Source organism: Bradyrhizobium sp. USDA 10063, assembly GCF_054063735.1.
The window spans coordinates 7048470-7162655 of the sequence record NZ_JBSSGP010000002.1; the positions used below are offsets into that span (position 1 = coordinate 7048470).

104 protein-coding genes and 4 pseudogenes (1 of these 108 cut by a window edge) are annotated in these 114186 nt (G+C 63.0%); 72 read left to right on the forward strand and 36 right to left on the reverse strand.

The window, feature by feature from the left end; genetic code table 11:
• The first annotated feature begins 100 nt into the window (after positions 1 to 100).
• A complete protein-coding gene (locus tag ACVJGD_RS35250) occupies positions 101 to 1690 on the forward strand; it encodes a class I adenylate-forming enzyme family protein (RefSeq protein ID WP_456638513.1) in 1590 nt (529 codons plus the stop codon).
• 332 nt (positions 1691 to 2022) lie between these two features.
• On the opposite strand, the gene ACVJGD_RS35255 is transcribed toward ACVJGD_RS35250, so the two are convergent.
• Complete coding sequence (locus ACVJGD_RS35255; RefSeq protein ID WP_456638514.1) at positions 2023 to 2355, reverse strand: hypothetical protein; 333 nt, start codon at positions 2353 to 2355, stop codon at positions 2023 to 2025.
• 596 nt (positions 2356 to 2951) lie between these two features.
• Between ACVJGD_RS35255 and ACVJGD_RS35260 the strand changes: the two genes are divergently transcribed.
• Complete coding sequence (locus ACVJGD_RS35260; protein ID WP_456638515.1) at positions 2952 to 3578, forward strand: nucleoside deaminase; 627 nt, start codon at positions 2952 to 2954, stop codon at positions 3576 to 3578.
• Positions 3579 to 3587: 9 nt separating this feature from the next.
• On the opposite strand, the gene ACVJGD_RS35265 is transcribed toward ACVJGD_RS35260, so the two are convergent.
• Entirely contained in the window at positions 3588 to 4385 is a 798-nt protein-coding gene (locus ACVJGD_RS35265) for an N-formylglutamate amidohydrolase (protein WP_456638516.1), read from the reverse strand.
• Positions 4386 to 4488: 103 nt separating this feature from the next.
• Between ACVJGD_RS35265 and ACVJGD_RS35270 the strand changes: the two genes are divergently transcribed.
• From ACVJGD_RS35270 to ACVJGD_RS35280, 3 genes are read left to right on the forward strand one after another with little or no spacing between them, the layout of a single operon-like run.
• On the forward strand, positions 4489 to 5385 hold the full coding sequence (locus ACVJGD_RS35270) for a transglutaminase family protein (protein ID WP_456638517.1): 897 nt from the start codon (positions 4489 to 4491) through the stop codon (positions 5383 to 5385).
• Positions 5385 to 6197, forward strand: a complete 813-nt coding sequence (locus ACVJGD_RS35275; protein WP_456640479.1) for a transglutaminase-like domain-containing protein — start codon at positions 5385 to 5387, stop codon at positions 6195 to 6197. Before ACVJGD_RS35270 ends, ACVJGD_RS35275 begins: the two co-directional genes overlap by 1 nt.
• A gap of 32 nt (positions 6198 to 6229) precedes the next feature.
• Positions 6230 to 6628: a gamma-glutamylcyclotransferase family protein gene (locus tag ACVJGD_RS35280; protein ID WP_456638518.1), complete on the forward strand. Its 399-nt coding sequence runs from the start codon at positions 6230 to 6232 to the stop codon at positions 6626 to 6628.
• A 6-nt stretch (positions 6629 to 6634) separates the two neighbouring features.
• Here the strand turns inward: ACVJGD_RS35280 and ACVJGD_RS35285 are convergent, their stop codons facing one another.
• The gene (locus tag ACVJGD_RS35285) at positions 6635 to 7189 is read right to left on the reverse strand and encodes a chlorite dismutase family protein (protein ID WP_456638519.1); all 555 of its coding nucleotides are present in this window, start codon (positions 7187 to 7189) and stop codon (positions 6635 to 6637) included.
• A gap of 167 nt (positions 7190 to 7356) precedes the next feature.
• Between ACVJGD_RS35285 and dnaG the strand changes: the two genes are divergently transcribed.
• Together dnaG and rpoD are read left to right on the forward strand one after the other, a co-directional pair.
• Positions 7357 to 9348: a DNA primase gene (dnaG, locus tag ACVJGD_RS35290; RefSeq protein WP_456638520.1), complete on the forward strand. Its 1992-nt coding sequence runs from the start codon at positions 7357 to 7359 to the stop codon at positions 9346 to 9348.
• 342 nt (positions 9349 to 9690) lie between these two features.
• A complete protein-coding gene (rpoD, locus tag ACVJGD_RS35295) occupies positions 9691 to 11823 on the forward strand; it encodes an RNA polymerase sigma factor RpoD (RefSeq protein ID WP_456638521.1) in 2133 nt (710 codons plus the stop codon).
• A gap of 109 nt (positions 11824 to 11932) precedes the next feature.
• On the opposite strand, the gene ACVJGD_RS35300 is transcribed toward rpoD, so the two are convergent.
• A complete protein-coding gene (locus ACVJGD_RS35300; protein WP_130226563.1) occupies positions 11933 to 12169 on the reverse strand; it encodes a hypothetical protein in 237 nt (78 codons plus the stop codon).
• Positions 12170 to 12394: 225 nt separating this feature from the next.
• On the opposite strand from ACVJGD_RS35300, the gene ACVJGD_RS35305 reads away from it, so the two are divergent.
• The 3 genes from ACVJGD_RS35305 (at position 12395) to ACVJGD_RS35315 (ending at position 13496) form a co-directional block, all read left to right on the forward strand.
• Positions 12395 to 12622, forward strand: a complete 228-nt coding sequence (locus ACVJGD_RS35305) for a DUF4160 domain-containing protein (RefSeq protein ID WP_456638522.1) — start codon at positions 12395 to 12397, stop codon at positions 12620 to 12622.
• The gene (locus tag ACVJGD_RS35310; protein WP_456638523.1) at positions 12612 to 12881 is read left to right on the forward strand and encodes a DUF2442 domain-containing protein; all 270 of its coding nucleotides are present in this window, start codon (positions 12612 to 12614) and stop codon (positions 12879 to 12881) included. Before ACVJGD_RS35305 ends, ACVJGD_RS35310 begins: the two co-directional genes overlap by 11 nt.
• A gap of 138 nt (positions 12882 to 13019) precedes the next feature.
• Entirely contained in the window at positions 13020 to 13496 is a 477-nt protein-coding gene (locus ACVJGD_RS35315) for a hypothetical protein (protein ID WP_456638524.1), read from the forward strand.
• Between the two features lie 125 nt (positions 13497 to 13621).
• Here the strand turns inward: ACVJGD_RS35315 and ACVJGD_RS35320 are convergent, their stop codons facing one another.
• The 4 genes from ACVJGD_RS35320 to ACVJGD_RS35335 form a co-directional block, all read right to left on the reverse strand.
• Positions 13622 to 14017, reverse strand: a complete 396-nt coding sequence (locus tag ACVJGD_RS35320; RefSeq protein ID WP_456640480.1) for a hypothetical protein — start codon at positions 14015 to 14017, stop codon at positions 13622 to 13624.
• A 162-nt stretch (positions 14018 to 14179) separates the two neighbouring features.
• Positions 14180 to 14752 carry a histidine phosphatase family protein gene (locus tag ACVJGD_RS35325; protein ID WP_456638525.1) on the reverse strand — a complete coding sequence of 191 codons (573 nt, stop codon included), beginning with the start codon at positions 14750 to 14752 and terminating at the stop codon, positions 14180 to 14182.
• Positions 14753 to 14765: 13 nt separating this feature from the next.
• The gene (locus ACVJGD_RS35330; RefSeq protein ID WP_456638526.1) at positions 14766 to 15254 is read right to left on the reverse strand and encodes a hypothetical protein; all 489 of its coding nucleotides are present in this window, start codon (positions 15252 to 15254) and stop codon (positions 14766 to 14768) included.
• A 6-nt stretch (positions 15255 to 15260) separates the two neighbouring features.
• On the reverse strand, positions 15261 to 15617 hold the full coding sequence (locus ACVJGD_RS35335; protein ID WP_456638527.1) for a DUF6152 family protein: 357 nt from the start codon (positions 15615 to 15617) through the stop codon (positions 15261 to 15263).
• 233 nt (positions 15618 to 15850) lie between these two features.
• On the opposite strand from ACVJGD_RS35335, the gene ACVJGD_RS35340 reads away from it, so the two are divergent.
• The gene (locus ACVJGD_RS35340) at positions 15851 to 16657 is read left to right on the forward strand and encodes a lytic murein transglycosylase (protein WP_456638528.1); all 807 of its coding nucleotides are present in this window, start codon (positions 15851 to 15853) and stop codon (positions 16655 to 16657) included.
• Between the two features lie 547 nt (positions 16658 to 17204).
• Positions 17205 to 18617: a tyrosine-type recombinase/integrase gene (locus ACVJGD_RS35345; protein ID WP_456638529.1), complete on the forward strand. Its 1413-nt coding sequence runs from the start codon at positions 17205 to 17207 to the stop codon at positions 18615 to 18617.
• 112 nt (positions 18618 to 18729) lie between these two features.
• Here ACVJGD_RS35345 and ACVJGD_RS35350 read toward each other — a convergent pair whose 3' ends face one another.
• Together ACVJGD_RS35350 and ACVJGD_RS35355 are read right to left on the reverse strand one after the other, a co-directional pair.
• Entirely contained in the window at positions 18730 to 18969 is a 240-nt protein-coding gene (locus ACVJGD_RS35350; RefSeq protein ID WP_456638530.1) for a hypothetical protein, read from the reverse strand.
• A 79-nt stretch (positions 18970 to 19048) separates the two neighbouring features.
• Positions 19049 to 19369, reverse strand: a complete 321-nt coding sequence (locus ACVJGD_RS35355; protein WP_456638531.1) for a hypothetical protein — start codon at positions 19367 to 19369, stop codon at positions 19049 to 19051.
• 258 nt (positions 19370 to 19627) lie between these two features.
• On the opposite strand from ACVJGD_RS35355, the gene ACVJGD_RS35360 reads away from it, so the two are divergent.
• From ACVJGD_RS35360 to ACVJGD_RS35380, 5 genes and pseudogenes are all read left to right on the forward strand, one after another.
• Complete coding sequence (locus ACVJGD_RS35360) at positions 19628 to 20086, forward strand: hypothetical protein (protein WP_456638532.1); 459 nt, start codon at positions 19628 to 19630, stop codon at positions 20084 to 20086.
• A gap of 60 nt (positions 20087 to 20146) precedes the next feature.
• Positions 20147 to 20710, forward strand: a complete 564-nt coding sequence (locus ACVJGD_RS35365) for a GIY-YIG nuclease family protein (RefSeq protein ID WP_456638533.1) — start codon at positions 20147 to 20149, stop codon at positions 20708 to 20710.
• A gap of 52 nt (positions 20711 to 20762) precedes the next feature.
• Positions 20763 to 20945 (forward strand): annotated as a pseudogene (locus ACVJGD_RS35370) (SOS response-associated peptidase); the annotation flags it as partial.
• Positions 20946 to 21016: 71 nt separating this feature from the next.
• Positions 21017 to 23002: an ATP-binding protein gene (locus ACVJGD_RS35375; RefSeq protein WP_456638534.1), complete on the forward strand. Its 1986-nt coding sequence runs from the start codon at positions 21017 to 21019 to the stop codon at positions 23000 to 23002.
• Positions 23003 to 25375: 2373 nt separating this feature from the next.
• A pseudogene (locus tag ACVJGD_RS35380) lies at positions 25376 to 25453 on the forward strand (SEC-C metal-binding domain-containing protein); the annotation flags it as partial.
• A 300-nt stretch (positions 25454 to 25753) separates the two neighbouring features.
• Here the strand turns inward: ACVJGD_RS35380 and ACVJGD_RS35385 are convergent.
• From ACVJGD_RS35385 to ACVJGD_RS35395, 3 genes and pseudogenes are all read right to left on the reverse strand, one after another.
• A complete protein-coding gene (locus ACVJGD_RS35385) occupies positions 25754 to 26839 on the reverse strand; it encodes a hypothetical protein (protein WP_456638535.1) in 1086 nt (361 codons plus the stop codon).
• An 811-nt stretch (positions 26840 to 27650) separates the two neighbouring features.
• Complete coding sequence (locus tag ACVJGD_RS35390; RefSeq protein WP_456640605.1) at positions 27651 to 27884, reverse strand: hypothetical protein; 234 nt, start codon at positions 27882 to 27884, stop codon at positions 27651 to 27653.
• Between the two features lie 74 nt (positions 27885 to 27958).
• Positions 27959 to 28204, reverse strand: a pseudogene (locus tag ACVJGD_RS35395) (DUF1376 domain-containing protein); the annotation flags it as partial.
• Between the two features lie 270 nt (positions 28205 to 28474).
• Here ACVJGD_RS35395 and ACVJGD_RS35400 point away from each other — a divergent pair.
• The 5 genes from ACVJGD_RS35400 (at position 28475) to ACVJGD_RS35420 (ending at position 31347) form a co-directional block, all read left to right on the forward strand.
• Positions 28475 to 29056, forward strand: coding sequence for a hypothetical protein (locus ACVJGD_RS35400; RefSeq protein WP_456638536.1), 582 nt, complete (start codon positions 28475 to 28477; stop codon positions 29054 to 29056).
• A gap of 9 nt (positions 29057 to 29065) precedes the next feature.
• The gene (locus ACVJGD_RS35405; protein ID WP_456638537.1) at positions 29066 to 29317 is read left to right on the forward strand and encodes a DNA-binding protein; all 252 of its coding nucleotides are present in this window, start codon (positions 29066 to 29068) and stop codon (positions 29315 to 29317) included.
• Between the two features lie 65 nt (positions 29318 to 29382).
• On the forward strand, positions 29383 to 29607 hold the full coding sequence (locus ACVJGD_RS35410; RefSeq protein WP_456638538.1) for a helix-turn-helix transcriptional regulator: 225 nt from the start codon (positions 29383 to 29385) through the stop codon (positions 29605 to 29607).
• A gap of 94 nt (positions 29608 to 29701) precedes the next feature.
• Positions 29702 to 30388: a TauD/TfdA family dioxygenase gene (locus ACVJGD_RS35415; RefSeq protein WP_456638539.1), complete on the forward strand. Its 687-nt coding sequence runs from the start codon at positions 29702 to 29704 to the stop codon at positions 30386 to 30388.
• Positions 30385 to 31347 (forward strand): hypothetical protein, encoded by a 963-nt coding sequence (locus tag ACVJGD_RS35420; RefSeq protein WP_456638540.1) that lies wholly within the window; start codon positions 30385 to 30387, stop codon positions 31345 to 31347. The genes ACVJGD_RS35415 and ACVJGD_RS35420 overlap by 4 nt, the downstream gene beginning before the upstream one ends.
• 502 nt (positions 31348 to 31849) lie before the next feature.
• Here the strand turns inward: ACVJGD_RS35420 and ACVJGD_RS35425 are convergent.
• The 3 genes from ACVJGD_RS35425 to ACVJGD_RS35435 all read right to left on the reverse strand — a co-directional run bounded on the left by ACVJGD_RS35425 (position 31850) and on the right by ACVJGD_RS35435 (position 33698).
• The gene (locus ACVJGD_RS35425) at positions 31850 to 32284 is read right to left on the reverse strand and encodes a hypothetical protein (RefSeq protein WP_456638541.1); all 435 of its coding nucleotides are present in this window, start codon (positions 32282 to 32284) and stop codon (positions 31850 to 31852) included.
• A complete protein-coding gene (locus ACVJGD_RS35430; RefSeq protein WP_456638542.1) occupies positions 32281 to 33219 on the reverse strand; it encodes a hypothetical protein in 939 nt (312 codons plus the stop codon). Before ACVJGD_RS35430 ends, ACVJGD_RS35425 begins: the two co-directional genes overlap by 4 nt.
• A 149-nt stretch (positions 33220 to 33368) precedes the next feature.
• Complete coding sequence (locus ACVJGD_RS35435; protein ID WP_456638543.1) at positions 33369 to 33698, reverse strand: hypothetical protein; 330 nt, start codon at positions 33696 to 33698, stop codon at positions 33369 to 33371.
• Here ACVJGD_RS35435 and ACVJGD_RS35440 point away from each other — a divergent pair.
• Entirely contained in the window at positions 33691 to 33930 is a 240-nt protein-coding gene (locus ACVJGD_RS35440; protein WP_456638544.1) for a hypothetical protein, read from the forward strand. The two genes, ACVJGD_RS35435 and ACVJGD_RS35440, sit on opposite strands and share 8 nt — an antisense overlap.
• Here ACVJGD_RS35440 and gspD read toward each other — a convergent pair.
• Entirely contained in the window at positions 33917 to 36154 is a 2238-nt protein-coding gene (gene gspD, locus ACVJGD_RS35445) for a type II secretion system secretin GspD (RefSeq protein WP_456638545.1), read from the reverse strand. The genes ACVJGD_RS35440 and gspD overlap by 14 nt on opposite strands.
• Before the next feature lie 413 nt (positions 36155 to 36567).
• Here gspD and ACVJGD_RS35450 point away from each other — a divergent pair, with 413 nt between their 5' ends.
• The 10 genes from ACVJGD_RS35450 to ACVJGD_RS35495 all read left to right on the forward strand — a co-directional run bounded on the left by ACVJGD_RS35450 (position 36568) and on the right by ACVJGD_RS35495 (position 44819).
• Positions 36568 to 38247 carry a GspE/PulE family protein gene (locus ACVJGD_RS35450; RefSeq protein ID WP_456638546.1) on the forward strand — a complete coding sequence of 560 codons (1680 nt, stop codon included), beginning with the start codon at positions 36568 to 36570 and terminating at the stop codon, positions 38245 to 38247.
• A gap of 4 nt (positions 38248 to 38251) precedes the next feature.
• Positions 38252 to 39463, forward strand: a complete 1212-nt coding sequence (locus tag ACVJGD_RS35455) for a type II secretion system F family protein (RefSeq protein WP_456638547.1) — start codon at positions 38252 to 38254, stop codon at positions 39461 to 39463.
• A 92-nt stretch (positions 39464 to 39555) separates the two neighbouring features.
• Positions 39556 to 40095: a type II secretion system major pseudopilin GspG gene (gene gspG / locus ACVJGD_RS35460; RefSeq protein WP_456638548.1), complete on the forward strand. Its 540-nt coding sequence runs from the start codon at positions 39556 to 39558 to the stop codon at positions 40093 to 40095.
• A complete protein-coding gene (locus tag ACVJGD_RS35465) occupies positions 40088 to 40552 on the forward strand; it encodes a pilus assembly FimT family protein (RefSeq protein WP_456638549.1) in 465 nt (154 codons plus the stop codon). The genes gspG and ACVJGD_RS35465 overlap by 8 nt, the downstream gene beginning before the upstream one ends.
• Complete coding sequence (locus ACVJGD_RS35470; protein WP_456638550.1) at positions 40533 to 40937, forward strand: hypothetical protein; 405 nt, start codon at positions 40533 to 40535, stop codon at positions 40935 to 40937. Before ACVJGD_RS35465 ends, ACVJGD_RS35470 begins: the two co-directional genes overlap by 20 nt.
• Positions 40934 to 41665: a PulJ/GspJ family protein gene (locus ACVJGD_RS35475; RefSeq protein ID WP_456638551.1), complete on the forward strand. Its 732-nt coding sequence runs from the start codon at positions 40934 to 40936 to the stop codon at positions 41663 to 41665. The genes ACVJGD_RS35470 and ACVJGD_RS35475 overlap by 4 nt, the downstream gene beginning before the upstream one ends.
• Entirely contained in the window at positions 41643 to 42557 is a 915-nt protein-coding gene (locus ACVJGD_RS35480; RefSeq protein WP_456638552.1) for a general secretion pathway protein GspK, read from the forward strand. Before ACVJGD_RS35475 ends, ACVJGD_RS35480 begins: the two co-directional genes overlap by 23 nt.
• On the forward strand, positions 42557 to 43627 hold the full coding sequence (locus ACVJGD_RS35485; RefSeq protein ID WP_456638553.1) for a PilN domain-containing protein: 1071 nt from the start codon (positions 42557 to 42559) through the stop codon (positions 43625 to 43627). The genes ACVJGD_RS35480 and ACVJGD_RS35485 overlap by 1 nt, the downstream gene beginning before the upstream one ends.
• A complete protein-coding gene (gene gspM, locus ACVJGD_RS35490; protein ID WP_456638554.1) occupies positions 43624 to 44187 on the forward strand; it encodes a type II secretion system protein GspM in 564 nt (187 codons plus the stop codon). The genes ACVJGD_RS35485 and gspM overlap by 4 nt, the downstream gene beginning before the upstream one ends.
• On the forward strand, positions 44187 to 44819 hold the full coding sequence (locus ACVJGD_RS35495; RefSeq protein ID WP_456638555.1) for a hypothetical protein: 633 nt from the start codon (positions 44187 to 44189) through the stop codon (positions 44817 to 44819). The genes gspM and ACVJGD_RS35495 overlap by 1 nt, the downstream gene beginning before the upstream one ends.
• A gap of 18 nt (positions 44820 to 44837) precedes the next feature.
• Here ACVJGD_RS35495 and ACVJGD_RS35500 read toward each other — a convergent pair whose 3' ends face one another.
• Positions 44838 to 45260: a prepilin peptidase gene (locus ACVJGD_RS35500; RefSeq protein WP_456638556.1), complete on the reverse strand. Its 423-nt coding sequence runs from the start codon at positions 45258 to 45260 to the stop codon at positions 44838 to 44840.
• A 309-nt stretch (positions 45261 to 45569) separates the two neighbouring features.
• Between ACVJGD_RS35500 and ACVJGD_RS35505 the strand changes: the two genes are divergently transcribed.
• The 4 genes from ACVJGD_RS35505 to ACVJGD_RS35520 all read left to right on the forward strand — a co-directional run bounded on the left by ACVJGD_RS35505 (position 45570) and on the right by ACVJGD_RS35520 (position 50865).
• Positions 45570 to 46346 (forward strand): EfeM/EfeO family lipoprotein, encoded by a 777-nt coding sequence (locus ACVJGD_RS35505; protein WP_456638557.1) that lies wholly within the window; start codon positions 45570 to 45572, stop codon positions 46344 to 46346.
• Positions 46343 to 47719 (forward strand): cytochrome c peroxidase, encoded by a 1377-nt coding sequence (locus ACVJGD_RS35510; protein ID WP_456638558.1) that lies wholly within the window; start codon positions 46343 to 46345, stop codon positions 47717 to 47719. The genes ACVJGD_RS35505 and ACVJGD_RS35510 overlap by 4 nt, the downstream gene beginning before the upstream one ends.
• 259 nt (positions 47720 to 47978) lie before the next feature.
• Positions 47979 to 50072, forward strand: a complete 2094-nt coding sequence (locus ACVJGD_RS35515) for a phospholipase C (protein ID WP_456638559.1) — start codon at positions 47979 to 47981, stop codon at positions 50070 to 50072.
• A 67-nt stretch (positions 50073 to 50139) separates the two neighbouring features.
• A complete protein-coding gene (locus tag ACVJGD_RS35520) occupies positions 50140 to 50865 on the forward strand; it encodes a hypothetical protein (RefSeq protein WP_456638560.1) in 726 nt (241 codons plus the stop codon).
• 4 nt (positions 50866 to 50869) lie between these two features.
• On the opposite strand, the gene ACVJGD_RS35525 is transcribed toward ACVJGD_RS35520, so the two are convergent.
• A complete protein-coding gene (locus ACVJGD_RS35525) occupies positions 50870 to 51598 on the reverse strand; it encodes a cytochrome c peroxidase (protein ID WP_456640481.1) in 729 nt (242 codons plus the stop codon).
• Entirely contained in the window at positions 51507 to 52127 is a 621-nt protein-coding gene (locus ACVJGD_RS35530) for a hypothetical protein (RefSeq protein WP_456638561.1), read from the reverse strand. The genes ACVJGD_RS35525 and ACVJGD_RS35530 overlap by 92 nt, the downstream gene beginning before the upstream one ends.
• A 466-nt stretch (positions 52128 to 52593) precedes the next feature.
• Here ACVJGD_RS35530 and ACVJGD_RS35535 point away from each other — a divergent pair, with 466 nt between their 5' ends.
• Positions 52594 to 54387, forward strand: a complete 1794-nt coding sequence (locus ACVJGD_RS35535; protein WP_456638562.1) for an alkaline phosphatase family protein — start codon at positions 52594 to 52596, stop codon at positions 54385 to 54387.
• Positions 54388 to 55318: 931 nt separating this feature from the next.
• Here ACVJGD_RS35535 and ACVJGD_RS35540 read toward each other — a convergent pair.
• Positions 55319 to 55714 carry a response regulator gene (locus ACVJGD_RS35540; RefSeq protein ID WP_456638563.1) on the reverse strand — a complete coding sequence of 132 codons (396 nt, stop codon included), beginning with the start codon at positions 55712 to 55714 and terminating at the stop codon, positions 55319 to 55321.
• A gap of 102 nt (positions 55715 to 55816) precedes the next feature.
• Between ACVJGD_RS35540 and ACVJGD_RS35545 the strand changes: the two genes are divergently transcribed.
• The 7 genes from ACVJGD_RS35545 to ACVJGD_RS35575 all read left to right on the forward strand — a co-directional run bounded on the left by ACVJGD_RS35545 (position 55817) and on the right by ACVJGD_RS35575 (position 63774).
• Positions 55817 to 56818: a chemotaxis protein CheB gene (locus tag ACVJGD_RS35545; RefSeq protein WP_456638564.1), complete on the forward strand. Its 1002-nt coding sequence runs from the start codon at positions 55817 to 55819 to the stop codon at positions 56816 to 56818.
• An 8-nt stretch (positions 56819 to 56826) separates the two neighbouring features.
• Positions 56827 to 57108: a hypothetical protein gene (locus ACVJGD_RS35550; RefSeq protein ID WP_456638565.1), complete on the forward strand. Its 282-nt coding sequence runs from the start codon at positions 56827 to 56829 to the stop codon at positions 57106 to 57108.
• Between the two features lie 353 nt (positions 57109 to 57461).
• The gene (locus ACVJGD_RS35555; protein WP_456638566.1) at positions 57462 to 60629 is read left to right on the forward strand and encodes a CheR family methyltransferase; all 3168 of its coding nucleotides are present in this window, start codon (positions 57462 to 57464) and stop codon (positions 60627 to 60629) included.
• Complete coding sequence (locus ACVJGD_RS35560; RefSeq protein WP_456638567.1) at positions 60630 to 61373, forward strand: Crp/Fnr family transcriptional regulator; 744 nt, start codon at positions 60630 to 60632, stop codon at positions 61371 to 61373.
• A 116-nt stretch (positions 61374 to 61489) separates the two neighbouring features.
• The gene (locus tag ACVJGD_RS35565; protein ID WP_456638568.1) at positions 61490 to 61984 is read left to right on the forward strand and encodes a YciE/YciF ferroxidase family protein; all 495 of its coding nucleotides are present in this window, start codon (positions 61490 to 61492) and stop codon (positions 61982 to 61984) included.
• Positions 61985 to 62145: 161 nt separating this feature from the next.
• Entirely contained in the window at positions 62146 to 63432 is a 1287-nt protein-coding gene (locus ACVJGD_RS35570; RefSeq protein WP_456638569.1) for a molybdopterin-dependent oxidoreductase, read from the forward strand.
• A gap of 9 nt (positions 63433 to 63441) precedes the next feature.
• Positions 63442 to 63774: a cytochrome c gene (locus ACVJGD_RS35575; RefSeq protein WP_456638570.1), complete on the forward strand. Its 333-nt coding sequence runs from the start codon at positions 63442 to 63444 to the stop codon at positions 63772 to 63774.
• A gap of 35 nt (positions 63775 to 63809) precedes the next feature.
• On the opposite strand, the gene lon is transcribed toward ACVJGD_RS35575, so the two are convergent.
• Together lon and ACVJGD_RS35585 are read right to left on the reverse strand one after the other, a co-directional pair.
• Positions 63810 to 66203, reverse strand: a complete 2394-nt coding sequence (gene lon, locus ACVJGD_RS35580; RefSeq protein WP_456638571.1) for an endopeptidase La — start codon at positions 66201 to 66203, stop codon at positions 63810 to 63812.
• A gap of 9 nt (positions 66204 to 66212) precedes the next feature.
• Positions 66213 to 66617 (reverse strand): Hsp20/alpha crystallin family protein, encoded by a 405-nt coding sequence (locus tag ACVJGD_RS35585; protein WP_456638572.1) that lies wholly within the window; start codon positions 66615 to 66617, stop codon positions 66213 to 66215.
• 287 nt (positions 66618 to 66904) lie between these two features.
• Here ACVJGD_RS35585 and ACVJGD_RS35590 point away from each other — a divergent pair, with 287 nt between their 5' ends.
• From ACVJGD_RS35590 to ACVJGD_RS35660, 15 genes are all read left to right on the forward strand, one after another.
• Positions 66905 to 68065: a transporter substrate-binding domain-containing protein gene (locus ACVJGD_RS35590; RefSeq protein WP_456638573.1), complete on the forward strand. Its 1161-nt coding sequence runs from the start codon at positions 66905 to 66907 to the stop codon at positions 68063 to 68065.
• A gap of 24 nt (positions 68066 to 68089) precedes the next feature.
• Complete coding sequence (locus ACVJGD_RS35595; RefSeq protein WP_456638574.1) at positions 68090 to 68698, forward strand: ANTAR domain-containing response regulator; 609 nt, start codon at positions 68090 to 68092, stop codon at positions 68696 to 68698.
• 255 nt (positions 68699 to 68953) lie between these two features.
• Entirely contained in the window at positions 68954 to 70210 is a 1257-nt protein-coding gene (locus ACVJGD_RS35600; protein ID WP_456638575.1) for an ABC transporter substrate-binding protein, read from the forward strand.
• 56 nt (positions 70211 to 70266) lie between these two features.
• A complete protein-coding gene (gene urtB, locus ACVJGD_RS35605) occupies positions 70267 to 71160 on the forward strand; it encodes an urea ABC transporter permease subunit UrtB (RefSeq protein WP_456638576.1) in 894 nt (297 codons plus the stop codon).
• A 59-nt stretch (positions 71161 to 71219) separates the two neighbouring features.
• Entirely contained in the window at positions 71220 to 72311 is a 1092-nt protein-coding gene (gene urtC, locus ACVJGD_RS35610; protein WP_456640482.1) for an urea ABC transporter permease subunit UrtC, read from the forward strand.
• Between the two features lie 3 nt (positions 72312 to 72314).
• Positions 72315 to 73064: an urea ABC transporter ATP-binding protein UrtD gene (gene urtD, locus ACVJGD_RS35615; RefSeq protein ID WP_456638577.1), complete on the forward strand. Its 750-nt coding sequence runs from the start codon at positions 72315 to 72317 to the stop codon at positions 73062 to 73064.
• Positions 73064 to 73759, forward strand: a complete 696-nt coding sequence (gene urtE / locus ACVJGD_RS35620; protein ID WP_456638578.1) for an urea ABC transporter ATP-binding subunit UrtE — start codon at positions 73064 to 73066, stop codon at positions 73757 to 73759. The genes urtD and urtE overlap by 1 nt, the downstream gene beginning before the upstream one ends.
• Before the next feature lie 73 nt (positions 73760 to 73832).
• On the forward strand, positions 73833 to 74870 hold the full coding sequence (locus tag ACVJGD_RS35625) for an aliphatic amidase (protein WP_456638579.1): 1038 nt from the start codon (positions 73833 to 73835) through the stop codon (positions 74868 to 74870).
• Between the two features lie 77 nt (positions 74871 to 74947).
• Positions 74948 to 75967 (forward strand): alpha/beta fold hydrolase, encoded by a 1020-nt coding sequence (locus ACVJGD_RS35630; RefSeq protein WP_456638580.1) that lies wholly within the window; start codon positions 74948 to 74950, stop codon positions 75965 to 75967.
• A 224-nt stretch (positions 75968 to 76191) separates the two neighbouring features.
• A complete protein-coding gene (gene ureE / locus ACVJGD_RS35635; protein WP_456638581.1) occupies positions 76192 to 76722 on the forward strand; it encodes an urease accessory protein UreE in 531 nt (176 codons plus the stop codon).
• A 3-nt stretch (positions 76723 to 76725) separates the two neighbouring features.
• On the forward strand, positions 76726 to 77397 hold the full coding sequence (locus tag ACVJGD_RS35640; RefSeq protein ID WP_456638582.1) for an urease accessory protein UreF: 672 nt from the start codon (positions 76726 to 76728) through the stop codon (positions 77395 to 77397).
• A gap of 12 nt (positions 77398 to 77409) precedes the next feature.
• Positions 77410 to 78105 (forward strand): urease subunit gamma, encoded by a 696-nt coding sequence (locus ACVJGD_RS35645; protein ID WP_456638583.1) that lies wholly within the window; start codon positions 77410 to 77412, stop codon positions 78103 to 78105.
• Between the two features lies 1 nt (position 78106).
• Positions 78107 to 79819, forward strand: coding sequence for an urease subunit alpha (ureC, locus tag ACVJGD_RS35650; RefSeq protein WP_456638584.1), 1713 nt, complete (start codon positions 78107 to 78109; stop codon positions 79817 to 79819).
• A 4-nt stretch (positions 79820 to 79823) separates the two neighbouring features.
• Positions 79824 to 80480 carry an urease accessory protein UreG gene (gene ureG / locus ACVJGD_RS35655; protein ID WP_456638585.1) on the forward strand — a complete coding sequence of 219 codons (657 nt, stop codon included), beginning with the start codon at positions 79824 to 79826 and terminating at the stop codon, positions 80478 to 80480.
• On the forward strand, positions 80446 to 81294 hold the full coding sequence (locus ACVJGD_RS35660) for an urease accessory protein UreD (RefSeq protein WP_456638586.1): 849 nt from the start codon (positions 80446 to 80448) through the stop codon (positions 81292 to 81294). The genes ureG and ACVJGD_RS35660 overlap by 35 nt, the downstream gene beginning before the upstream one ends.
• 176 nt (positions 81295 to 81470) lie before the next feature.
• Here the strand turns inward: ACVJGD_RS35660 and ACVJGD_RS35665 are convergent, their stop codons facing one another.
• The 3 genes from ACVJGD_RS35665 to ACVJGD_RS35675 all read right to left on the reverse strand — a co-directional run bounded on the left by ACVJGD_RS35665 (position 81471) and on the right by ACVJGD_RS35675 (position 86099).
• Entirely contained in the window at positions 81471 to 83792 is a 2322-nt protein-coding gene (locus tag ACVJGD_RS35665) for a VWA domain-containing protein (protein ID WP_456638587.1), read from the reverse strand.
• Complete coding sequence (locus ACVJGD_RS35670) at positions 83789 to 84589, reverse strand: AAA family ATPase (protein ID WP_456638588.1); 801 nt, start codon at positions 84587 to 84589, stop codon at positions 83789 to 83791. Before ACVJGD_RS35670 ends, ACVJGD_RS35665 begins: the two co-directional genes overlap by 4 nt.
• A 421-nt stretch (positions 84590 to 85010) precedes the next feature.
• Complete coding sequence (locus ACVJGD_RS35675; RefSeq protein ID WP_456638589.1) at positions 85011 to 86099, reverse strand: mandelate racemase/muconate lactonizing enzyme family protein; 1089 nt, start codon at positions 86097 to 86099, stop codon at positions 85011 to 85013.
• Positions 86100 to 86293: 194 nt separating this feature from the next.
• Between ACVJGD_RS35675 and ACVJGD_RS35680 the strand changes: the two genes are divergently transcribed.
• From ACVJGD_RS35680 to ACVJGD_RS35720, 9 genes and pseudogenes are all read left to right on the forward strand, one after another.
• Positions 86294 to 87352: a catalase family peroxidase gene (locus tag ACVJGD_RS35680; protein WP_456638590.1), complete on the forward strand. Its 1059-nt coding sequence runs from the start codon at positions 86294 to 86296 to the stop codon at positions 87350 to 87352.
• Entirely contained in the window at positions 87349 to 87927 is a 579-nt protein-coding gene (locus ACVJGD_RS35685; RefSeq protein ID WP_456638591.1) for a cytochrome b, read from the forward strand. Before ACVJGD_RS35680 ends, ACVJGD_RS35685 begins: the two co-directional genes overlap by 4 nt.
• Positions 87928 to 88077: 150 nt before the next feature.
• The gene (gene mdcA / locus ACVJGD_RS35690; RefSeq protein WP_456638592.1) at positions 88078 to 89724 is read left to right on the forward strand and encodes a malonate decarboxylase subunit alpha; all 1647 of its coding nucleotides are present in this window, start codon (positions 88078 to 88080) and stop codon (positions 89722 to 89724) included.
• A 13-nt stretch (positions 89725 to 89737) separates the two neighbouring features.
• Positions 89738 to 90055, forward strand: a complete 318-nt coding sequence (gene mdcC / locus ACVJGD_RS35695) for a malonate decarboxylase acyl carrier protein (protein ID WP_456638593.1) — start codon at positions 89738 to 89740, stop codon at positions 90053 to 90055.
• Positions 90052 to 90991 (forward strand): annotated as a pseudogene (locus ACVJGD_RS35700) (biotin-independent malonate decarboxylase subunit beta). The gene mdcC and the pseudogene ACVJGD_RS35700 overlap by 4 nt, the downstream one beginning before the upstream one ends.
• Positions 90978 to 91712 (forward strand): biotin-independent malonate decarboxylase subunit gamma, encoded by a 735-nt coding sequence (mdcE, locus tag ACVJGD_RS35705; RefSeq protein WP_456638594.1) that lies wholly within the window; start codon positions 90978 to 90980, stop codon positions 91710 to 91712. Before ACVJGD_RS35700 ends, mdcE begins: the two are co-directional and overlap by 14 nt.
• The gene (gene mdcG, locus ACVJGD_RS35710; RefSeq protein WP_456638595.1) at positions 91709 to 92356 is read left to right on the forward strand and encodes a malonate decarboxylase holo-[acyl-carrier-protein] synthase; all 648 of its coding nucleotides are present in this window, start codon (positions 91709 to 91711) and stop codon (positions 92354 to 92356) included. The genes mdcE and mdcG overlap by 4 nt, the downstream gene beginning before the upstream one ends.
• The gene (gene mdcB, locus ACVJGD_RS35715) at positions 92353 to 93243 is read left to right on the forward strand and encodes a triphosphoribosyl-dephospho-CoA synthase MdcB (protein WP_456638596.1); all 891 of its coding nucleotides are present in this window, start codon (positions 92353 to 92355) and stop codon (positions 93241 to 93243) included. Before mdcG ends, mdcB begins: the two co-directional genes overlap by 4 nt.
• A gap of 25 nt (positions 93244 to 93268) precedes the next feature.
• A complete protein-coding gene (locus tag ACVJGD_RS35720) occupies positions 93269 to 94207 on the forward strand; it encodes an acyltransferase domain-containing protein (RefSeq protein WP_456638597.1) in 939 nt (312 codons plus the stop codon).
• 15 nt (positions 94208 to 94222) lie between these two features.
• On the opposite strand, the gene ACVJGD_RS35725 is transcribed toward ACVJGD_RS35720, so the two are convergent.
• The 7 genes from ACVJGD_RS35725 to ACVJGD_RS35755 all read right to left on the reverse strand — a co-directional run bounded on the left by ACVJGD_RS35725 (position 94223) and on the right by ACVJGD_RS35755 (position 105672).
• Positions 94223 to 94873, reverse strand: a complete 651-nt coding sequence (locus ACVJGD_RS35725; protein ID WP_456638598.1) for a hypothetical protein — start codon at positions 94871 to 94873, stop codon at positions 94223 to 94225.
• Between the two features lie 136 nt (positions 94874 to 95009).
• Positions 95010 to 97844, reverse strand: a complete 2835-nt coding sequence (locus ACVJGD_RS35730; RefSeq protein ID WP_456638599.1) for an ATP-binding protein — start codon at positions 97842 to 97844, stop codon at positions 95010 to 95012.
• A 438-nt stretch (positions 97845 to 98282) separates the two neighbouring features.
• Positions 98283 to 101204: an ATP-binding protein gene (locus ACVJGD_RS35735; protein ID WP_456638600.1), complete on the reverse strand. Its 2922-nt coding sequence runs from the start codon at positions 101202 to 101204 to the stop codon at positions 98283 to 98285.
• Between the two features lie 407 nt (positions 101205 to 101611).
• A complete protein-coding gene (locus tag ACVJGD_RS35740) occupies positions 101612 to 102667 on the reverse strand; it encodes a helix-turn-helix domain-containing protein (RefSeq protein ID WP_456638601.1) in 1056 nt (351 codons plus the stop codon).
• Between the two features lie 397 nt (positions 102668 to 103064).
• On the reverse strand, positions 103065 to 103871 hold the full coding sequence (locus ACVJGD_RS35745) for a hypothetical protein (protein ID WP_456638602.1): 807 nt from the start codon (positions 103869 to 103871) through the stop codon (positions 103065 to 103067).
• A gap of 221 nt (positions 103872 to 104092) precedes the next feature.
• Complete coding sequence (locus ACVJGD_RS35750) at positions 104093 to 104815, reverse strand: CBS domain-containing protein (protein WP_456638603.1); 723 nt, start codon at positions 104813 to 104815, stop codon at positions 104093 to 104095.
• A 20-nt stretch (positions 104816 to 104835) separates the two neighbouring features.
• Complete coding sequence (locus ACVJGD_RS35755) at positions 104836 to 105672, reverse strand: universal stress protein (protein ID WP_456638604.1); 837 nt, start codon at positions 105670 to 105672, stop codon at positions 104836 to 104838.
• A gap of 173 nt (positions 105673 to 105845) precedes the next feature.
• Here ACVJGD_RS35755 and phbB point away from each other — a divergent pair, with 173 nt between their 5' ends.
• Complete coding sequence (phbB, locus tag ACVJGD_RS35760; RefSeq protein WP_456638605.1) at positions 105846 to 106571, forward strand: acetoacetyl-CoA reductase; 726 nt, start codon at positions 105846 to 105848, stop codon at positions 106569 to 106571.
• 32 nt (positions 106572 to 106603) lie between these two features.
• Positions 106604 to 106996 (forward strand): hypothetical protein, encoded by a 393-nt coding sequence (locus ACVJGD_RS35765; protein ID WP_456638606.1) that lies wholly within the window; start codon positions 106604 to 106606, stop codon positions 106994 to 106996.
• A gap of 190 nt (positions 106997 to 107186) precedes the next feature.
• On the opposite strand, the gene mgtA is transcribed toward ACVJGD_RS35765, so the two are convergent.
• Positions 107187 to 109760, reverse strand: a complete 2574-nt coding sequence (mgtA, locus tag ACVJGD_RS35770) for a magnesium-translocating P-type ATPase (protein ID WP_456638607.1) — start codon at positions 109758 to 109760, stop codon at positions 107187 to 107189.
• A gap of 121 nt (positions 109761 to 109881) precedes the next feature.
• On the opposite strand from mgtA, the gene ACVJGD_RS35775 reads away from it, so the two are divergent.
• On the forward strand, positions 109882 to 111699 hold the full coding sequence (locus ACVJGD_RS35775; protein WP_456638608.1) for a PHA/PHB synthase family protein: 1818 nt from the start codon (positions 109882 to 109884) through the stop codon (positions 111697 to 111699).
• A 376-nt stretch (positions 111700 to 112075) separates the two neighbouring features.
• Here ACVJGD_RS35775 and ACVJGD_RS35780 read toward each other — a convergent pair whose 3' ends face one another.
• Together ACVJGD_RS35780 and ACVJGD_RS35785 are read right to left on the reverse strand one after the other, a co-directional pair.
• On the reverse strand, positions 112076 to 113632 hold the full coding sequence (locus ACVJGD_RS35780) for a bifunctional aminoglycoside phosphotransferase/ATP-binding protein (RefSeq protein ID WP_456638609.1): 1557 nt from the start codon (positions 113630 to 113632) through the stop codon (positions 112076 to 112078).
• Positions 113629 to 114186 carry the 3' portion of a zinc-dependent alcohol dehydrogenase family protein gene (locus ACVJGD_RS35785; protein WP_456638610.1) on the reverse strand. The gene runs 426 nt beyond the window's last position, so the window shows 558 of its 984 coding nt (coding positions 427–984); its start codon lies off the right edge, out of view; it ends in the stop codon at positions 113629 to 113631. Before ACVJGD_RS35785 ends, ACVJGD_RS35780 begins: the two co-directional genes overlap by 4 nt.

Genomic DNA, 114186 nt, shown 5'->3' on the forward strand with positions numbered 1-114186 from the left:
CGCGTTTCTTACAACTGCAGTCCTCTTTCTCCGGATTGAAATCGCGCGGTAATGAGACGCGATCAGCTTTGGAATCACCTGATGCCCATGGGAGATTCCAATGACGGTCCTTCCGACCGAAATGCTGATGCAGCGCGCGCAATCCCGGCCTGAAAGCACGGCTTTCATCTTTCAAGAAAACGTGTGGACATATCGCAGGCTTGCCGAGGAATCCGAGCGTGTCGCGCGAGGCCTTGCGGCCGGCGGCGTCAAGGCCGGCGATCGCGTCGTGCTGCATATGATGAACCGGCCCGAAATGCTCGTTGCCTACTATGCGTGTTTCCGGCTGGGTGCGATCGCGGCACCGCTTCGCACCGCGTTCAGGTTTGCCGAGCTCGCGCCCATGCTGCAGCGGCTGCAGCCTGCGCTCTATATCGGCGAGTCCTCGCTCTACCCCAATGTTGCCGCGGTCGATGCAGCGATCCTTCCTCACGAGAAACGCGTGATCCTCGATGACGCCGATGGAACGCACGGGGTGCAATCGTGGGAGGCGCTGAAACAGTCCGCGGATGCGGATTTGCCGATCCCGGCCTCAAATGAGCCCGCAGTGATGATCAACACATCTGGCAGCACCGGCCAGCCCAAATTCGTCGTGCATACGCAGGATACGCTTGCGGCGGGGACGCATCTCCTCTGCAAGCATTTCGGCCTCTCAGCGGACGACGTCGTTGTCTCGCCATTGCAACTTGCACATGGCAGCGGCCTCTTCTGCTCGCTGAGCTTTGTCCAGACCGGTGTGTCCTTCATCATGCTGCAGAGCGCCGACCCTGACATGGTCCTTGATAATATCGAACGCTATCGGGCGACCTGGCTGCTCGGCTTTCCTTACCAGTATGCTGGAATGCTCGAGGCGCAGCAGGCCAAGCCGCGCGACGTATCATCGCTGCGGGTTTGTCTCACCGGAGCTGATGCTTGTCCGGTCGAGCTGCAGAAGCGGTTCACGGCAGTCTTGAAAGCGCCCCTTTATAACGTTTGGGGAGCCACCGAGGTCGCAGGCCAGCTCACCTTCGGACTGCAACCCGGACCTGTGATTCGCATTACGGAGGATGCGCAAATTCGGCTTGTGGACGAGAATGGTAGCGATGTCGCGCATGGCGAGATCGGCGAACTCGTGATCCGCGGAAAGAATGTCTTCGTCGGCTACTGGAACGACCCGGCGGCGACGGCACAGAGCCTGAAGAATGGCTGGTATCACACCGGCGATCTGATGCGGCGCGGGGAGGGCGATGAGCTCTGGTTCGTGTCGCGCAAGAAGGACATCATCATTCGTGGCGGAACCAATCTTTCGCCCGCCGAGATCGAGGAAGCTTTGATTGCCTGCCATCCGGCAGTGGAGGAGGCGGGCGCGGTTGGCAAGCCTGATCCGGTGCTCGGCCAGCGCGTATTCGCCTTCGTCAAGCTGGCGGCTGGCGCGAAGGAAGGCGTCGTTGCCGAGATTCTTCAGAACGTCGCGGGGCGCCTTGCACCATATAAGGTCCCCGAAGGTCTGCGGGTGATCGATGCGTTGCCGCGCAGCGCGCTGAGCAAGGTCGACCGCAGGGCGCTGGAGCGAATGATTGGCGAAGATGAGAGCGCCGGATCTCGGCCTGAAGCCGCGCCCTCGCGCGCAGGCGGCGAGCCGCCCCCACGTCGCGTCGCGCAGAAGAGGTAGCTCGGCAGGAGAGGCCAACTGGCATGGCGATGGCTGGGCCGCCTGCCATTTTCGTCTCGGCTGAGCGGCACCTTGCCCGACCGTTTCTTCGCTTTTGGTCGGATGCACGAAGCGGCGGACTCCACCCCGCGGTTCCTAAGGGCGCGGGGTGGAGCGATATCTTTCGTCTTATGCGTGCACGCGCTAGATCAGCTTCTCCGCGCTCAACGTCGCCTCGATCTCGGCAAGGATCCGCGCCAGCCTGTCCGCCCAGGGATGCGCGATCCCGGCGTAAACCGGCGTGAAGCTGTGTCCCGGACCATGACGACTGGCGGCGCAACGATCAGTACAGATCACCTTCGCCGAGGTGGCGGCAAGCCTCGATGCCAGATGGTCCCATTGTCGAACTGAATGAGCACGCCATCCGGAGAGTAAACCGCGCCTTCGTTGAAGGCATCAATCCAGATCCGGCTCGTCGGCGAAAACCAGTCTGGCCATGCGCGTGCAGGCACGCCTGCCTCGGTCAAGAGATTCAAGTCATATCCGTTCTGCGTGACATGGGCAGGCAGATTTCCCCGACACTTGTCGACGCACGTATAGATTCCGGTCAGGTTAATCGATTGAGCCGATGCGCTGGAAGCCGCGAGCGCGGCCAGTATGCCGATAAGCAATGATAGACGTTTCATTGGACTTTCCCTTCGTTCGAACAATCAGCTATTCCAAACTGGGGTTTCCAGTCTCGCGCCCAAGCACCGCCAACCAGCTAGCGTTTGCTTCGCCGAAGGCATTGCGGATCGGAGATTGGTCGAAGTGCATAGCACGCGCTATGCACATTCGGCAGGTGATGTTTGCGAAGCAGCGAGACGGCCGCTTCCGGACCACCACGGGCGCAAAGTCTTCGTTAACCGTGCCGCGTCTTTCAAATGAGGCACCTCTATCCCTCGGTGCTCATGTGGGAGAGGGACACACGCTTGTCGCGGCGCGCTTTGAGGTTGTCGCCCCAGCGCGTCCTCGAAGTCATCAAGCTCAGATGGGGCCAGTGAAATTGTCGATTGTGCGTGGTCGTTATCGGGGCGCATCTGGTGAATGCGAGCGCGCAGATCTGGCGGGGTCTCCTCTGGCAGGTCTTTTCAGCGTCGGCTCGGAAATTGCCGATTATGCATAGTCAGCACAACCGCATGTCCGTTAACTTGGCCGAAACGCTCGCCGATCGTGCATCGGCTTGTGATTGAGATCGGTCCGGGAAACTCGGAATCCGAGTCGTTAAGTGAGGGGCAGGAGCATGCTTGATTCGGAGGCGTCCGATGCGATCATGATGCGTCGCTGCGTTACTCTCGCGCAATCGGCGCGCCAAAGCGGGGAGTATCCGTTCGCGGCTGTGATCGCTCGACGAGGCGAATTCATTTGCGAATCCCTCAATATGGTCAAAGTCGAACGAGACGTTACGCGACACGCCGAGATGGCTGCAATCACGTTAGCCCAGAAGAAGCTCCGCGCGACGAGCCTTGATGACTGCACGCTCTATTCAACCGTTGAACCTTGCGCGATGTGTTCTTACGCCATCCGCGAAACCAGGATCGGGCGAGTGGTGTTCAGCTTGCGATCGCCGGTCATGGGCGGCAACTCGCGATGGAACGTTCTGACCGACAGCCATTTGTCGTCAGTATTGCCGGAGGTGTTTGCTCCGCCGCCCGTTGTCCTGTCGGGATACCTGCATGAGGATGTCCAGAAGGTCTTTCAGGAGCGAAATCCGCTTGCCTGGCATTTCATGAAGGTTCGAAAGATCTTTGTACATGGTTCCGACGCAGAGCACGTAGCCAGTTCGAACACCGGTCTGCGGCTCGGTCCTTGGTCCAGTCTCGCAAACCTGGCTAGAGCTGTGGCTATCGATCGCCTTTGGCGCAGCTAGGAATGCGCGCTAGATCAGCTTCTCCGCGCTCAACGTCGCTTCGATCTCGGCAAAGATGCGCGCCAGCCTATCCGCCCAGGCCTTCTGTCCGGCCTGGTCGGAGATCAGATCCTGGCGGATCTCGATTCCCGTATTCATCAGGCCGCGCATCTCGCCATGGACGGGGATCGTGTAGTCGGTCTCGTCGCTGACCGCATAGGGCTCGTTGTTGCCGACCACGAGGTCGCCCTCGCGGCGCAAATGCTTCAGCAGCAGCGGCGGCAGCACACTGTCGCGGTGATAGAGCGTGCCGATATGCCAGGGGCGGGCGATCCCGGCATAAACCGGCGTGAAGCTGTGCAGCGACACCAGCACTGTCGGCTTGCCGGCGTGCAGCCGCTGGTCGATGATCTCATCGATTCGCCGGTGATACGGATCGAAGATCGCCTGTCGCCGTGCCTCCGCGGCTTCGCGCGTCAATCCCTCATTGCCGGGGATCGTGGTGGCTTCGCTGATCAGGGGGATCGAGCCTGCGACGTGCAGTGGGCGGTTGCAGTCGATGACGAGCCGCGAATAGCGCTGCGCCACCAGATGCGCGTCGAGCTGCGCCGCCAATTGCTCGGCGACTTCGGCGATCCCGATGTCCCAGGCGATGTGCCGTGTCAGCTCGGTTTCGGAGAGGCCGAGATCGCCGAGCGCGCCGGGAATCAGCCGCCCATAATGATCGCAGGTGAACAGGAACGGCGAGCGGCCATCGGCATTGTGTTCGTGGACCGGCGGGACGTTTTCGTCCGTGAGCAGGAACGTTGCACCGGTCGTGGTGTCCAAGATGTTATCCTCAACTTTGCCTATCGAAGCGGCACGCCGATCTTAAAAATGAGCAATGCCCACTATAGATTAGACGGACGAAAGCCACGATGATTGCCGGACGATGCCGCTACTCAAGATTCATCACAAGACCGTATATCGCTACACCCATCCAGTGGCGTTCGGCGAGCACCGCATCATGCTCAGCCCGCGCGACAGCCATGACCTGCGCGTGGTCGAGAGCGATCTCCGAATCGAGCCGCAGCCGATGTCGCTGCGCTGGATCCACGATGTGTTCGGCAACAGTGTGGCGATCGCGGCTTTCGACGAGCGCGCGGACACGCTGTCGGTCATCTCGACGGCGACCGTCGACCATAACCCGGCCGAAGAATTCGCGCTGACGCCTGACGATCCCGCTTATTTCTATCCATTCCTCTATGACGAGGACGAGTTTCCGGACCTCTCGCAATATGTCAGGCCGCAATATGCCGATCCGAACGGCGAGATTTCGGCCTGGGCGCGGCAGTTCCTCGATGCCGAAGCGCCGACGCCGACGTTCAGGATCCTGAGCGGCATGACGCATGGCATCCGTGAAAGTTTTAGCTATCGCAAGCGCCATGAGCAGGGCACGCAGCATCCGCTCGATACGCTGCAGACCGCTTCGGGCTCCTGCCGCGACTATGCGCTTTTTATGATCGAGGCGCTGCGGCGGCTCGGCATCGCCGCGCGTTTCGTGTCCGGCTATCTCTCGACGCCTTCAGACAGCGGCCATGTCGGCGGCGGCTCGACGCATGCCTGGGTGCAGGTCTATCTGCCGAGCGCGGGCTGGATCGAGTTCGATCCGACCAATGGCATCGTCGGCACGCGCGACTTGATCCGCGTCGCCGTGGCGCGCGATCCGCGCCAGGCGATCCCGCTGCACGGCGTCTATCTCGGCTTGGCGGACGCCTTCGTGAACATGGAAGTTGCGATCACGGTCGAGCCGGTCGGCGAAGAGGAGAGGGAGGTCGAGCCGGCATGATCGAGATCAAAGTCGGCTTCGAGATTGCGTATGCGGCCGCGCAGCCGACGCCGATGGTGATGATGCTCTCGATCCATCCCTCGCGCTTTTCCGACATCATCGGCACCGAGACCATCACCGCCGGACCCGGTGTCCCGATCGGCTTCTATCGCGACAGTTTCGGCAATGTCTGCGGCAGGCTGGTGGCGCCGGCCGGCGGCGTGACCTTGCGCGGCAATGCGCTGGTGCGCGATCCCGGCCTGCCTGACGTCGTCAACCCGAGCGCGCAGCAGATTCCGATCGAGCAACTGCCGGACGAGATGATGCTCTATCTGATGCCGAGCCGCTATTGCGAGACCGACAAGCTCACCGACATCGCCTGGTCGCTGTTCGGCAACACGCCGCCCGGCTGGGCGCGGGTGCAGGCGATCACCGAGTTCGTGCATCATCACGTCACCTTCGGCTATCAGCACGCCCACCATATGAAGTCGGCGCATGATGTCTACGAGCAGCGCACCGGCGTCTGCCGCGACTTCGCCCATCTCGCGCTCACCTTATGCCGCTGCATGGGCATCCCCGCGCGCTACTGCACCGGCTATATGGGCGACATCGGCGTGCCGCCCGATCCCGAGCCGATGGATTTCTCCGGCTGGTTCCAGGTCTATCTCTCCGGGGCGTGGTACACGTTCGATGCCCGCCACAACCATCCCCGCATCGGCCGCATCCTGATGGGCACCGGCCGCGACGCCGCCGACGTCGCGCTGACAACGAGCTTCGGCCGCATGACGCTAGCGAAGTTCATCGTGGTCAGCGAAGAGGTGGTGGCAGCTTGATCCGGTCGGCGGCGGCAGGATAACAAGCAGCCATGATCTCCGACCGTCTCTTCGTCTACGGCACCCTGATGCGCGGCTTCGACCATCCGATGGCGCGGCTGCTCTCGGGCAATGCCGATTTCATCAGTGAGGCGCGCTGCCAGGGCCGGCTCTACCGGGTGGAGCATTATCCCGCGCTGGTGCTCTCGGGCGATCCCGCCGACATCGTGCACGGCGAATTATTTCGCCTGCGCGCTCCGGACGAAATGTTGCGGGAGTTCGACATGTATGAAGCCTGCGGCGAAGGTTTTCCGCAGCCGACCGAATATGTCCGCCGGATGCTGCCGCTCACATTGGCCGACGGCACCAGGGCCGAGGCGTGGACCTATGTCTACAATTGGCCGGTCGCGCACCTGCCGCGCATCGCCTCGGGCCGGTTCCTGCAGCCGTAAGCCGCCTCACTCCTCGCGCTCGAGGCGGATGTCGACCTCGCGCTCGACATAGCTCCACTCTTCGGTCGCGCGCAGCATCGCCAGCAGTTCGTCGAACAGCGCGGTGTGCTCGGGCGCGAATTCGAACCAGGTGAGGAAGTCGAAGGGTTCGCCGAGGTCGCGGCTGTGGAAGAGCTGCCGCGCGATCGCGGGCAGATATTTCAGCGTGCCGGCGATGTGATGCGACTTGTCCTCGAAGATATCGCGCCGCTCTTCCGGCGTCAGATTCCACCACGCGACCGTTTTCCGGATCGGGATCAGCGCCGCACAGCTCGCCTCCGGCCGGCCAAGTTCGGCCTGCTGCGCGTCGAGCTGGTCCTTCTCCGCACGGTTCGTATAGCGCAGATAGCTGATGACGCCGGCGAGCCGCCAGGCGGTGGTCGACGGCAACAGCGGCAGCGCGATCGCCTCGCTTGCGATGATCGACACCGCCGGCACGCGCGGCAGCGTCTCGCCCTTCACCTTGGAGATCGAGGTGACGCGCCAGCCGCCGCTCTGTCCGCCCCTGAAGGTCGTGAACATGCCTCTATCCAACCGTGGAACCGGCTGGCATTCAAGTACCAGTGTTATTGACGGGGGCGACAAGCCCGCCGCGCCTGTGAATACCGGGCGAATCGCGACAATCCTGATACTTTGAGCCCGCGCTCACTATATCGGTGACCCTTTCACGCTGGCCCCAAGATCCGCCCATGCGCTTCACCCCGCAATTCCTTGACGAGCTGCGCGCCCGGCTTCCGGTCTCGGAAGTCGTGGGCAAGCGCGTGCGGCTGAAGAAGGCGGGGAAAGAGTGGAAGGGGCTGTCGCCGTTCCAGCAGGAGAAGACGCCGTCATTCACGGTCAACGACCAGAAGGGGTTTTATCACGACTTCTCCTCGGGCAAGCACGGCAACATCTTCGATTTCGTGATGGAGACCGAGGGCGTCTCCTTCCCGGAGGCGGTCGAGCGGCTCGCTTCGATGGCCGGCATGGCGCTGCCGGCGGTTACGCCCGATGCCGCCCGCCACGAGCAGCGCCGCAAGACGCTGCACGATGTCATGGAGCTCGCCGCCAAGTTTTTCGCCGATACGCTAGCCTCGCGGACCGGCGCCAAGGCCCGCGGCTATCTCGCCGACCGCGCGATCTCACCGGCGACGCAATTGCAGTTCCGCCTGGGCTACGCGCCGCCTGATCGTTTCGCGCTGAAGGAGCATCTGGGCGGACAGGGTATTTCGACCGAGGACATGGTGGAGGCGGGGCTGCTCGTCGCCGGCGACGGCATCCCCGTGCCTTACGACCGTTTCCGCGACCGCGTGATGTTTCCGATCACCGATCTCCGCGGCCGCGTGATCGCCTTCGGCGGCCGCGCGCTGGAGAAGGACGTCCCGGCCAAATATCTGAACTCGCCGGAAACCCCGCTCTTCCACAAGGGCGACAACCTCTACAATCTCGCCACCGCCCGCCAGGCCGCCCATGACGGCGCGTTGCTGATCGTGGTCGAGGGCTATGTCGACGTCATCGCCATGGTCACCTCCGGCTTTTCGGGCGCGGTGGCGCCGCTCGGCACCGCGCTCACCGAGAACCAGCTCGCATTGCTCTGGAAGATGGCCGACGAGCCGATCCTCTGCTTCGACGGCGACCGTGCCGGCCAGAAGGCGGCATATCGCGCCGCCGATCTGGCGCTGCCGCATCTCAAGCCCGGCAAGAGCCTGCGCTTTGCGCTGTTGCCGGAAGGCCAGGACCCCGACGATCTCGCCCGCTCCGGCGGGCGTGGCGCGATCGAGGAGGTGATCTCGGCCGCCCGCGGCCTTGCCGATGTGCTCTGGTCGCGCGAGATCGAGGGCGGCAATTTCGCCACCCCCGAGCGCCGCGCCGCGCTGGAGGCCCGCATCGGCGAGCTCACCAATGGCGTTCGCGACGATGTGGTCCGCCGCTACTACCGGCAGGATTTTGCCGAGCGGCTGCAGCGCAATTTTGCCCCCGAGGCGTCCCGCGGCGGCTATGGCCGCGGCCCCTTCCGCTCGGCCAAAGGCGGCGAATCACCCCGCCGTTTCACCCCGCGCGCCCCGGGCGGCGGCCGGTTCGGCCCGCCAGCCGGCCTCGTCCAGGGGCTTGTCCGCGGCCCCTATCAGGCGGCGAGCCCGCAGCTCGCCAATAGCCCGATCATGCGCGGCCAGCGCAGCGCGCTGTCGCGCCGGGAGGCCCTGATCCTGCAGACCCTGATCAACCATCCCTGGCTGTTGCACGACCATCTGGAGGAGGTCGCGGCCCTTGAGCTCGCCCACGGCGAGGCACACAAGCTCCGCGCCGGCATCATCGCCGCGTTCGCCAACGATCACCACCATTCCCCTGATGAGGAGGAGCAGGCCGAGAAAATGCGGGCCGATCTCGCGGCAGGCGGATTTTCACAAATCCTTCAAAGGGTTGAGCGGGCAATCACGACCCAGGCGGTATGGGGCGTGCAAGTCGGCGCCGCACGCGAGGATGTTCTTTCCACGTGGCGGCAACTCGTTGCCTTGCATCAGAAAACACATGCATTACTTAGGGAAAGGAAGGACGCCGAGCAGGCTTTGGCTGAGGATTCCAGCGAAGCGAACTTGGCGTGGTTGCGGGACATCCAGGCACGAATGGCAGAAGCCGAAGGCACTGAGGCCCTGATCGAGGGATTTGGTGAGCTGTCGGGCCGGTTCCAGCGCAGCGTGTGATGAAAGAATCATGCGGACGGCCCGTGCCGAGCCCGCAAAAAGACTCGCCAAACCCATGGTTTGGCTGCAAAAACAGGGTTAAGCGAAACTTAATTGCCGCACCTTTATTGGTGCACACTGGTCGAGGCGGATCAAGGGGTGGCGACAGGTTGCGCCGCCCTTTCCGCATCAATGGGCACGAACGGAAAAAGCGGGTATTTCCGGTAGTCGTGCTCGAAAGAGGAGATAGGGCGGGACGCTTCTCCGAAGAGAATGCGGTCGCGCTCGTGATGACTTCGGTGATTCATGCGAGGGGCGTGACGACGCCGGCCTCGCATGGAACGCGTTTCGGGAGCTTGATGAATGGCCACCAAGGCAAAGACGCTGCAGGTTAAGGACAAGGAAAAAGACGACAAGGCAGCGGATGCCCCCGAGAAGGAACAGGCGGATGCGCCGTCGCCCTTGCTTGACCTCTCGGATGCTGCCGTCAAGAAGATGATCAAGCAGGCCAAGAAGCGCGGCTTCGTGACCTTCGATCAGCTCAATGAAGTGCTTCCCTCCGACACCACCTCGCCGGAGCAGATCGAGGACATCATGTCGATGCTCTCCGACATGGGCATCAACGTCACCGAGGCTGACGACGTCGACGGCGAGGAAGAGGACAAGGACACCGACGACGAGACCGACAACGAGCTTGTCGAGGTCACGCAGAAGGCCGTCACCGAGGTCAAGAAATCCGAGCCGGGCGAGCGCACAGACGATCCCGTGCGCATGTATCTGCGCGAGATGGGCACCGTGGAACTGCTCTCTCGCGAGGGCGAAATCGCGATTGCAAAACGCATCGAGGCCGGCCGCGAGGCGATGATCGCAGGCCTCTGCGAAAGCCCGCTGACCTTCCAGGCCATCATCATCTGGCGCGACGAGCTCAACGAAGGCAAGATCTTCCTTCGCGACATCATCGATCTTGAAGCCACCTATGCCGGCCCGGAATCCAAGGGCGGCCTCAACCCGACGATGATCGCGGCGCCGGACGTTGACGGCGCGCAGGCTGCCGAGGGTGAAGGCGAGACCACGCAGGCTGCGCCCGCCCATGTCGCCCCGCCGGCCGCGCCGCCGTCGCCGACCCCGTTCCGCACTGCGCCCGCTGGCGGCGATGCAGAAGTCGAGGAGAAGGATCCGGGCGAGGCCGCCGCCGAAGCCGACATGGACGACGACGAGTTCGAGAACCAGATGTCGCTCGCGGCGATCGAGGCCGAGCTGAAGCCGAAGGTGGTCGAGACCTTCGACAAGATCGCGTCCGAGTACAAGAAGCTGCGCCGTCTGCAGGAGCAGGACATCGCGAACCAGCTTCAGAGCGAGTCGCTCTCGCCCTCGCAGGAGCGCAAGTACAAGAAGCTGAAGGACGAGATCATCGTCGAGGTGAAGTCGCTGCGCCTGAACCAGGCCCGCATCGATTCGCTGGTCGAGCAGCTTTACGACATCAACAAGCGGCTGGTCTCGTTCGAGAGCCGGATGATGCGCCTTGCCGACAGCCACGGCGTCGCGCGCGAGGATTTCCTGCGCAACTACCAGGGCTCCGAGCTCGATCCGCGCTGGCTCAACCGTGTCTCGAAGCTCTCGGCAAAAGGCTGGAAGAATTTCGTCCACCACGAGAAGGACCGCATCAAGGACCTGCGCCACGACATCCAGCAGCTCGCAGCGCTCACCGGCCTTGAGATCGGCGAATTCCGCAAGATCGTACATTCCGTGCAGAAGGGCGAGCGCGAAGCGCGCCAGGCCAAGAAGGAGATGGTGGAAGCCAACCTCCGCCTCGTGATCTCGATCGCGAAGAAATACACCAACCGCGGCCTGCAGTTCCTCGACCTGATCCAGGAAGGCAACATCGGCCTGATGAAGGCGGTCGACAAGTTCGAGTACCGCCGTGGCTACAAGTTCTCGACCTATGCCACCTGGTGGATCCGGCAGGCGATCACCCGCTCGATTGCAGATCAGGCCCGCACCATCCGCATCCCCGTGCACATGATCGAGACGATCAACAAGATCGTGCGCACCTCGCGCCAGATGCTCAACGAGATCGGCCGCGAGCCGACCCCGGAAGAGCTCGCCGAGAAGCTCGGCATGCCCCTGGAGAAGGTGCGCAAGGTCCTGAAGATCGCCAAGGAGCCGTTGTCGCTCGAGACGCCTGTCGGTGACGAAGAGGATTCACACCTCGGCGATTTCATCGAGGACAAGAACGCGATCCTGCCCATCGACGCGGCGATCCAGTCGAACCTCCGCGAGACCACCACGCGCGTCTTGGCCTCGCTCACCCCGCGCGAAGAACGCGTGCTCCGCATGCGCTTCGGCATCGGCATGAACACCGACCACACGCTCGAAGAAGTCGGCCAGCAGTTCTCGGTGACGAGGGAGCGCATCCGCCAGATCGAAGCCAAGGCGCTGCGCAAGCTGAAGCATCCGTCGCGGAGCCGGAAGCTGCGGAGCTTTTTGGATAACTGACCGACACAGTCGTCATGCCCGGGCTCGACCCGGGCATCCACGAACGGCGGGCGAAAGCCCGCCGTTTCGTTTCTCCGGCCCGTCGTGATGCCCGGCGAGCGATAACAGCCTATTTCTTCTTCGCCCCGACCCGCTCGATGGTCTTGATTGCGAGCGGCGGGCGGCCAGCCTTTTCGGCGATCTCGCGGTCCTGCTCGATGATGAAGCCGCGCGCCGGCTCGTCGCCGTCGAGGCCGCCGAGCAGCTCGGCAGGCACGCGGCGGTTGGAGCGCTGGGAGCCGTCTTCATAGACGACGTTGAAAAAGGCGAACTCGCCTTTGGGATTGGTCCCGGGTTTCTTGGCCATGGGCGGCTTGTCCTCGATCAGGGAGCGCCTGTCAAAGCAAATAACGGCCTTGCCGCGATTGCCTGCCCTGCGCGAAGCAGGTTCTCCGAAGGCTGAGCTTTGCGCTGCTTCTCCTCGCGCCGGACGGATTGAGAGAATCTCGACGTGGCCGCGACGAGCGACTACGCTTCGTGGGTCATGTGGTAAATGCCGACAATTGCCTATTTTTATGGAATAGCGGTCCGAATGTTCTTCGTCGATCATCCGCCGCCGCATTTTCTTGCTTCGTACAGCGGCCATGAAGCGAATGTCTCGATCGAGACCGGCGAGGTTATCGAAGGACACTTACCTGGCAATGCGGCGCGGCTGGTCAAGCAATGGACGCTGGCACATAGGGCTGAACTGGAGGATAATTGGCGCCGAGCGCGAGCCAATCAGCCGCTCGTCAAGATTGCGGGTCTGGATGATGATTAAAGTCGCAAAGATCAAGCACCTCGGAGGCTACCGCCTGCGCGCGTCGTTCAGCGACGGCATGGCGGGAGAGTATGATTTCGAGCCCATCGTTCAGCACGGTGGGCCGATGGTTGAGCCATTGCGTGATCCGTCATTCTTTGCACGGGTCTTCCTGGAGGATGGCGCGCCGACTTGGCCGAATGGTTACGACGCCGCACCAGGCTGGCTGCGGCGTGAGATCGAGGCTGGCGGGACGTTAGTGCGCGACGTCGCTGCATGATTAGCCTTCGCCGTCGGGGCGCGCGCTTCCGCGGTAACCACGTTTCGATATTTCCCAGCAAACCCCGCCGCGGTTACCAACTGTCAGGAATTACGGCCTTTGCTTCTCGTCACATCAGCATGGTGGCGAGAGATGGTTATGCCTATCGGACGATACATCGCCTGGGTTGGCGCATCGCTTCTTGCGTTAATGTACATCGCTGACTGGTGGTCGCCACAATCCTTAACGGACGCGGCGGGTGACCCGGTCGAGCGGCCGGCCATTCGGATCGCTTCGCTCGAGCGGCCGCCCGAATTGGTCGTGATGGACACCAGCCTGCCCACCATTGTGCCGCCGCCGCCGGTCGAAGCTGTGCCGCCAAGCGCACCGCCGCCGGTGCGCGCGCTCGCTGCAGCGCCTCCACCTCCGCCTCCGCCTGCGGCCGAGATCGAGAAAAAGACCAAGAAGGCCGTCAAGCGGCAGGCGCCCAAGGTCGCCGCGGTGCAGCCGCCGCTACCGCTGGCTCCCGCGGTCGCGCCTGCCAGCCCGGCGCCGCCGGCCGCTCCGGAGATCAAGTTGTCCTTCGCGGATATCATTTCAGGGCAGCTCGTGAAGAACCTGCTTAACCTGCATTAAGGCCGCGAAGTATCGGGATCGGATCAGGTCGAATTGCACGGCGGCGGATGCCGCACTCCCTCTCCCGCTTGCGGGGGAGGGCTGGGGTGGGGGTATCTCCGCGAGTCCTCGTGTGGAGAGAGCCCTCACCCGGCGCTACGCGCCGACCTCTCCCGCAAGCGGGAGAGGTGAGCATTTTTGCCCTCGGTCGGCGCCATCGCGGCGACCCGCTGCGCCACGAGTTGGCCGCGCCCGCGCCGCGGGCCGCCGTCCGTCTGCTGCCGTCCCATCATCATGATCGCCGTGCCCATCGCGCTCGAGCCGAGCGTGACGATGAAGCCGAACAGGAGCAGCCCGAGCGCGATGCCAGGCGTATGATCGGCCAGGATCAGGTCACGCAGGCGGCCGGGATTGAGCAGCAGCAGGCCGCCGACCAGCAGCACCGCCAGCGAGGCGCCCGCGGCGAGGTTGATCGCGAGCAGCCGGAATAGCGGCGCTCCGAAAACGAAGGATTGGCGCGACGAGGGCGCCTCTTCCTGCATGTCGTTCATCATGAAAGTCTACCGCATTTGCGAACGACAGGGACGGCGGCTCACCCGACAAGCGGGCGAATTGAAAAGCCGCGCCGGTTCTGATTAACAACCGGCATCGTCCCAGCTTCGTTCCTAAAATCCGGCCCGAGCGCGCGGAGTATACACGACGCTTCAATCAAGTGTCAGTCGACCGACCGCATCGCGGCCGCCGCTTCCGGTTGGGACCACGACAATCTCGCCGCTCGCCGGCAAAATGCCGGTGAGTGCCCGAATATTGGCGCCGTGCGTCACGACAAGCAGGATACCGCTCCCGGTCCATGTGTCGATCACCGCGCGTGCCCCGGCGGTCAGAGCCGCAGTTTGATCGCTGAGCACCACCACATTGCCGAAGGTGGGCTCGGCTTCGACCGGCCCCAGTCCCAAGAGCGTTGCCGTGTCCATGCAGCGGCACCAGGGCGAGGAGAGGATTTTCGCAACCGCAATCCCTTCCGACCTGAGCCGCGCCCCGATCCTTGCGGCATCCGCGCGGCCCTTGGCGCTGAGATTGCGCTGCGTGGCGCAGTCATCAATTTTGAACCCGGGCGGATCGCCGACGCCGCCCGGCGCATCGGCATGGCGCATCAGGGCAACATGCCTCCCTGCGCGCAACGCGGTCCAGGCCTCGGCCTCGCCGGCGCTTGCGATATCGGGCGCGGCGCAGAGGACGAGGAGGATCGTGAAAATGGCGAAGCGGATGCGATCCATAGGGCGAAGCCGCTTAAAAATATGCGATCAGGCGGCCGGCGCAGACGGCGCCGACCCACAGCAGAAGCGACAGCAGCGCCGTGGCTTTTGCGCCGCCGGATGCTTCGCCTCCCCACAGCGCAACTTGCCGCCAGGGGCCGGCATGCGCGATCACGACATTGAGCAGCGCGACCGCAATCAGCAGCAGCTTGGCCTGGAACGCGGGATTGCGCACCACATGCGCCGCGTCCGCGCTGAACAGCAGGAAACCCATGGCGATCGCGAGCAGAAAGCCGACGCGCGACAAAGGCAGCAGCAATTGCGCCATCGGCTTGATCGGTATCGTGCGCCCCAATCCGAGCAGCCTCACATCGAGGGCCAGGATCGAGCCCACCAGCACAACAAAGCCGAGGATGTGCAGGATCTCGACCGCGGGATAAAGCGAGGGTGAGCTGCGCATCAGATGCCCCAGCGCGCTCTCCTGCAAAGCCAGGAAGATCGGCGGGGCCGGATCATGTTCCACTCTGACCTACCGCAATTCGAAGCGCTTGCCGTCGAGAACGATATATTCGATCCGAGCCTCGTCCGGATTATTGGTGTGGGGATAGCCGAACACGGTGCAGGTCTTGCCAGGCGCGATAAGGTCCGGCGTGATTCCGCGCACCTGCATGCGCGAGGGCGGCGCCAGCACGAAGTGCCAGTGCTTGCCGCCAACCTCCATCTCGATCTCGCAGTGCGGATTCTGGAATGCGGATTTGAGGATTTCGCCGGTGACAGTGAACGCCTTGGAGGTGTCGTAGCCGCCCCAACCGTGATGGGCCATTGCCGCTGCCGGACAAAGGGCAGCCGCCAGCGACAGGAAAAAACGACGGGTGATTGATCTCATAAGCTGCCTCCGAAAATGAAGGGCAACACCGAGCCGCGCCGCACCCGTATAGCTTGGTTTGCGTCGCCGCTCAAACGCGCGACCGCGCAGGGTGTCGCAGTCCGCTAAGGAAAACGCCGACCGTGCGCGCCAGGCCGCGCGGCAAAACGTCCCGCGGGCATTTTGACGGATGTGAGTTTCGCGGGCATGATCGGCGTTCCCGCCGACCGTTCTTTTCTTGAAGGAAATTCGACATGCTGAGGCTTAGTCTGGCCGCCCTACTGCTTGTGCTGTTCGCGTCCGGCCCGGCCAGGGCTGCCCGCTGTGGCGGCGACTTCCACACGTTCATCGCCGGTGTTTCGCAGGAAGCAGCCGCGTCCGGCATCTCGCAGAACGTGATCTCGCAGGCGCTCGATGGCGTGCAGCAGGATGCGGGCGTGCTCGCCTTCGACCGGCGCCAGCGCGGCACGTTCCGCAAGAGCTTTGAGCAATATGTCGCGACCCGCGTCGGACCCGGGCGGATCAATACCGGGCGCGCGATGCTGCAGCGCTATGCCGCGCTGCTTGCGAGCATCGAACAGAAATATGGTGTGCCGCGCCAGATCCTGGTCGCGATCTGGGGATTGGAGAGCGATTACGGCAAGGGGGACATGGGCAAGCTGCCGGTCTTCCGCGTGCTCGCCACGCTCGCGCATGATTGCCGCCGCACCGAGCTGTTCCAGAACGAGCTGCTCTCGGCGCTGCAGATCGTGCAGCGCGGCGATCTCCGCCTGAACGACATGATCGGCGCCTATGCCGGCGAGATCGGCCAGACGCAATTCCTCCCCTCATCCTACATCAAATACGGTGTCGATTTCGACGGCAACGGCCATGTCGATCTGCGCCATTCGGTGCCCGACGTGCTCGCCTCCACCGCGAACCTCCTGCACACCAACGGCTTCAAGATGGGCGCGTCCTATGAGGAAGGTAGCGCCAATTTCGAAGCGATGCGCGAATGGAACAGGGCCGTGATCTACCGCAAGACCATCGGCTATTTCGCCGATCAACTCATGGGACGATGATGACTTGGTGGGGTGGGTTAGCGAAGCGTAACCCACCATCTTGCTTGCTACAACCACCGCCGTCATTCCGGGCTCGATGCTTCGCATCGCCCCGGAATGACGGCATGTGTTGGAGCGCGAGCCATGCATAAATTGCCCGACGGGCAAATCACCAAAAGTCTGTCCAGTCTTCACGCGAAAAATATTCCGCTTCCGTCGTCGGGCAAATCAGTGATTTAACTCCGCGCGTCTCACCCGAATGAGGGGCGGCTCGCGATCGTCACGAACGTTGCGGTGAGATGCGGTGGACGCGATGGGTGTGACTGACGAGCGCGCCCATCACGGACGGCGAAGTCGTGTGGGCTATATTTTGGCATTCGGCGAAACACGCCGAAACTACAAAAACCCTTTGTTTATAGGCTTTTTTGACTAGCCTGTTTCGGGGCGCTTCGGCGGGTTTCGCCAAATCTAGGGCCCGGCCCCAAGCCATCGGACAGGGATCGCAACCAGACCCGACAGCCCAAGGGCCGGCCCTATTGGTCTCAAACCTCTAGGAGCCTGAAACCACATGAATACTACCACGACCACCGTACCCTCCGGCAAGCGCGGGCGCCGGGGCAGCGTCATTCTCACCGACCGACTCTGCGAGAAGCGGGTCGCCGCGCGGGACAAGTTCTACGACCGCAAATGCCCCGGTCTCTATATCAGTGTCATCCCGGCGGGCGCGGCCACCTTCAATTTCAAATTCACCGACCCGGCCACCGGCAAGCAGCGCAGCGTCCGCCTCGGCGTCTACAATCCCGAGACCTTCACCACCGACGATGCCCGCAGCAGGGTCTATGCCTTGAAGGCCCTCGATCCGGCCGCGCTGGTCGAGCAGTTACGCCAGCAGAAGGCCGCCAAGGGCAAGCACGGCAAGACGGTGGCGGAGATCATCGAATTGCGGGTCAACTGGATGCAGCAACTCGAAATGAAGGACGACGGCGAGGAGCGGCCCCGGATCGAAAGCTGGAAGAACGTTGCGAGCCATCTGCGGCGCTTCGTCAAGCCGAGGCTCGGCCACAAGATCGCCAGCGACGTGACGCGGGACGATATCGCGAAACTCACCGACGACATCCTCGACGGCAAGTTCGGCAAGCGGTCGAGGAGCAACGCCCGCCACATGCGCCGCGCCGTCTCCGGCCTGTACAATTGGGCCGCACAGCCGGGCCGGAGCTACATTCCGGAATTCTGCCGCCCCTGCTGGAACCTGCCCAAGCTGCCCAAGGAGCACGCGCGCAAGCGGGTGCTGTCCGAGGACGAGATCAGGACGCTGTGGCACGGCCTCGATCGCGACGATCTGCCGTGGGATCGCATCACCCGGCTGGCGATCAAGTTCGAGTTGGTCACCATGCTGCGCTCGGCCGAACTAGTCGCCGCCCACCGCGACGAATTGTTCGATCTCGACGGGCCGATGCCGCGCTTCGACGTCCCCGCCAAGCGGGTCAAGAAGCGCCGGGTGATCGAGCAGCCGCTGTCGTCCCTTGCGGTCGAGATCATCCGCGAGGCGCTGGGGAGCGAGGATCAGACGTTCGTCTTCGAAAGTCCGGTCTATCGCGGCCAGCCGATCCACCGCACCACAATGGCGACGGCGCTGCGTGGCACCAAGCACGAGAAGTGCAAGGGCAAGACCAAGACGCCGGGTCTGTGCGAACTGCTGCGCTTGAAGCCGTTCACGCCGCATGATCTGCGCCGCACGGCGGCGACGCTGGCTGGTGAACTCGGCTTCTCGGAGGCCGCGATTGCCAAGTGTCTTGACCATGCAGTCACCAAGGACGACGGTGAGAGGGTCAACCGGGTGACGAGCACCGTCTATAACCAGTCGAAGCGGATGCAGCAGAGGCGCGCGGTGCTCGACGGGGTCGCCGCCGAACTGCGGCGGATCATCGGCGCGCCTGCGCCAGCGCAGCAGGCGGACACCGGACTGCGGCTCGTCGCCTGACCGCCCGCGCTCCTGATTGCCCGATCATCGGCCCGATCCCGCTCGCCGGGGTCGGGCTTTCCTTTGCGGGGACCGATCAGGTCGCCAAAATGGCGGACTTGGAGCCAACAGATCAGGCGTCGGTCAGTAGGTCGTAATCACGGGCGAGCTTGAAACGAGTGTAGATCGCGGCTCGCTTGACTGTGCCCGGATCGCAATCGCCAACGCAAACCGGGACAATCTCCCAATTGCTGTCCACCCGATCGCTGACAAGAACAACATCGATATCCACGCCCTCGCAGCCTTCTCGCTCGCGGATATCTGCCAGCGCAAGCCGTCTCAATTCGTGCGCTTCAATCAGTGTCTTGCTCATGTGGCATCTTTCCTGCATTTCATGCTTTATTTAGGAACACCAGCGTGAAACTCCGCAAGCCGTCCGGGTCTAAATCGGCCTACTCCCGGCGGCTGGCATATACATTCTTGATTTCGTCGTCCGTCATTTTGTAGCGTTGCGTCCGCGCCTCGGGAATGGTCGCCAAGCGCACATCCGACGGAAGCACAAGACGAGCGCTGATATTGAAATGAGGGTACGTGCCCCTGATTTCCGGGTGCAATTCGGCTGCGACCTCGACATCGGACTGTGACACATAACGCCCGCCCCAATCCTCGATGATGTGCTTAAGGGGCCGGCGGTCCCGCATCACGCCCTTGGTCTTGGTCTGCGCGTCCAACCATTCATAGGCAATTCGGATACAATCGTCATGCTCGTGCAAGGGCTTCTCGTTGCTGTAACGGACGCGCTTCTTAGCTTCCGAAATCTCTTGTGCTGTTAACACGTTGGTTCTCCCTGCCCATCACTCCTCATCCGGGGTGCCGACCGATACAGCGCGATCCTAACCGCCTCGGTCAAGCGTATCGCGCAACCATGGCGCCAGTTTTCAACACTACGACCGGGAGTAGCTCCGACGCCTTCCCCACCACAACAGCATGATAATTTGCCGATCGATCCGGCGTGCGGTTTGATGGCGGCCATGCCCGTTCTTACCCGCCGCCGCGATCTCGACGCCCGCCAGGAAAGCTGGCTGATCTATTTCGGCGATGTCCATGTCGGCACCGTCCGGCGGCGCAGCGGCAAGCCCACCGACACCGACCCTTGGCAGTGGCGCTGCGGCTTCTATCCCGGCTCCAATCCCGGTGACGGCGCCTCGGGCACCGCCGCGACCTTCGTGAGCGCGCGGGCCGCGTTCGAAGCGGCGTGGGCGATCTTCCTGCTCAAGCGCACCGAGGCCGACTTCGAGGCGTGGCGGCGGCAGCACGACTGGACAGCGCGGAAGTACGCTGCGTGGGCGCGCGGCGAGAACCTGCCGAGCCAACGGCCCAACTCGGTGATGCGCTGCGCGTGCGGTGCGGCCTTCGACAGCCACGATCCGGCCGAGAGCTACGATCACCGCAGGCACATCTATGCGGCGCAACAGAGGGCTGCGGTCTGATAAAGCGCGCCTTGCCCTGACGGAAAATTCAGGTCATGCTCGTTCCGCTGTGGGGCAAGAATGACCACCTCGGATCAAATTCGTTCTCTCGCGGGCGAGGGCCTGAGCACGGCCGAGATCGCCCGGCGCTTGGGTATTCGGTATCAGCATGCTTATGGCGTCCTGCACAATTCTGGCGGCGTAAAGCCAGGGTTCGCTGACGGTGGGCTCCCTCGATCCAGACCACCTCTGACCGCAGCGGAATTGCTCGCTGGTGGCTTTGGTCTGTCAGCGCGCTGGAAGCTTTCCGTGTCCGCACAATTGGCTTTGGATCGCTCTGTGCCGAAGGAGGTCGGCGTCTACGCCTTCGCGCGCGAGGAGACCGTGCTCTATGTTGGCGTGGCAACGATCGGCCTTGCCAAACGGCTCTATTGGTACGCAAAGCCCGGTCCGGGTCAGATCACCAATCTTCGGCTCAATGAAATGCTCAAGAGCGAGCTAAAGATCGTGCCGCACATCGACGTGTACACGGCGACGCCACCCGATTTCGAGTGGAATGGCCTGCCGGTCCATGGTAGTGCCGGGTTGGAATTGGGCCTGATAAAGAAATACAATCTACCTTGGAATGTGCGAAGCGCGCGGTGATGACTACAAAGATCACTAGGGACCTTGTTTTCGGTTTTTTCGCCGCCGAGGCAACGCGACTGTCCCGCCGATCCATCCCAAGGCAATGCCGGTGATCCTGACCACGGACGAGGAGCGCGACGTTTGGATGCGGCGGCCGTGGGATGAGGCCAAGGCTTTGCAGCGACCGCTGCCGGATGACGCACTAGAGATCGTGACGCGGGGTGCTGAGAAGGAGGATAACGCTGCGGCTTAGTAAGGGCACTATACCCATGCTGCAAGCACTGGTAGAAGGACGCCTCGAGCAAGAACCTGACGGGATCGTCCATGGGAGAGATGCACTTCAAAGTCCAAGTTGAGAGCGACCACATTAAGCGGTTAACTGCGGCCAGACCCATTCCAGCGCTGGCCGAACTTATTTGGAACGCCTGTGACGCAGATGCAACCCGCGTTGACGTTGAGCTAGAGGCAAACGAACTAGGATTGCGGGCAATAGTCGTGCGGGACAATGGCCACGGCATCCCACACGACGAAATCGAACAGCTTTTTGGCAAATTGGGTGGGTCATGGAAGGCGCGAGGTGCCCGGTCGAAAACCAAATCGCGCATTTTGCACGGTAAGGAGGGCAAGGGGCGCTTTAAGGCGTTGGGGCTGGGTCGCGTTGCAGACTGGACGATCATTTATAAGGACGAACGTGGACAGCCGTATCGTTACACACTGTCCCTGATCCGTGATGATCTCGTAGATGTGAGAGTATCAGAACCGGTCAAAGTCGACACCGCACTTCCAACGGGTGTCGAGGTGCGAGTTAGCGAACTAGATCGCGCATATCGATCCCTAGAACCGCCGCTTGCCACTGGCGCACTTGCACAGATTTTTGCACTATACCTGACCGAGTATCGAGATGTTTCGATTTATGTCGAGCACGAGCGCATTGATCCGGAAGAACTGATTGCAGGTCGGAGAACGTTCCCGCTATCCGACATTCTAGATGGCGGCAAGCAATATCCCGTCACCCTTGAACTGATCGAGTGGAAGATGCCGTGCGAGCGGTGGATGTTTTTGTGCGGAGAGAGCGGCTTTCCGTTTCACCGCACATCACCATCGTTTCATACGTCAGGCCACCAGTTTGCTGCTTACCTGAAATCGTCGTTCGTGGATTTGCTCCAAGAACAAGGGTTGCTCGATTTGGCCGAATTGAGCGCGCCCATTAAGGAGAAGCTCGACGAGGTTGCCGAGGTTATTAAGCAGCATTTCAAGAAGCTGGAAGTTTCCGCTGCACGTTCCAAGATTGATCAATGGAAGAAGGAAGACATTTATCCGTACCGCGATGAACCGATGACACCGGTTGAAATCGCTGAACGGAAGGTGTTCGAGATTGTTGCCCTGAATGTCGACAAGCACCTTCCAGACTTTGAGGAGGCGGCACGTCAGACCAAGGCGCTACAGCTTCGGATGCTGAGACAGGCGATTGAGCGGGGTCCTGATGAATTACAGCTTATCCTTAAGGAGGTCCTCGACCTTCCAGCCCGCAAGCAACAAGAGCTTGCGAAGCTCCTCGAAGATGCCGATCTCGGAAACATCATCAGCGCCTCAAAGCTCGTCGCCGACCGCCTCAAGTTCATTCACGGCCTTGAGGCTCTCTTATTTGATCCGGAAAGCAAGAAATTGGTGAGGGAACGGAGCCAGTTGCACCGCATTCTGGCTGAAAGCAACACTTGGGTGTTCGGAGAGCATTTCAGTCTGACGGTCGACGATCAATCGCTTACGGAGGTGTTACGCAAGCATCGGCAACTGATCGGCGATAACATCGTCATAGATGCGCCCGTTAAGCGGATCGACGGCAAGACCGGCATCGTTGATCTAATGCTCTCGCGTTCGGTACCTCAAAACCGAATGGATGAGCGCGAGCACTTGGTAGTGGAGCTCAAGCGGCCGACAGTGGTAATCGGCGGTGAAGAGATTATGCAAGTGGAGAAATACGCGTACACGGTAGCAAAAGACGAGCGCTTTCGCGGCCTTAGAACGCGCTGGACATTTTGGGTTGTCTCAAATGATCTGGATGAGTTTGCATCAGTGCGGACACGACAAAAAGACAAGCCGCGCGGTCAGGTCTCTCAAACCGAAGACGGTCTTGTCGAGGTGTGGGTCAAAACGTGGTCAGAAATCATCGCGGAATGCAAGGCGCGGCTACGCTTCGTCCAGGAACATCTTCAAGCGAACGTGGATAAGGATGCCTCGGTGTCTTACCTAAAGGCGACATATGATCGCTATTTGGCAGGCATTGAGATTGGCGAAGATGATGCGGCATAGCGAGCGTTCATTGTGGCACGGAAAAAGAAAGGGCGGAGACGGTTCGTAAAGCCGGACGACTATTTCGCAGCAGGACCGTTAGAGATCGCCCGGTTCGGGAAGAATACGGTCATGCGCTCGCGTGCAACCGCCGAACAAGTAGCGGCCGCCCAAACCAAGATGGCGACACGATTTCCTACCGTCGTTGCCGAGATCGATGCACTGGTGTCATCCATCGCCGCCCAGATAGCGCGACTACCGCCAGATCGCCTCCTTCATCGGGCTTGGTGGGAATTCGCTACGGCTGTGGTCGGTATCGGCGATAGAAAGGACGAGATGGATCAACTCGCGGCAGCGAGGATGGTTGACTACGTCCAAAGTGTCGTTGCATCGGTCAAACCGGCCAAGGAAGCCGACGAAGTCAGCGAAGAGGATTGGATCAGACTTAAGGCGGACGTGAGGACACTGTTCGAGCGCCTTACACTCGAGTATCAATCCTGTGCGACCGCGCACCGCCGAAGCCAAGACCCGCAACTCGACATGGAACTCGAGGGCTTTCGCGTGCGGGCTGAGATGCTTTGGCTAAACATCCGAGGCAAGCGCTACCATGTCCATGAAAGACAGGCCTTGATCGATGTACTTAGTCCTCACTCCGACGTTCTGCTAAGGCTATTTGGCATCGACGCAACCACCTTGGTCGGTGAATTTGACAAGGTGCTGACGAAACTCACTGGCGGGCTGGTCGAAGTTGCGTCGGACATGGCGGCCTTTCGCGATAAGACGATCGACCAAGTCGAGAAACTCGCGGACCAGCATCCCGAATTGGACGTCGAAGAACTCCACGCAAAGGCCTTTGAAGATGGCGAACTAGCTCTTCTCGGCGAAAAGGTCGCCGGTGGATTGCTTGGCTTGGACCTGTTCGATGTTGCCAAAAACACCGCCATTCCTCAACCGCTGCTCGACCAGCTAACTTGGTCCCCGGGTGAGGACGCTGAATTCTTTTCGCCCGGTGACTTCCGTGGCTGGCCGTTACGAATTTGGCCCACAATGAAGCGACCTTTCATTCGCATTGATGGGCGCGTGCTCTGTTTCGATTTCTTTAGCCTGTTCGATAACATCTACCGTGTCCTGCGGCGCATCGTAATTCAGCACGACCCGAGCTATACGGAGATCTGGAACGACCGCCAAAAGCTTGTGTCAGAGGAATTGCCCTTTGCCTATTTGGGTCGCCTTCTGCCGGGGGCCACGATCTACAGGCCGGTCTATTATCGTTGGAAAGCGGGTTCTGGCCCGGCGCAATGGCACGAAGCCGACGGTATTCTCATTTTCGATGATCACCTGATCATCATCGAGGTCAAGGGTGGCGCATTTACTTACACGTCTCCCGCGAACGACTTGCCCGCTCACCTGGCATCGCTTCGCAATCTGCTCCAAAGTCCCGCGCGTCAAGGCAGTCGCTTTGTCGATTACCTTGAAAGTGCACCCGAGGTCCCCATCGCGGACAGCAATCACAATGAGATCGCGAGATTGCGCCACAGCGACTTTCGGCAAGTGACGGTTTGTACCGTGACGCTCGATGCCTTCACGGACCTTGCTGCGCGAGCCCAGCATCTTGCCTCGCTTGGGATCAGCATCGGCCAACGACCAGTATGGCCTCTCTCGATCGACGATCTGCGCGTCTATGCCGAGCTGTTTGATAACCCACTCGTCTTTCTTCACTTCATCGAACAGCGGGTGCGCGCCGGACAGTCCAAGTATGTAGACCTCAACGATGAGATGGATCACCTCGGGCTCTACATCGAACAGAACAACTACAGCCAATTTGCCGCACAGATGATGGAGAACCAGTTCGATCGGCTTGGTTTCGGCGGCTTCCGCACTCCGATCGACGAGTTTTTTTCGGCTAGGCTCCGAGGCGAGCAAACCACTCTGCCGAAGCAATCAATGCCACCCAAACTGGCAGAGATCATCAGTTTTTTGGCTCAGACGAATAGGCCTCATCGTTCTGAGCTGGCAAGTTTTCTGCTTGATGGTTCCGGTGCATTTAGGGATACCTTCGTCGCAGCGATCGAGCAGGCGCTTCGCGATAACAGGGAACTAAAAAGAGCACGTCCGCTGTCGATCTATGGGGCAATGGCGATGACCCTGTATGTTTGGTCGCCTTCGGCGCCCGCGCTCGGTCAGCCAGCTGAGGATCACGTCCGCGCAGTGATGGTCGCCCGCGATGAAGCGAGCCGCCGCCTTGTGGAACTGACATATAACGACGACGGTGTTCTCATCGACGCTCAAATGAAACACGTAACCCTCGCAGGTCTTGCAAACGCCGAACTGGATCGCATCAAGGCAGCCAGCCTTTCGTTGCAAAGTGAACGTCTTGGACGGGCACGCGCACAAGGCAAGATCGGTAGGAACGACGCGTGCCCCTGCGGGAGCGGTAAGAAATACAAACGGTGTCACGGTCGCAGCGCATAGCTCCAGCTTGGTGGGTCCTACCAATCGGTAATCTGCGGGCGGGTACGCGCGACCGCCCTATTTGCGCGTATTTCGCCCGGGTGTTTTTGGGCTTTGCTTCCTCGCGCCGTAAACGGCCGCTGGTGAGTCTTTCGGTCGGCGGCTCTCCGGCCGGGCGATTTGCGTAAATGCGGGTAAACACGTTTACCGGCCCGCCAATGGGCATGCTGGACGAAGGCGCGGCAGCAAGACGGGAAACCAAGAAACCCATCCGCCGCCGCGCCAGTGCACTGCCGCTGCTCGATGGACGGCAGCGCATCCTCACCGGGCACCATCCGGGCGGGCGCCAGCCGAGGGCGCCGGGATCAATTGCACGCCCAGTAGCGCCTGCGGATCGATGTCCGGCCGGTGCATGATCGGCCCGCCCTCGGCGGCTTGGCGCCAAACCAATTCGGCCTCCTCCCGCTCGACCGCGAGAAGATCGGCCAGGATTTCCGTCTCGGCCTGCCGGCGCTGCTCGGCATCCAGTGCATTCGGGTCATCGGAGGACTCGGTGATCTCGCGATCGAGCGCGGCGATCAGCGCGTCCTGACACAGCCATGCGACAAACGACAGCACATCCGGCGCTCCTTCGGCAAACCCGATCGCGCCCGCCGTGGCGTTGTAGATTTTGACCGGCATGCTACGCGTCGGGAACATGACCGGCTCGCCGAAATCGACGAGGTGATGTGCGAGTGGCCGACCGGCTTCCGCCATTGCGGCGATCTGCTGCCGCATCTTCGCCCTTGCGATAGCGCTCGGCCAAGGCGCTGCACGAGTGCGATCGAGATCAGATCGTAGCTCACGCCCCCTGCGGCGAAGGCGCTCAATTGCAGCGACGATGGTCTCGCCCTTTTTCAGTTGAGGCTCGATCGGCTGCATCGCGATCACCATGCCGGCGGGCGTCCGCTTGATCCAATCCTCGGCGGCCTTGACCTGACTGGCGAGGATGTTTCGACGACCAGCGTGCTGCTCCTCCTGGCCTTTGAGCCGCGCAAGCTCGGCTTCCTTCTTCCTCAGCGCTGCCTGTTCGGCCAGTACAGTGGGGTCGTCGTCGGTAAGATTGCCGCCGCCTGCGACGCCGCGTGGCGCGCGCAACTGGTTCAGGCGGATGCGACGCCGCTCGACCTCCTCGCGCGCTTCCTGCCATGACTCGAAACCGACGCGGGCGAGAACAGCCTCCTCGTCGTGCTGCCGCCGCGATGTCTGCAATCGCTCCGCTGCCTCATCGGGCAGCGTATCGCCCGGGTCACCGATCGTCGGGAAGAGGACCGTGGGTGTAAAGCCGGGAACGATCCCCGCGTGCAAGGGCGAGCCGGCTGGCGCAACGGGAATGCCGGCTTCATTTCGGAATGAGTTGCGCGTCATGGATGTACCTCGCTGATGATCACTCGCGCATAAGAGCACGTCCCGTTTGCAGCGAAACCCGGGTAGCTCGCTGCAAAGGCGCGCGGCATATCGGCAATGTAGAGCATGCTCCGCTCGATCATCGCCAGCTAGCTGCTGTAGATGGTGATGACGTAGGCGGACAGGTTGGCCGCCGACCAAGGATATCATCGATCGTCCGCACCGCCGGCACATGCCCGCCGCGTGATTTTAGAATGCCCCAGAATAGTCGTCGGCGATCGTTGGTGTGACGACATTCGACATCGGCGCGCGTCCGTATCCAAGGGCCGCCTGCATAGCGGAGAAGATCATCATGGATACGCATCGATTGCTGATGGCGGCAGAGACCGCGATAATACTCTGCCGCCAACTCGCGAACCAAGCGGTCCCGCTCGGCTATGGCGGATAGCGTCTCCAAGGAGCGCTGGCCTGGCCGGACACGGAGCATCTCGCGCAGGCGTGCTAGCTCGTCTAGCGAGAGCGCATCGAGATTTAACCGTCTCGGTGTGGTCATACAGCGACGCGCGGCGTGTTATCTGTGGGCTTGTCCTGCTCGCGGAGCACCCACATTCTCCACGCCCCCGGGATGTCTGTGTCGCGAGGTATCGGACGGGACCCGTAATAGGTACGGAATTTTTCGGCGACGTAGGCGATATGTTCAGCCGTCCAGCCTCGTGACATCGCAAATTCTCTGTCCTCCCGCGATGGATGCCAGTTCTGAGGAACGAACACTCGGCCACTCGACTCCGGTAGATTAGAGCTCGCTACTGAGTTGGGAGTATCGCGGTTTGAATTACCAGCAAGCTGCGGAGAGAGAGCCTCTCTCTGTTCTTCTTTGGGTGTGGGTGTGGGTGTGGGTGTAGGTGTAGGTGTAGGTGTAGGTGTAGGTGTAGGTGTAGGTGTAGGTGTAGGTGTAGGTGTAGGTGTAGGTGTAGGTGTAGGTGTAGGTGTAGGTGTAGGTGTAGGTGGCATTGCGTTCGCATGTGCAGTCGTAGTGCGTTCGGAAGGCCTTTTCTCTTTTGACCACCGAGCGTTAGCGGAAGCCCTGTTCTTCTCCACCTTTTTCCGGATGTACCGTTGCTCGTCGAGCAGACGGACATGCGTGATCCAATTGCCGGACGGTTTGCAGAATTCATCGATTAGAGGACGGACTTCCCTCCCGACCTTGGCGGCCGGCTTGCGTAGGTGGCGTGCGAGCCAATCATCGTCGTTCGGAATTCGGCACTGCGGTGCTTTCCAGATAAGGATCAGCAAGCGCAAGTAGAGGCCAAGCTGCGCGTCAGTCAGATGCAGGGTATCGGCGCTCAAGTCGTCGACCCACAGCGGCATCGAGGGGAGCTTCGTCATGAAGGCCCTCCGAATTGCGATTTGGTGATCGGGGTAACAGATTTCATCGCCCGGCTCCCAGTTGCGGGGTTCGGATAGACCGGGTTATGAAGGGGGCCGCTCAAGGTCCCGACCTTCGTCCGGTCGGAAGTAAATTTTGAAGCGCCGCCCTTCTGCCGGGCGGCGTTTTTTCGTTTCAGGAGGCGTTAGTCGGGACACCATCTGAAACTTTTACGGATGAGCTTGACATATCCAGAGCCCATTGGCAAATTTTACGAATGGGTACTCGTCATGGCGACACTTAGTCAGTTGGTGGCTGCGATAGCCACTGTGGAAGGATTAGAACCGGAGCGCGTCGGCGCCATCGCGCGGTCTATTCGCGAAGAGAGGCTCATCCAGACGTCCGGGCGAGGAACCTCGGCCGCGCGAATGGAGGAACGAGACGCGGCGAACCTGTTAATCGCCACGAACACAGCGGACACGGCGCGCGCTGCGCCTGCCGCCGTGAAAGAATATCGGGCGCTTCAAGCGAAGCGTCGACCAAGCCAATTCGGCAGCGAGTTGGAAGAACTGATCTCGGCGGCCAAGCGGGAATGCTTGGGCGACTACATAACCAAGGTCGTTACCCTTCTTGGCACACGCGGTAAGGCGCTAGGTAAGCGGCCATATGCGAACAGGGACTATCGGTTAGAGGTCGAGTTCGAGAAACCGACTCCTTCGGTTCTACTCGGAATTTGGGGTCCACACGGTCAAAGCGACTACATCAGCTTTTTCGATCGACAGGCAACGAACCAAGCCAACGGCGACCGCAGGGACAGAACGCGGATCACTCACCGCACAATTCTGGCTGTCGCCGATGTGCTTCGAACGTAGGAGCAAGGCATGAAGGAGCGCGAAAACGATTGCATCGCTGACGACTTGCTCGAAGGCGCAGAAGAAATCGCGCGTTTTATGTTCGGCTCAACCGACAAGCGGCGCCGCGTCTACCATTTGGCTGCACATTCGAACCTGCCGCTATTTCGGCTGGGCGAAGTGATCTGCGGTCGCCGGAGCACACTGCTTGCGTGGATAGCCGAACAAGAGAAGGCAACGCGATCGAAGGGTAGCTCGGTCGGAGCGAGGACTCCGCGATGACTGTAGCAAATCGACAGGAACCGGAAACGCATGATGTGGGATCGGATAGGTCCCGTCCTCGACGCATGCTGAGCGAGAAGCAGGTCTTGGAGATCGTCCCTGTCGGTCGCACCACACTCTACAGGATGGAGAAAGCCGGCCGGTTTCCGCGATCGACTTACATCAGCCCGAACCGCCGCGTTTGGTTTGAGGATGAGATCGTCGCTTGGCAGACCGTGGTCGACGAATTCAACCCGAACCGGGGTCGCGGCAAAGGGCGGCGCCAGCGAGTCTCGTCTGGCCTGTCCTAGGCGCCTCCGCCAAAAACACGCGGGTATCCTCCACTAGAACTTGGTTGCGCGTATCCAATTTTTCAACGATAGAATGTTACGGGGGGATTCATCAATGGCGCACTTCGTTGATGCCGCGGTTTGGCGGGATGCTAAATGCGAAATAGAGCAAAGCGGCTTCGCGCTTTTAAGGAGGTGGAAGCCTCATCTTTCGACCGATCAGGTTCTCTCAGAGCAAAAATTAGCTACGCGATTCGAGGCAGCATCTCGAGCCCATGAGATTGAGCCCCGTGCCGAAGCGCCTCTGAATACATATAGCGGCCAATACGGACTTGGGATTTTTCCGCCGCACACTGATATGGCGCACTGGCCTGAACCGCCGCGCTACATCTGGCTGCGCTGCCGCAGGGGATACGAGGCGATTATTACCTTTCTATTGGACGGAAACGACCTCGTCGCGCGATGTGGGCCGAATCTGCTGGCACGCTCTCTCGTTCGCGCGCGTCGTCCGCTAAACGGTCGATTTTCGCTCATGCCGCTTTTCCAGCCATCGCGGGCGCAAACCAGCTCGCTCTTGAGATGGGACGAAACTTTCATAGTACCCGCATCCGATACCGCTGCCGAAGGCATGAGGGCCGTAAGACGGGTAATCAGTGACCAGCGACAGATAGCCTTTTCGCTGGCTTCACCGGGCGACACGCTCGTCATCGACAACTGGCGGATGCTGCACGGCAGATCAGCCGTACCAGAAGCTTGTACGGACCGACTCATTGAACGCCTCTATCTACGGAGCTTGTATTGAACGACCACCCCCTCGAAACCGCGCCAGCATCTAAAACTTGGGATGTCGATGCTTTCTTCGCTAAAGCGCAGCGTTACGCGGAAACGATGCTGACTGAGGACCGCGACCATTGGCGCTTTGCCCTTTGGTCGAGCTTGACGCTGGAACATCTTCTTCGAGCGGCACTGGCGGATTTTAGCCCAGCTTTGCTGGCGGACACCTCCGATTGGAACAATCTCTACAGTGCGCTTGGCTACGAACCGACAGCGAAAAAGTTCATTCCGAAATCTATTCCCACCGCAGAGGTGATCAGTAGGCTCAGCGCGATTCTTCCTGATTTTGACACCGAGATCGCGGGGTTCTGCAAACGCCACACATCGCAGCGAAATGCCGAACTGCATTCCGGCGAAATTTGCTTTGATGGGCAAAAGCCCTCTTCGTGGCTTCCACTCTTCTATAAGGCGTCGAAAGTTCTCTTAGAGTCCGTCGATAAGGATTTGGCGTACCTGTTTGGGAATGACGAGGCAAACACGGCCGAAAAGGTCGTTGCGGCCTATGCCGACGAAGCGGCCAAGGCGGTTCAAGGTACGATCAACGCACATAAGTTGGTATGGGAGAAAAAGGAGCAGTCAGACCGCGATGATCTGGGCGCGCAGGCCAAGTTATGGGCAACGCGCCAGCGCGGCCATCGCGTGACCTGTCCCGCGTGCCAATCCGACGCGATCGTTACTGGCGATTCGATTTCTGCTCCGCAAAAGACGATCAAGGAGGATTTGATCACCGAGAAGCAAGAGCATCTTCCGGCTCGCTTTGAGTGCATTGCCTGCGGGATGAAGATTGCTGGGCTGTCTCAACTTACAGCAGCAGGGCTGGGCGATGTTTATATTCAAACGCTTTCATACGATGCGAGCGAGTATTATGCCGCGCCGGATGAGGACGATGAGGACGGGTGGGAACCCGACAATAACGAGCCCTATTGATTGCCGGTGCCGACGCTTGAACTAGGGCCTATTGGGGCCCGCCGGGTTTGTGCATCCGTCTTGCCATTCCGGCGAACATTAAAAGCGCTTTGTTTCCAGGCATTTCCGCCATTTTCTCAGGCCGAACAAAGGATTTGACATCAAGCCGTGTGGTTCTGGCGCCCCGACGCTGGCGCTAAGCTTGCGGGAAGTATCCCGCAGGTGACGGTGGCAAGAAAGCCCGGTCACCGGGAAGAGCACGAAGTAAGCCGTAAACCATCGCGCAGGGAAAGCCGGAGTTGCTTCGGTTGACCTGTGGTCCTACCCCCGTGCTTTTTGTTGCACGGGGCCCACGGGTGCAACCGGCACCCGGCTTTCCCTGCGCCCTCTGTTCAATGAGAGGGCGGAAAGTGACGCAAACCTCGGGTGCATCGCGCCGCGAGAACGCGGACTCACACTCTCTCACCACACTCCATCGTCATGCCCGCGAAGGCGGGCATCCAGTACCCGGCGGCCTCTCAACTTAAGCTCGGACGCCTCTGGAATACTGGATCGTCCGGTCAAGCCGGACGATGACAGCGGAGAGCTGTTTGACATTCGAATGAGAACTCTCCGCTCGCAATGACGACGTCATCCCCTGACGACATCGGTCCACACGCGGCAGTACAGGGATACTCCCATGCGACGGCCATTTCGCTTGCTCGATCATGGGTTGCGATGATACCAACCCGGCGGGCAGGAATATTGGTGGCAGGGGGATATGCCAAAGCTGGCGCTTGGCGACCCGGTTGTCTTGCAGATTTGCGGGCCGACCGACGACGGGATACGGAAACCAGCAACGGTTGAAGCCGTTGACGGAGACGAAATCATCGTTGCGGGTCACAGGTTCAGAAACGACGCGCTTCCGCAATGGGACATCGTCGACGAAGGTCGCGCCAAAATCCGGCACATCATTCACGCGCCTGACAGTGCGCGATATCGATAGTCGGCTTGGCGCGAAACTTGCGGCAGGCTGCAAATCGCTGCAGGGCAATTCGCAGCCGCAGCTTCAGTGCGATATTGCGGCAGATGACCGTCGAGCGAATAGACGACGCAAAGCGCGAGGCTGGCCCAGACGGCTGCGCTGAAATAAAGCGACATCCAGGCAATCTCGTCCTTCCAGTGCTCGAAGTCGTGCGTCACGACCCAGCGCGTGCTCACGTCATGGAGCCCCTCGAGAAAACCGAGGAGCTTGCTGCCATTGGCAAGACCCGCCTGCCATCGGCTCAAATACATCGGGACGTCGATCGTAATGAGAAAGGCGAGATAGCCGGCAATTCCCACGATCGCGACGATGAGGGCTACGCGAACCGGGCCGTTGTATTCAGGCACGAGCCGGCAAAGGCCAACGCCAACCGCGAAGAAGGCAATGGCCCATATCGAGTTCTCGATGGCGTTGCCCAGATAGTTGGTGGACACCACCGCGTACCATGAGAAGCACTCGGCAATGAGGATCAGGGGCACGATCAATCGCGCCGCGTTCAAGGTCGTGTCCGCGCCGGCCATCCCGCCGAGCTGGTTCAGGATGATCGCCCATTGCACCGCAAAGCAGATCTCGGCCACGGTTGCCACGGACCGGCCAACGAAGACACTCGACAGCCAGGTGTCGAACAGGCAGATCCGCTGAACATCCGCGCGCGGAAGCAGCGACCTGAATGCGCAGCCAAAGACATAGGCCGCGGAAAGCAGGAACATGGACTCGCTGCCGGAGGTGCTGCCCAAGCTGCCCGGGGGAAGCTTGTGGAACTCGCCGTACAGCAAGAACCAAAGCGCGATGTTGGCGGCGCTGATCAGGGTCAACAGACCCCACCACCGAACCACCGGATTTGGCCGCGCCCGCCACTCCATACTCATGGGGCCTGCTCCCGCGTAGTCGAACTGACATGCAACGGTAGCAATCCTGTCACAAATCGCAACCGATTGCGACGGGAGGAATGGAGGATTGACGGTTCTGTGACGCGGATGGCGTAGCGGGCGGCTTCGAGCGCAATGTGACGGGGATGCTACTTGGCCAACGGTCGTACGACGGGCGCGGCAAAGGCCGGTGCCCAGTTCAGCGCAAGCCGCTGGCCGATCACGATCTCATCGGTCGACATTTTTGAGGCGACTGCGTTGCGGAATCTCGCATAGGCGTCTCGCTCGCGCCCGCTGGTTCGGGCCGCCGCGAGATTGAGCCACTTGTAGGCGAGGACGAAATCCTGCGGAACGCCGTGGCCCTTGTCGTACAGCAGGCCGAGCATGGCCTGCGCGAATGGATTGCCCTGAACGGGCGGCGCGCGCATAGAGATCGGCGGCGGCGTCATAGGCTTGCGGCGCGCCGAAGCCATGCTCATACATGAAGCCGAGCAGGCCGAGCGCAATTGCATTCTCGCGTTCGGCCAGCGGCGCCAACTCCCGGAAGGCGCGAATGTAGTCGCCGCGATGGAATGCAGCGGTCCCGCGCGACAGGCTGCTGGCGGCGACCGGCGCGACGGCCGCCGAAAGAGCAACGGCCAGCAGCGCAAGGAGAAATCGACGCATAGCGCGGACGGTCAGCATGCTGTTGTCCCGCTCAACGGAAGCTAGTGGTGATTGGGGCGTTGGTCGAGGTCGTGGCAATGCTGCCGCGCAATTTCGAGCGAAGTTCTTCCGCCACGACATGCGCGTCGGAGCCGTCGCGGATGATCTGCGGGCGGATGAAGATGATCAGCTCGGTGCGCTGGGTGTTGTTGCTCTGATGTCCGAAGGCATCGCCAAGGCCTGGAATCTGGTCGAGCACCGGAATCGCGTTGCGGCTGCCGTTCTGCTGTTCGCTGATCAGGCCTGCCAGCAGCACGGTCTGGCCGTTCGCCACCGAGATCTGGCTCTTGACCCGCCGCTCCGACACCGTCGGCGTCAGGCTGTTGGCGCTGGCCGCGGGCACATTGCTGATCTCCTGCTCGACGTCCAGCCGGACATTGCCGTTGACGCTGATGCGCGGTGAGACGCGCAGGATGATGCCGGTGTTGCGATAGTCGATCGTATTGACGACGGTGTTGTTCGTCGTCAGCACCGTCGCGCTCCCGGTCGACACCGGCACGACGTCGCCGACCTGCAGCGTCGCCACCTGGTTGTTGATCACCACCAGCGACGGGTTGGAGAGCACCTTGACGCTGGTGACCGCATGCAGCGCATCCAGGATCAGGCTGGGCTGGGTTTCGGACCCGATCAGGAAATTGAAGCCGGGGAAGGCGCGGTTGATGAAGGCGTTGGTGACCGATCCGGCGACGGTGGCGGCGCCCGTCGTCGGGTCGACAACCGTCGTGGGCGCCGTGGCGGCCTGGGTGTTGAGGATGGAGCCCGTATTCGGCTTCAACCCGACATTTCGGCTCATCAGATAGGCCTGCACGCCATAGGACAAGGTGTTGTTCAGCGTGACCTCGGCAATCGTTGCATCGATCGCGACCTGCAACTGCGGCTGGTCGATCTGCACCAGTGTGGATTCGATGATGCGGTAGTTCGCCTGGTCGGCGTAGATCAAGAGCGTGTTGTTGACGGTGTCGGGCGTGATCCGCACGTCCTGCATCATCGGCTGGCCGTTTCCGGAACCGCGGCCGCTGTCGAGCGGAGCACCACCGCCGTTTTGATTGGCGCTGGCCGGCTGCGCGCCGAGTCCGCCGTTCCCGCCGAGGCCGGGCGCGCCGTTCATGCCCATATTGCCGCGAGAGGCAAAGCCGCCGTTTGTGTTTGACCCCAAGTTGCCATTAAGCGAGAGCCGATCCGTAGCGCTTGAAGTTGCCGTGGTTCCAGAACCCGGCGCAATCTGGCTATCGGCACTCTCGGTCAGGCTCGACGAGGAGCCGCCGAGGAACATGTCGGTCAGCACCCGCGCGATCTGGCGGGCATCGCCGAACTTGACGCGATAAACATGGACGGTGGTCCGCGCGGTATCGTTTCGATCAAGGCGCTTGATCCAGGTCGCCGCCGTGCGAAGCATCTCCGGCTTCTTGGTCACGACCAGCACTGCGTTGAGGCGGGCGATGGGGAGGAACTTGATGATGTTCTGGCTGAGGCCGTTCTCGCCGGAATCGACGATCTTCTCCATCTCGGCAATGATCGGCGCGGGCGAGCCGCTTGAGATCGGGAAGATGCCGACGGACTGGCCGCGCATCCAGTCAACGTCGAAGCTAAGCACCGTATCGACCGCGGTGCGACGCTCGGCGCCGGTTCCCTGGATCAGGATGAGATTTCGTGTCGTATCGGCGCGTACGGCGCCGGCCTTGGTGGCGAAGCTGTCCATCAGCTTGAGTAGCGTCTGCGCCGACACATATTGTAATGGCACGACCGAGACGCCGAACCCGGGTTCGGGGTTGCCGCTCGCCGTATCGACCCGTCCGCCGCCGACCGCGTCGCCGAGTGGCGTGAGCCGGTAGCCGGTCGTATCGCGAAGCAGCACGACGCCGCTCAATCTCAAGGCATTCTCCAGCACGAAGACGATGTCCGACTTCGGCACCGGACGGACCGACACCAGGCTCACCGTACCCTGCACGCGCGGGTCGATGGTATAGCCGACATGCAGTATGTCGCCGAGAACAACCTTGGCGACGGTCGCAACCGGCGTGTTCTCAAAGTTCAGATCAAAGCCGTTGCCATTCGCCGTCGGCTGCAGCCGCTCGTCCGACACCGCCGTGACTTCGGATCCCTCATACATCGCTGCGCGAACGCTGCCACTTTGAGCGCCACCAGCGCCCAAAGCGTTTACAGGTTGCGATTGCCGCGGCAACAGATCCAGCGAGCGCACCTTGTCGAGAGATGTCGACTTGAGCCGCATCCACGCCTCCGCCAACCGTTGCGGAATTGCAGGATGCCAACAGCCCCAGCGACAACAAAACAAAGGCGGCACCAATGCCGCCACGAATCCGTTGGTAGCGGCCCAGCTTGCCTACGCGCACCATAAGTCCTTGCCGTTTCCGACTGGAGGATGTTCGACGATCCGCCCCCCTCGAACTATTAGCGAGCGAACATGACAGAAATAAATTGGTTACGTGATTGTTGCCCCGGCCACCATTCTGCGATGGCAGCCGAAGCATGAAAATGAGGCAGTCATTCGGATCAGGAAGGGCAGCCTTAATGTTTCTTGAGCACCCAGCAGGCGCCGCCTTCGTATGCCTGTCACACTTCGGATCGATAACAGCACGCCTGACGTCTGCGCTGCTCCAAACCAATGTGACGGATAAAGACGAAATGGCCAGCGATCGGTCCTCGCAGTTCGTCGACTACCTCCGTCAGAACAAGCATTTGACGCCGGTTGATGGGGAGGCGGATCGGGCGGGACAGGGCGGTTCGGACCGCCGTCACCAAAAAATTTGGGAGATCACCAATCTCTCGCCCGCCGAGTTTGCCGACGAAGCAGCGCGTTTTTTCAGGCTCGACCGCATGACCCTGCAGGAGATGATGTCGGCGGCACCGCTGGTGATGTCGTTCTCGCAGCGCTTCCTGCGCGAGACCATGGTCTATCCGTGCACTACATCCGATGGCGCGATAACGCTCGCGGTCGTCGATCCCACCGATCAGGCGACGCAGCGCGCGGCGCAGATCGTGCTCGGAACCGGCGTCGCGATCAAGATCGCAACCTCGGAGGACATTGCCGTCGTTCTGGATCAACGGCTGAACGTCGATGACACGGACGCAGCCGGACCGGCGGCAGCGCTGCCGCGCGAGGACGACATCGAAAGCCTGCGCGATCTTGCGAGCGGCGCGCCGGTGGTCCGCGCTGTCAATGATCTGCTTGAAAAGGCCGTCGAACTTCGCGCCAGTGATATCCATATCGAGCCGTTCCTCTCCGGCCTCGTGGTTCGCCTGCGCATCGATGGCCTGCTTCGGCCGGTGGCGGCGCTATCCGGCGTGCTGCCCCAGGCCGTCATCTCCCGCATCAAGATCATCGCCAATCTCAACATCGCCGAACGCAGGCTGCCCCAGGACGGCGCGGCGCGGTTGCGGGCAGGGCGTTCCGACATCGATATCCGCGTCGCGATCATGCCGATGCAACACGGCGAATCGGCCGTCATTCGTATTCTGCCGAAGGATCGTGGGCTGCTGGTCGTGGAAAAGCTGGGATTCGCAGCGCCTGACGAAAGCAAGCTGCGGCGGCTGCTTGCGTTGCCGCACGGCATGATCGTCATCACCGGTCCGACCGGCAGCGGCAAGACGACGACCCTTGCGACGATCCTCTCGATCCTCAATGAACCCACGCGCAAGATCCTGACCATCGAAGATCCGGTCGAGTACGAAATTCCGGGCGTCAATCAATCCCAGGTCAAGCCCGCGATCGGCCTGACCTTTGCCACCGCGTTACGCTCGTTCGTGCGCCAGGATCCGGACGTGATCATGGTCGGCGAAGTCAGAGATTCCGAGACCGCGCATGTCGCGGTCCATGCGGCTCTCACCGGCCATCTGGTGCTGACGACGTTGCATACCGAGACGGCGGCTGCGGCGGTGCCGCGCCTGCTCGACCTCGGCGTCGAGAGCTACCTGCTGCGCTCAGTCCTGCGCGGCGTGATCGCGCAGCGTCTTGTCCGACAATTGTGTGAACGCTGCAAATCAGCACGGACGCTTGGACCTGCCGATTTCGCCGAGGATCCGCGGCTTGCCGCATTCGGGTTCCGCACCGGTGAAACGATCCAGGAGCCGTGTGGGTGCGAACGGTGCGGCGGCACTGGCTATCGAGGCCGGCTTGGTGTTTTCGAACTGATCGAAGTCTCCAATGAACTGCGCGAACTGATCGGGGAGAAGACCGACGGACTGAAGATCGATGAGGCCGCGATCCGCGCCGGGATGACGACAATGCTCGACGACGGCATCGCCAAATGCCGCGCCGGGCTGACATCGCCTGCCGAAATTCTCCGCGTCACGACCATGCGGTGACCACGTGCCGAATTTCCGCTACCGCGCCCTGACCCAGAACGGCGAGATCGTAAACGGCACGATCAGTGCACCGACGGCCGCCGAGGTCGCGCGCCGGATCGAATATCTGCGGCTCTTGCCGATCGAAACCATCGAGGACAAACGGGCTTCTCCCAGTGCGGGAGGTCTCGGCCTGTTCGGCCGGCCGAGCGCTGCCGAGATCACCACTTTCACACGCGACCTCGCGCTGCTGCTCAAGGCCGGCGCGCGGCTCGACGATGCCCTTGAGCTGCTATCCAGCGATGCCGATGTCGGGCGGATGCGCCCCGTGGTGGCGAAGATCCGGGCGGCGCTGCTGGCCGGCGAAAGCTTTGCCGATGCGGTGGCAGATCATCCAAGCCTGTTTCCGCCGATGTACGGCGCCTTGGTACGCGTCGGCGAAGTCTCAGGCACGCTCGATTCCGTGCTTGAAATGCTGGGCGCGGAGCGCGCGCGTTCCGAACAGATGCGGCGGAAACTCACCGACGCCATGCAGTATCCCGCCTTCGTATTGGTTGCGGCTTCGGGCGTGATGCTGTTCTTTCTTCTGTTCGTGCTGCCGCAATTCTCGACCGTGCTCGGGGATTTCGGCGCAAAGTCCGACACGGCGCTCGCCACTTTCATCCACCTGTCCGATTTCCTGCGCGCCAATGCTACGGCGGCGATGTTGATATCCGCTGCCGTTATCGCAATCGTCTGGTGGCTGTTGCGCCAGGCAAGCGTGCGCTCGGCAATGGTGAACGCGCTGTCGCAGTTGCCTCTTATCGGCAACATCTTTCAGTTCTATCGCGCCAGCCTGTTCTGCCGCAACCTTGGTGTCCTGCTCGGCAGCGGCGTCAATCTTACGGCCACGCTGCGTATCCTGGTCGACATCATGGCGGTGACGGGCAGCGAAGCAAGCTGGACGGCGGCTGCCGACCGCGTCCGGCATGGCGGTAAGCTGTCGGAGGCGCTTGCCGTTGCGAACAGCCTGCCGCCGATGGCGGTCCGTATGCTTCGGTTGGGTGAGGAAACGGGGCAACTGCCGGTCCTGGCGGGACGGGTCGCCGAATTCTACGAAGCAAAATTGCAGCGCAGCCTTGATCGCATCGTCGGCATCGTTGGACCGCTTGCGATCATCACGATCAGCACCGTCGTCGGCGGATTGATCGTGTCGGTCATGACGGCGCTGCTGTCGGTCACGCAACTTGTCGGTTAGAGCATGATCCGGAAAAGTGGAAACCGGTTTTCCGAAGAGATCATGCTCAAACAAGGAGATGAGATCATGATCCGATTTCGTCTAATCGGATCATGATCGAGAGCAAGGGTTACATCATGATTTCGCTCAAGAGCATCGCTGAATTGCTCGTCGCCCGCGTCGAGCACGGGGGCACCCGCGAGAGAAGCGAGCACGCCTATCTCGGTCAAGAGGGCTTCACGCTGGTCGAAATGCTGGTCGTGATTGCCATCATCGGCCTGATCATGGGCCTGATCGGGCCGCGCGTGCTCAACTATCTCAGCGAATCCAAGGTCAAGGCCGCGCGCATCCAGTTGCAGAGCTTCTCGAGTGCGCTCGACCTGTTCTATCTCGATGCCGGACGGTTTCCTTCGAGCGCTGAGGGACTTGCCGCGCTGGTGCAGCGGACACCGGGGCTTGCCGCGTGGAACGGGCCGTATCTGAAGGGCGGCAATGTTCCGAAGGATCCGTGGAATCACGCCTACGTCTATCGGTCGCCCGGCGAACACGGTCCCTACGACATCGTCTCCTATGGCGCCGATGGCCAGGAGGGTGGCAGCGGCAATTCCGCCGACATTTCTCTCGAAAAGACGACAGCCTCCCGAGATGAATGACGTCACGCAGCGCGGTTTCACCCTGCTGGAGATGGTGTGCGTGCTCGCCATCATCGCATTGCTGGCCGCCGTGCTGCTGCCGTTCATTCCACGCCAGACGTCGCGGTCGCGGCTGCAGGCTTACGCGCTGCAGACCGCGACGCTCCTGAAAGCGGACCGCAACGCCGCCATGAACCGCAATATCAGCATCGCGACGCTGGTCGACGCGCCCAGCCGCGTGATCCATTCCGGCTCGTCGCGATCGACGGTCCGCATTCCCGAGGACGTCCGCTTCGACGCGCTGCTGCCGCAAACCTGCCAACGGCAGGCTGCGCTGTCGACCATTCGCTTCTTCGCCAACGGCAGCTCATGTGGCGGATCCATCGCGTTGACGCGGTTCGACGCCGGCTATGAGATCCGCGTCAACTGGCTCACCGGAAGGGTCGAGGTTGTTTCCCGTGACAGCGCCGCCAACTGATCGCCCCGATGCAGGCTTCACGATCATCGAAGTGCTGGTGGCGCTGGCGGTGGTGGCCGTCTCCATTATCGCGATCGGCGCTGTCATGGCCGGCAATCTGCGCGGCGTGCGGGCATTGGAGCAGCACGTGGCGCTGATGCAGGCGGCGCGCACGTTGATGACCGTGGGCGTTCCGCCTCGCGCGGAATTGCAGCAGGGCACCTCGACGGGCCAGGCCGAGGGTTATCGCTGGACCATCGACGTCAGTCCGCTTGGAGAGGATTGGAATGTTCCTGGCGCCAATGTGCCATGGACGGCCGAGCTGGTGAGGATTCGCGTCAGGTCGCCCACAGGCGGGCTATCCGACGTTCGAACCGTGCGCTTGATGCCGAGGCCATCAGAATGAGCCCTGCATCGGCAACGAAGCGCGCCCATGAGCGCGGATTTACGCTGATAGAGACCATCATCGCGCTGGCGCTGATGGGGCTCTTGCTGTCGGCGCTCGCGACCATCACCGCGCAGTGGCTGCCGAATTGGAACAGGGGATTTGGCCGGATCCAGCGCAGCGAACTGACCGGCATCGCGCTCGAGCGGATTGCCGCGGATCTGGCGGCAGCCGAATTCGTTCCTGCCAACCGCGACTCGCGCCGTCCGCTGTTCGACGGATCGGAGTTGTCCGTCACGTTCGTGCGAACGGCGGTGGGTCCGAACGCCGGGCCGGGGCTCGATGTCGTGCGGCTTGGTGAGACCAGGGAGCGCGGCGAGTTCGTCACGGTCCGCTCGCGAACGCGCTTCACGCCGCTGCCCGTTGGGCTGTCGCTGTCGGAGCAGACGCATCTCGGCGATCCGGTTGTGCTGCTGCGCGCACCCTTTCGTCTGTCATTCGCCTATGCCGGTCCTGATCATGTCTGGAAAAGCTCGTGGCGAAACGCCGACCGGCTGCCGGCGATGATCAAGCTGACGGTGCGTGATGCCGTGAGCCAACGCGTGCTGTCGGTCTCGACGATCGCGCCGGTTCACGTCCAATTGCCGAGCGATTGCACGAAGCCGGACGGCAAATGCGACGACAACAAGGACAACGGGCGCGGCGCGGCCGAGCCTGGAGGACGTGATGACAGCGATCGGCGCACGTAAGTCCGCAGGCGAACGCGGCTTCGTCATCGTCGCCGTGCTTTGGATCCTGGCTGCGCTATCATCCCTGGCGATGGTGTTTGCCGCTTATTTGTCGGCGTCCACGCGGGCGATCGCGGTCAACGAGACAGCGCTGCAGACCGAAGCGCTGGTATCTGCCAGTCTCGAGTTGACCGCGTACCAATTGGCGCTGGCGGACGAATCTGCCAAGCCTCCGCAGGGAGCCTTTCACTTCCGCATGGATGATGCGAGCGTCCAGGTCGCCTTCATTTCCGAGGCCGCCCGCATCGATCTGAATCTCGCTCCCAAGGAGATGTTGGCCGGCCTGTTTGTCACGCTGGGCGCCGGCAAGGATACGGCGATCGAATATGCGGATCGGGTCGTCGGCTGGCGAACCCGGCCCGTTCCCGGTGGCGCCAATGAGGAGGAAGCGCGTTACAATTCGGCCGGCTACTCGCCGCGGCAGGCGCCGTTTACCCATGTCAATGAATTGGCACTGGTCGTCGGCCTGCCGGCCGCATTGGTGGAGCGTGCGCTGCCGTTCGTTACGGTGTTCAATGGATCTCCCGATGTCGATCCGGCGATCGCGGCGCCGGAGGTGATTGAGGCCATGCCCGACAAATCTGCGAACAAGCAAGATCCATTCGGTGGTAGTTCGGCCTCGCTGAACGCCGCCCGGCCGGCGTCGCAGCCGTCCGATTCAGCAAAGAGCGATGCTTCGACGGCGAAGAGTCCTTGTTATCGCGTTGAGACCACGATCCGTTTTCGCAATGGCCGCCGCACCACCTCGGAGATCGTGATTGCCATGGGTGACAAGGTCGAACCCTACCGGGTGCTGTCCTGGCAGGATGACATTGCGCCGCGAAACACCGTAGCGTTCCGTGGGAGAACTTGATGGCAATGATCGCGCAGGCCAGGCAGTGGTTCGAACAATGGATCGGGGCGGTTGCCGGTGCGGTCGATAGCATCGCGGACAGGTTGGTGCGTCAGCGCCGCATCCAGCTCGACGAGAATGCCGACGGGACATTCACCGCCAGCATGGTCGCACCGAAAGACAGCAAGGTTCCGACAGTTCTTTCGTTCCAGATGCAGCACGGCACGCCGGAGCCACCGCTGCCGGCGCAGTGGCGTGCGGCTTTCAAGGGCAGCCGTGTCAAGGTGCAATTGCCGCCCGATCATGTCATGACGCGCCTGCTCGACTTCCCAGGACGCGCGGCCGACTTTCTCGATGGCATGATTCGCTCCCAGGTCGATCGCCTGACGCCATGGGCTGCGGGCGAGGCCGTCTTCGGCTGGAGTTCGCCGGTTCCAGTTGCTGACGATCGAATCGAAGTTGCCTTCAGTGCGACCTCGGCGTCGAAAGTCGATCCGTTGCTGCAGTTGGCTGACAGGCTGGGCGCTGCTTCCGTTGCCATCTATGCGCCGGCTGCGGGCGATAGCGTGCCGGTTGGCGTGAAGCTGCTCGACAAGCGGCTCCGCAGCGCAGCCGGGTCGAATGTGCCGCGTCTGTTGCGCGTCGTCCTGATCTCGACGGGCGTTGCCGCCGCTGCATCGTTGTTCCTGAGCATCTATCTGGGTGGATCGCTGCAATCTGAACAGGAGGATATCCAGCGGCAGATTTCGCAGCGCCGCGCGGCATTGCGGGTTGACGCCAATGGCGTGGGATCCGGGATCGGCCTATTGGCAAAGCGCAAGCAGACGACGCCGTCGAGCGTGATGGTGCTGGAAGCCCTCTCGCGCGTGCTGCCCGATACGACCTATGTGACGGAGCTGCGCGTCGAAGGCGACAAGGTGCAGGTCGTCGGCATGACCCAGGACGCACCGTCGCTGATCCGCCTGATGGAACAGTCGCCGCAGTTCACCCGCGCCACATTTTTCGCTCCCACCACCCGTGCGGCCAACGAGTCGGGCGAGCGCTTTCATGTCGAAGCCAATATATCAGCGTATTTCGGATCCGGCTCATGAACGCATCCGCCCGGTCACTGAAGGCAATCAGCACCTCGCCGTTTGTGGCAGCCGCGACCTATGTCGCGTTGCTGATCCTGCTGCTGTTCGTGGCCATATCGTCGGTATCCGACCTTATCGATCAGCGTAACGAACTCGCCTCGTCGTCGGCGATGCTGGCGCAATTGGAGGGCCGCATGCCGAGAGCGGGCGGCGCGCCCGGTGAGACGATGCCGGCGGGCTCGGCCTATCTCGAAGGCGCCACTGTCACGGTTGCCGGGGCGACGTTGCTGCAGCGCGTGGCAGGTTCGGTGACGAAGTTCGGCGGCAATGTATTGTCGACCCAGCTCGATGTTCCCAACACACCTGCGAAGGCCGGCTTCATCAGTATGGTCGCGAGCTGCGAAATCGAGCAACAACAGCTCCAGCAGGTGCTTTACGACCTTGAGGCCGGTATGCCGTTTCTGTTTATCGACCAGCTCGTCGTGCAGACCATCCTCGAGGGAGCGAACGCGGGTGAAGGTCCGGGCAAGCTGCGCGTGCTGCTGGGTGTCTCCGGACAATGGCGAGGAGCCAAGTAATGCGTTTGGCAGTCATCGTCATGGGCTTCGCGTTGTCACTCCATTCCGCGGCGGCCGCGGCGCCTGATGCATCGAGCGATGCATTGGATGCGGGGCTATTGGATGACACGCGGCTGGGCGGGCCTGTCCTGACATCGCCGCCGCCTTCCGAACCGGTCACGACGGTGCGCGCGGTTCCACCGCAGGCGGCGCCGGCGCGGTCACTTCCAGCCAACCCGTTGTGGGGCATTCCGCTGACACAACTATCCAATACGCGCGAGCGTCCGGTGTTCTCGCCCTCACGGCGGCCGCCGCCCGTGGCCGTCGCCGAGCCTGTGGTCACCAGGCCGCCTCCGCCGCCGCGGAAGAAGGAAGTCGAACCTCCGCAACTATCGCTCGTTGGCACCATTGCCGGGGACGACGAAGGCTTCGGGATCTTCCTCGATCAGTCGACCAATGCTGCGCTGCGGCTGAAGGTTGGTGAGGATTTTCAGGGCTGGAGGCTGAGTGCAATTCACGGACGTGAAGTCACCATGGAGAAGGATGAACAGGGCGCCGTGCTTACGCTGCCGTTGCCAGGCAGCGAAGGCGGCGGCGAGGTCCATATCGTCCCGGTGAGCACGATCAGAACGCCATTGGTGACACGACGCTAGAGCAATTCGGCCCTCCAGCTAGTTCAGTCCGAACCATCGCTGGAAAGCCGACGTCAACAGCAGGCCGAGTGCGAGAAACGGGCCGAATGGCATCGATGTCTGGCGCTTCACTTGGCGTCCGGCGAGCTGCAGGCCGCCGGCCGCCGCAAGCGCAGTCAAGGTGGCAATCAACAGCAGCGTTGGAATGCCGTTGATACCGACCCAGGTCGCGGCGGCTGCGAGAAATTTGACATCGCCGAGCCCGAGCCCCTCGGTTTGTCGCAGTAAAAAATAGAGGCGACGCAACAACAGGAAAATGACTGCAACCGCGGCAGCTTCACCAAGCGCCCCGAAGGCATCCGTCGGGTTCCCGAAGACCATAGCTTGCACAACGCCAAGGATGGAAATCGTAAGATTCAACCCATCGGGAATGATGCCGCGGCGAAGGTCGATCAGTGCCAACGCGCAGCACACCACGCCAAGGGCGGCGTAGAATCCGAGGAACTGCACAGCTTCACTGTCGATTGGCATGATCGCTACGATGAATGACGAAGTGTGTGAGTCCTTACCAGAATTTCCTTCGCGCTCAGCAGCTCAATTTTCAAGCAGCCTGCATAAGTACGACGATCTTTCGGGAATGTGATCGTCGAAAAAGCCCTTCACAGCAGAAAACCGCAACGTGCAATCAGCCTGTCACAAAACCGCATAGGAAGCTGACAATATTTCCCGTCGCTGCGAACGATAGCTGATGCGTGAATGACGGTGAATAAAATGCGAGTGGCGACTTGCCTTGCTCTTCTGGTGATGTTGAGCGGCGTGCGTTGCGCAGACGCCGGAGTCCTTGATGAAGGCGCCGAACGCTATCGGCCTTACATGATCGAAGGCATTGGCAGCGCGCTGGCGGGTGCGCAAGCACTACGCGAAAAGGCTGCAGCAGGGGATCTCGCGGGCGCGAAGAAAGCCTGGATTTCGGCTCGCGCTGGCTGGGAGCGCTCGGAAGTCTTCACGACCGGCTTTGTGCCTGAGCTGGACGCGAAGATCGACGCTTGGCCAAACGCCGACAGCGGGTTCCATGCCATCGAAGCGAAATTGTTCGGCATCGGCCAGACCGACGTCGACAAGGATGCCGCCGCGTTGGTGGAGCATCTGAGCGATCTCCACGCCAAGCTCAAGGATATGCAGCTCACGCCCCAGGGATTGCTGGATGGTACGGCGCGGCTCGCCTACGAGGTCGGGGAAAGCAAGGCTGATGGTGGCGAATCTCGTATCAGCGGCACCTCGCTCGACGACATGCGCAACAACGTCGCCGGCATCGATTTTGCCTACCACACGATCTTCTCCGCCACCCTCAACACGGCGGATGGCAAGCTCGATGAAATGGTGACGACGCGAATCGAGCTGCTTGAAGCGATCGTCGCGGCGCCCGACCTGCCGCATGTCGATATTCCGCGATTGCGCCGCGCCAGCGAGGAGCTGGTAGTGGCGCTGCAGACCGCTTCGGCAAAGCTTGGATTGCAGCGGCCGACGCTGGAGGCCCAGGTGCGATGATCTCGCCTTGGCTGCGGCTCGCGGCGCTTGCGTCTGGTCTGCTCGTCGTCGCGTCGCTTGGATGCGCGCTGGCGTTTCCCGTCGATGGCAATCAAACCGTTCTGCCGACAAGAACCGAGCTGAACGAGGATGCTCTCGACAAGCCGCGCGAAGTGTTTCAATCCGAACGCGCCGGCACCAAATCGTATATGGTGAATCTCGGCGACCTCGCGTTCAATTCACCGGCGATCCTGGGCGAGGTGGCGCGACAGGCCGGTGTGAGCTGCGGTACCTGCCACGTCAACGGCGTGGGTAACGCCAAGTTCTTCATGCCGAAGATGTCGACCCGGCCCGGAAACTTCGACGTCACCGGCCCATTGTTCAATCCGAGGGCGAACAATCTCGTGCTCGATCCCGTGAGGATTCCGAGCCTGCGCGGTGCGCGCTATCTTGCGCCCTATGGGAGCGATGGGCGATCGGCATCGCTGCGCGACTTCATCCGCAACGTCATTGTCAATGAGTTCGCCGGACCTGAGCCGTCGCCGGCGATCATCGACGCCATCGTCGCCTATATCCAGGATATCGACTTCCTGCCCAATCCGAGCCTGGGTCCCGGCGGCCGGCTGGTCGGCAATGTCAGCGAGTCCGAACGTCGTGGCGAAGCCTTGTTCTCCAAGCCATTTCCTCACGATCCCGGCTTGAGCTGCGCCGGTTGTCATGTCCCGTCGGCTGCCTTTGTCGACCACCAGCAGCACGACGTCGGCTCCGGGGGCCTGTTCAAAACGCCGACCCTGCGCAACGCGGACTTCAACGCACCTTATTTCCACGACGGTCGCTTCGACAGCTTCGATCAAGTCGTGGATCATTTCGACCGCGCGTTCGACCTTGGCCTGTCGGTGCAGGACAAGCGCGACCTCGTTGCCTATCTCACCGCCGTCGGAGATGGCATGCAGCCTTATGAGCGCGACGGTGCCGGTGCGACGCTGAAGGAAATCAATGACTTCAACATGGTGCTCGCGACCGCAATTCCTTCGGGCGATAAGACGATCGTCGCGCTTGCCGTCGACACTATCGGCCAGGAGCTGCGTGAGCTCACCGAGCGATATCCCGATCGAAAGAACACCAGCGTGTCGGGCGGCGAGCAGCAGCGAGTCCTGGCGCGCAACAGTCTCAAGGAACTCGTCCTGATGCTACGGCGCATCGACATCGCCGTAGCCGAAGGCCGCAGCGCGGATGCCGCAACTGAGTTCAGGAACTATCGCTATCTCATGGCGGCGGCTATTCCTGCACTGCTGGCGGGTGCTGAACCATGGTCGCTGTTCAATCAGGATGTGCATGACCAGCACTATGCGGCGCTTCGCCAGGTGATGCAGTCGAAACATCTGTCTCACTAGGCCAGTGTTGCGAGGCGTGAACTCGCCTCCGTAGAAATTCTCGCGCGATCGCATCGCGCCTATCACTTCCAAAAATTCTTGTTCGATCTCGGGCGATGAGAACGGCATCGGTCGCGATGCATGCATCGTCGCAGCGGATGAAGCGCAGAGAATCTTTTGAACGAGTCAAAATTTCTCGCGCGCTTTCACAGCAACGATAAGTGTGCGTCATGTTGCCGCATTAGACAAAGGTCGCCAACCACAACCTTTGGGGTCGATGATGACTTTCAATCATAAGAAGAACTGGCGAACCACCACGGCACTTTGCGTCATCTCAACAGTTGCTGTCGCAACAGCCGCCTATGCAGCACATTATCCCGGCGGCCGAAGTGATTGGGACAAGCGCTCCCATCACAATCGTTTCGCTCATGACAATCAGGGCAACGATCATCACGGTAACAACGATCACGACAACAATGGCCACCATGGTGACCACGGTGACAAGGACAATGATCCGGCTGACAAAGTGAAGACCGCGTCGCCGATCAAGCACGTCATCATCCTGATCGGCGAAAACCGCGGGCTCGACCACACGTTCGGAGTGTACAAGCCGAAGGGTAAGGGACAGACGATCTCCAACCTGCTGTCGAAAGGCATCGTCAACGAGGACGGCTCGCCGGGTCCGAACTTCGCGCAGGCGCAGCAATACTCGGTCGCCGCACAGTCCTCTTTCTATATCGGTGCGCCGACGATCGCGAAGTCGCCCTATAGCGCGACCAATACGATGCCGCAGCCGAATACGGCGGGCACGCCCACCGCGCAGAGCGATACGTCGCCTCCGTTCAAGACGATCGCCGAAGCCGGCGTCGAGAAGGACATGGATGCGAGCGATCTCGATATCCTCACGACCGGCTTCAGCGGTCTGCCGACTGGCGTCCTCGACACCCGCGTTCCCGGCGCTGGTCATTTGACCGGACCGTTCCCGCTGCAGGGCGAGCAGATCAGCGATGACGACTACACCGGCGATACCACGCATCGGTTCTATCAGGACTGGCAGCAGGAGGATTGCAGCGTCGCCAGTGCCACGAAAGCCAACAACTCCGGTTGCCTGAGCGACCTGTTCCCGTTCGTGATGGCGACCTACTCGGCGTCAAACAAGAGCATGGCCAACTCGATGGGCTTCTACAATGCCCAGCAAGGGCAGGCCCCGATCCTGAAGATGCTGGCTGACCGCTTCACGCTCGGTGACAACTTCCATCAGTCGTTCCACGGTGGCACCGGCGCCAACCACTTCATGCTCGGAACCGGCGACGCGGGCTTCTGGAGCGATGGCAAGGGCAATCCGACCACGCCGCCGGCAAACCAGATTGCGAATCCGAATCCGGTGTCCGGAACGGTGAACCGCTACACGGTCGACGGCAACTTCAGTGACTGTTCGGACGTCGCGAACCCCGGCGTCAAGCCGATCGTGACTTATCTGAACAACCTGCCGTATTCGGCGGAGCCGAACTGCAAGCCCAACCACTACTACATGCTCAACAACACCAATCCGGGCTATTTGCCGAACGGTGCGCTGGCGGGCGGAAACAACATGCCGCCGTCGTCGGTGCGGACCATCGGCGATGCCTTGATGGAGAAGAAAATCTCCTGGGCCTTCTATGGTGGCGCCTATAGTGACGCCGTGGCGCTTTCGAACGCCGCGGTTGCCGCCAATCCGACGAAACCGGATCTCAATGCGGCCGCGCTCGCCGATCCGGCACACGCGCTCGGCGTGGCCTACTGCCAGATCTGCAATCCGTTCCAGTATGCGACCTCGATCATGGCCAACCCGACCGTGCGTCAGGCTCACATCAAGGACACAGCAGATCTGATCACGGCGATTCAGGACAACACCCTGCCGTCGGTGTCGTTCGGCAAGCCGGACGGTCTGCTTGACGGCCATCCGCAAAGCTCGAAGGTCGACCTGTTCGAAGCCTATGTCCTGAACGTGCTGAACGCGCTGGACAACAATCCGGAACTCAAGGCGGAGACCGCAGTGTTCGTCACCTTTGACGAAGCCGGCGGCTATTGGGACTCGGGCTACCTCCAGTCGATCGACTTCTTCGGCGATGGGCCGCGGATGCCGATCCTCATCCTGTCGCCCTATTCGACCGGCGGCAAAATCTACCACAACTATGGCGACCACGTCTCGCTGCTCAAGTTCATCGAGCGCAACTGGGGTCTGCAGCCGCTGACGAACCGCAGCCGGGACAACCTGCCGAACCCGACTTATTCGAGGAACAACGAGTATGTGCCGACTAACAGCCCCGCCCTCGCTGACATGTTCGATGCGTTCGACTTCAGCAGGCCGGTCACGCTGTCCTATACCGAGTAACTGAACAGCGTTTCATCCGATCTGAAGATGGTGCCGATCGAGCCAATGGTTCGGTCGGCACCAGCGCATGTTTCTGCGCCGGAACCGGCCGGATGAGGTGTTGCCGATGCATCGCGAGCGGATGATGGCGTTAGGGAACAAGAGGCTGAGAGCATGCCTGCTTGCTTTTGTCGGTTCGGCGCTTGCCGGCGTTTCGGCGTCGGCGCAGCAGTTTTCCGCGGACCTTGTCACGACGCAGCGTGAAAAGGTGGTGCGTGTGGGACGCTTGCGTGTATCCGAAAGCAGGGTGAGGATAGAGACAACCGACTTCGCCGACGGCTTCTTTCTGGTCGACGGGGCAAAGCCTGCGGCCTATTTTGTGCGCCGGCGGGCGCAAGTGTTCATGGACGCAAGGCAATCAAGTCCGCTTACGCAGATGTTTGTCGCGGTTGATCCCGACGAGCCCTGCCGGCAATGGTGGGCGATGGCATCCTTGGCGGCGCCGGTGGATCCGGATAGGTGGCATTGCGAGCGCGACGGGGAAGGGACGGTCGGAGATCGCAAGGCGGACGTCTATCGGATCGTCGCGGGATCCGGCACCGGCTTTTTCGGCTGGGTCGACCGCGAGCGCAGGTTTCCGCTCCAGATCAAGACCGCAGACGGAGCGGTGATCGCCATCGAGAACATCCGTGACGAGCCGCAGCCGGCACAATCGTTCGAAATTCCGCCCGGCACGCGCAAGTTCGATCCGCGGGCGTTGATCGATCGCATCAAGCAGAGCGACGTCTGGGTCGCTCCGCCGGACTCGGAGTGAGCGGTCACTGCGATTGCCTGGCTGTCGATTGCAGCATCCGCCCGAGCGCCGCGTAGTGCGACTGGTGGACGTTGGCGTTGAACAGCGACCACGGTTCGGCCTTCTTCAGCGCGACCGGCACGTCGAAGGTCGCGAGCATCGAGAACTTATCGTATTCGGTCATGGCCTCGTCGAGATGGCCGGCCGCAACTGCGAGATCAATCCGGCGCAGACTGAGAACCAGGTCCTTGACGGCGGTGCGTGCCGCAAGCCGCTCCTCCTGGCCCCCGACTGAAGCATACCTGATATCCGGAATATGCTCGGTCAGTTCACGCAGCTCGGCGCCTACGCCCGTGACCGCCAGCGAGACCACGGCTGTATCCGCGGCGGGGATGGCCAACTCGAGAACGCTCGCCAGCTCACGCACTTCCTTCATCCGGATCGCCACGCCGTCCTTGTCGAAAGGGCGGTCGCCGTCGCCGACCGCGGTCAGATAGGCGACGAGGTCCTGCACGTCCTGCGGCGAAAGACCGAGATCGAATACGCGGTCGAAATGTCCGACCACTTCTTCATAGGTGTCGTACCGGCCATCGTGGAAGTAGGGCGCGTTGAAGTTGGCGTTAAGTAGGGTCGGCGTTTTCACCAGGCCGCCTGAGCCCACATCATGGCGGGTCTGGTCGGCGAAGACGCCCGTTGGAGTATGACATGTGGCGCAACTGAGTTGGGGCTGGTGTGGAAACGGCTTGAAGAACAGTTGTTCGCCGCGGCGTTCGGCGGCACTCGCCTGTGGCGCTCAGTACGCCGCCGGGCGCAATCCTGGGATTGGGAAGAAAATCGATGTCGTTGATGTAGGCGACCAGGGCGTCCAGGACGGCATCGCTGGGCCGCGGCCCGTCAAACTCGTTGACGATGACATTATATACGAAGTCGCGCAGCGAGGTGATGCGGCCGTCATGCCCGTAAGGCGCGAGAAAGCGCGCGCCGCGCAGGCTGGGGATCCGGACCGGATCGAGAATGCTGTTGAATGCCTTCGGATTGAACATCAGGCTGCTGGTATCGAAGGTGCCGGGGCGCGAGGAGGCACCGGGAACGAACAGCTTCGGATTCGAGGCCCCATTGATGTGACAGGTGCCGCAGCTCATTTCCGCCTGCCGCGCCTTGCCGCCCAGGATGGAAGGCGAGTTGAATGCGAGATCGCCGAGGTTGACCAAATAGGACTTGTGCCCGCCCACGGACTCCGAGTGGAACAGCTCGCGCGGCTTCGCCAGTGCTTCCTCGGACAATTCGGTCCCCGTCGGCAAGACAGTCTGATCACCGCCCAATGGAAATGCCTCTGTCCGCAGGGGGACGAGGGCCGCGACAAGCGCGATCAGTACAATCAAGACGGACGAAGTGGTGCGATCCGCGGCAGCCGCACCATCTCGGCGCGAGCGGCACGCAAGAATGTCCCTGGTCATCACGACAAAAGCCCCTGCAACAACCTACTCGAGCGGTCTGTGAACAGCAGATGTCGCGCAGATGACGGTGTCCCTGCTGGCGAGACCGCGGCTGGACTGGATAAACGAAGCTTGTCGTCGGTTTGATGACGCTCAGATGTCAGAGCACACCTCGATATCGGTCTAAGCATGGCGCGAGCGTCCCGGCATGTGCGCGACTCCTGCATTGTCGGAAAACAGTCATCGGATCGAAATGTGCGGCAGATAGCCTCACTTGCGTTTCATTCCATCTTTGCTCTCAGGGGAGAAAACCATGCGGCTTTGGGGAGCCATTCCCGCGTTCACATTGGCTGTCGGTGCGGTCGCTGCCTCGCCCGTAGTGAAGGCCGAAAATCTGGTCGAGAAGATCGTCGATCAGTTCAAGCACGACATCAGGGACGATTTCAGACATCATGATCATGGTCACGACCATGGTAATCATGGTCATGACGATCTGCTGAAGGCGTACAAGCACATCGTGATCATCTATCAGGAGAATCACAGCTTCGATAACCTCTACGGCCACTGGGGCGACGTCGGCCGCGACAAGATTAACGGCATCTCCGATGCCGATCAGCCGCACACGCTGCAGGTCCGCCAGGACAACAAGACGGTCTACACCTGCCTCTTGCAGAATGACGTCAACCTCACTTCTCCATCGCCGTTGCCGACGAGCTGCACCGACAACGGAAGCTCGGTCGCCATCCTCAGCGCCTTCAAGAACAAGCCGTTCGAGATCAACGACTTCATTCCGACTTCGGCAACCACCTGCCCGAAGCCGCTCGGCGCGTTCGCGGCTCACGGCTTCCTCAATGGCACTGGTCTGCCCGGCGGCTGCACGGAAGACATCGTGCATCGCTTCTACAGCGAGCAGTACCAGATCAATGGCGGCCGGCAGAACCGCTACGTGACCGGCAGCGATGCGTCGGGTCTTGTGATGGGCTATTACGACACCAAGAAGCTGCCGATCTACCGCTATCTCCATGATCGCGGCGCGCCGAACTACGTCATCGCCGACAGCTTCTTCCAGGGCGCCTTCGGCGGCTCGTTCCTCAACCACCAGTTCCTCGTCGCGGCCGCCGCCCCGCAATTCGTCGGGGCGTCCAACGACGGCAGCGCCAACGACCTGCACTCCATCGTCGACGCCAATGGCATGCCGACCAGCACGCCGCTCTACACCCCGCTCACCACGGTGAAGGATGCGCAACTGACGGCGAAGTGCAGCCAGTCCGGTTTGCCGGCCGGGTTCGCCTGCGGCGACTATGCCGTCAACACGACCCAGCCGTTCTATCAGCCCTATTCGCCCGGCACGGCGGATGCGAGGCGCTTGCCGCCGCTCAACACGCCCAACATCGGCGACAAGCTGTCGGCCAAGCGCGTCGACTGGGCCTGGTATTCGGGCGGCTGGTCGAACGCCAATGGTGACGTCGGCGCTTCGGGCTGGACCAACGGAAACGGCACCACCTGCACCGATCCGAACCATCTGCCAACCGCGGTCTTTCCCAACTGCGTCGACGTGGACTTCCAGTTCCACCATCAGGCGTTCAACTACTTTGCCAACTACGCGCCCGGGACGAAGGCCCGCAAGGACCATCTGAAGGACGAAGCGGAGTTCATCCAGGCGGCGAAGAGCGGCAGGCTGAAGGACGTCAGCTTCGTCAAGCCGATCGGCGAAGAGAACGAGCATCCTGGTTACGCCAGCGAGGCCGAGGGCAGCCAGCATCTGGTTGACCTGGTCAAGGCGATCGTCGAGGGTCCGGATGGCAAGGACACCCTCATCGTCATCACCTATGACGAGTTCGGTGGCCAGTGGGATCACGTGCCACCGCCGCCCCACAATCGTCGCGGCGATGACGCGGAGGCTGCGGATCAGTGGGGACCGGGCACCCGCATCCCGGCGCTCTTGATCTCCAAGCGCTTCGAAAAGTCGGGCGTCGCCCGCGAGGATTACGACACCACCTCGATCCTCAAGCTGCTCGAAAAACGCTTTGACCTCGATCCGCTCGTGACCCGGCCGGTGCGCAACCTCGCGGTGGCGCTCAAGGCCGGCGATTCCGATCGCCACTGAGCATAAGCAACAAGACAAGCTGGCCCGGATCGACGTCAGGTGCGGGCCAGTTGATTCAAGCTCTGTCGGCGTAACAGCTTTCTCTCACGTCTCACATCGGTGCCGTCCCCGCGAAAGCGGGGGCCCATAACCACAGGGAGATGTTGTGGCGCGAGCAAGTGGCTGCAGCGGAGCACACGACAATGGCCTGTGGTTATGGGTCCCGAGGCAAGCCCGGGACGACGTGGGGTGGGATTCGGATTCAAATTTCAAACAGCGATGTGGATGTGAGTCCGCATTCTCGCGGCATGTATCGCCCGAGCTTTGCGTCACTTTCCGCCCTCCTCGATATCAGAGGGCGCAGGGAAAGCCGGGTGCCGGTTGCACCCGTGGGCCCCGTGCAACAAAAAGCACGGGGGTAGGACCACAGGTCAACCGAAGCAACTCCGGCTTTCCCTGCGCAGTGGTTTTACGGTTTACTTCGTGCTCTTCCCGGTGACCGGGCTTTCTTGCCACCGTCATCTCTTGCGTGAATTTGTTCACGCAAAAAACTTAGCGCCAGCGTCGGGGCGCCAGAACCACACGACTTCGCCGTCCGTGATGTGCGTGCTCGTCAGTCACACCCATCACGTCCACCGCATCTCACCGCAACGTTCGTGACGATCGCGAGCCGCCCCTCATCCGCCGTGAGACGCGCGGAGTTAAAGCACTGATTTGCCCGACGGCGAAAGCGGAATGTTTTTTGCGCGAGGGCTGGACAAGGCAATCACGTTGATTGGCTTAAGGAAAATCGCACGAATGATACGACGCCGTCATGCCCGGGCTTGCCCGTCTTCGCTGTCGCTTCGCCGGACTGACACTGGCGCGCCCGGCGAAGCCTTCGCGTAGCCGGGCACCGGGCATCCACGTCCTTGGCATCATCGCGTGAGGGGAGAACGTGGATGGCGACTTGTCAGTGCGGCACGATCAGCTCGCTCAGCCCGCGGGTCATCGCGGCAATATCGAGCGGCTTCTCCCACAGCGGGACGTCTTCGAATTCGGGGTCCACCGCGGTCCTGTCATAGCCCGTCGTAAACACGAAGGGGATGCCGCGGGACTGCAACCCGCGCGCGACGGGGAATATCGACGCGTTTCTGAGGTTAACGTCGAGCACTGCGCCATCGACCGTCCGCAGTCCACTCAGGATGGCCAGCGCATCTTCGACATCGCCGACCGGCCCCTCGATCTCGGCGCCGAGTGCCTGGCATGCGCGCGCGATATCGTCGGCGAGGAAATATTCGTCTTCGACGATAAGGACGCGGCGTCCGGCCAAGAGGCCGCGTTCGCGAAGAAGAACCGGTGCTGACATTGTACCTCCAGCGTCCTGCGCCGCCGGAATCCTCCGTTGGAATTAGGAACGTAAGGCGAAGCCTCGCCTTGTCGTAAAACACTCCAAACAATGGTGGGTTCCATGGGCAACCGCGACATTATTGTCATCGGTGGCTCTGCCGGCGCAACGGCGCCGCTGAAGGACATCTTAAGCCGGCTGCCGGCGGACTTGCCGGCGGCGATATTCATCGTGCTGCACATACCGGCCCAGGGGATAGGAATCCTTTCCACCGTGGTGAGTTCGGCCGCCAAGCTGCCGGTTCGCCAGGCCGAGAACGGCATGATCATCGAGCATGGCCACGTCTATCTCGCGCCACCGGACCACCATCTGTTGCTGTTCAGGGATCACATGATGTTGGGCCGCGGCCCGCGCGAGAACATGGTGCGTCCGGCGATCGATCCGTTGTTTCGCTCCGCGGCGCTGCACTATGGACCCCGGGTGATCGGCGTCGTCCTGAGCGGATTTCTGTCCGACGGGGCAGCCGGACTGAATGCGATCAAGCGCTGCGGCGGCTTCGCGCTGGTGCAGGACCCCAAAGATGCCACAGCCGACGAGATGCCGCTGCGCGCGCTCGAGGCGACCACCGTCGACCTCTGCGTTTCCGGCCGCGGGATCGGCGACGTGTTATCCGACCTGGTTCGTGAAGCGGCGGGTGCCGCGCTGCCGATTCCGCCGGAAATCCGGTTGGAAGTCGAGATCGCCGCAGGTGAGCGGATCGGCAGCGATCGCCTGATCCCGATTGCCGATCCGGCGCCGCTGACCTGTCCGGGCTGCGGTGGCGTGCTTTCACAGCTCAAGGACGGTCATCCGCTGCGTTTCCGCTGCCAGGTCGGTCACGCCTATACCGCTGATGCGTTGGCCAGGGAGCAGGAAAACCGTGTCGATGAGGCCTTGCGGGTGGCGCTGCGGATCATTGAGGAGCGCGCCGAACTGGTCCACCGCATGGCGCTGGATGGCAGCCACAGCGGCCGGGCCGCGGTGGCCGAAATGTATGAGGCGCGGGCGGCAGAATATCGCGAATATGCCGACATGATCCGGCGCGTCGTGCTACAATCACTCGACCCGCGGCCTCCGAAAGCTTAGGCGTTGCCATGGCCATATCGCTTGCCGAGCGTGCCGAGCAGCTCAGGGTCGAGCGGCGGCTTCTGATCAAGGCAGATGCCGATATTGAGGAAGGCTCCAAACGCCTCCGCAACCAGCAGGATCTGTTCTTCGACCTGCAGGCCGCCGGCCACGATACGACGCAGGCCGAACGCCTCGTCCTTCTCCTGGAGCAGACCCTGCTGCAATGGGAGTGCCATCGCACGCTGATCGAGCAGCGCATCGCATATCTCGAGAACGAACTTTATCCGGTCCCGGTCAAGGGGAAGTGACGCGTCGGGGCTTCGGGAATCCGGCACTGAGCACTTGCAGTCAAGCCGTTGCCGCACGCTTTGCGCAAGCAACCGTTCTCGATCAGCAACCGCCGTGCATTCGCAACCGGCTAGATCGGCCGGACGATCCGGGCTGTGACTTCTTCCTACAGTCGCGATCGTGAGTTCCGAGGCCAGTCTTGCCAGTATGGCGTTCGATGCCTTAGGGCGGGCGGCTGCGCTGAGCAGTCGATCGGATCGTACTCTCACGCGTTATTTCGCCGTAATCTCTGTTGGGGTAGTGTCAAAGTCTGCTATGTGCATGGTTTGCCGAGCTGAATCAGGCCCAAGAGAACAACGAGAGCCGCCGCGCCATGAGTGAACCCGGATCGGAACCAGTGGATGCGGGACGTCGTGCAAAGGCCCCGCTAGTCATCGGCGTCGGCGCGTCCGCCAGCGCAATGGACAGTATCGAGCGGTTCTTCTCGAAGCTGACGCTCAATTCCGACCAGGCCGTCGTCCTGGTGTTGCAGCATCGCGAGGCGTTCGACGACGGACGGCTGCGAGAGATGCTCCAGCGCTCGGATAGTAGCCAGCTTTCCGAAATCCAGGACGGCGTCGCGATCGAAGGCGGCACGATCTATCTCTGCCCTACCGACAGGATCGCCACGATCCAGGGTGATCGCCTCGCTATCCGCAAGGCGGAGCAGGCGCCGGGCGAACGCGCCACGATCGACAGCTTCCTGGTATCGCTAGCGGAAGAACGCGCGGAGGAAGCGATTGGGGTCGTGCTCGCCGGGACCGGCGGTGACGGGACACTCGGCGTCGCGACCCTGAAGGACCATGGCGGGCTGGCCATCGCCGAACGTATCGTCAGCGATCCTGACGATCACCTCGCCGACAGCAATCATGCGGCCGCGATGGCTGATTTCGTGCTGCCGCCTGAGGATATCTCCGAGCACATCCAGGTCTACGCCCGCCATCTGCGGCGGCTGGAGGAGAGGCAGGGATTTGACGAGATTCTCGCCGCCGCAGCCAGTTCGCTGTCGCGCATCGCCGACATCCTGCGCAACAAAACCGGCAACGATTTCCACGGCTACAAGCAGAACACCTTCCTTCGCCGCGTGCAGCGGCGCATGCAGGTGGTGCAGATCGATGAGATTGCCGCCTATGTCGACTACCTTCGGCAGGACAAGGACGAGGCGCAGCACCTCTTCAACGACCTCCTGATCGGGGTCACCGAATTCTTCCGGGACAAGCGGGAATTCGAAGTGCTGGAAACCCAGGTCATTCCGAAGATCTTCGAGAACAAGGCTGCCGGCCAGCAGGTCCGTGTCTGGGTGCTGGGTTGCGCCACCGGGGAAGAGGCCTACTCGATCGGCATCCTGCTTCGCGAGCAAATGGCCAAGCTCGACTCGCCGCCGCAGGTGCAGATTTTTGCGACCGATATCGATGGGCGCGCGCTGGCCGCGGCCCGGGTCGGGCGCTATCGGACCAGTATCGAGGGCGACATGTCGCCGGAGCGGCTGGCGCGCTGGTTCGTCCGCGAAGGCGACACCTACTGCGTCGTGAAGGAACTGCGCGAGATGTGCATCTTCTCGCAGCACAACGTCATCAAGGACGCGCCGTTCTCGAAGCTCGATCTGGTATCCTGCCGCAATCTCCTGATCTACCTGAACGCCGAGTTGCAGAACCGGGTCATTCCATTGTTTCATTTTGCTTTGCTGCCGGACCGCTTCCTGTTCCTCGGCAATTCCGAGAATGTGACGCGGCATCCAAAACTGTTCACGCCGGTGGATCGTCGGGCGCGCATCTTCAAGAGGCTCGAGACCGGCACCCGCCTGCCGCCGGAATTCCCGATCACGACCGCGGCCGGGCGCGCGGCCGTCGAAGCCCCGCCGGTCCGGTCCCTGGGTCCCGATGTCGGGCTCGAACGCCGCGCCCAGCGCATCGCCGAGCGCTACGCACCGGCCTACGTCATCACCGACGAGAATTTCCAAATCCTGCATTTTTCGGGCCGCACCGGCCGCTATATCGAGCCGACCGCGGGCGCCGCGACGCTCGATTTGCTCGGTCTCGTGCATCGCGATCTCCGGCTCGAATTGCGCACGGCGCTCAGCCGGGCGGCGGAGACCAACGAGGCCGCGCATGCCGAGCAGGTGCAACTCGGCGTGAACGGCCATCGCGTGATGGTCGATGTCACCGTCGAGCCGATCCAAGACGGCACCGGCGGTTCCCGCAGTTTCGTCGTGCTGTTCAAGGACGGCCCGGTCCAGGTCCTCGACAACAAGGAGAATAATCCCAATGCGCTGGTCAGGACCGAGCACGTCGAGCGGCTGGAGAGCGAATTGCGGGCCACGCGCGAGCGGCTGCAGGCCACCATCGAAGAGCTCGAAAGCACCAACGAGGAACTGAAATCCTCCAACGAGGAATATCAGTCGCTGAATGAGGAGCTGCAATCGGCGAACGAGGAGCTGGAGACCTCGCGCGAGGAACTGCAGTCGGTCAACGAGGAATTGACCACCGTCAATGGCGAGCTGGCGCACCGGGTGCAGGAGCTGACCCGCGCCACCAGCGACCTGAAGAACTTCCTCGAGAGCACGCAGATCGCGACCGTGTTCCTGGACAATGACCTCAAAGTGATGAATTTCACGCCTGCGATCACCCAGGTGCTGCACCTCGTCGAAACCGATGTCGGCAGGCCGATCTCGCATATCAAGGCGCGGATTCCGATCGAGGAGCTCTATGACGAGGTTCGCCGGGTGCTGCGGACGCTGGCCAGCACCGAGCGCGAATTGAGCGTGCCCGACAGCGGCACGCGCTACATTGTCCGCATCCTGCCGTACCGGAGCATCGACAATTTCATTGCCGGCGTGGTCGTCACCTTCATCGACGTCACCGCGCTCACGCGCGCGGAGCAGCGGCAGCGGCTACTGCTCACAGAACTCCAGCACCGCGTCCGCAACACGCTCGGCGTCGTCCGCTCGATTGCGCGCCGCTCCGCTGAAACAAGCTCCAATGTCGAGGAATATGCCGCTCACCTCGACGGCCGACTGAACGCGTTCGCGCGCACGCAGGCGATGGTGACGCGCGATCCCGAGAGCGGCGTCGATCTGGAATATCTCGTCATCGAGGAACTGCTCGGCTATAATGCCCGCGAGGGTGAGCAGTTGCGGGCCTCCGGTCCTACCGTGCGTTTGCAGCCAAAGGCTGCGGAGACCTTTGCGCTCGCGATCCACGAGCTTGCCACCAACGCGCTCAAATACGGCGCTTTAAGTCAGTCCTCCGGACGTATCGAGGTGGGCTGGCGCATTGATGAGGCGGTCGATCCGCCGCAACTGATTTTCGACTGGCGCGAGCGGGGTGGCCCGCCTGTGGTCCCGCCGCCCCGGAAAGGCTTCGGAGCCGAATTGCTGGAGCGGACGCTGGCATTCGAATTCAAGGGGCAGACCACGATGACCTTCAACACTGGCGGTTTTCACTGCATCATTACGATCCCGCTGAACCGGCGGACCATCCATACGCCCGCGATGGGCGCCTAGATGCATCCCACCGTTTTCGACGCGAGCCTGGCCCAGCCGGTGATCCGGCGACTGAATGCGCTGCGCCGCATATCGGATGACGGCATCGCCTCGCTCGAACGGACGATTCGCGAGGGGATGCAGCGCATCGGACCGGGCGAAGACCTGATATCCGAGGGCGATTCGATCAACGGCGTGCGGATCATCCTGTCGGGCTGGCTGTGTCGCTACAAGACGCTGGAGGATGGAAGACGCCAAATCGTCAATTTCGTCCTGCCGGGCGAAACCTGCGATGCCTATGCCTATCTGCTGTCGGTGATGGATCATTCCATCGCGAGCTTGACGCCGGTGGTCTATGCCGAGGTGAAACGTCCGCAATTCGAAGCGCTGGTCGCGCACGACCGTTCGCTCGCAGAGGCGTTCTGGTGCGAGACGCTGCTGAACAGCGCGATCCAGCGCGAATGGGCGATCAATCTCGGCCGCCGGCTGGCGCTCGAGCGCGTGGCGCATCTCCTGTGCGAGATCTATGAACGGCTGCGGCCGGTCGGGCTGACCGACGGCAATTCGTGCGGCTTCCCGGTGACCCAGATGGATCTGGCCGATGCGACCGGCCTCTCGGTGGTCCATCTCAACCGCACGCTCCAGGATTTGCGCAGCTCCGGCCTGATCCTGCTGCGCGAGCGGACGCTGACGATCACTGACCTGGGTGCGCTCAAGAGCACGGCGCTGTTCTCGCCGAATTATCTGTATCTCTATCGGGCGTGAGCCGCGCCGGCGTCGTGGTTTTGGAACCGGCGATTGGTTCCCTTCGTTGAGTGGTCAGCTTGAGGGCCGCAGCGGTCGGCTGGCGGCGGTCCGTTCGAAAGCGAAAGGATACCACCATGGAGATCATGAGATTCAAGGACATGTATCTTGCCGAATTGCAGGAACTCGTCAGCGTCGAGCAGCAGCTTGGCGAGGCATTGCTGCGCATGGCCAAGGCGGCCTCGCATCCTTCGCTGAGGGCCGCGCTGGAGCGGCATCAGCGGGAAACCCTCATGCAGGAGGAACGGCTGCGGTCGATCCTGCAAAAGCACGGCGCCGGCGCCGAGCAGCATACGGACCAGGCCATGCAGGCGCTGATCCATGAAACCGAGAAGATGTGCGCAATCCTGAAGGACGATTACCTCCGCGACGCCGGCCTGATCGCCTCCGCGCAGAAGCTCGAGCATTACGAGATCGCAGCCTATGGAAGCACGGCTGCGCTTGCGGGCCAGCTCGACCTTCGGGAGGACCAGCGGCTGCTGCATGGTGCGCTCGAGGAGGAAAAGCGGGCGGACGAATTGCTGACGGCGCTTGCCAAGGGTGAAATCAATCAGGACGCGCTGGCGGCCTGATCGGCCGCTTCCTCCGACGTTGCGCGGTTCGCTGCCTCGGTAGCGGGCAAATTCGAAATACCCGGGTGTCCGGTCGACATTAGGCTGGGTATGTTATTGTTCGGATTTGTGATGGGCGGTGCCGATGGGCTCGGGGCCGCCTTGCCCGAGGAGAAGCTCCGATGCGCGACGACAAGGAAGATGCGCTCAGCCGTTCGCTGCGGAACCTGCATCCCGCCCGCTCCGCCGCCACTCAGCGTCTGTCGCGCCGTGCGGTGCTTCGGAACATTGGAGTTGCCGGCCTGTCGCTTGCTGTCTCGCCGGCCTTCGCCGACGAATTCGTCAAATTGCCGTTTGCCGGCGGGCCGCGGCAACGGCCAGTCACGCATGCTTTTCCGCAGAAAGGCGACATGATCCTGCAGCGGGTGCGGCCGCCGCTGCTTGAAACGCCGATGGACGTGTTCGATCGCGGCGTCTTCACGCCGAACGATCAGTTCTATGTGCGCTGGCACTGGGCCGAGATTCCGAATTCGGTCGATGCGAACGCCTTCCGGCTTGCGGTGCGCGGCCATGTCGATCGGACACTGTCCCTGTCGCTATCGGACATCGTCCGCGACCTGCCGCGGGTGGAGTTGGCCGCGGTCAATCAATGCTCCGGCAATTCGCGCGGCTTCTTCGCTCCTCGCGTGCCCGGCGCGCAATGGGCGCATGGCGCCATGGGCAACGCCAAATGGGCCGGCGTGCGACTGAAGGACGTGCTGGACCGCGCCGGCGTCAAGTCCGGAGCGGTTCAGGTCCGTTTCAAGGGATTGGACGAACCGGTCGTGCCGGACGCTCCGACCTTCCGGAAGTCGCTTGCGATCGATCATGCCCGCGACGGCGAAGTCATGATCGCCTACGCCATGAACGGCGAGCAACTGCCGCTGCTCAACGGCTTTCCGCTGCGGCTGATCGTGCCGGGATGGTACTCGACCTATTGGGTCAAGATGCTCAGCGACATCGAAGTGCTCGACAAGCCTGACGATAATTACTGGATGGCGGTCGCATATACGATTCCAGATACGCCTCACGCCAGCATCGCGCCGGGACAGAGCGGCGTGAAGATGGTGCCGATCAACCGGATGGTGCCGCGCTCGTTCTTCACCAATATCGCTGACGGCGCGTCGTTCGCCGCGGGCACGCGCGTGCCCGTCCGCGGCATCGCCTTTGGCGGCGACACCGGTGTCGCCAAGGTCGAGTTCTCCAGCGACGGCGGCAAGTCATGGCAGCCGGCCAAGCTTGGCGATGACTTCGGCAAGTACGGCTTTCGCCAGTGGCAGACGGATCTTGCGCTTGCCGACAAGGGCGATCACGCGCTGATGGTCCGTTGCACCAATTCATCAGGCGACGTCCAGCCGGACACGCCGAACTGGAACGGCAGCGGTTTCATGCGCAACGTCATCGAGACCGTGCAGGTCAAGGCAATGTAGGAGCTGATCATGCTGAAACGTCTGGCTGCGATCGGCTGTTTCGGAAGCGCGCTGTTGTGCGCGACGCCGGCCTGGGTTCAGAATCTGCCGACGCTCAAATCGACGACCGTGGAGCTGCCGGCAGGCGATGCCCTGTTTCCCGGCGGCTCCAGCGCCGATGCGATCAACAACAATTGCCTCGCCTGCCACTCGCCCGACATGGTGCTGAACCAGCCGCCATTGCCCAAGGCGACATGGGAAGCCGAAGTGCACAAGATGATCAACACTTACAAGGCGCCGATCGATAAGGCGGACGTGCCGGCGATCGTCAGCTACCTGGTGCGGACCAAAGGCAAGGATTGAGGGGCACGCGGGGAGCCGCGTGCCCGGTGCACTTTCTATTGCGCGGCGGCCGGCTGCTTCGCCGGCTCCAGCGCCTGCGCGATGGCATCGTCGACGCGCTCCAGCCAGATGAACTCCAGCTTGTCGCGTGCGCCTTGCGGAATGTCATCGTAATCCCGCCGGTTGCGCGCCGGCAGCATGACCCGGGTCAGGCCGGCGGCAGCGGCCGCGACGACTTTCTCCTTGATGCCGCCGACCGGCAGCACCAGGCCGCGGAGCGATATCTCGCCGGTCATCGCGGTGTCGTGCCTTACCGTGCGATTGGTGAGCAGCGAGGACAGCGCGGTGAACATGGCGACGCCGGCGCTCGGACCATCTTTCGGCGTGGCGCCCGCGGGCACATGGACATGGATGTCGCTCTTCTCGAACAGCGACGGATCGATCCCGAGTTGCGCGGCGCGGCTCTTGACCAGCGTCAACGCGGCTTGCGCGCTTTCCCGCATCACGTCGCCGAGCTGGCCGGTGAGGATCAGTCCGCCCCTGCCGGGAACGCGCGTGGCTTCGATGAAGAGGATGTCGCCGCCGACCGGTGTCCAGGCGAGGCCGGTCGCGACGCCGGGCACGCTGGTGCGCAGCGCGATCTCGCCTTCGAAACGCGGCTGGCCGAGCACGGTTGTGAGATCGCGGGCGCCGAGCGTCACCTTGGCTGAGCTGCCCTCCGCGATCTGCACCGCGGCATAGCGCAGCGCCTTGCCGATCTCGCGTTCGAGTGAACGGACGCCGGCCTCCCGCGTATAGCCCTTGATGATCGATCGCAGCGCTTCGTCCTCGATTGTCGCCTGGTCCGGCTTCAGGCCGTTGGCCTCGAGCTGGCGGCGCACCAGATAGCGCCGCGCGATCTCGAGCTTCTCCTCCTCGGTGTAGCCGGGCAGGCTGATGATCTCCATCCGGTCCTGTAGCGGTCCCGGAATCGTATCGAGCATGTTCGCGGTTGCGATGAAGGCGACGCGCGAGAGATCGAAGGGAACGCCGAGATAGTTGTCGCGGAATGTCGAATTCTGCTCGGGATCGAGCACCTCGAGCATCGCAGCCGAGGGGTCGCCCTGGATGCCGCGTCCCATCTTGTCGATCTCGTCGAGCATCATGACGCAGGCGCGGGAGCCTGCCTTCTTGATGCCCTGGATGATGTTGCCGGGCAGGGCGCCGATATAGGTGCGGCGGTGTCCCCTGATCTCCGCCTCGTCGTGCACACCGCCGAGGCTGACGCGCACGAACGGGCGGTCCATGGCGCGTGCGATCGATTGGCCAAGCGAAGTCTTGCCGACGCCGGGAGGACCCACGAAACACAGGATCGGCGCCTTGCCATGCGGCGCCAACTTGCGGACCGCGAGATATTCGATGATCCGCGCCTTGATCTTCTCCAGCCCGAAATGATCCTCATCGAGGATGCGCCTGGCGTCGCGGATATCGATCGGCTTTTCGTCCGGCAGCGCCCAGGGCAGATCGATGAGCCAGTCGAGATAGCTGCGAACCATGCCGCCCTCGGCGGCCGCTTCCGGCATCCGCTCGTAGCGGCGCAATTCCTTGCGCGCCTGGCCTTCGGCCTCGGGCGGCATCTTCGCCTTGTCGATGGCCGCGCTCAATTCCGCGACCTCCTGCGCCTTGCCTTCGCCTTCGCCGAGCTGGCGCTGGATGGTGGCCATCTGCTCGCGGAGCAGCACTTCGCGCTGGCGCTCGTCGAGGGCGGCTTTCGTTTTCTGGCCGATCTCGTTGCTCAGCCGCAGCACTTCGAGACGTTCTGCGAGATAGAGCGACACCTTCTCCATGCGGGATGAGAGGTCGATGGTCTCGAGGATCTCCTGCTTCTCCTGCGGCTTGATGTCCATATAGGACGCCGTGAGATCGGCGAGTGCGCCGGGAGCCGTCGTTGCCTGGAAGGCGCCGACCAGCTCGGGCGGCGCCTGCGGCAAGAGCTGGACCGCCTCGATCGCCTGCCGCTGCAGATTCATGAAGCGCGCCTCGATCTCGGGCGACGTGGTCGTCGGCTCCGGAATGTGAAGCACCCGCGCGGCGAGGAAGGGCGTGCCAGGCAGGAAATCAAGGATGCGGGCGCGCTGCACCCCCTGGCAGACAATATGATGGGTTCCGTCGGGCGCAGTGATGTATCTGACGATATTGGCGATGGTGCAGATGCGGTGCAGGTCGTCGGGACCGGGATCGTCGACTTCAGCGTTTCGCTGCAGCAGGATTCCAACGGGCCGTTGTTCGCGCAGCGCCTGTTGCGCGGCGGCGATCGACTTTGCGCGGGCGATGGTGATCGGAGCGACGACGGCCGGAAACAGCACGATGTTGCGGACCGGGACGATGATCAGCGCATCCGAGGGGATCGCGATCGATTCCGCTTTCGCACCGGCGGCGGCCGAACCGGGATTTTCACTATCAGACGACATCTTGAATTCTCACACGGATTTCGACAGGCGCAACACGACGCATCCATTTTGGGCGCTTCGGCTGACGGCGTAGCGTCCGGCCGGCAAGGCAATGCGGCGCTCGAACCCGCCTTGCGGCAGCTCGAGCCGGTGGATCAGTGCGTCGCGGAGCTCAGCCGGCAATATCCGGTGCCCCCTGATGATCAGCACGCCGTTCTCGATGATCGCCACCACCTGATCGGGATCGACACCGGGTAGCGCCACGAAGATCAACAGCTCCCGATCGGTCTCCAGCACGTCGATCGGAGGCTCCCAATTGACCTCGCGCGTGCCGCCCGGCTGCAGGCTGAATAATCGTTGGTGCAGCCGTTCGGCGCGGGCGAGCGATTCGATCGCTTCAGACAACATCCAGTTGACCGGATCTTTTGTCGGCATTTGTCGTTCCGCCTCCAGTAAAATTCGCAAAGCTCGTCGCGTGCCTCAAACCTACTCCGAAAGCGCACGGCTTGCACAGGCACAATGGCAGCCAATGACGCTTGACAGACGGTCTGCCGGAACCGTTGTGGGTTGCGTCTCGGTGCCGTTCAGCCGCGGGTTCTTCGCAAGGACCACATCGACCATCCCTGCATTACTTTGCGGCTTTTCAATCCGAACGGATCGGTACTAAGCTGACGGGAGGCGCGCAATCCGTTCGCCGGAGATGTGGGGTGGTTTGATTCATTATGGGATCGATGGAGGATAATGCCGGTGCGTGGCGCGTCGGCGTGCTGTTTTCACAGACGGGCGTGACATCGGCGATCGAGCGGACGCAACTCAATGCCACCTTGCTGGCGATCGAGGAGATCAATGCGAAAGGTGGCGTGCTTGGCCGTCCGGTCGAGCCCGTGATGTACGACCCAGCATCGGACCCCAAGAAATATCGCGCGTTCGCCGAGCGGCTGTTCCAGGTGGACAGGATCAGGCTTCTGTTCGGCTGCTACATGTCAAGCACGCGCAAAGCGGTCCTGCCGGTGGTCGAGGCGCATCGCGGCTTGCTGTTCTATCCTACCTTGTATGAGGGCTTCGAATATTCGCGCCACTGCATCTATACGGGTGCCGCGCCCAACCAGAATTCGCTGCAGCTCGCCAAATTTCTGCTGTCCGCCTACAACCGATTCCTGTTCGTCGGCTCGAACTACGTCTATCCTTATGAGTCGAACCGCGTGATGGCCGATTTCGTGGTACAGGGAAAGGGCAAGGTGCTGGACGAGATCTACGTGCCGCTGCGCCCGACGCCCGACGATTTCGACAAGGTCATCAAGCGCATCAAGAAGACCTCGCCCGACGTCATTTTCTCCACCGTGGTCGGCAGCGGCACATCCGTGCTCTATCGCGCCTATCGCGCCGCCGGCCTGGATCCGGCGCGGATGCCGATCGCGAGCCTGACCACCAGCGAAGCGGAGGTTGCGGAAATGGGCACTGAGGCCGCCGAAGGCCACATCACCGCCGCTCCTTTCTTCGAGACGCTTTCCTCCCCCGCAGCGAAGCGCTTCGTCACCAGCTTCAAGGAGAAGTATGGTGCTGATGCGCCCGTCACCGCCTGCGCCGAGGCCGCCTATTTCCAGCTTCATCTGGCGTTTCGCGCGGTCGCGAAATGCGGCTCCGACGATCCCGAACAGGTGCTGGGAAATATGCGCGATGCCGAATTCGATGCCCCGCAGGGCCGCGTCAGGGTCGATCCCGAGAACAACCACACCTTCCTGTGGCCCCGGATTGCCCGGCTCGACCGGCACGGCCGTTTCCAGACGGTCTGGAATCCCGGCGTGCGGGTGAAGCCCGATCCCTATTGTGTCGTCCAGAGCCTCGACGATTGGTCAGTCGAGCTGCCGTTGCTCCACTCATGAGCACCCCGTAACGGAGAACTGGACGTGGCTATCCAAATCCTTCGGGACTTGCGCGGATTGCGGGTTCACGTCGTGCATCCGGCTGACACCGAGCGCACCAAGCTGGTCGAGCATCTGCGCCGCATCGGGTGCATGGTCGAGACCCAGTGGCCGGTGCCGGACTGCTGGGCCGAGGGCGCCGACATCGTGCTGCTTGCGATCGAGCACGACGTGCGCGAGGAGATCCAGCGCTTGTTGAAGTCGGATGCAAACCACCGGCCGACGCTGATCGCCGTTGTCAGCTACGAGGATCCGTCTACGCTGCAGCTCGTACTGGAGGCCGGCGCGGTCGCGGTGATCGAGCGACCGATCAGGCCGTTCGGTCTGCTCACCAATCTGACGATCGCGCGCAGCCTGTGGCTCGAGCGGCGCGAGGCCGACAAACGCATGCGCAAACTCGAGCGCAAGCTCGCCGGCATCCAGCGCATCCAGAAGGCGAAGGTCATTCTGATGGACGGCCAGGGATTGAATGAAGCGGAAGCGTATGAGACGATCCGCAAACAGGCGATGGCGAAGCGTCTGTCGATGGACGAGATGGCGGCCGCGATCATCCACGCAAACGAGCTGTTGCAATACCGCGTGAAAGGTGATTAGCTTTTGCGGTGTCGCGAGAGGAAATCCTTCTCGCGACTTTTGCTGGACCATCGATGCTGCTGGTCCGGCGCTGGCTAGGTAAGCCCGAAAGATCCGCGAGGATCTGTCGGGCTTTTTTGCTTTGTGGGGTCGAGATTCGCCGCCGACGCGTTAGCGTTTTCGGGGGAGCGGCCTGATCTGGGACTTTTCTGGCTTCGAAACAACGCGCTTCGGCGCGAAGGGCGTGGTGTGCCTGGACACATGGGGAGTGTAGGTATGGCGATCGACAGACGCAGGTTTTTGAGGAATGGCTTGCTCGCAACGGGCACGGTGATCACGTCGCCATGGGTCTTCCAGACCGGCGCGCGTGCGGCGGGCGAGGTCAAGGTCGGTGTGTTGTTCTCCCTGACCGGAGGTCTCTCGATCATTGAGAAGTCGCTGCACGACGCCACGCTGATGGCGATCAGCGAGATCAACGCCGCCGGCGGCGTCAAGGGCATGAAGGTCGTGGCGATCGCCGAGGACGGTGCGTCCGATCCGAAGACCTACAACGAAAAGGCTTCAAAACTCGTCATCCAGGACAAGGTGCCGACCGTGTTCGGCTCCTATACCTCGGCGAGCCGCAAGGCGGTGCTGCCGGTGTTCGAGAAGCGCAACAATCTCTACTTCTATCCGACCTATTACGAAGGCTTCGAATGCTCCAAGAACGTCGTCTACACCGGCGCCGTTCCGAACCAGCAGCTTTCGAACTTCATTCCGTGGATCATCAAGACGCTCGGCAAGAAGAAGTTCTTCATCGTCGGATCGAACTACATCTATCCGCGCGAGATGGCCAAGGTCTCGAAGATCCTGATCGAGAAGAACGGCGGCGAATGGATCGCTGACGAATATCTCGAGCTCGGCCATTCCGAATGGGGCTCGATGGTCAACAAGATCAAGAGCTCGGGCTGCGACGTCGTGCTGTCCAACGTGGTCGGCGACTCCGTCGTCGCCTTCTACCGCGAATACAAGAACCAGGGCCTCACCCACGACAAGCTGCCGATCTGCGCCACCGTGACGTCCGAGATCGAGATCGCGGCGATGGGCGCTGAATATGCGGTCGGCAGCTACACCTCGTTCCCGTACTTCCAGGCGATCGACACCGACCGCAACAAGGCCTTCGTCGAGCGCTACCGCGCCTTCGTGAAGGATCCGAAGGCGGTGACGCACCACGCGCTGGAGTCGTCCTATTTCCAGGTGTTCCTGTGGAAGCAGGCGGCCGAGAAAGCCGCCGAGATCACGCCGGTCGCGATCCGCGAGGCGGTGAAAGGCCAGGAGTTCGACGCGCCAAACGGCCATGTGAAGATCGATCCTGAGAATCTGCACACCTATCTCACGCCGCGCATCGCGCAGTGGCTCCCGGACGGGCAGGGCAAGATCATCGACGCCTATAAGGAGCCGGTCGTCCCGCTGCCCTATGTCGCCTATGGCGAGACCCCGACCAACCTGTTCTGCACGGGCAAGGGGCTGGAGACGGCCAAGCTCAAAACCTGATCCTGGCACACAGCCTCCGCCGCGCCTGCTCGCGCGGTGGAGGGTGGGGCGGTGGCATGCTCGAAGTTCTCTTTATCGGTCTTAGTGTCGGGTCGATCCTGCTTCTGGTCGCCCTCGGTCTTGCCATCACCTATGGCGCGATGGGCGTGATCAACATGGCCCATGGCGAGATGGTGATGGTCGGCGCCTACGTCACGGTGCTCTCCGGCATCTGGCTCGGCACCAATATCTTCGTGGCGATCCCGCTCGCCTTCATCGTCACCGCGCTGCTCGGGCTGCTGATCGAGCGTGTCGTGGTGCGGCGTCTTTACGGTCGCCTGCTCGACACGCTGCTCGCGACCTGGGGCATCGCCATCCTGATCCAGCAGGCAGTGCGGCTGGAATTCGGCCTGTCGTTTCTCGGCATCCATATCCAGGGGCTCGGACCCGGCCTACAGAACGTCGCCGTTCCGCCGTTCCTGCAGGGCACGTTCTCGATCCTCGGCGCCGATATCAACCGCTACCGCACCTTCATCATCCTGGTGACCGCGATCCTCGCGCTTGTGACCTGGTTCATCATCTACCGCACGTCTGTTGGCACGCAGGTGCGCGCCATCATCCGCAATCCAAAGATGGCGGCGGCCTGCGGCATCGATGTGACCCGCGTCAACGCGCTGACCTTTGCCTTTGGTTCAGGCCTTGCCGGCGTCGCCGGCGTGATGATGTCCGGCTTCAAGACCGTGTTTCCCGACATGGGCACCTCGATGGTGGTCGACGGCTTCCTCGTCGTGGTCATGGGCGGCGTCGGCAGCCTGCTCGGCTCGGTGCTGTCAGCCGGCATCCTCGGCGAGATCAACGGGCTCGTCGCAGCCGCGACCAACGACATCCTGGCACGCGCCGTCGTGTTCGGCGTCGTCATCGCCATCATCGTGCTCAAGCCGAAGGGCCTGTTCGCCCTGAAGGGGCGCTAGCGATGCCGATGAAACGCAGGATCGACTGGGCGATCTATGCCGCGTTCGTGGTGCTGGTGATGCTCCTGCCGCTGGTGATGGATGCGTTCTGGCTCAATCGTGTCGCAAAATATCTCGTGTTCGGCATGCTCGGCGTCGCGGTGGCGCTGTCCTGGGGCTATGCCGGCATCCTCAATCTCGGCCAGGGCCTGTTCTTCGGCGCCGGCGCCTACATGCTGGCGATGTCGCTGAAGCTCGCGAGCACCACCAGCCTGCAGCAGGGCTCCGACAAACCGGTGCCGGACTTCATGCTGTGGAACGCCGAGCCGGGCGCGCCGACCGAACTCTGCTGCATCAACAAGGCCTCTTTTCTGTGGCTGCCGTTCCAGAGCCAATGGTTCGGCGTTGCCATGGGACTGATCCTGCCGGTGGTGCTCGCAACCATCCTCGGCACCATCGTGTTCCGCAAGCGCATCTCCGGCGTGTTCGTCTCCATCATCACGCTGGCGCTGGTGCTGTTGGTCCGGCTGGTGGTGATCGACTCGCAGCCCGTCACCAACGGCTTCAACGGGCTCACCGATCTCGGCTGGTTCAATGTCGCGGGCCTTGAGTTCGATCCTTACATCGTTCCCACGTACTATCTCGTCGCGGTCTCGCTCAGCCTCGTCCTTGTCGGCGCGCGGCTCCTGATCGACACGCGCTCCGGCCTGATCCTGCAGGCGGTGCGCGACGACCAGAACCGCGCCCGCTATCTCGGCTTCGACGTGCCGGCCTACCAGACCTTCTTCTTCGCGGTCTCGGCGGCGATCGCGGGCTTTGCCGGCATGCTCTACGTGATCGTGTCGGAATTCGCGTCACCGACCTTCATGGATTTGACCTTCTCCATCACCATGGTGGTGTGGGCCGCGGTCGGTGGGCGCGCCTCGATCCTGGGGGCCTGCATCGGCGCGATCCTGATCAACACGATCTCGGCCACCGTCAGCGAGACCGAAGGCTTTGCCGAAGCCTGGAAGGCGATCATCGGCCTGATCTTCGTGCTGGTGGTGCTGTATCTGCCGCGCGGCCTAGCCGGGCTCGCGCATGATTTCATCGATCGCTTGCTGGCGCGGAAACCTGCGGCCTCGCCGCAGGCGCTGCGGGTGAGCGAAACCTCGTCGCAACTGGCGGAGTAGGCGATGGCGCAGGCGGCACTCACCATCGACGGCTTGAGCGTGGATTTCGAGGGCTTCAAGGCCGTCAACGGCGTGACCATGACGGTCGACGACGGCGAGTTGCGCGTGCTCTTGGGCGCCAACGGCGCCGGCAAGACCACGCTGATGGACCTGATCTCCGGCAAGACCAAGTCGACCGACGGCCGCGTCTATCTGCACGACACCGACATCACCAACTGGGAAGAGCACAAGATCGCGCGCGCCGGCATCGGGCGGAAATTCCAGATTCCGAGCGTGTTCAAGGAGCTCACGGTCCGCCGCAATCTCGAAGTGGCGAGTTGCAAGAAGCCCGGCGTGTTCGCCAATCTGCGCTTCGGCTTCGGCACCGATGCGGAGCGCAATGTCGACGAGGTGCTGGAGCTGATCGGCCTCACCGAGGAGCAGGACCGTATCGCCGCCTATCTGAGCCACGGCCAGACCCAGTGGCTCGAGCTCGGCCTTCTGATCACGCAGAACCCGAAGATCATCCTGCTGGACGAGCCGACCGCGGGCATGACGCAGGCCGAGACCCACAAGACCTCCGAGATCGTCAACAACCTCAAGGGCCGGCACACTATCATCGTGGTCGAGCACGATATGGCCTTCGTCCGCGAGATCGCGGAGCGTATCACGGTGCTGCATCTCGGCCAGGTGCTGGCCGAGGGGGATGTCGAGCAGATCGAGAACGATCCGAAGGTGCGCGAAGCCTATCTGGGATCGAAGGGAATTTCGTGATGCTCGCCTTTGCCCATGTCGACAGCTTCTATGACCGCAGCCACATCCTGCACGATGTCTGCCTCGACGTGCCCGACGGCAAGGTGACCGCCGTCATGGGCCGCAACGGCACCGGCAAGACCACGCTGCTGAAGACGCTGATGGGGCTCACCGACCGCATGGGCGGCGAGATCAGGCTCGATGACGACGACCTCGGCACGAGGCCAACGTTCCAGCGCGCGCGGGCGGGCATCGCCTATGTGCCGCAGGGCCGCGAGATCATCCCGGACTTCTCGATCCGCGAAAACATCCTGATGGGCTCGTTTGCCCGCAACGACGGCAAGCGCGAGATCCCGCCGCTGGTGGCGGAATTGTTCCCGTATCTCATGAACAATCTCGATCGCAATGGCGGCGTGCTGTCCGGCGGCCAGCAGCAGCAGCTCGCGATCGCGCGCGCGCTCGCCGCCGATCCGAAGATCATCCTGCTCGATGAGCCCAACGAAGGCATCCAGCCCTCGATCGTCGAGGAGATCGAGAACGTCATCATCCGCCTCAACCGGGACGTCGGGCTCACCGTCATCCTGGTCGAGCAGAACGTATCGTTCGTCCGCCGCGCCGCGCATCGCTTCGCCATGATGGAGAAGGGGCGCGTGGTGGCGTCGGGCGAGATCGGCGAGCTCAGCGACGCACTGGTTCACCGCCACATGGCGGTGTGAGCGGGCGACGCGGGGGAGGCAACGGTGCGTGAAGACCAAAAACCAGTGACCAGAAAACCGCAAGGAGAGCGATATGCTGCACGGTGATATTACTTCCAGCAACGACACGGTGGGCGTCGCCGTCGTGAACTACAAGATGCCGCGCCTTCACACCAAGGCGGAGGTGCTCGCCAACGCCCGCAAGATCGCCGACATGATCGTCGGCATGAAGACCGGCCTGCCCGGCATGGATCTGGTGATCTTCCCGGAATATTCCACTCACGGCATCATGTACGACTCCAAGGAGATGTACGAGACCGCGTCCGTCGTGCCGGGCGAGGAGACCGAGATCTTTGCCGAAGCCTGCCGCAAGGCGAAGGTCTGGGGCGTGTTCTCGCTCACCGGCGAGCGCCACGAGGAGCACCCGAAGAAGGCGCCCTACAACACACTGATCCTGATGAACGACAAGGGCGAGATCGTGCAGAAGTATCGCAAGATCATGCCCTGGGTGCCGATCGAGGGCTGGTATCCCGGCAACTGCACCTATGTCTCGGAGGGGCCGAAGGGCCTGAAGGTCTCGCTCATCATCTGCGATGACGGCAACTATCCCGAGATCTGGCGCGACTGCGCGATGAAGGGCGCCGAATTGATCGTGCGCTGCCAGGGCTACATGTATCCGGCCAAGGACCAGCAGGTCATCATGGCCAAGGCGATGGCCTGGGCCAACAACGTCTATGTCGCGGTCGCCAATGCCGCCGGTTTCGACGGCGTCTATTCCTATTTCGGCCATTCGGCGATCATCGGCTTCGACGGCCGCACGCTCGGCGAATGCGGCGAGGAGGACTACGGCGTGCAGTATGCCCAGCTCTCGAAGTCGCTGATCCGCGACGCGCGCGCGAATGGCCAGTCGCAGAACCACCTCTTCAAGCTGGTCCACCGCGGCTACACCGGCATGATCAATTCCGGCGATGGCGACCGTGGCGTCGCGACCTGCCCCTACGAGTTCTATTCGAAGTGGATCGCCGATCCGGAAGGGACGCGCGAGATGGTCGAATCCTTCACGCGCTCGACCGTCGGCACCGAGGAATGCCCGATCGAGGGAATCCCGGCCAAGAAGGTCGCACATCGCTGAACTGGAATATGATGCGGCGCCGGCCGAATGATCGGCCGGCGCACGCGAAGTCATGAAACAAGAGAGGATGCGCCGTCATGACTCTCGATTACGAAACCTACGACCTCGGCGACGTCAGGCTGCAGCGCGGTGCGACCCTGCGCGGCTGCAGGCTGGCGTACAAGACCTTCGGCACGCTGAACGCCGCGAAGGATAACGTCATCGTCTATCCGACCTGGTATTCGGGCCAGCACTACGACAATGAGTGGCTGATCGGGGAGGGCCGCGCGCTCGACCCGAAGAAGTACTTCATCATCATCCCGAACATGCTGGGCAACGGGCTGTCGTCATCGCCGAGCAACACGCCAGAGCCCTACAACGGCCCGCGCTTTCCCTACGTGACCGCGTACGACAATGTGCGCGTCCAGCACCGGCTGGTGACCGAGAAATTCGGCATCAAGCACGTTCGTCTTGTGACCGGCTGGTCGATGGGCGCGCTGCAGACCTTCCACTGGGGTGCGCTCTACCCTGATATGATGGACCTGATCGCGCCGTTCTGCGGTTCGGCCAAGTGCTCCCGGCACAATTTCGTCTTCCTCGAAGGCGTGAAGGCGGCGCTGACGGCGGATGCGGTCTGGAAGGAAGGCTGGTACACCGAGAAACCGGCCCGTGGCTTGCGCGCCGCGGCCCGCGTCTACGCCGGCTGGGGATTCTCGCAGGCGTTCTATCGCGAGAAGCTCGATCTCGAGGCGCTGGGCTACTCCTCGCTGGAAGACTTCCTGGTCGCGTTCTGGGAAGGCTTCTTCCTGCCCAAGGATGCCAACAATCTCCTGACCATGCTCTGGACCTGGCAGAACGGCGATATCAGCGACAACGAAATCTACAACGGCGACTTCAAGGCGGCGCTGGGCGCGATCAAGGCCAAGGCTTACGTCATGCCCGGTCAGACCGACCTCTATTTTCCGCCGGAGGACAGCAAGTTCGAAGTCGAGCACATGCCGAACGCCGAGTTCGTTCCGGTCCCCTCGATCTGGGGGCACTTCGCGGGCGGTCCCGGCACCAACCCTGCGGATGTCGATTTCATCGATGCGAAGCTGAAGGAACTGCTCGCGAAGTGACGGCCGGAGCATGATGAGATCAGGTCAAACTGTATCCGAGGCTGCACCCCCTCTCCCGCTTGCGGGAGAGGGTTGGGGTGAGGGTATCTCCGCGACGGGACTTTCCGTGGGAAGAGAGCCCTCACCCGGCGCGGAGCCTGTGCTCGGACAGCGCAACGCGCTGATCCGAGTGCGCCGACCTCTCCCGCAAGCGGGAGAGGTGAAGATGTGGGAAGGAGACTGCGATGCTGCGCATCGACCGTGTGCTCGGTAGCCGGCTGGAGCCGGAACTGTCCGAGGAGCTGCATCGGCTCGAGCATCGCGGCGCAGTCGATGTCGTCAACGTGCCCGTGGCAGATCTGGCGCGGCGGCGGCTCTTGATCACCACCCGCGGCGGCGTCGAGCTGGCGATCGCGCTGCCGCGCCACCAGAAACTGTTCGATGGCGCGGTGCTCGTGCTGGAGAACGACAGCGCGATCGTCGTGCGGGCGGCGACCGAGCGCTGGCTGAAGCTCGAGCCGCGCTCGATCGCGGATGCGATCGAGCTCGGCTATCACGTCGGCAACCTGCATTGGCGCGTCCGCTTCGGCGGCGAGGTGCTGTTCGTGGCGCTGGAAGGCCGGCCCGAGGATTACATCGCGCGACTGGAGGACATGGTCGCCTCGCGCCGCGTCGGCATCAGCGTGCTCGACGAGGAGGAGGACGTGCCGGACCATACGGCATCGGAGGACGGCCACGACGGGCATCACGTCCACCACCACGACCAGAGCCATTAAGCGATGCTGTCGACCTTGCGAGCGCTATGGCAGGCGGATGGGGCGTTTCCCAGCGGCTCCTTCGCCTTCTCCTATGGGATCGAGGGCATCATCGCCCTGCGCCACGGCCTCGACGCGCGCGAATTGAAGCGGCTGGTGTCGGCGGCTCTGAAGCACCGCTGGGCCAGTTACGACCGCGTCGCACTGTTGCGCGCCTTCCGTTGCAACGGCGATCTCGCCGTCATCGCCGCCGTCGATCGCGAGGTGGAGGCGTCGACCCTGGTTGAGAGCCTGCGCACGGGCTCGCGCCGCAACGGTGCGTCGTTTCTCGCGTCGCATGCGCGGATCGGCAACGATCTCGCGGCCATCCTGCGCGACGCGGTGCGCTCGGGCGAATGCCTCGGCCATATCGCGGTCATGCAGGGCGCGGTCTGGTCTTCGGTCGGGCTCGACGAAAACCTGGCGCAATTGACCTCGGGCTACACCGTCGCCTCGGGCCTGATCACTGCCGCCATCCGCTTAGGGGCGGTCGGCGCGCTGCAGGGGCAGGAGGTGCTCGCCGATTGCCTGCCGCTGATCGAGCAGCTCGCGATGAGCGAGACGGCGCCCGATGCCGAGCTCGAAAGCTTCGCACCTTTCCTCGACATCGCCGCGGCGCGCCACGCGCAGGCCGATCTGCGGCTGTTTGCCAATTGAGAGTGAGACAGCATGCTGCTGACGCCCACGGAACTGGAACGGTTGACCATCTTCAACGCCGCCGAACTGGCGCGCCGCCGCCGTAACAGGGGATTGAAGCTGAACTATCCGGAGGCGGTCGCTGTTATCACCGACGAAATTCTCGAAGGCGCGCGTGACGGCCGCTCGGTCGCCGATCTGATCGGCCATGGCTCCACGATCCTCTCCACCGATGACGTGCTGCCCGGGATTGCTGCGATGATGCACATCATCCAGGTCGAATGCGTCTTCCCTGACGGCACCAAGCTCGTCACCGTGCATGAGCCGATCCGCCCGCCGCCGGGCGCTGCCGCCGACACCGAGCATCCCGGCGTCATCACTGCGCTCGACGGCCAGCTCGAGCTCAACGCCGGGCGGCGTCAAGTGAAGCTCACGGCCGTGAACACCGGCGACCGTCCGATCCAGATCGGCTCGCATTTCCATTTCTTCGAGGTCAACAAGGCGCTCGAGTTCGATCGCGCGAGCGCCTTCAACATGCGGCTCGACATTCCCGCCGGCACGGCGGTGCGTTTCGAGCCCGGCGCGTCGAAGGAGGTGTCGCTGGTCGAATTCGGCGGGCGCCGCGAACTGACCGGGCTCAACAATCTCACCGACGGCGTCGGCAGCGATCCCGCCGTGCGCGACGCCGCGCTGGCGCGAGCACGCGCGCGCGATTTCAGGGGAGCATAAGGTGGCGATCATCGAACGGCGCGACTACGCCGCACTTTATGGCCCGACCACCGGCGACTCCGTCCGCCTTGGTGATACCTCGCTGATCGCCGTGGTCGAGAAGGATCACGCCGTCTATGGCGACGAGTGCCTGCACGGTGGCGGCAAGACCTTGCGCGACGGCATCGGCATGGCCGGCATCACCTCGGCCGAAGGCGCGCTCGACTTCCTGCTCTGCAATGTCATGGTGATCGATCCCGTCATCGGCATCGTCAAGGGCGATCTCGGAATCAAAAACGGCCGCATCGTCGGCATCGGCAAGGCCGGCAACCCTGCGATCATGGACGGCGTCGATCCGCGGCTGATCGTTTCGACCGGCACCACCGTGCGCGATTGCGAGGGCCTGATCGCGACGCCCGGCGCGATCGACGTCCACGTTCATTTCGACAGCGCCGGCCTCGTCGAGCATGCGCTTGCCAGCGGCATCACCACCATGATCGGCGGCTCGCTCGGGCCGATCACGGTCGGCATCGATTCCGGCGGTCCCTTCAACAATACCGGCAAGATGCTGCAGGCCGCCGAAGCCTGGCCGATGAATTTCGGCTTCCTCGGCCGCGGCAATTCGCATCGCGCGCCGCCGATGGTCGAGCAGCTCGAGACCGGCGTGATGGGACTGAAGCTGCACGAGGACTGGGGCTCGATGCCGGCCGCGATCGACACCTGCCTCCGCGTCGCCGACGAGTACGATTTCCAGGTCCAGATCCACACCGATACGCTGAACGAATCCGGCTTCGTCGAGAACACGCTGGAAGCGATCGGCGGCCGCACCATCCACATGTACCACACCGAAGGCGCCGGCGGCGGCCACGCGCCCGACATCATCCGCGTCGCCGGCGAGATGCACTGTCTGCCGTCGTCGACCAACCCGACCAATCCGTTCACGGTCAACACCTTCGACGAACATCTCGACATGACCATGGTCTGCCACCACCTCAATCCGGCGATCCCGGAGGATGTGGCGTTCGCGGAAAGCCGGATCCGTGCGCAGACCATCGCCGCCGAGGACGTGCTGCACGACATCGGCGCGATCTCGATGCTCGGCTCAGACAGCCAGGGCATGGGCCGCATCCACGAGGTGATCTGCCGCACCTGGCAGCTCGCCTCGAAGATGAAGGATCAGCGCGGCGCGCTGCCGGACGATCGCCAAGGCTTTGGCGACAACGCGCGCATCCGCCGCTATGTCGCGAAATACACCATCAATGCGGCCAAGACCTTTGGCATCGCCGACCATGTCGGCTCGCTGGAGGACGGCAAGCTTGCGGACATCGTGGTGTGGCGGCCGGCGTTTTTTGGCATCAAGCCGGAGCTGGTGATCAAGGGCGGCTTCATCGCCTGGGGCGCGATGGGCGACAGCGCGGCCTCGCTGATGACCTGCGAGCCGATGCTGATGCGCCCGCAATGGGGCGCATTCGGCCGCGCGCCGGCGGCGCTGTCAGCTTGCTTCGTGCATCCGCTGGCGCTGGAGCGCGATCTCGCCGGCTCGCTCGGTCTGTCGAAGCAACTGCTGCCGGTGAAGGGGACGCGAAAGCTCTCCAAGCGCGACATGCTCTGGAACGATCTTTGTCCGAAGATCACCGTCGACCCCGAAACCTTCGACGTCTTCGTCGACGGCGCGCTCGCGACCTGCGAGCCGGCGCGCGAACTGCCGCTGGCGCGGCGCTATATGCTGAGGTGATGCGATGCTCGACAAGCTACGCCCTGCTGAGCGCACTGCAGTCCACACCGGTCCGGCCGCGGCGCGCGTCGGCATCGGTGGTCCCGTCGGCTGCGGCAAGACCGCGCTGATCGAGGCGCTGATCCCGGTCCTGCAGCGCCGCGGCATCGATTTCGCCGTGGTGACCAACGATCTCGTCACCAAGGAGGATGCCGAGCGGTTGCGCCGTTCCGGCCTGATCGATCCGGCGCGTGTCTCGGCGGTCGAGGCGGGCGCCTGTCCGCACACCGTGATCCGCGAGGACCCGACGCTCAACATCGCCGCCGGCGACGATCTCGAAGCGCGGTTTCCCGGGCTCGAACTGATTCTGTTCGAATCCGGCGGCGACAATCTCGCCTCGACCTTCTCACTCGATCTGGTCGACTGGTGGATGTTCGTGATCGACGTTGCCGGCGGCGACGACATTCCGCGCAAGAAGGGACCGGGCCTGCTCCGTTGCGATCTCCTCGTCGTCAACAAGGTCGATCTTGCGCCGCATGTCGGTGTCGAGCTCGAACCGATGCTTGCCGAGGCTGTCAGGGTGAGGGGTGGGCGGCCGGTGCTTGCGACCAACGCGCGCTCCGGTGCCGGCATCGAGGCGGTTGCCGATGCGATCTCTGCCGCTGTCCTCTTCCGCGTTTGACTCCGGCCGCCACGCCGAGGCGCATCTCGCCGCGGATCTCGCCGGCGGCCGCACCATGCTCCGGCGCCAGCATGTCGGCTATCCCTTTCACGTCACCCGCGGCTTCTATCTGGACGCCGCGCGACCCGAGTTGCTGACGCTCTATCTGCAATCGGCCTCCGGCGGCCTCTATGCCGGCGACCGCCTCAAGCTCGATGTGACGGTTAGCCCCAACGCTGCATTTCACCTGACGACACAGGCGTCCACCGTGGTGCATCACGGACGCTGCTCCGGCGCGCTGCAGCAGCAATCCATCACGGTCGGTCCGGGCGCGTTCTGCGCGATCGCGAGCGATCCCTATGTGCTGTTTCCCGGCGCCGATCTGTGCCTCGACACGATCGCGACCGTCGCCGACGATGCAGTGCTGCTCCTGGCCGACGGATTCGCCGTGCACGATCCGCGGCAGGCGGGGCGGCCGTTCGCGTCGTTCTCCAGCCGGCAGCGCATCCTGCGGCCGGATGGCCGCACCCTGCTGCTCGATCGTGGATCGATCCGCGGCGATGAGATGCGCGCTGGAGCGCTCGGCGACATGGCGGCCGTCGCGACCGTCGTGCTGATCGCCCCGCCGGACAAATTGCCCGATGTCGGAACGCTCGGCCAGATCGTCGACGGAAGCGGCTGCCTGTCCGGTGCTTCGGCGGCGCCGAACCAGGCTGGGCTCGCGATGCGGATATTGGCACCGGACGGTGGTACGCTCGCGCGCGGGCTCGAGGCGGCGTTCCATGTCGCCGGACGCGCGGCACTTGGCTCTGATCTCGCGCGCCGCCGCAAGTAAGCACAACGCCTGATGAATTGCAGCCGCGATTGACACTGCGCTCCCTCTCCCGCTTGCGGGAGAGGGCTGGGGTGAGGGTGCTTCCACGATGGGACTTTTCGTGTGGAGAGAGCCCTCACCCGGCGCTATGCGCCGACCTCTCCCGCAAGCGGGAGAGGTGAAGTCAACGGGGCTGCTCAGCGCCGCGCCAGGCGGAAGTAGAGTTCGGACAGCCGCCCCGGCAGATCCTCGATCCGGTGCACCATCATCGTGTTGCCTCGCCCGAAGATCCGCGACGACGCCTCAATGCCGGCCTTGCCGAGCACCACGCCGTAGGCATCGATGCCGCCGTTCTTGAGGCCGAGCGCGGCGCGCCGCGCATCCTCGACGAGGTCGAGCGGATCGGAGACGTCGATATCGGACGGCTCGCCATCGGTCAGCACGATCACAAGCTTGCGGCCGGAATTGGTCTTGCCGATGACCTTCCCCGCATGGCGCAGCGCGGTGCCGAGCCGCGTCGACAATCCGGATCGCAGTCCGGCGAGCCGCGCCACGCAGCTTCGGTCATACGGCTCCTCGAAGGACTTTACCGTGGTCATCCTGACGTCGTCGCGTCCGTCCGAAGCGAACGCCAGCAGGCCGAAGGGATCGCCGAGCCTTCCCATCGCCTCCGCCAGCACCGCAACCGCCAGCCGTTCGACATCGAGAACGGTTGCGCCGGAGGCGAGCCGGTCGCGCGTCGACTCGGAAACGTCGATCAGGAGCAGCGCCGCGAGATCCCGATGAACTGATGTCGATGAGCGGAACACGCGCGGATCCGGCTCCTGTCCGATGCGCAGCGCGATGCCGGCATCGAGCGCGGCGTCGATATCGATGTCGTGGCCCTCATGCTGCCGGTTGAGACGAATGGTGCGGCCGATCCGCACCCCGCGCACCAGTCGTCCGATCCGGCTGCGCAGCGCCTCGGCGTGGTCGAGCGCCGCCTCGATCAGGCGCGGATCACTGGGGTGCGCGGTGACCTCGCGCACCGTGGTCCATTCGGGGCGCTCGATGCCATGCGCGCGGTCCCATTCCGGGTATTTCGCGATGATGGTGCCGCGCTGGTCTGGCGCCACCGGCCGGCCGTGTCCGAGCGCTTCACCTTGCTCATCCGGCTCGTTGTTGTCACCGTCCCGCGCTTCCTGGCGCTCCATCCGCACCGCATCGACAGGCAGCTCCATCACCTCGCCCGCGGGAGGAGCATTCTCGCCAAAGTCCCAGAGTCCTGATCCATCATCGCGATAGACGGGTTCGACGACGTAGGTCTTGACGTTGAACTGCACCCGCATCTGGCCGAGGTCGTTGCCCAGGAGCATGCCGATCTCGCGGCTGATGGCGGGATCCTCGATGCGAGGCAAGGCTGCGGCGAACATCGCGCGGCCCTTGGCGACGAAGCTGTCGTCATCGGCATAGGCTGGATCGAACAGCGCCCGCGCCAGCCGCGCCATCAATGTCGGCGCCGCGACGACGCCCGACGGCGTGGCCACATGGTAGGGCGCCCACAGCCGCCGCAGGCCCGGCAGTTGCCGCATCGCCAGCGTCTCGATGCGGGCGTCCTCGATCAGGTTGACGAGCGCGATCTGCAGCGGCTTCAGCGTGCCGACCGGAAACAGGCCGTTGCCCAGCACCAGATGCGCCTGCGCATGCGCCGCCGCCGCCCGGAACAGCGCTCGCGCAGCATCGCCCTGCACGCCGCGAAAGGTTTCCGGCAGCCGGATCAGGGGGCCGGCAATCGAGGTGCGCCGCTGCGGCGCCTGGCTGTTGTCGGCGGCAAAGCTGCGCAGCAAAGGCGGCTTGCCCCAGAGCGCGGTGACGAAGGCCTTCAGCTCGATCTCGGTTTCCAGGAACGTCACGCCGCCGAGATCGCGGGCGATCATGCGGTGCGCGAGTTCGTCCTCGAGGCGGAAGAACGCCAGCCGCCGCGCCTTGTTGCCGGAGGCGAATTTCAGTCCGGCCGCGACGAAATTCTCGAAGGCGTCGATCGTGCCGGGGGCGAGAATTGCGGCGATGTTGTCTGCGACCGGCGCAACCGATTCCGGCGCTTGCAGCGCCAGCACATCCATCACCCGCCACCATCTTGCCAGCGTCGGACCGCTGCCGAAGACGCGTGTGGCAACCGGCAGCGCCTGCAGCGCGGCGGTCGCAGCCTGCGCGCCGGCGTTTCGGCAGATGTCGGCGGCCATCTGGCCTGCCACCAGCAGCGGTGCGATCTCCTGCCTGCCGGCAGCGCCGCTCTTGCTGGCCTCCCAATAGGCGATCAGGCAGGCGGGACCTGCATTGACATGGGCGAGCGTCAGCACGGCGCCGGCCCAGGCTTCGAGCTCGTTGACATCGAAACGATGCGAGAGATCGTCCCAGGCTGTCAGGAACAGCGGCCGCAACGTGTCGCGCTGGAGCATCAGGCGATGGATTTGGCGCGTCGCGCTGTCCTCCTCGTCGGGAGGCACCAGATGCAGCGTGACCTGTTTGGCTGCGTTCACGGCAGGCAGGCCTGGATGGCGTCGCTGAGCGCTGCGCGGATATCTGGATTGTCCGTGATCGGCAGCACGATGGAGGATTGCACGGCGACATCGAGCGGTAATCCCGCGCGCACCATCCGACCGGCATGGATCAGCATGCGGGTGGAGGCGCCTTCGTCGAGGCCATGGCCCTGCAGATTGCGCGAGCGCTGCGCGATCGCAACCAGGATGCCGGCAAGCTCGTCGTCGGTGCCGCTTTCGCGGACGATGATGGCGGCTTCGGTGGTCGGCGGCGGATAGGAGAAATCGATCGCGACGAAGCGCTGCTTGGTCGATTCCTTCAGGTCCTTGACCGCGCTCTGGTAGCCCGGATTGTAGGAGATCGTGAGCTGGAAATCGCTGTGCGCCGGCACGATCTCGTTGTGCTTCTCCAGCGGCAGGATACGCCTGGCATCCGTGAGCGGATGGATCACCACCGTGGTGTCCTGCCGCGCCTCGACGATCTCGTCGAGATAGCAGATCGCGCCGTGGCGCACCGCAAGCGTCAGCGGCCCGTCGTGCCACACGGTTCCCTGCGGCTCGAGCAGGTAGCGTCCGGCAAGGTCGGCGGCGGTCATGTCCTCGTGCGCCGCCACCGTGATCAGTGGCTTGCCGAGCCGCCAGGCCATGTGCTCGACGAAGCGGGTCTTGCCGCAGCCGGTCGGTCCCTTCAGCATCACCGGCAGGCGCTCGACATAGGCCGCCTGAAACGTCTCGATCTCATGGCCGAGCGGCTGGTAGTAGGGCTCGTCGGCGATCCGGTAGGCGTCGAGATTCATGAAACATCCTCCGTGCATGACGAAGGATTGATGCCGCAAGGCCGAGCGCCACCGTCCCTTCGTGAATGGGATTGGCAGTCGTTGCCTTGAAACACGCTGCAGCATCGAAGCGTGCGGACAGGCGATCAAACGCCTCAGGTCGCGATTAGAACGCGAAAGGGGCGCCAAGACAAGCGGAATGCGGGGTGGCAAGCGGTGCCGCCGGTGGCCTCGCCCTTCGAGACGCCGCTTCGCGGCTCCTCAGGGTGAGGGGAAAGAGTGGCGTGCACTGCTCTCAACCTCACTCTCAGTGTCGTCCCGGCCTTGGGTGAGGGCCTCGATCTCCGCGTGCGATCTCGGCGGCGTCTCAGCGCCGTAGATGACGAGGATCGGAATATCCGCGCGCCGAGTTCGCGGCGAGCAAAATTCCGGACGGCCGGCCTTACGCCGCAAGTCGTTCAAGTCCCTTCCAGTCGAAGTTGACGCCGTGGCCGGCGCGGGTCGGCGCCAGTGCCATGCCTTCTTCGAGCACCAGTGGATGCTCGATATAACGATCGAGGCCAAAGCCGTGCGCCTCGAGGTAGGAACGGTTCTGGCAGGCCGCGAGCAGGTGCACGGTGATGTCGTGCGCGCCGTGGCTGGTGACGGGAAGATTGAAGGCTTCGGCAAGCCGCGCAATCTTCATGAACGAAGTCACGCCGCCGCAATTGGTGACATCAGGCTCCGGATAGGAGACCGCGCCATTGGCGATGTAGTTCTTGAACTCCCAGAGCGTGCGTAAGTTCTCGCCCGCCGCGATCGGCACGCCGCCTGCAGCGAGGATCCGGGCGTGGCCGGCGACGTCGTCAGGAATGATCGGCTCTTCGAGCCAGGTGAGATCAAACGGCTGCAGCGCCCGCGCCGCGCGGATGGCTTCCTCCACCGTCCATTTCATGTTGGCGTCGGCCATCAACGGAAAGCCGTCGCCGAGATGCTTGCGCATCGCCTGCACGCGCGCGACGTCGGAGCCGAGATCGGGTCGACCCACCTTCATCTTGATGGCGCGAAAGCCCTTGCCCAGATTGTCGTCGGTCTGCGTCAGCAGGGCATCCACCGACAGATCGAGGTCGATGCCGCCGGCATAGCAGGGGACGCGCTGATCGAACCCACCGAGCAGGCGCCAGAGCGGAAGTTTGGCGCGCCGCGCCTTCAAGTCCCAAAGCGCGATGTCCAGTGCCGAGAGCGCGAGCACGGTGGGGCCGCCGCGCCCGCCGTAGTGCAGGCCCCACCAGACATGGTGCCACAGCGCTTCGGTATCGTCGGCCTCGCGGCCCTCGATCAATTCGGGAACCTCGCGCCGAAGGATGTCGGCGATGGCGCCGCCATTGCGACCGACCGTGTAGGTGTAGCCCACGCCCTCGGCGCCGTCAGCATCGCGCGCGCGAACGGTGATGAGCTCGAATGCCTTGATTTCGCCATGCGTGCTGTCGGACAGCGTGACCGACAGCGGAATCCGGTAGAGCCCGGTCTCGATAGTCTTGATACGTGCCATCGCGTTTCCACCTGTTTTTCTTGCAGGTTAGGACGATGCCGGCGGAGCGACAATCCCTTCCGTCGGGGAGCGCGTTGGTGATGCCAGCGTGCGATTTTGAAAGAGTGTTGGCAGGTTCGGGAAGACCGGCCTCTGCTCCAGAGGGATAGTAGCGGGCACAAGACGGAACCATCCATCGTCATCGTGAGGTCTGAATGCCCGAGCCGCGTCCATCTCCCGCACGTTCCGTGCTGGGATCACTCGTGTTGATCGGCGTCGTCGTTGCCGGCAGCGCGGCCGCCTTCGCCTACACCGCGGGGTGGCTTTCGCCCGAGCGCCTCACGCCCTGGAAGATGTTGGAGGCGTTGGCGCCTCCCAGCGGCCCGGCGCTCGGTCACCGCCGCAATCACGCCAAGGGTATCTGCTTCACCGGCGTCTTCGAAGCCAACGGCAATGGCGCCGCGATCTCGCGTGCTTCGGTGCTTGCTGCCGGCCAGTATCCGGCGCTGGGACGCTTCAATCTGGGCACGCCCAATCCGGAAGCCGCGGATGCCACGGTCCGCGTGCGCGGCTTGGGATTGCGGATCATGCCGCCGAATGGCCAGGAATGGCGCACGGCGATGATCAATGCGCCGGTCTTCGCTGCTTCGACGCCGGAAGGCTTTCACGAACTGCTGGTCGCAGCGGGCAGCAAGGACCCCAACGCCATGAAGGCGTTTGCCGAAGCGCATCCGGAGTTTGCGCCGTTCGGCGCGTGGGCCAAGACTGCGCCCTGGACCGGCAGCTATGCCGAGGATCGCTTCAACGGCCTCAACGCTTTCATCTTCACCGATAGTTCCGGCGCCGATCACGCGGTGCGATGGTCGTTGCTGCCGGAGGCGAAAGTCGCACCCGTCACACAGGATGATCTCAAGAAGCTTGGTCCTGATTTCCTTGAACAGGAGATCACGCAGCGCGTTCGCAGCGGCCCGCAGCGTTGGACCATGGCGGTGACGGTTGCCAATCCCGGCGATCCCACCGCGGATCCGACCAAAGCCTGGCCGGAGGATCGTCGCACCGTCGAGGTCGGCACGCTCGTCGTGCAGCGGATCGAAGCCGAGGCGGATGGTCCTTGCCGCGATATCAACTTCGATCCGACCGTCCTGCCTCCGGGCATGCGCACATCGGACGACCCTTATCCGGCCGCACGGTCGTCGGTCTACGCCAAGTCGTACGATCTCCGCACGGCGGAGGCCAAGGATTATCCACGAACCGTAACGGGCCCGAAGCCATGAACGCGATCCGCCATCACTTCTCTCCCTTTCAGCGCCTGCTGCACTGGATCATGGCAATCTGCATCCTGACGATGCTGTTCATCGGCGTCGGCATGGTATCGACGATCATGCCGAAATACGTGCCGCTGGTCTCGATCCACAAGACGCTCGGCACCGTGATCTTTGTGCTGGCGCTGATCCGCCTGGTCACGCGCTTCTATTACGGCGCACCGGCGCTGCCGGCCGATCTGCCGGAGCCGATGAAGCTCGCCGCGGAGTTGTCGCATTACGCGCTCTACGCCCTCATGATCGGCATGCCGCTGCTCGGCTGGGCCATGCTGTCGGCATCAGCCTATCCCGTCGAGCTATACGGCGGCATCTACCTTCCCGCGATCCTGCCGCAGAGCGACAGCCTGCGTACGCTATTGTGGAATGCGCATTTCTATCTGGCGTTCGCATTCTTTGCGCTGATCCTGATGCATGTCGCCGCGGCGCTGTTCCACGCGCTGGTGCGCCATGACGGCGTGTTCGCAGCGATGGCGCCGGTGCCGATCCACGATGAAGCCACGCGGGCCGAGTACAGAGCGGCCGAGTGAGATCACAAAACTCGCTTGCGCCGATAGCACATGTCTTGAGGCTCGTCAGACCGCAGGGGACGTCAGTGGATCGCCGCGACAAGATTCCCGACGCAAGTTAACCGGGTCGACAGGCCAACGCTGCAAGCGGCGGACCCAGGAGCATGGCGAATGAAGAATTGGCAACGGGGCAGGGAAGCGCGCGATGCTCGCGTCGAGGCCGGCGCGAAACTGGCGAAGGGCAAGATCGTCGAAGCGCGCGACGCCACCCGCCTGATGGAGGCGGTGATACGGCCGGGCGACCGGGTGTGCCTGGAGGGCGACAACCAGAAGCAGGCGGACCTGCTGTGCCGCGCGCTGCTCGCCGTCGACCTGGCCAAGGTGAATGGCCTGCATATGGTGCAGTCCGGCGTCGTGCTGCCGGAACATCTCGATCTGTTCGATCGCGGCGTCGCGACGAGGCTCGACTATGCCTATTCCGGACCGCAGTCAGCGCGCATCGCGCGCATGCTGTTCGGCGGCAAGATCGAACTCGGCGCCGTTCATACCTATCTCGAATTGTTCGCCCGCTATTTCATCGACCTCACGCCGCAGGTCGCGCTGATCGCGGCCGTCAGCGCCGATCGCGACGGGAACCTCTATACCGGGCCGAACACCGAGGACACGCCGACGGTGGTTGAGGCCACCGCCTTCAAGAACGGCATCGTGATCGCCCAGGTCAACGAGATCGTCGACAAGGTGCCGCGCGTCGATATCCCGGCGGATCGGGTGCAGTTCGTGGTGGAGGCCGACAAGCCGTTCTTCGTCGAGCCGTTGTTCACGCGCGATCCCGGCGCGATCACCGAAGGGCAGATTCTGACCGCGATGCTGGCGATCAAGGCCATCTACGCGCCCTACGGCGTGCGGCGGCTGAACCATGGCATCGGCTTCTCCACCGCCGCGATCGAACTGCTGCTGCCGACCTATGGCGAGCGGCTGGGGCTGAAGGGCAAGGTCGCCCGCCATTTTGCGCTCAATCCCCATCCGGCGCTGATTCCGGCGATCGAATCGGGCTGGGTCGAGCAGATCCATTGCTTCGGCTCGGAAGTCGGCATGGACGACTATATCCGCGCCCGGTCCGACGTCTTCTTCACCGGGCCCGACGGCTCGCTGCGTTCCAACCGCGCCTTCTGCCAGACCGCCGGCCTCTATGCCTGCGACATGTTCATCGGCTCGACGCTGCAGATCGACCTGCAGGGCAATTCCTCTACCGTCACCACGTCGCGCATCGCCGGCTTCGGCGGCGCGCCGAACATGGGCGCCGATGCCCGCGGGCGGCGCCACCCGAGCGAACCCTGGCTGCAGGCCGGCCGCGAGGCCGATCCCGACGGCTCGGCGCTGCTCCGCCGTGGCCGAAAGCTGGTGGTGCAGATCGGCGAGACCTTCGGTGAAAAGAATGTGCCGCTGTTCGTCGAGAAGCTCGACGCGCTCGCGCTCGCCGAGAAGCTCAAGCTCGATCTCGCCCCGGTGATGATCTATGGCGACGACGTCACCCACATCGTCACGGAGGAGGGCGTCGCGAATCTGTTGCTGTGCCGTGATGCGAATGAGCGCGAACAGGCGATCCGCGGCGTCGCCGGTTACACCGATGTCGGCCGCAGCAGGGACAAGAAAATGGTGCAGCGGCTGCGCGAGCGCGGCGTGATCCGTCGGCCGGAGGATCTCGGCATCGATCCGCTCGACGCCGACCGAAGCATGCTGGCGGCGCGCTCGATCAAGGATCTGGTCCGATGGTCAGGCGGGCTCTACGCGCCGCCCTCGCAATTCCGCAACTGGTGAAAGGATAGCGGCGATGGAAGACTTGAGCTTTCACCATCAGGCCCGCGGCCGTGCCGGCGGGACCAGGCAAATGGCCATCGTCGGGGTGGTGGCTTCCGGCAATCTGGAAGTGCTGGCGGAACGCGTGCTGCCCGAAACGGAATGCCTGCTGCAGATCAAGACGGCGGCCGAAGGCTTTGGCGAGGTGTGGGACGCCGTGGTCGCCGACTTCGTCGAGCGCTACTCGCCCGGCGGGCTCAAATTCTCCATCAATGACGGCGGCGCGCGACCCGACACCGTGTCGCTGCGTCTTGCCCAGGCCGTCCGGTTGATGGCGGAGGACGAGCAATGAGCGTCGCGGGTCTGGAAAGTTCGTCGGTGGATCAGGCGAGGGCGACAAGCTTTTACGAGGCATCGGCGCGGGCACGGGTCCGGCTGCTGCTCGATCCCGGGAAGCTTTGTCGAGTTCATCGGCCCCGAACAGCGCGAAGTCAGCCCGCATCTGAAGCTGTTCGATCTTCCCGCGCAGTTCGACGACGGCATCATCGTCGGCCGCGGGAGCCTTGCAGGATCGCCGGTGTTCATCGCGGCGCAGGAAGGCCGCTTCATGGGCGGCGCCTTCGGCGAGGTCCACGGCGCCAAGCTGACCGGATTGCTGCGCGCGGCGAAGGAGCTCAAGTCTGTTCCGGTCTTGATCCTGTTCGATACCGGCGGCGTCCGCCTGCAGGAGGCCAATGCGGGCGAGCTCGCCATTGCCGAGATCATGCGCGCGGTGGTCGAGGCGCGGACCGCGGGCGTGAAGGTGATCGGGCTGATCGGCGGCCGCTCGGGATGTTATGGCGGCGGCGGATTGATCGCGGGCTGCTGCTCGGCGCTCGCGGTGTCCGAGCAGGGACGGATCGCGGTCTCCGGGCCGGAAGTCATCGAGACCAATCGCGGCGTCGAAGAGTTCGATTCGCGCGACCGAGCCCTGGTGTGGCGCACCATGGGCGGCAAGCACCGGCGGCTGATCGGCGGGGCCGACCTCTTCGCCGACGACACCGTGCAAGCCTTCCGTGAGGCTGCCGTGGAATTGCTTGAAACCACCACGGGCTTTGGCATCGACACGCTGAACGCCGAGCAGTCCCGCCTCGAAGATCGATTGCAGCGCTTTGGCGCCTGCCGGGATGCGCTGGAGATCTGGGCAGCGCAGGGCGTTCCGGACGTTGCGTCTGTTCCTGCGTTGCCGGCCGATCAGTTCATCGAACTTGCCGACAAAGTCCGGAGGATTGCCCGTGACGCTCGATAGGATTCTCGCCTCGATGTTTCCCGACGGCCACGACGTGAAGGACGATCATGGTGTTCTGATCGGGTTCGGCACGTTGCGATCCGGAGGTCGCGCGCTGGTCATCGGTGTCGCGGATAGAACCGCGCTGGGCGTCGACGAGGCCATCAGGCTCTCCCGCATCGTTCTTGGCTCGATCAAGAGCGCAAGCGGTCCGATCCTGGTCATCGTCGACAGTGACAGCCAGCGCATGAGCAAGCGCGATGAGCTTCTGGGATTGAACGAGTTCCTGGCCCATCTCGCCAAGTCGCTCATCCTTGGGGACATCCAGGGACGTCCGACCATCGGCCTGTTGTACGGCCACTCGGCGGCCGGCGCCTTCCTCGCCACCGCGCTCGCGACCCGCGTGCTGGTGGCATTGCCGGGCGCCGATCCGGCGGTGATGGACCTGCCGTCGATGTCCAAGGTGACGAAACTGCCGATCGAGGTGCTGGAGCAGAAAGCCAAGTCCACGCCGGTGTTCGCTCCCGGCCTGCAAAATCTCGTTCAGCTCGGCGCCGTGCATGTCACCTGGGACGACACCGTCTCGCTGGCCGATCAATTGGAAAAACTGCTGCGCAACATGCCCGATGCGCGCGACCGACGCGACGCGCTCGGCAAGGAACGCGGTGGCCGGATGAAGGCCGCCGATATCGCGGAGCGCGTCCGTGAGCTTGCCATGCAAACCCCGCTGAGGGACCGATGAGGCGCCATGACCTGATCTTTGTCCGCCCCGAAAGCTGGTGCGAAGCGCTTGCTGCGCGGAGCGATCTGGCGGCCGATCCGCTGGTCGCGCCATGGGTCGAGAACGGCTGGCCGTTGATCGGCCGGCGGGCCACGCCTTGCGAGCGACATGGTGTGGCGGTGGGCCTGCCATTGCCGCCTTTTGCCGGCAAGCGGCGGCTTTCCTTCCTGATGCAGGCCGAAGACGTGCACTCGATCGCGCCGCCGCCCTCGTTGGGGGAAGCCGGCAGAATGGCGCCGCGCGCGTGGCGGCCGACGCTCGAACGTCTCGATGAACTCGCTTCGCTTCATTCAGTGGAAGCAAGGGTGTTCGGCAGCCTTGCCTGGTGCGTGTTGACCGGACTGGATTATCTGACCGATCGTTCCGATCTCGATCTGCTGCTGCGCATTGGTCGCGACACGGATGTCGCCTGCCTCGTCGCTGGTCTTGCCGAGATCGAGGCGCTGGCGCCGATGCGGCTTGATGGCGAGGTGGTCCGTGACGACGGCGCAGCCGTGAACTGGCGGGAGTTGCACGCCGGCGCCGACCAGGTCCTGGTCAAGACCATCGGCGGCGTTGCCTTGCTCGATACAAGTCTTTTCCTCGCTGGAGAGATACGATCATGAGTGTTGCTCTGGCATGGAGCGCGCAGCAGCGGGCGCCTCTTCCACAGGTGAAGGCGCCGTGCGCGCCTAATGCGGCGGCGATCGCGGCAAGCGCGGTCGATTGCCTGCTGCTGGAATTGGAGACATGGCCGAAGCCCGGCCTCGTGAGTCACATTGATCGCGGCAGCCACGAGGATATGGATGCCGGGATGCTGCGCGTCAGTGCTGAAACCATCGGCCCATATTTCGCAACGTTGGCGGAAGCCGGCGCCAGTGGCTGCGCGATGGAGCGGCTGAGGATCATCGGTCTCGAAGCCGAGGCGGCGATGTTTGCCGCGACGTCGGGCGTCAATACGCATCGCGGCGCCATCTTCGGCCTCGGGCTGCTGTGCGCGGCGGCCGGAGCAAGAAGCAACGGGCTGGTCGATCCCGCTTTGTCGTTAGGAGCAACCGTGACCTGCTTGTGGGGCAGCAGCATCCTCGGTGGGCCTGTGCTGCTCCACAGCCATGGGATGAGGGCCCGTCGTCGTTTCGGTGCCGGTGGCGCACGCTCGGAAGCGGCCAAGGGATTTCCCAGCGTCTACCACGTCGGCCTGCCGGCCTTGCGCAGGGGAGCTCTTATTGCTGCCGATGACGCGGAGGCCGCACGGGTCGAAGCGTGCTTTGCGCTGATCGCCGTCGTCGAGGACACCAACCTGCTGCACCGCGGCGGGCTGGACGGCCTGCTGTTTGCGCGCCGCGTGGCGCGGCAGTTTCTCGGCCGGGGCGGCGTAGGTGCGCCGGATTGGCGGGAGCGTGCCGGTGCCATCCACGATAGCTTCGTCGTCCGCCGGCTCAGCCCCGGCGGATCGGCCGATCTGTTGGCCATGACTCTTTTCGTCGATGCTCACGAAAGGTCCTGTCCGTGATGTCCGATGCGATGCTGGGCTTGCCATGACCCTCGCAATCCTCTGCTCCGGGCAGGGACGGCAGCATCGCGATATGTTCGCTCTTACCGGCGATGCCCCCGAGGCCGCCAGCCTGTTTGCCCATGCGGCGACTCTGCTTGGCGGCCGCGATCCGCGCCAGATCGTCCGCAGCGAGACCGCGGAAGCGCTGCACCACAATCGTATCGGCCAGATCCTCTGCACGTTGCAGGCACTGGCCGCAGCGTCCGTGCTGCGCGACCAAATGCCGGACCGGCTCATCGTCGCCGGCTACAGCGTCGGCGAGGTCGCGGCCTGGGGCGTCGCGGGCCTTGTGAGCATGACGGATACGCTCGACCTCGTGGCCTGCCGCGCGGAAGCGATGGACGATGCCACGCGTCCCGGCGACGGAATGCTGTTCGTTCGCGGCCTTGCCCGCGATGTGATCGATAGCTTATGCGAGCGCCACGATGCCGAAGTCGCCATCGTCAATCCGGGCGATGCATTCATCCTGGGCGGAAGCCGCGCAGCATTGAACGCGCTCGCCGATGATGCGAAGGCGATGAATGCGGCCCGGGTGGTCGACGTGCCGGTGGAGGTTGCATCCCACACCAGCCGCCTTGCCAAAGCGTCGACGGAATTCCGCGACCGGTTAAGCCAGCTTGCCGTGACGTCTCTGCCAGCCGGCGGCATACGGCTTTTGAGCGCAATCGATGCCGCGCCCGTCATTGACGTCAAAACCGGGCTCGACAAGCTGGCGGCCCAGATCTCGCAAACGGTGCAATGGGCCGATTGCCTGCAGGCCTGCATCGAGAGCGAAGCGACGGTGTTTCTGGAACTCGGGCCGGGACGCGCGCTGAGCGAGATGGTGGCTGGCGCCCATCGCGGTGTCCCGACCCGATCCCTGGATGACTTCAGAACGCTCGGAGGGGTGCGCGCGTGGTTGGCTAGCCATCTCGAGCGCTAAGTTTCATGCGGGAAGCTACTCGAATGCCGCGTCGAAGATCTCGATGTCGATCAGCGCGGGCTTCGCAATCAGCGTGTCATCGGGCTGACGCGACAGGCAACGCCGGAGCGTGGGAATGACGATGTCGTTGAACTTCTGGTGCGCCCAGGTCAGGTGCGCGACTGCCACGCCTGCGGCCTCGTAGTCCAATCGCCGCTGCAGCCCGTCGCTATCGAAGTAGAAGATCTGCTCCCGCGAATGCGTAACGATGGTCGGCGGGAACAGCGCGCGGAGGCGCCGCCAGATCTGGTTGCCGGTGTTCCAGGGAGGCAGCTCTTCGGTCTCAATTTCCGGTTGCGCAAGCAGGAATGGGGTCGTCAGACAGTTCCAGAGCGAGAGGCCGCAAAAATAGGCCAGGCGCAGATCGTCCCACGGCGTGTCGTCGTGGTGATCCGAGAAGGCCGTCTGCGGGTCGCGGCACGATCGCAGGATCTCGCCTTGGAGGCTCTGGATGGCGACCCAGTCGGGCTGATACAGGCCGCATCTGTCGGGGGCGGTGAAGCCGGTGAATTGCAGCGTCTGTACCTCGGTCGATCCTTCCACGACCATGTCCTTGAGCCGCCCTGCATTGCCGATGCGGGAGAAAAGCGCGCCGTCGATGGAAATGTGGACGGTGAATCTTTTCAAGCGACGCCATCGTTCCAGGCCACCGCAGGCCTCGAGAGCGTCATCAAGCAATGCCATTCGCAAATCCCGTCTTCGACCAGCGCCACAAGCTCGGCGAGCATGGCCCAGTACGGGACATTTTGCGCGTTAGATGTTGTTAGATACGCGAAGCCAGTTCATCGAGCAGTATTTTTACGGACCTGAGATCGGCGCTATCGAGGCCTTCACGGTACCGTGCATAGAGCGGAGCGATCAGCGCATGGGCTTTTGCGGCATCGCCCCGTTCATGCCAGAGCCGTCCCAAGGTGGCGGCCGCCCGCAATTCCCATCCGAGCGCGCCTTGCTCGCGGGACAGAGCGAGGGATTGCATCAGATGGATTTCGGCCTCGGCAGGACGGGCCGAGGAAGCCAGCACGTGTCCCTTGACGCGGAGCAGCTCCGGCAGGTCGAACGATTGCCCGGCGCTGTCGCGCTGTGCGATCGCCTCGTCGATGATTCCGAGCGCCTCCTCATATTGCCGCACCTGCACCAGGCCTTCGGCGAGCGCTGCCGCGAATACTGTGCTCAGGATCTTGTGCCGCGTCTGCCGTAACGTTCCGGCGCCCTGGCGAAGCAGCTCGATGCCGATCTTGGGCTCTCCGCGGCCGATCAACAGTTCGCCCTTCAGTCCGAGTCCCACAGCCTGGTAGGGCCCGAGAAAATGCCTGGCCGCATGATTGATGAGGCGTTCGATGAGCCTGTCGGCGTTCTCCCAATCACCGACCCAGAGAAACACGTATATCGACCATACCAGGCCAATGCCGATCGTGAGCGGCTGCTGTGTGCGATCGGCCTCGCTGACCGCATATCTTGCCGCCTCGATGGCGCGATCGGGGTGCCCCGTCAGCCAGAGACTGCGCGCGAGGGCTACCAGCGCGACGATCCGGTCATCATATCCCAGGCGCTGCATGCTGATCCGCAGGCTGGTCGGATCGTGGGTCATGGCGCTCTCGCATTGCATGACAGCGTCGTTCTGATTCCCGATCAGGTGGTTGGCGACCCCGAGCATCCATTCCGCGGTACGGATGGCGGCGGCATCGTTCAATGTCCTGGCGACAACCGCGCCGCGCTCGCCCAGCACGAGCGCGCCACGAAAATCACCGATCCGGGTCAGATAGATATGAAACTCCCGCAGCACCCATAGCTGCCAGTGCAGGTCGTTGTGGGACTCTGCCAGTTCCAGGCCGCGGGTAAAGGCCGCATGGACTTCTTCGGTGTTGCCTTGCGTGAACATCAAGGACACGCCAAGCACGGCCTGAAGCTCCATCTCCTGGCGCTGGTCGATAATTCCTGGATCGAGCCCCGCCAGTGCCTGCCGTGCCCAGCGATGGCATTCGGTCAGCAGCGAAAGCTGCAGGAAGAATTGGGCGGCCGCTGCGGCAAGCCCGATGCCGATCGCGCGGTCGCCCTGATCCGAGAAGCTCCAATCCAGGGCGGCGCGGACATTGGCAAGATGATCCGCATAGGGAGCGAAGCTGTCGAAGCCTGCGGTTCTCGCGGCGATGCCCGCAAGGAGATCGCGGAAATAGATCGCGTGGTTGCACGATATCCTTGCAGCTTCGCCGCTTTCCGCAAGCTTCTCCGCGGCGAAGGCGCGCGTGGTATCGAGCAGCCGATAGCGCACCGGCTGGGTCGTTGACGGCAGCGAGATCAGCGACTTTGCCACCAGGTTTGCGATCGCCTCGACCGCCTCGGCTTCATCGGTCTCATCGCCGCAGGTCACCGCAAGGGCGGCTTCGAGCGTAAAAGTGCCGGCGAACACCGACAGCCTGCGCAGCGTGACGCTTTCGGAAGGCGTGAGCAGATCGTAGCTCCAGCCGAGCGCCGCGCTCAGCGTCTGATGCCTGGGCACCGCGGTGCGCCGGCCCTGCCACAACAGCGAGAAGCGGCTGTTGAGCAGCGTGGCGATGCCCTGAATTCCGTAGGCGTTGACGCGGCCGGCGGCGAGCTCGATCGCCAGCGCGATGCCGTCGAGCTTGCGGCAGATTTCCGCGACCAGCGGCGCTTCGGCATCGCCGAGCTCGAACCCGCCGAGGCTCGCGGCGATGCGTTCGACAAACAATTGCGCCGCGGGATAGGCCAGCACGTCTGGCGCCGTGATGGTGGCGCGCTCCGGCGGGCAATCGAGCGGAAACAGCCGATGCACCTGCTCGCCTTCGGCGCGCAGCGATTCGCGGCTGGTTGCCAGGATGGAAACCTCGGGTGCCTCGCGGATGATGCTTTCCACGAGCATCGCCAGGCTTTCGAGCAGATGCTCGCAACTGTCGAAGATCAACAGCATGCGTTTCTCGCGCAGAAACGCCAGTATGCTCGGCACCGGGTTGTCGGAAGAGACCGAAAGCCCCAATGCCGATGCCAGCGCGCTCGGCACCAGGCGCTTGTCGCGCAGTGCGCCGAAATCGACGAACCTGACCATTCCGGAAAAAGCGGGAAGCTGACGGTGTCCTATCGCCAAGGCCACGGCCGTCTTGCCGATGCCGCCCGGTCCGACCACCGTGACCAGGCGGTGGCGCGCGAGCTCGGCGGCTATCTTCTCGATCGTTTCAGTGCGCCCGATCATCCTGGCGATTTGCGCCGGAAGAGGCGGGCTGCCGGTCGGCGTTGCGACAGGCGTTGTCTCGGCACGCACGATCGGCGCGGTGAAGCAATAGCCGCGGCCAGGAACGTTCACGACATATCTCGCGCCCGACGCGCTGTCTCCGAGTACCTTGCGTAGCGCGCTGACGTGGAAGCGGAGGCTGCCCTCATCGACGTTCACGTCGGCCCACACCCGGGACACCAATTCCCGTTTGCCGATGACCTCGCCGGCGCGTTCCGCGAGGAAGATCAGGATGTCGAGCGCGCGGCCTCCGATATGTACTGCAGCGCCATCCTTTTCGAGCAGCCGCGCTTTCGGCAGCAGTCGGAATGGTCCGAATGCCAGCGCCGACTCGTCAGTATTGTCGCCCTGCACGCGCTACCTGCCTGCTGCGAAAGCCGCCTTTGATCCAACCACGATTTGTGCCCGGATTAGGGCACGAGTTTGGACGGGATGTCCTCCTACTGGAGCGACTTGTGATCCACGTCGGGTTCCCGATTCTATCGGTATCGTCTCTGGCCGGCGCCAGCAACCTGTTCGAAAAGCAAGCCGCGGCAGTCGCGGCAAGCGGATGATGTATGAAGGGAAAGGGGGGCGGGGGCCGTCCTGGGATGGGGCGGGGGGAAGGACGGCCCCCGGGGGCTCGTTGCCTTGGGAGGGGCGCTGCGAGCCTATAGGCGCAAGCTGGTGGTCTTGAATGCTTACAGGTGAGAAGGTGCCAGATCGGATGGGAGCAGGTCTTTCGGATCTGCACCTTCATTTCGAGTTCGCATGATCGCGGTTGCCAGGCGGACGCAAAATCAATCGGCGTCCTCATCCCGGAGCTGCCAGTCTTGCATCCGTTGGCGAGCCCGGATGTTGCGAGCTCAGCTCATCCAGCAACTCTCTGGCCGCCTTGAGCGCGCGGCTGTTGAAACCCTCGGTAAAGCGGCCATAGGTCGGCGCGAGCAATTGCCGCGCCTCCGCAGCGCGATCCTGCCGGAGCCAAAGTCTTGCGAGGCAGGTCGCGGCAACCAGCTCCATCGCGAGCGCCGATTGACGCCGCGCCAGGTCGATCGAATCCTCGAGGCAGCGCTCCGCCTGCACCAAATCTGGGCTTCTCGCTGCGAGCAGCACTTCCGCCTTGGCACGCAGCAGCTCGGGCATGCAGAACATATCCTTGTTGTGCCCGACACGGTCGATAGCCTGATCGATCGTATCCAGCGCTTCCTTTTCCTGCCCGATCGTGGCGAGCGCCTGCGCCAGCGCGATGCGGAAATCCGCGAGCGAGCCATATCGATGGCTGTGCATGACTTCCAGCGCGCCCCGCAGCAGCGCAATCCCGGTCTCGACCTGGCCCTGCGCCACCAGGACAACGCCTTTGGTGCCGTAGCCAATCGTCTGGTACGGGCCCAGCGAATGCTTGCTGGCTTCCAGGATAAGTCTGTCGGCGTATTCTTCGTAGTTCTCCGTTTCCGAGTTCCAGACGAAGATCGAGAATGCCCAAAGCAAGGCCATGCAGAGCTTGACGGGATGGCCGATACGCATCGTATCGGCGATCGCGCGCCGCGCCGTGTCGACCGCCTGATCGGGATATCCCTGAAGCCACAGGATACGAGCGAGCGTAATCCGCGCGCGACTGAAGTAATCGTAGTTCAGGGGATCGTCGACATCCGGTTCCGAGCCCGGCAATTGCAGTAGCGCGGATTCCACATAGGACCGGGCCCGCGGCGTGTCTCCTGCAAGATGGCAGGAGACACCGAGCGCTATCCGCATATGAGCCAATCTGATGGGGTCGCCGTGATCGGAGGCAACGGCTTCGCCTCGCCTGGCGAGCGCCAGGGCTTCGGTGAAATTTCCCGTCCTCATCTGGAACACGTGAAGCCGCTCGGTCAGGCGAAGCTGGCTTGGTACGTCGCCGATCTCTTCGGCTATCCGAAGCGCTCGCGTCAGAAAAGCGTGGACATCGTCGGTGGTCCCCTTGGTGAGCAACAACGCCAGGCCCAGGGCGGCGTGAAGATCGAGGTCGTATTTCAGGCTGTGATTTGTCGCCTCGAGCTGCCCGATCGCACGCCTCGCCCAGAGCTGGCATTCGGCGAACAGGGACAATTTGAGAAAAAACGGCATCGCCGCTGCTGCCAGGGCGACGCCCGTTGCACGGTCGCCGCGTTCGGAGAAGCACCAGGTCAGCGCTGCACGTATGTTTCCGAACTGGTCGGCGATCGCCGCAAAGCCGTTCAATTGCGATGAGGCAGTCGGGCCGTTGCCGATCCCTTGCAGCAGATGCAGGAAATAGCGGGCATGCCGTCGCGCCGTCGCATCGGCGTCCGCGCCGGCGGCAAGTCGTTCCAGGGCATAGGCCCGCGCCGTATCGAGCAACCTGTATCGTGTCGGCGTGTCGGTTGCGCCCGCCGCAAGCATGGATTTTGCAACCAGGCTCGCAACGGCCGCGATCACCTGTCCATCGTCGGCGTCGTCAGCCCCTGCAACCGAGCGGGCGGCTTCCAGGGTGAAGGTGCCGGCAAACACGGATACCCGCCGCAGCACCATGCGTTCCGGCTCGGACAGCAGCTTGTAGCTCCAGTCGAGCGTCGCGCGCAGGGTCTGGTGCCGCGGCAGCACGGCGTGCTGTCCTTCGCCCAGGAGCTTGAACGCGTCGTTCAGCAGCGCGACCGTGTCCTTGATATTGGAGGCGCTGGCGCGACCGGCGGCGAGCTCGATCGCCAGTGCAATGCCATCCAGCCTGCGGCAGATCTCGCCAACCAGGCGCGCGTCCGCGTCGCTCAGTTCGACGAACCGGCCACCGCTCGCGGCCGCGCGTTCCACGAAGAGCTGGACTGCGGGAAAGGCGAGTGCCTGCGCAGCCGTCAGGCCGGCGTCATCAGGTGGGCTCGAGAGCGGCTGCAGACGGTAAACATGCTCGCCCTCGACCCGCAGCGACTCCCGGCTGGTGGCCAGGATATGGAGCTGCGGCGCCTCGGCACAGAGCCGCTCGGCCAGCGCAGCGGACGTCTCGATCACATGCTCGCAGCAATCAAGAATCAGCAGCATCCGCTTGTCGCGGAGCAGGTTCACCAGACTGTCCGAGGGATCTCCGGCTTGGCTGAGGAGGCCGAGTGTCGAGGCGACGACGTTTGGAACGAGCGCGGGGTCATAGAGCGCCCCAAAGTCGAGGAAACGGACCGCGCCGGCGAACTCTTCGAGCAATTCGTGGCCGGCAGAGACCGCCACGGTGGTCTTGCCGACGCCGCCGGGGCCGACGATGGTGACGAAACGCTCGCTCCTCAGCTTGGCCGATATGTCGCGAACGGTCTGATCGCGTCCCACCATTCGCGTCGGCCGCGCCGGCAGATTGTGAGGCGGCTCGAAGGTCGGTCCGATCGGGGACTGTTCTTGACTGTTCGAATGCGAAAGCCGCCCGACGAAGCAGTAGCCCTGTCCCGAAACCGTGGTCAGATACCGCGCGCCTGCCTCACCGTCGCCGAGCGCCTTTCGAAGGCCGGCGATCTGCACCCTGAGGCTGCCTTCATCGACAAGGACGTCCGGCCATACCTTGGCCAACAGGTCATTCTTGCTGACCACGGTGCCCGCCCGCTCAACCAGCGCGATGAGAAGATCAAGCGCCCGGCCGCCGAGCTGAATCGGACTGCCGTCCTTCTCCAGCCTTCTTTGCGCTGCATGCAGCCGAAACGGGCCGAAGGAAACGGTCCCAGGCGCTGCCGAATCGCCACCGGCCTCGCGGACGGCACGTTGCATGCGGTCGCCCATGTCGGGACCTCAATCAAGCAAGTGGCCGACGCTCTCCGTCTTTCACCGCATGAGCTTGATGCGCACCGGAGCAGCACGTCGCGGTGCCCGCCCGAACTCCAAATAACCTGAGATCGTCGAGGGACCGATGCCCGGCATCATATTGCTTTCCGACCGCCTAGCAACCTTAGCCAAAGGTGTTACCCGATAGACAAAGGTGTTACCCGATAGACAAAGGTGCTACCCGATCGCTCCGCGTTCGACATGCCGACATAGGAATAATGTCATTCCGCGCGGCAAGGCCCGCGAAGCGCGCGAGCTGCCACACGGCGGTGATGCCGCTTTTTCAATCGAATGATTGCAGATGACTATGGTGTGCGGCGGGTGTCGCTGGTCGCGACACCGCCCCAGGTGCTTCACAGCGGAGCGTGATTGCCGGCGGCAAGGAGATTGTCCGCGTGACGTGCTCCAGCCCGTGTCCTGCGGAACGGGATCTTTGTCCGAGCGCTTTGGTCAGTCGGCGAAGGCGATGCGTTTCGGCTGGCGCTTCGCCAGCGCGCCGGCGTTTCTCCGGTGACGCGCTTGAAGACGGTCGAGAAATGCGCCTGGGTGCAGAAGCCCACCGCCAATGCGACCTCGGCGAGGGGCGTCTCGCCGTTGGACAGGATCGCCTTCGCGCGCTCGACGCGCCGATGCAGCAGGTATTCGCGCGGACGAAACCCTGTCGCCGTCCGGAACTGGGCCGCAAAATGCATGCGGGACAGGCCGGCGGCCTTGGCCAGATCGGCAAGACTGACGCTGCGATGGTAATGCGCGTTGACATATTCCTCGACGCGCCTGAGCCGCCATTTCGGCAGCGCGTTGACCTTGCTCCGCGGCGTCTCGAGCCGGGCAATATGCATTGCCAGCGTTTGACCGATGCAGCGGGTGAAAGCCGGATCCCTGGCATTGCCGCGCTCGATCAGCGCCCTGCCGAGCTGCTCGGCGAGGGAGTCGCGCAGCAGGATCAGGTCGCCCAGATCCTCGCCGGCCGAGCAGGGCTCGGCCGCGGCGCGGTGCCCGTGAAGATAGTCGGCCGAAACATGGAAGTGCAGGAAGTCGTACGGGGCGTGAAATTGCGCACCAAGCTGGGTCGAAGGCGCCGTGACATGCAGCGTGCCCGCCGGCATGACACCGTCGAAGATGATCTGGCGTCCCCGTGTCAGGGTAAGGCGCGTGCTCTTCAGGGCAATCGCCACGATATATCGGCCGGGCGGCGTCGCCGCCTCCTCGTATCGGGAACCGGTTTGCGAACCTGCCCAGCGCGAAATCGCGATCTCTCCGATTGCAGTCGCCTCATCCGGCTTCAGGTCGCGCCATTTGTGCTCCTGGGGAAGCCCTTCGGTCTCAGGATGGACGTGGTGCGTTTCCGAGCCGATCGGGAGGCTGACGTGAGGGTGGCCGAGCCTCTCGTTGAAAGCCTGCATAAGCATCGCTCATCCTTTCTAGTTTCGGTCGACCTGCTTCATCGCCTGCGACCGAGGAACTCTGAGAACGCAACAGTTGCGATGCTGAAGAGCATATGCCCTTCGCGCTATGATGCTCGTTATAGATGCTTAGCGGGTGTTAGATATTGCAAAACGCCGTAGCGTTCTCCCCCACGGGTCGAGACGAATTTGCTTTAGTTCTGAAAGAGTTGGTCGCGAATAAAACTGTGAAGGCAGCCGTTGGTAGGACTGTGCGTATACTTTCGTATAGCTTTCGGTTGTCCGCCTCGGCATCTCAGAACGAATGGGCAGTCGGAAAGTTTGCTTCTCTTCTGAAGAAAAAACATCCGACAATATTGTCGGGATTGTCAGGCCTCTTGCGATGTCGCCGCATCGCATCGCGTCACATCGACAGCAGCATGGTGGTCGTCACCTGTGTCCTGCGCATCCAGGCGATCGGCAAGGTGAATTGAAGCGAGCTGGAAATGCGTGATGTGACCTGATCCTGCAACTTCAATAGATCGGCCGCGCTGCCGTCGAAGCGATCCGCCCACAACTGCTCGCCGCTTTCGGCGTCGACCAGGCGGGCATTGATGCGAAGCTGGTCGGCGGCACGAAGCACCGAACCCAGCAACAGGTAGCGGACATTCAACTCCTGACCGATCCGTTTGGGATCGATCCTCTGGTTTCTGTCTGTCAGTGCCGAGCCGCCGGTAATGACGACAAGAGCCGGGATGTTGACCGACAAGTCCGTCGTCAGGTTCTCGACGACGGCGTCGCCGAAGTAATCCTGCGCGGGATCGCCGCTGAGATTCTCGAAGGGCAGGACGGCGATGGAGAGGCGGGGTGCCGGCATCACCACCTGCCTGCGGCTGATCCAGTCATTGAGCGCCTTGTAGGTGGTCCAATAGCCGGTCAGGCCACCCAATACCGTCCCTACCGCGGCGAGCCCGGCTATTCCCGTGACGATGCGCCTGGTGCGCTGATGCCAACGCGGAGCAAAGCGCCATCCACGTGCGACACCCCGCGGTCGCTCCGACAAGGTGTTCGAGCTGGCGATCGTCGCCGTCTCGCTGTCAAATGCTCGCCCGTCGTTGAGCATGGCGATAGTCCGATCCTGAACGAATATCCGTGCGGCGATTGCATTGAAGCCGCGCCCATAACCGCGCGAACGATACGCCAGCGGACGCGGCTTCGCCAGAATGCGCAACAATTTTTCGTTCGTTCCGGAATGCCAGTCGTACTTTTTGGATATGTGCTGCAGACGATTCCCGACGATCAATCCTGACGCGCCGCATTCCGTGCATTTCCGAAAGAGACGGGCCGCTTTCGGAACATCCCTTCACAAAGCGTCGTTACAAATCTCAGAATCGGCGGCGCGTTCCGGAGGCGTCCGCTATGCTCTCTCTCAGGCATGCTCGCCGGGCCGCTTCACCGCGCCGTCCTGACGTCTTCCGGCGATTCCACGTAGTAGCCCGAATAGGTATCCACGAAGCAGAGATGGTCATGGACCTCCTTAACGCCGGCGGTGTTCTCGGCGAGAACGATCGCCGCCTTGCGCGTGCTGTCGTCGAAAATGACGCCATGGAGGTGGACGACGCCGTTGCGCACGGTGACCTGGAAGCCGGCGGGCCGCCAGTCCGTGTCCTGGATCTGATGCAGGATACGATCGCGGATATGCACGTCGTCAGCGGTCGGATCGGGGATTTCCTTCGCGAGGCTCGCGACCGCCTGAAGGATGTTGGCGCGCGTGATGATGCCGACAAGCATCTTGCCGCTCATCACGGGCAGGCGCTTCACGCCCTTCTTTTCCATGATGCGCACCAGTTCATCCAAGGGGGCCTGCTCGTCCACCGTGATCGGATCTGGTGTCATGACGTCTTCGACGTGACGGCCGCGTTCATGCACGAAATCGCCGGCGGCGCGGCCGGGCCCGGCGAAGAACTGCAGCCAACCCGGGCTTCGGCGACCGGTGCCGATCTCGCCGCGGCGGAGAAAGTCGCTCTCGGAGACGATGCCCTTGAGCGTGCCGTCTTCGCCCATCACCGGAAGGCCGCTCAGGTGACAGCGCAGCATGATATTGGCGGCATCCATGATGGAGGCATGAGGGCTGATGGTGATGACGTCCCTGGTCATGATCTGATGGGCGCGCATGGCATATCTCTCCCGAAGCTCTAGTGCGACATCAGCGTCGGCACGGTCATCGAGTGCAGCATGTCGCGCGTGACGCCGCCGAGCACGAATTCCTTGAAGCGCGAATGCCCATAGCCGCCCATCACCAGGAGATCGAGCGACTCGTCGGCCGCGAGCGACAGGATGCCTGCCTGGATCTCGGAATCGTCCATCCTGAGCGAGGTCAGCCGGGCCGGGACGCCGGCACGCGCCAGGTACCGCGCGAGATGGGTCGGCGAAGCCTCGCTTGGCACGTTCTCCTCTTCGTTGACGGTGATGACCGTCACCGCGTCGGCCGTCTTCAGGAATGGCATGGCGTCATGCAGGGCGCGCGCCGCAAGGCGGCTGCCATCCCAGCAGATGCCGATCCGCTTCGCCGTGAACGCGCCCTTGAACGTATAAGGCATGAACAGCACCGGACCGCCCGCCTCGAACAGGGTCTCCTGGGCGAGGTTGTTGTCGAAGGTGTCGCGATCGCGCTCGGGCTGCGACACGATCGTCAGGTCGTGCAGCCTCGCGGCCGCGCCGACGATGTCGGCCGCCTCGCCCGGAAGCGCGCTGAGGGCGCGACAGCGATAGCTGATGCCGGCATTCTTCGCCTGCGTCTCGAACACGCGCAACGCGCCTTCCGCCCGCTCGAGAGCGCGTTGTCGCTCGATCTCGTAGATCGAGGCGACCGCGGCGCCACCTTCCGCAGTCATCGGTATGCTGCTTGCCTCGTAACCGATCGCCAGCGCTTCGAGTTCAACCCGGTATGCGACCGCGAGCGATATCGAGCCATCGGCGACCGGACGCGCCGAGAGCTCCGTGGGCACCAGCACCAGAATATTCTTGTACATGAGCCTCTCCGTGATGAGGGACGAAGGCCGCCTCCCGGGGGCGGCGCCGTTCGTCGTTGGCCAAGTCACTATGTCAGCGCAGTCTCCTCCCTTTGTTGACCCACATCAAAGGGCATTCGGCTTCCCTTCTTTATTGGTTCACGCTGAGGTCGCAGAGGCAAGGGAGGATCGACATGGCACGCGTTGCATTGGTTACGGGCGGCGTTCGGGGCATCGGCGCCGCGATCGCACGGGCGCTTCAATCGGAGGGTTACCGCGTCGCGGCGACCTATGCCGGCAACACCAAGGCCGCCGAGGCGTTTCACGCTGAAACAGCTATACCGGTGTTTCAATGGGACGTCGGCGATTTCGCCGCCTGCGGCGCCGGCGTGAAGCAGGTGGAAGGCGCTCTCGGGCCGATCGAAATTCTCGTGAACAATGCGGGCATCGTCCGCGACTCTAGCCTGCACAAGATGACGAAGGCGCAATGGGACGCGGTGATCAATACCGACCTCACTGCCTTGTTCAACATGTGCCGGTCCGTGATCGAGGGCATGCGGTCGCGCAAGTTCGGCCGCATCGTCAACATCGCCTCGATCAACGGCCAGAAGGGCCAGTTCGGACAGACGAATTATTCGGCCGCGAAGGCCGGCGAACTCGGCTTCACGCGGGCGCTCGCGCTCGAGAGCGCGCGGGCCGGCATCACCGTCAATGCGATCTGTCCCGGCTACATCCACACCGAGATGCTGGATGCGGTCTCGCCTGAGGTCATGAAGGATGTGATCCTGCCGCAGATTCCGATCGGACGGCTCGGCCGGCCCGAGGAAATCGCGCGCGCCGTCGTGTTTCTCGCCGCCGACGAGGCCGGCTACATCACCGGATCGACGCTGTCGATCAATGGCGGCCAATACATGGGCTGAGCAATCGAAAACCATTGAAGCAAGGAGAAGCAATGTCCAGTTCTGCCACACGAAATACGACCGCGACGCATGCGCATGCCGTCGTGTGGATCGACCACCTTACGGCCAAGATCTTCTCGATGGGCCTCACGGGCGTGGATTCCATCGTGGTGCCGGCGCATCTTTCCTCAACCCATCTCCACCACAAGGCCAACAGCATCGGTTCAGGCAAGGTCGAGAGTGACCCGACGTTCCTGGTCACCGTGGGGCAGGCGTTGCAGAATTGCACCGACGTCCTGATCATGGGACCAGGGACCGAGAAGACCGAGCTGCTGCACCATCTGCAGGACACGCATCCGAGCATCATCCTTCGCGTCGAGGCGAGCGATCATCCGACCGACAAGGAGATCATCGCCCGCGGCAAGGAATTCTTCGGCTTCGCCTGAGCTGGAGCGCGTTGATTTCACCTCTCCCGCTTGCGGGAGAGGTCGGCGCGTAGCGCCGGGTGAGGGCTCTCTCCGCTCGTCGCGCAAGCGGAGAAACCCTCACCCCAACCCTCTCCCGCAAGCGGGAGAGGGAGCGCAGCGTCCATCGCGGATGCAATTCGGCCTGATCTGATCATGCCTCACTTCCGCTCTAACCCATCTCGCTCCACTTGAACGTCCTGGCGCGCCTGCGCCGGGACTTGAGCGCAACGCGCTTGGCGGCCTCGGCTGCGGCGAGATAGGCCAGCGTGATCAGCGCGATGGTGGCCAGGAGTGCCGGCGGCAGGCCGGTAAATCCGAGCATCGCGCCTGACGGCCCGAGCGTCAGAACGACGGCCGCGGCCAGCGCTCCGAGCGAGGAGATCACCAGCACGCGATCCGGCCGGCTGCTGCGCCAGGGCAGCCGGCGCGAGCGGATCAGGAAGATGACCAGGATTTGCGTGGCGATCGATTCCAGGAACCACCCGGTGTGGAATTGCGTGGCGTCGACATGAAAGACCTTCAGCAGGATGAGGAAGGTGGCGGCGTCGAACAGCGATGAGACCGTTCCCATCACCAGCGTGAAGTGCAGGATCTCGGCCATGTCCCAGGCTTGCGGCCGCGCAACGTCTTCGGCATCGACTTCGTCGAAGGGAATGCCGACCTCCGAGAGATCGTAGAGCAGATTGTTGAGGAGGATCTGCAGCGGCAGCAGCGGCAGGAAGGGCAGCACCACCGAGGCCAGCGCCATCGACAGCATGTTGCCGAAGTTCGAACTCGTGCCCATGCGCACATATTTGAGGATGTTGGCGAAGGTGCGCCGCCCCTCCCGCACGCCGGAGCCGAGCACCGAAAGGTCGGGCGCAAGCAGGATGATATCAGCGGCGGCCCGTGCCACCTCGGTGGCGCCCGCCACCGATATGCCGACATGGGCGGCGTGGATCGCCGGGGCGTCGTTCACGCCGTCGCCCATGAATCCGACCACGTGGCCGCGATGGCGGAGCGCGGCAATGATGCGCCGCTTCTGGTCGGGATCGACGCGGGCGAACAGATCGACGTGGCCGACCTGCGCCGCAAGGGCGCGGTCGGTGAGGCCGGCAATCTCGTCTCCCGTCATGATACGCCGCGTCGGCAGTCCGACGGAATGCGCGACATGGGTGACCACGGCGGCATGATCGCCGGAGATCAGCTTCACCGTCACGCCAAGCGAAGCGAGGTTCCTGATCGCCTCACGCGCATCGCATTTGGGTGGATCGGCGAACGCGCAGAACCCGACCAGCATCAGCGCGGTCTCGTCCTCCGTGCGGATGGCCGCCTGCTCGGACGGCATCGGCTTGATGGCGACGGCCAGCAGCCGGAAGCCGTCGCGGGCATAGCCCTCCTGAAGGCTGTCGAGATTCGCCCGCTGCCCGGCGTCGAGCGGCCGGGATTGTCCTTCGATCTCGACGGTAGCAGTACGCGCGAGGATGGATTCCGGCGCGCCCTTGACGATGAGGCATCGTTCGCCGCCATGGGAGACCAATACCGAGAGGCGGCGACGCTGGAAATCGAACGGGCATTCGGCGATGCGCTCCCACTTGCTCGGCGTCTCCGCTGCCGCCAGCAGCGCGTCGTCGAGCGGGCTGCGCACACCGGTCTGGAACGCAGCATTGAGCCGCGCCAGTTCGAGCACGCGCTCGCTCGTCCGTCCGGCCGGATCGACATGGGCCGCCAGCGTGATCTTCGCTTCGGTCAGCGTGCCGGTCTTGTCCACGCATAACGTATCCATGGCGCCGAGATCGTGGATCGCCGAGAGGCGCTTGACAATCACCTGTCGCACCGCCATCCGCTGCGCGCCTTTCGCGAGCGTCACCGTCATGATCATCGGCAGCAGTTCGGGCGTGAGGCCGACGGCGAGCGCCAGCGCAAACAGGAACGCTTCCATGGCGGGGCGCTGCGCCGCGAGATGCGCCAATAGCACGAACAAGGTGAGAAACAGCGTGAGCCTGAGGATAAGGACGCCAAGACGGTTCACGCCGCGTTCGAGCGCCGTCGGCGGCGCGTTGGTGGCGAGCTCCGCGGCGATCATGCCGAAGCGTGTCCGATGGCCGGTTTCGACGATCAGCATCACGGCATTGCCGCTGACCACGCTGGTCCCGGCGAAAAGCGCGTTGCTTGCTTCCGCGGGCAGGGCGGCCGCACACGGCGCGGTGCTCTTGCTGGCTGGAAACGGCTCGCCCGTCATCAGGGCTTCATTGACCTGCAGTTCGTGCACTTCGAGTGCGACCCCGTCCGCGGGCACAAGGTCGCCGGTGCGGAGGTGGACGACATCGCCCGGCACCAATTCGCTGACGGGAAGCGAGACGATCGCCCCGTCACGCAGGACGTCGGCCTGGATCGCCACCGAGCGCTGCAACGCCTCGGCGGTAAGTTCGGCGCGGTGCTCCTGGACGATATCGAGCGTCAAGGACATGCCGATCACGAGCAGGATGATGACGAAGCTGCCGACATCGCCGCTCATGCCCGAAATGGCCGCCGCCGTGATCAGGATTGCGACCAGCGGATTGAGGATGCGCTGCACGATCTTCTTGAGGATCGAGCGGCTCTGGGACGGCTGCATCAAATTCGGGCCGACGCGCGCCAGCCTGTCCCTGGCGTCAGCCTGCGCGAGCCCGCCACGCTGCGAGGACAGAGACAGCAGGAGCGTCTCGACCGGTGTGCACCAGAATGGCTCTGGCTTTGGTTCGGAGGGAGACAGGATACTCATGGGCTCTCGCAGCATGCGGTTCGGACCGCCTGATCCATGAGGGAGACCGTGGCAAACCAGTTTGACGCAGCTCAAACGGTTTGCGGCGGCGCTGGCGTAAATGGAGGCGATGGAGATTGGTATGACAGCCCAGGTCATGAATTCCCAAATCGTCCCATTCGAGCCGGTCAGGCCGCCGTCGCAGCTCGGCGCGGCGGTCCCCGCGGCGCGAGCACGGGCCGAGCCGGTATCGGCATTCGACGTGATCGATCATCTGGCCCATGCCACGATCGCCCGCTGGACCGGCGGCCTGTCTCCCGCCGCGTTGACGCTGGCGCTGCTCGACTGGCAGCTCCATCTGGCGATGTCGCCGGGCAAGCAGCTTACGCTGGCACGGGATGCGATCCGCGATGCGATGCAGCTCCTCGAGACGCTCGCGAACCCGCATCCGGTCTATCGCACCTGGAGCCTGATTGCACCGGCGCCGAATGACCGGCGGTTCTCGGAAGCAGATTGGGAGTTGCCGGCCTTCAACATGATGGCGCAGGCATTTTTGCTGACCGAGCGATGGTGGCAATCGGCCACCACCGATGTCCACGGCGTGGCGCGGCAGGATGCGGCGATTGCGGACTTCGCGATCAGGCAGGGCCTCGACGTGCTGGCGCCGACCAATTTCGCGCTGACCAATCCCGAGGTGCTGCGCAAGATCATGGAGAGCGGCGGCGGCAACTTCGTCGGCGGCCTGCACAACTGGCTCGAGGACTGGAAGGCGCTGGTGACCGGTCACGGCGCGGCCCATGAATTCGTCGTCGGCCAGAACGTCGCCGTCACCAGGGGCAAGGTGGTCTATCGCAACGAATTGATCGAGCTGATCCAGTATTCGCCGACCACGCCGCAAGTCCGTCCCGAGCCGATCCTGATCGTGCCGGCCTGGATCATGAAATACTACATCCTCGATCTGTCGCCGCACAATTCGCTGGTGCGTTTCCTGGTCGAGCGCGGCTTTACGGTGTTCATGATATCCTGGCGCAACCCGACGCCCGAGGACCGCAATATCAGTCTCGATGACTACCGGCGGCTCGGCGTCGACGCTGCGATCGACGTCATCAACCGGATCGTTCCCGGGCAGCCCATTCACGCCACCGGCTATTGCCTCGGCGGCACGCTGCTGTCGATCGCGGCGGCGCGGCTGAGCAAGGAGAAGCCGGATTGCCTTCGTACCGTGACGATGCTTGCGGCGCAGACCGACTTCACCGAGGCCGGCGAGCTCACGCTCTTCATCAATGAAAGCCAGGTCGCGTTCCTCGAGGACATGATGTGGCAGCGCGGGGTGCTCGAGACCACGCAGATGGCGGGCGCCTTTCAGATCCTGCGTTCGAACGATCTGATCTGGTCGCGGATGATCCGCGACTACCTGATCGGAGAGCGGCAGCCGCTCAGCGACCTGATGGCATGGAATGCGGACGCGACCCGCATGCCCTATCGGATGCATTCGGAATATCTGCGCCAGCTCTTCCTCAACAACGATCTTGCCGAAGGCCGCTATCGGGTCGACGGCAAGCCGATCTCACTGTCCGATCTGCATGCGCCGATGTTCGTCGTCGGCACGCTTCGCGATCACGTCGCGCCCTGGAAATCGACCTTCAAGATCCATTTCCTCGCCGATGCCGACACCACGTTCGTGCTCACCGGCGGCGGACACAATGCCGGCATCGTCGCGGCCCCCAACGAGCCGTGGCATTCGTACCAGGTCCTGACCAAGCTGAAGGACGGTGTCTATATCGGGCCGGATGAATGGCTGAAGGTCGCGCCAAAGCGGGAAGGCTCCTGGTGGCACGAATGGGTCAAGTTCCTGGATGCCCATTCCGGCGAACCGGTTTCGCCGCCGCCCATGGGTGGCGCCGGCAAGGACGCCATCGCGCTGGAGGATGCGCCCGGCCGATACGTGCTGCAGCACTAACGCGCTCGTTGCACCTCTCCCGCTTGCGGGAGAGGTCGGCGCGAAGCGCCGGGTGAGGGCTCTCTCCACTTGCGACAGCGCGAATCGTGGAGACACCCCCACCCCAGCCCTCCCCCGCAAGCGCAGGGCTATCGCATATGAAATAGAACTTGGTGGGCGGTCCCTTCGCGGCCCATCCTTCGAGACGCACGCTTGGGCGTGCTCCTCAGGATGAGGTCTGATTTCGCGGCGGGATCTTAGACCCTCATGGTGAGGAGCGTCGCTTGCGGCGCGTCTCGAACCATGAGGCCCGCCTCGTTCACAGCCACCAAACAGCCATATGCGATAGCCCTGCCCGCAAGCGGGAGAGGGAGCGCATCCGTCGCGCGGCGAAGGTTTATGGCTTGGGATCCCCCAGCACACCCCGCGGAAGACATCGGATGCTCCGCTCCAACGTCTCATCCGGTGTTCCCGACGCATCCACAATCGCCCAATCGACCGCGCCGATGTCGATGCTGTCCTGAAACAGCGCCACGTCTTGGGTTGCGTCGGAGGCGTCGTTCCGGCGCGCGCCGATGCGTGCAAGACGCACGGAGGTCCCGGCGACAAGGAATATGCCGGAGAAATCGACGCCGCATGAGGCCGCAAGCGGGCGAAGCAGCTTCCGCTCGTCTTCCTTCAGGAACGCGGCGTCGACCACGGCGGATAGTCCCTGGGCCAGCACGCTTCGTGCGCGATCGAGCATCGCGTCATAGACGCGTTCGGACGTTTCGGGCGCATAGGCGGCTTCGGGCAGTTTGACGAGCGGGTCGACGCCAAAGATCTCCTTGCGGATCACGTCCGAGCGGAGCAGCACCGCGCCGGGTGCGGGCTGGACCAGTGCGGCAATGGCGCGCGCCAGCACGCTCTTGCCGGTGCCCGAGCGACCGCCGATCGCGATCAGCGTCGGTTTTCCTGGCGCGATCAGATCGAGTGCGAGTTTGAAATACGACTGCGCATCCGACAGCACAGCGGCACCACCGCCTTGCGCATGCTTGGTCAGGAGCACATTGGCCCTGATCGCAGCGCGGATGGACAGGAACAGCGGCAGCATGGCAAGTGCGCCGGCGTTCTGCTGCCATGTGGCCTGCAGATAGGAGTTCAACAGCCGGTTCGCGGCAGCACGGTTGCCGAAATGCAGCAGATCCATCAGCGGAAAGGCGAGGTCGTAGAGCACATCCGTGGTGGCGATGACGGGATCGAATTCGATCGCATCGAACAGGCGCGGCTTGCCATCGATCATCACGATGTTGCCGAGATGCGCGTCGCCATGGCATCGCCGCACCATTCCGCCGGCGGCGCGCTGCTTCAGACGCGGCTGGCTCTTGGCGAGCAGATCGCAGCTCAGGACATGCAGCCGCTCGACCTCGGCGCCGGCAAGTGCGGAGTGGCCACGAAACGCTGTCGTGTTGCGCTCGATGATGCCGGGAAGCGACGCGAGCCAGGTCTTTCCATCTGAAACCGGCGCACTGTGGTGGGACGCCGCGATCGCTTCGGCCAGCGGCTCGGCGAGTTCTGGCGTGATCTCGCCTCTAGCCGCCAGATGGTCGAGCGTCCGGTTCTCGTCGAAGCGCGTCATCTCGACCGCCCACTCGATGACGTCTCCCTTGCCGCCGATTTCGGGGCCAGCCTCGCTTTCCGTGATCGGCACGACGTCGCGATAGATTTCCGGCGCGAAACGCCGGTTGACGGCGATCTCCTCCTCGCAGGCGTGCTTGCGCTTGGCGAGCGAGGAGTAATCCAGATAGGGCAGCCGCACCGCGCGCTTGATCTTGTAGACCCGATGCGGCTTCAGGAACACGATCGAGCCGTGCGTGTCGACGCGCCGGGTGGCCTGCCCGCCGGACGGCTTGCCGAGAAAATCCAGTACGCGGTCCTGATCGGTCGCGCCTTGATGTGGGGGCGATGGCATCATGGCCGCAACACCGCCGCGCCGACCAGATTGCCGCTGCGCAGGCGCGTCAGCGCCTCGTTGGCCTGATCCAGTGGAAAGGTGGTTGTCGTCGTCTCGATGCCAGCCTCGCGCGCCACTTTCAGGAAATTCCTGCCGTCCTGGCGGGTCAGATTGGCAACCGAGACGATCTGTCGCTCGCCCCAGAGAATGTCGTAAGGGAAGGATGGAATGTCCGACATGTGGATGCCGGCGCAGACCACCCGGCCGCCCTTGCGCAATGCGCGCAATGCCTGCGGCACCAGGACGCCAACCGGCGCATAGATGATGGCGGCATCGAGCTCGGCCGGCGGCTTGTCGCCGGAAGCGCCCGCCCAGTCGGCGCCAAGCGACAGAGCGAGCTGCTGCGCCTCGGTGTCGCCGTCGCGCGTGAAGGCGTAGATCTCGCGGCCTTGCCAGCGCGCGACCTGCGCGATGATATGCCCGGCGGCACCAAAGCCGTAGATGCCGAGGCGCTTGCCGTCGCCTGCCATCACCAGCGAGCGCCAGCCGATCAAGCCGGCGCAGAGCAGCGGCGC

Coding starts and splice junctions, on each gene's coding strand:
- ACVJGD_RS35250 (WP_456638513.1), top strand. CDS start 101: ATGACGGTCCTTCCGACCGAAATGCTGATGCAGCGCGCGCAATCCCGG.
- ACVJGD_RS35255 (WP_456638514.1), bottom strand. CDS start 2,355: ATGAAACGTCTATCATTGCTTATCGGCATACTGGCCGCGCTCGCGGCT.
- ACVJGD_RS35260 (WP_456638515.1), top strand. CDS start 2,952: ATGCTTGATTCGGAGGCGTCCGATGCGATCATGATGCGTCGCTGCGTT.
- ACVJGD_RS35270 (WP_456638517.1), top strand. CDS start 4,489: ATGCCGCTACTCAAGATTCATCACAAGACCGTATATCGCTACACCCAT.
- ACVJGD_RS35280 (WP_456638518.1), top strand. CDS start 6,230: ATGATCTCCGACCGTCTCTTCGTCTACGGCACCCTGATGCGCGGCTTC.
- ACVJGD_RS35285 (WP_456638519.1), bottom strand. CDS start 7,189: ATGTTCACGACCTTCAGGGGCGGACAGAGCGGCGGCTGGCGCGTCACC.
- dnaG (WP_456638520.1), top strand. CDS start 7,357: ATGCGCTTCACCCCGCAATTCCTTGACGAGCTGCGCGCCCGGCTTCCG.
- rpoD (WP_456638521.1), top strand. CDS start 9,691: ATGGCCACCAAGGCAAAGACGCTGCAGGTTAAGGACAAGGAAAAAGAC.
- ACVJGD_RS35300 (WP_130226563.1), bottom strand. CDS start 12,169: ATGGCCAAGAAACCCGGGACCAATCCCAAAGGCGAGTTCGCCTTTTTC.
- ACVJGD_RS35305 (WP_456638522.1), top strand. CDS start 12,395: ATGTTCTTCGTCGATCATCCGCCGCCGCATTTTCTTGCTTCGTACAGC.
- ACVJGD_RS35310 (WP_456638523.1), top strand. CDS start 12,612: ATGATGATTAAAGTCGCAAAGATCAAGCACCTCGGAGGCTACCGCCTG.
- ACVJGD_RS35315 (WP_456638524.1), top strand. CDS start 13,020: ATGCCTATCGGACGATACATCGCCTGGGTTGGCGCATCGCTTCTTGCG.
- ACVJGD_RS35320 (WP_456640480.1), bottom strand. CDS start 14,017: ATGCAGGAAGAGGCGCCCTCGTCGCGCCAATCCTTCGTTTTCGGAGCG.
- ACVJGD_RS35325 (WP_456638525.1), bottom strand. CDS start 14,752: ATGGATCGCATCCGCTTCGCCATTTTCACGATCCTCCTCGTCCTCTGC.
- ACVJGD_RS35335 (WP_456638527.1), bottom strand. CDS start 15,617: ATGAGATCAATCACCCGTCGTTTTTTCCTGTCGCTGGCGGCTGCCCTT.
- ACVJGD_RS35340 (WP_456638528.1), top strand. CDS start 15,851: ATGCTGAGGCTTAGTCTGGCCGCCCTACTGCTTGTGCTGTTCGCGTCC.
- ACVJGD_RS35345 (WP_456638529.1), top strand. CDS start 17,205: ATGAATACTACCACGACCACCGTACCCTCCGGCAAGCGCGGGCGCCGG.
- ACVJGD_RS35350 (WP_456638530.1), bottom strand. CDS start 18,969: ATGAGCAAGACACTGATTGAAGCGCACGAATTGAGACGGCTTGCGCTG.
- ACVJGD_RS35360 (WP_456638532.1), top strand. CDS start 19,628: ATGCCCGTTCTTACCCGCCGCCGCGATCTCGACGCCCGCCAGGAAAGC.
- ACVJGD_RS35365 (WP_456638533.1), top strand. CDS start 20,147: ATGACCACCTCGGATCAAATTCGTTCTCTCGCGGGCGAGGGCCTGAGC.
- ACVJGD_RS35375 (WP_456638534.1), top strand. CDS start 21,017: ATGGGAGAGATGCACTTCAAAGTCCAAGTTGAGAGCGACCACATTAAG.
- ACVJGD_RS35385 (WP_456638535.1), bottom strand. CDS start 26,839: ATGACGCGCAACTCATTCCGAAATGAAGCCGGCATTCCCGTTGCGCCA.
- ACVJGD_RS35400 (WP_456638536.1), top strand. CDS start 28,475: ATGGCGACACTTAGTCAGTTGGTGGCTGCGATAGCCACTGTGGAAGGA.
- ACVJGD_RS35405 (WP_456638537.1), top strand. CDS start 29,066: ATGAAGGAGCGCGAAAACGATTGCATCGCTGACGACTTGCTCGAAGGC.
- ACVJGD_RS35410 (WP_456638538.1), top strand. CDS start 29,383: ATGCTGAGCGAGAAGCAGGTCTTGGAGATCGTCCCTGTCGGTCGCACC.
- ACVJGD_RS35415 (WP_456638539.1), top strand. CDS start 29,702: ATGGCGCACTTCGTTGATGCCGCGGTTTGGCGGGATGCTAAATGCGAA.
- ACVJGD_RS35430 (WP_456638542.1), bottom strand. CDS start 33,219: ATGAGTATGGAGTGGCGGGCGCGGCCAAATCCGGTGGTTCGGTGGTGG.
- ACVJGD_RS35440 (WP_456638544.1), top strand. CDS start 33,691: ATGCTCATACATGAAGCCGAGCAGGCCGAGCGCAATTGCATTCTCGCG.
- ACVJGD_RS35435 (WP_456638543.1), bottom strand. CDS start 33,698: ATGAGCATGGCTTCGGCGCGCCGCAAGCCTATGACGCCGCCGCCGATC.
- gspD (WP_456638545.1), bottom strand. CDS start 36,154: ATGCGGCTCAAGTCGACATCTCTCGACAAGGTGCGCTCGCTGGATCTG.
- ACVJGD_RS35450 (WP_456638546.1), top strand. CDS start 36,568: ATGGCCAGCGATCGGTCCTCGCAGTTCGTCGACTACCTCCGTCAGAAC.
- gspG (WP_456638548.1), top strand. CDS start 39,556: ATGATCGAGAGCAAGGGTTACATCATGATTTCGCTCAAGAGCATCGCT.
- ACVJGD_RS35465 (WP_456638549.1), top strand. CDS start 40,088: ATGAATGACGTCACGCAGCGCGGTTTCACCCTGCTGGAGATGGTGTGC.
- ACVJGD_RS35475 (WP_456638551.1), top strand. CDS start 40,934: ATGAGCCCTGCATCGGCAACGAAGCGCGCCCATGAGCGCGGATTTACG.
- ACVJGD_RS35480 (WP_456638552.1), top strand. CDS start 41,643: ATGACAGCGATCGGCGCACGTAAGTCCGCAGGCGAACGCGGCTTCGTC.
- ACVJGD_RS35485 (WP_456638553.1), top strand. CDS start 42,557: ATGGCAATGATCGCGCAGGCCAGGCAGTGGTTCGAACAATGGATCGGG.
- gspM (WP_456638554.1), top strand. CDS start 43,624: ATGAACGCATCCGCCCGGTCACTGAAGGCAATCAGCACCTCGCCGTTT.
- ACVJGD_RS35495 (WP_456638555.1), top strand. CDS start 44,187: ATGCGTTTGGCAGTCATCGTCATGGGCTTCGCGTTGTCACTCCATTCC.
- ACVJGD_RS35505 (WP_456638557.1), top strand. CDS start 45,570: ATGCGAGTGGCGACTTGCCTTGCTCTTCTGGTGATGTTGAGCGGCGTG.
- ACVJGD_RS35510 (WP_456638558.1), top strand. CDS start 46,343: ATGATCTCGCCTTGGCTGCGGCTCGCGGCGCTTGCGTCTGGTCTGCTC.
- ACVJGD_RS35515 (WP_456638559.1), top strand. CDS start 47,979: ATGACTTTCAATCATAAGAAGAACTGGCGAACCACCACGGCACTTTGC.
- ACVJGD_RS35520 (WP_456638560.1), top strand. CDS start 50,140: ATGTTTCTGCGCCGGAACCGGCCGGATGAGGTGTTGCCGATGCATCGC.
- ACVJGD_RS35535 (WP_456638562.1), top strand. CDS start 52,594: ATGCGGCTTTGGGGAGCCATTCCCGCGTTCACATTGGCTGTCGGTGCG.
- ACVJGD_RS35540 (WP_456638563.1), bottom strand. CDS start 55,714: ATGTCAGCACCGGTTCTTCTTCGCGAACGCGGCCTCTTGGCCGGACGC.
- ACVJGD_RS35545 (WP_456638564.1), top strand. CDS start 55,817: ATGGGCAACCGCGACATTATTGTCATCGGTGGCTCTGCCGGCGCAACG.
- ACVJGD_RS35550 (WP_456638565.1), top strand. CDS start 56,827: ATGGCCATATCGCTTGCCGAGCGTGCCGAGCAGCTCAGGGTCGAGCGG.
- ACVJGD_RS35555 (WP_456638566.1), top strand. CDS start 57,462: ATGAGTGAACCCGGATCGGAACCAGTGGATGCGGGACGTCGTGCAAAG.
- ACVJGD_RS35560 (WP_456638567.1), top strand. CDS start 60,630: ATGCATCCCACCGTTTTCGACGCGAGCCTGGCCCAGCCGGTGATCCGG.
- ACVJGD_RS35565 (WP_456638568.1), top strand. CDS start 61,490: ATGGAGATCATGAGATTCAAGGACATGTATCTTGCCGAATTGCAGGAA.
- ACVJGD_RS35570 (WP_456638569.1), top strand. CDS start 62,146: ATGCGCGACGACAAGGAAGATGCGCTCAGCCGTTCGCTGCGGAACCTG.
- ACVJGD_RS35575 (WP_456638570.1), top strand. CDS start 63,442: ATGCTGAAACGTCTGGCTGCGATCGGCTGTTTCGGAAGCGCGCTGTTG.
- lon (WP_456638571.1), bottom strand. CDS start 66,203: ATGTCGTCTGATAGTGAAAATCCCGGTTCGGCCGCCGCCGGTGCGAAA.
- ACVJGD_RS35585 (WP_456638572.1), bottom strand. CDS start 66,617: ATGCCGACAAAAGATCCGGTCAACTGGATGTTGTCTGAAGCGATCGAA.
- ACVJGD_RS35590 (WP_456638573.1), top strand. CDS start 66,905: ATGGGATCGATGGAGGATAATGCCGGTGCGTGGCGCGTCGGCGTGCTG.
- ACVJGD_RS35600 (WP_456638575.1), top strand. CDS start 68,954: ATGGCGATCGACAGACGCAGGTTTTTGAGGAATGGCTTGCTCGCAACG.
- urtB (WP_456638576.1), top strand. CDS start 70,267: ATGCTCGAAGTTCTCTTTATCGGTCTTAGTGTCGGGTCGATCCTGCTT.
- urtC (WP_456640482.1), top strand. CDS start 71,220: ATGCTCCTGCCGCTGGTGATGGATGCGTTCTGGCTCAATCGTGTCGCA.
- urtD (WP_456638577.1), top strand. CDS start 72,315: ATGGCGCAGGCGGCACTCACCATCGACGGCTTGAGCGTGGATTTCGAG.
- urtE (WP_456638578.1), top strand. CDS start 73,064: ATGCTCGCCTTTGCCCATGTCGACAGCTTCTATGACCGCAGCCACATC.
- ACVJGD_RS35625 (WP_456638579.1), top strand. CDS start 73,833: ATGCTGCACGGTGATATTACTTCCAGCAACGACACGGTGGGCGTCGCC.
- ACVJGD_RS35630 (WP_456638580.1), top strand. CDS start 74,948: ATGACTCTCGATTACGAAACCTACGACCTCGGCGACGTCAGGCTGCAG.
- ureE (WP_456638581.1), top strand. CDS start 76,192: ATGCTGCGCATCGACCGTGTGCTCGGTAGCCGGCTGGAGCCGGAACTG.
- ACVJGD_RS35640 (WP_456638582.1), top strand. CDS start 76,726: ATGCTGTCGACCTTGCGAGCGCTATGGCAGGCGGATGGGGCGTTTCCC.
- ACVJGD_RS35645 (WP_456638583.1), top strand. CDS start 77,410: ATGCTGCTGACGCCCACGGAACTGGAACGGTTGACCATCTTCAACGCC.
- ureG (WP_456638585.1), top strand. CDS start 79,824: ATGCTCGACAAGCTACGCCCTGCTGAGCGCACTGCAGTCCACACCGGT.
- ACVJGD_RS35660 (WP_456638586.1), top strand. CDS start 80,446: ATGCGATCTCTGCCGCTGTCCTCTTCCGCGTTTGACTCCGGCCGCCAC.
- ACVJGD_RS35670 (WP_456638588.1), bottom strand. CDS start 84,589: ATGAATCTCGACGCCTACCGGATCGCCGACGAGCCCTACTACCAGCCG.
- ACVJGD_RS35675 (WP_456638589.1), bottom strand. CDS start 86,099: ATGGCACGTATCAAGACTATCGAGACCGGGCTCTACCGGATTCCGCTG.
- ACVJGD_RS35680 (WP_456638590.1), top strand. CDS start 86,294: ATGCCCGAGCCGCGTCCATCTCCCGCACGTTCCGTGCTGGGATCACTC.
- ACVJGD_RS35685 (WP_456638591.1), top strand. CDS start 87,349: ATGAACGCGATCCGCCATCACTTCTCTCCCTTTCAGCGCCTGCTGCAC.
- mdcA (WP_456638592.1), top strand. CDS start 88,078: ATGAAGAATTGGCAACGGGGCAGGGAAGCGCGCGATGCTCGCGTCGAG.
- mdcC (WP_456638593.1), top strand. CDS start 89,738: ATGGAAGACTTGAGCTTTCACCATCAGGCCCGCGGCCGTGCCGGCGGG.
- mdcG (WP_456638595.1), top strand. CDS start 91,709: ATGAGGCGCCATGACCTGATCTTTGTCCGCCCCGAAAGCTGGTGCGAA.
- mdcB (WP_456638596.1), top strand. CDS start 92,353: ATGAGTGTTGCTCTGGCATGGAGCGCGCAGCAGCGGGCGCCTCTTCCA.
- ACVJGD_RS35720 (WP_456638597.1), top strand. CDS start 93,269: ATGACCCTCGCAATCCTCTGCTCCGGGCAGGGACGGCAGCATCGCGAT.
- ACVJGD_RS35735 (WP_456638600.1), bottom strand. CDS start 101,204: ATGCAACGTGCCGTCCGCGAGGCCGGTGGCGATTCGGCAGCGCCTGGG.
- ACVJGD_RS35740 (WP_456638601.1), bottom strand. CDS start 102,667: ATGCTTATGCAGGCTTTCAACGAGAGGCTCGGCCACCCTCACGTCAGC.
- ACVJGD_RS35750 (WP_456638603.1), bottom strand. CDS start 104,815: ATGCGCGCCCATCAGATCATGACCAGGGACGTCATCACCATCAGCCCT.
- ACVJGD_RS35755 (WP_456638604.1), bottom strand. CDS start 105,672: ATGTACAAGAATATTCTGGTGCTGGTGCCCACGGAGCTCTCGGCGCGT.
- phbB (WP_456638605.1), top strand. CDS start 105,846: ATGGCACGCGTTGCATTGGTTACGGGCGGCGTTCGGGGCATCGGCGCC.
- ACVJGD_RS35765 (WP_456638606.1), top strand. CDS start 106,604: ATGTCCAGTTCTGCCACACGAAATACGACCGCGACGCATGCGCATGCC.
- mgtA (WP_456638607.1), bottom strand. CDS start 109,760: ATGAGTATCCTGTCTCCCTCCGAACCAAAGCCAGAGCCATTCTGGTGC.
- ACVJGD_RS35775 (WP_456638608.1), top strand. CDS start 109,882: ATGACAGCCCAGGTCATGAATTCCCAAATCGTCCCATTCGAGCCGGTC.
- ACVJGD_RS35780 (WP_456638609.1), bottom strand. CDS start 113,632: ATGATGCCATCGCCCCCACATCAAGGCGCGACCGATCAGGACCGCGTA.